At 36.9% G+C, this 110819-nt stretch carries 146 protein-coding genes, 2 tRNA genes, 1 pseudogene and 1 riboswitch (2 of these 150 running past the window's edge); of the genes and pseudogenes, 81 read left to right on the forward strand and 68 right to left on the reverse strand.

Features of this window, described 5'->3' with window-relative positions; all coding sequences use genetic code 11:
• The 4 genes from pstS to BQ3481_RS00445 form a co-directional block, all read left to right on the forward strand.
• Window positions 1–498 carry the 3' portion of a phosphate ABC transporter substrate-binding protein PstS gene (gene pstS / locus BQ3481_RS00430; protein WP_157926452.1) on the forward strand. The gene continues 630 nt to the left of window position 1, outside the view, so 498 of the gene's 1128 nt are visible here — the last part of the coding sequence; the start codon falls outside the window, past its left edge; its stop codon occupies window positions 496–498.
• A gap of 200 nt (window positions 499–698) precedes the next feature.
• Window positions 699–2774 carry a sensor histidine kinase gene (locus BQ3481_RS00435; protein WP_157926453.1) on the forward strand — a complete coding sequence of 692 codons (2076 nt, stop codon included), beginning with the start codon at window positions 699–701 and terminating at the stop codon, window positions 2772–2774.
• A gap of 206 nt (window positions 2775–2980) precedes the next feature.
• On the forward strand, window positions 2981–3307 hold the full coding sequence (locus tag BQ3481_RS00440) for a hypothetical protein (RefSeq protein ID WP_157926454.1): 327 nt from the start codon (window positions 2981–2983) through the stop codon (window positions 3305–3307).
• A 283-nt stretch (window positions 3308–3590) separates the two neighbouring features.
• Entirely contained in the window at window positions 3591–3734 is a 144-nt protein-coding gene (locus BQ3481_RS00445) for a hypothetical protein (RefSeq protein ID WP_157926455.1), read from the forward strand.
• A gap of 79 nt (window positions 3735–3813) precedes the next feature.
• Here BQ3481_RS00445 and BQ3481_RS00450 read toward each other — a convergent pair whose 3' ends face one another.
• The 6 genes from BQ3481_RS00450 to BQ3481_RS00475 all read right to left on the reverse strand — a co-directional run bounded on the left by BQ3481_RS00450 (window position 3814) and on the right by BQ3481_RS00475 (window position 7181).
• Complete coding sequence (locus tag BQ3481_RS00450) at window positions 3814–4776, reverse strand: transcription initiation factor IIB (protein WP_157926456.1); 963 nt, start codon at window positions 4774–4776, stop codon at window positions 3814–3816.
• The gene (locus BQ3481_RS00455; RefSeq protein WP_157926457.1) at window positions 4773–5042 is read right to left on the reverse strand and encodes an H/ACA ribonucleoprotein complex subunit GAR1; all 270 of its coding nucleotides are present in this window, start codon (window positions 5040–5042) and stop codon (window positions 4773–4775) included. Before BQ3481_RS00455 ends, BQ3481_RS00450 begins: the two co-directional genes overlap by 4 nt.
• Window positions 5043–5116: 74 nt before the next feature.
• Window positions 5117–5416, reverse strand: a complete 300-nt coding sequence (locus tag BQ3481_RS00460; RefSeq protein WP_157926458.1) for a signal recognition particle subunit SRP19/SEC65 family protein — start codon at window positions 5414–5416, stop codon at window positions 5117–5119.
• 4 nt (window positions 5417–5420) lie between these two features.
• Window positions 5421–5801, reverse strand: coding sequence for a 30S ribosomal protein S8e (locus BQ3481_RS00465; protein ID WP_157926459.1), 381 nt, complete (start codon window positions 5799–5801; stop codon window positions 5421–5423).
• 64 nt (window positions 5802–5865) lie between these two features.
• Entirely contained in the window at window positions 5866–6453 is a 588-nt protein-coding gene (gene scpB / locus BQ3481_RS00470) for an SMC-Scp complex subunit ScpB (RefSeq protein ID WP_157926460.1), read from the reverse strand.
• 68 nt (window positions 6454–6521) lie between these two features.
• Window positions 6522–7181 carry a chromosome segregation protein ScpA gene (locus BQ3481_RS00475; protein ID WP_157926461.1) on the reverse strand — a complete coding sequence of 220 codons (660 nt, stop codon included), beginning with the start codon at window positions 7179–7181 and terminating at the stop codon, window positions 6522–6524.
• A gap of 121 nt (window positions 7182–7302) precedes the next feature.
• Here BQ3481_RS00475 and BQ3481_RS00480 point away from each other — a divergent pair, with 121 nt between their 5' ends.
• Window positions 7303–8046, forward strand: coding sequence for a response regulator (locus BQ3481_RS00480; RefSeq protein ID WP_157926462.1), 744 nt, complete (start codon window positions 7303–7305; stop codon window positions 8044–8046).
• Here BQ3481_RS00480 and BQ3481_RS00485 read toward each other — a convergent pair.
• Both BQ3481_RS00485 and BQ3481_RS00490 read right to left on the reverse strand, forming a co-directional pair.
• On the reverse strand, window positions 8039–8545 hold the full coding sequence (locus BQ3481_RS00485; protein WP_157926463.1) for an Lrp/AsnC family transcriptional regulator: 507 nt from the start codon (window positions 8543–8545) through the stop codon (window positions 8039–8041). The two genes, BQ3481_RS00480 and BQ3481_RS00485, sit on opposite strands and share 8 nt — an antisense overlap.
• Before the next feature lie 40 nt (window positions 8546–8585).
• A tRNA-Tyr gene (locus BQ3481_RS00490) sits at window positions 8586–8709 on the reverse strand.
• A gap of 167 nt (window positions 8710–8876) precedes the next feature.
• Here BQ3481_RS00490 and BQ3481_RS00495 point away from each other — a divergent pair.
• The 7 genes from BQ3481_RS00495 to BQ3481_RS00525 all read left to right on the forward strand — a co-directional run bounded on the left by BQ3481_RS00495 (window position 8877) and on the right by BQ3481_RS00525 (window position 14977).
• Window positions 8877–9449: a hypothetical protein gene (locus BQ3481_RS00495; protein ID WP_157926464.1), complete on the forward strand. Its 573-nt coding sequence runs from the start codon at window positions 8877–8879 to the stop codon at window positions 9447–9449.
• A gap of 85 nt (window positions 9450–9534) precedes the next feature.
• The gene (locus tag BQ3481_RS00500) at window positions 9535–9942 is read left to right on the forward strand and encodes a translation initiation factor IF-5A (protein ID WP_157926465.1); all 408 of its coding nucleotides are present in this window, start codon (window positions 9535–9537) and stop codon (window positions 9940–9942) included.
• Window positions 9943–10205: 263 nt separating this feature from the next.
• A complete protein-coding gene (locus BQ3481_RS00505) occupies window positions 10206–10889 on the forward strand; it encodes a diphthine--ammonia ligase (protein ID WP_157926466.1) in 684 nt (227 codons plus the stop codon).
• Entirely contained in the window at window positions 10889–12214 is a 1326-nt protein-coding gene (locus BQ3481_RS00510) for a signal recognition particle receptor subunit alpha (RefSeq protein WP_157926467.1), read from the forward strand. The genes BQ3481_RS00505 and BQ3481_RS00510 overlap by 1 nt, the downstream gene beginning before the upstream one ends.
• A 54-nt stretch (window positions 12215–12268) precedes the next feature.
• Window positions 12269–12943: a J domain-containing protein gene (locus BQ3481_RS00515; protein ID WP_162287720.1), complete on the forward strand. Its 675-nt coding sequence runs from the start codon at window positions 12269–12271 to the stop codon at window positions 12941–12943.
• 49 nt (window positions 12944–12992) lie between these two features.
• Entirely contained in the window at window positions 12993–14156 is a 1164-nt protein-coding gene (locus tag BQ3481_RS00520; RefSeq protein ID WP_231911813.1) for a tRNA pseudouridine(54/55) synthase Pus10, read from the forward strand.
• 113 nt (window positions 14157–14269) lie between these two features.
• Complete coding sequence (locus BQ3481_RS00525) at window positions 14270–14977, forward strand: hypothetical protein (RefSeq protein WP_157926469.1); 708 nt, start codon at window positions 14270–14272, stop codon at window positions 14975–14977.
• Here BQ3481_RS00525 and BQ3481_RS00530 read toward each other — a convergent pair whose 3' ends face one another.
• Both BQ3481_RS00530 and BQ3481_RS00535 read right to left on the reverse strand, forming a co-directional pair.
• Window positions 14978–15151, reverse strand: coding sequence for a 30S ribosomal protein S27ae (locus BQ3481_RS00530; RefSeq protein ID WP_157926470.1), 174 nt, complete (start codon window positions 15149–15151; stop codon window positions 14978–14980).
• A complete protein-coding gene (locus BQ3481_RS00535; RefSeq protein ID WP_157926471.1) occupies window positions 15151–15501 on the reverse strand; it encodes an eS24 family ribosomal protein in 351 nt (116 codons plus the stop codon). Before BQ3481_RS00535 ends, BQ3481_RS00530 begins: the two co-directional genes overlap by 1 nt.
• A gap of 94 nt (window positions 15502–15595) precedes the next feature.
• Between BQ3481_RS00535 and BQ3481_RS00540 the strand changes: the two genes are divergently transcribed.
• Window positions 15596–16144, forward strand: a complete 549-nt coding sequence (locus tag BQ3481_RS00540) for a DUF309 domain-containing protein (protein ID WP_231911814.1) — start codon at window positions 15596–15598, stop codon at window positions 16142–16144.
• On the opposite strand, the gene BQ3481_RS00545 is transcribed toward BQ3481_RS00540, so the two are convergent.
• From BQ3481_RS00545 to BQ3481_RS00555, 3 genes are all read right to left on the reverse strand, one after another.
• Window positions 16134–17414 carry an alkaline phosphatase family protein gene (locus tag BQ3481_RS00545; RefSeq protein WP_231911815.1) on the reverse strand — a complete coding sequence of 427 codons (1281 nt, stop codon included), beginning with the start codon at window positions 17412–17414 and terminating at the stop codon, window positions 16134–16136. The genes BQ3481_RS00540 and BQ3481_RS00545 overlap by 11 nt on opposite strands.
• A gap of 137 nt (window positions 17415–17551) precedes the next feature.
• Entirely contained in the window at window positions 17552–17986 is a 435-nt protein-coding gene (locus BQ3481_RS00550) for an FKBP-type peptidyl-prolyl cis-trans isomerase (RefSeq protein ID WP_157926472.1), read from the reverse strand.
• A gap of 111 nt (window positions 17987–18097) precedes the next feature.
• Entirely contained in the window at window positions 18098–18652 is a 555-nt protein-coding gene (locus BQ3481_RS00555; RefSeq protein ID WP_157926473.1) for a hemerythrin domain-containing protein, read from the reverse strand.
• Window positions 18653–18803: 151 nt separating this feature from the next.
• On the opposite strand from BQ3481_RS00555, the gene BQ3481_RS00560 reads away from it, so the two are divergent.
• A complete protein-coding gene (locus BQ3481_RS00560; RefSeq protein ID WP_157926474.1) occupies window positions 18804–19820 on the forward strand; it encodes a galactose-1-phosphate uridylyltransferase in 1017 nt (338 codons plus the stop codon).
• 44 nt (window positions 19821–19864) lie between these two features.
• Window positions 19865–20293 carry a hypothetical protein gene (locus BQ3481_RS00565; RefSeq protein WP_157926475.1) on the forward strand — a complete coding sequence of 143 codons (429 nt, stop codon included), beginning with the start codon at window positions 19865–19867 and terminating at the stop codon, window positions 20291–20293.
• On the opposite strand, the gene BQ3481_RS00570 is transcribed toward BQ3481_RS00565, so the two are convergent.
• The 3 genes from BQ3481_RS00570 to thiD are packed head-to-tail and all read right to left on the reverse strand — an operon-like array spanning window position 20275 to window position 22784.
• Window positions 20275–20721 carry a GNAT family N-acetyltransferase gene (locus BQ3481_RS00570; protein WP_157926476.1) on the reverse strand — a complete coding sequence of 149 codons (447 nt, stop codon included), beginning with the start codon at window positions 20719–20721 and terminating at the stop codon, window positions 20275–20277. The genes BQ3481_RS00565 and BQ3481_RS00570 overlap by 19 nt on opposite strands.
• 10 nt (window positions 20722–20731) lie before the next feature.
• Window positions 20732–21433, reverse strand: a complete 702-nt coding sequence (locus tag BQ3481_RS00575) for a nucleotidyltransferase family protein (protein WP_157926477.1) — start codon at window positions 21431–21433, stop codon at window positions 20732–20734.
• A gap of 25 nt (window positions 21434–21458) precedes the next feature.
• A complete protein-coding gene (thiD, locus tag BQ3481_RS00580; protein WP_157926478.1) occupies window positions 21459–22784 on the reverse strand; it encodes a bifunctional hydroxymethylpyrimidine kinase/phosphomethylpyrimidine kinase in 1326 nt (441 codons plus the stop codon).
• Between the two features lie 55 nt (window positions 22785–22839).
• On the opposite strand from thiD, the gene thiC reads away from it, so the two are divergent.
• Window positions 22840–24168: a phosphomethylpyrimidine synthase ThiC gene (gene thiC, locus BQ3481_RS00585; RefSeq protein ID WP_157926479.1), complete on the forward strand. Its 1329-nt coding sequence runs from the start codon at window positions 22840–22842 to the stop codon at window positions 24166–24168.
• On the opposite strand, the gene BQ3481_RS00590 is transcribed toward thiC, so the two are convergent.
• From BQ3481_RS00590 to BQ3481_RS00625, 8 genes are all read right to left on the reverse strand, one after another.
• The gene (locus tag BQ3481_RS00590; RefSeq protein WP_157926480.1) at window positions 24151–24555 is read right to left on the reverse strand and encodes an NUDIX domain-containing protein; all 405 of its coding nucleotides are present in this window, start codon (window positions 24553–24555) and stop codon (window positions 24151–24153) included. The genes thiC and BQ3481_RS00590 overlap by 18 nt on opposite strands.
• Window positions 24556–25410, reverse strand: coding sequence for a prephenate dehydrogenase/arogenate dehydrogenase family protein (locus BQ3481_RS00595; protein ID WP_157926481.1), 855 nt, complete (start codon window positions 25408–25410; stop codon window positions 24556–24558). It abuts the gene before it with no gap.
• Window positions 25410–26777 carry an aminotransferase class I/II-fold pyridoxal phosphate-dependent enzyme gene (locus BQ3481_RS00600; RefSeq protein ID WP_173848055.1) on the reverse strand — a complete coding sequence of 456 codons (1368 nt, stop codon included), beginning with the start codon at window positions 26775–26777 and terminating at the stop codon, window positions 25410–25412. Before BQ3481_RS00600 ends, BQ3481_RS00595 begins: the two co-directional genes overlap by 1 nt.
• A gap of 3 nt (window positions 26778–26780) precedes the next feature.
• Window positions 26781–27878 carry a chorismate synthase gene (gene aroC, locus BQ3481_RS00605; RefSeq protein WP_173848057.1) on the reverse strand — a complete coding sequence of 366 codons (1098 nt, stop codon included), beginning with the start codon at window positions 27876–27878 and terminating at the stop codon, window positions 26781–26783.
• Between the two features lie 73 nt (window positions 27879–27951).
• Window positions 27952–29214, reverse strand: a complete 1263-nt coding sequence (gene aroA, locus BQ3481_RS00610) for a 3-phosphoshikimate 1-carboxyvinyltransferase (RefSeq protein WP_157926482.1) — start codon at window positions 29212–29214, stop codon at window positions 27952–27954.
• Entirely contained in the window at window positions 29204–30058 is an 855-nt protein-coding gene (locus tag BQ3481_RS00615; RefSeq protein WP_157926483.1) for a shikimate kinase, read from the reverse strand. The genes aroA and BQ3481_RS00615 overlap by 11 nt, the downstream gene beginning before the upstream one ends.
• A 2-nt stretch (window positions 30059–30060) precedes the next feature.
• The gene (gene aroE / locus BQ3481_RS00620) at window positions 30061–30882 is read right to left on the reverse strand and encodes a shikimate dehydrogenase (RefSeq protein WP_157926484.1); all 822 of its coding nucleotides are present in this window, start codon (window positions 30880–30882) and stop codon (window positions 30061–30063) included.
• Between the two features lie 66 nt (window positions 30883–30948).
• On the reverse strand, window positions 30949–31230 hold the full coding sequence (locus BQ3481_RS00625; RefSeq protein WP_157926485.1) for a hypothetical protein: 282 nt from the start codon (window positions 31228–31230) through the stop codon (window positions 30949–30951).
• A 95-nt stretch (window positions 31231–31325) separates the two neighbouring features.
• Here BQ3481_RS00625 and BQ3481_RS00630 point away from each other — a divergent pair, with 95 nt between their 5' ends.
• Window positions 31326–31565 carry a hypothetical protein gene (locus BQ3481_RS00630; RefSeq protein WP_157926486.1) on the forward strand — a complete coding sequence of 80 codons (240 nt, stop codon included), beginning with the start codon at window positions 31326–31328 and terminating at the stop codon, window positions 31563–31565.
• Window positions 31566–31579: 14 nt separating this feature from the next.
• On the opposite strand, the gene aroD is transcribed toward BQ3481_RS00630, so the two are convergent.
• Both aroD and BQ3481_RS00640 read right to left on the reverse strand, forming a co-directional pair.
• Window positions 31580–32272 (reverse strand): type I 3-dehydroquinate dehydratase, encoded by a 693-nt coding sequence (gene aroD / locus BQ3481_RS00635; RefSeq protein WP_157926487.1) that lies wholly within the window; start codon window positions 32270–32272, stop codon window positions 31580–31582.
• Between the two features lie 13 nt (window positions 32273–32285).
• On the reverse strand, window positions 32286–32597 hold the full coding sequence (locus tag BQ3481_RS00640) for a hypothetical protein (protein ID WP_157926488.1): 312 nt from the start codon (window positions 32595–32597) through the stop codon (window positions 32286–32288).
• Window positions 32598–32823: 226 nt separating this feature from the next.
• Here BQ3481_RS00640 and BQ3481_RS00645 point away from each other — a divergent pair, with 226 nt between their 5' ends.
• From BQ3481_RS00645 to BQ3481_RS00655, 3 genes are all read left to right on the forward strand, one after another.
• Window positions 32824–33120, forward strand: coding sequence for an AlbA family DNA/RNA-binding protein (locus BQ3481_RS00645; protein WP_157926489.1), 297 nt, complete (start codon window positions 32824–32826; stop codon window positions 33118–33120).
• A gap of 114 nt (window positions 33121–33234) precedes the next feature.
• Complete coding sequence (locus BQ3481_RS00650) at window positions 33235–34074, forward strand: DNA-methyltransferase (RefSeq protein WP_157926490.1); 840 nt, start codon at window positions 33235–33237, stop codon at window positions 34072–34074.
• Window positions 34075–34133: 59 nt separating this feature from the next.
• A complete protein-coding gene (locus BQ3481_RS00655) occupies window positions 34134–34337 on the forward strand; it encodes a hypothetical protein (RefSeq protein WP_157926491.1) in 204 nt (67 codons plus the stop codon).
• Between the two features lie 75 nt (window positions 34338–34412).
• On the opposite strand, the gene BQ3481_RS00660 is transcribed toward BQ3481_RS00655, so the two are convergent.
• From BQ3481_RS00660 to BQ3481_RS00670, 3 genes are read right to left on the reverse strand one after another with little or no spacing between them, the layout of a single operon-like run.
• Window positions 34413–34574 carry a hypothetical protein gene (locus tag BQ3481_RS00660; protein ID WP_157926492.1) on the reverse strand — a complete coding sequence of 54 codons (162 nt, stop codon included), beginning with the start codon at window positions 34572–34574 and terminating at the stop codon, window positions 34413–34415.
• Window positions 34575–34623: 49 nt separating this feature from the next.
• Entirely contained in the window at window positions 34624–35679 is a 1056-nt protein-coding gene (locus tag BQ3481_RS00665) for a 3-dehydroquinate synthase II (protein ID WP_157926493.1), read from the reverse strand.
• Complete coding sequence (locus BQ3481_RS00670; RefSeq protein WP_157926494.1) at window positions 35666–36454, reverse strand: 2-amino-3,7-dideoxy-D-threo-hept-6-ulosonate synthase; 789 nt, start codon at window positions 36452–36454, stop codon at window positions 35666–35668. Before BQ3481_RS00670 ends, BQ3481_RS00665 begins: the two co-directional genes overlap by 14 nt.
• Before the next feature lie 210 nt (window positions 36455–36664).
• On the opposite strand from BQ3481_RS00670, the gene mqnC reads away from it, so the two are divergent.
• The gene (mqnC, locus tag BQ3481_RS00675; RefSeq protein WP_157926495.1) at window positions 36665–37783 is read left to right on the forward strand and encodes a cyclic dehypoxanthinyl futalosine synthase; all 1119 of its coding nucleotides are present in this window, start codon (window positions 36665–36667) and stop codon (window positions 37781–37783) included.
• Here mqnC and BQ3481_RS00680 read toward each other — a convergent pair.
• On the reverse strand, window positions 37780–39222 hold the full coding sequence (locus BQ3481_RS00680; RefSeq protein ID WP_157926496.1) for a menaquinone biosynthesis decarboxylase: 1443 nt from the start codon (window positions 39220–39222) through the stop codon (window positions 37780–37782). The genes mqnC and BQ3481_RS00680 overlap by 4 nt on opposite strands.
• 90 nt (window positions 39223–39312) lie before the next feature.
• Between BQ3481_RS00680 and BQ3481_RS00685 the strand changes: the two genes are divergently transcribed.
• The gene (locus BQ3481_RS00685; RefSeq protein ID WP_231911816.1) at window positions 39313–39564 is read left to right on the forward strand and encodes a hypothetical protein; all 252 of its coding nucleotides are present in this window, start codon (window positions 39313–39315) and stop codon (window positions 39562–39564) included.
• On the opposite strand, the gene BQ3481_RS00690 is transcribed toward BQ3481_RS00685, so the two are convergent.
• Window positions 39561–39938, reverse strand: a complete 378-nt coding sequence (locus BQ3481_RS00690; protein ID WP_157926497.1) for a hypothetical protein — start codon at window positions 39936–39938, stop codon at window positions 39561–39563. The two genes, BQ3481_RS00685 and BQ3481_RS00690, sit on opposite strands and share 4 nt — an antisense overlap.
• 101 nt (window positions 39939–40039) lie before the next feature.
• Between BQ3481_RS00690 and BQ3481_RS00695 the strand changes: the two genes are divergently transcribed.
• Window positions 40040–41155: a hypothetical protein gene (locus tag BQ3481_RS00695; protein ID WP_157926498.1), complete on the forward strand. Its 1116-nt coding sequence runs from the start codon at window positions 40040–40042 to the stop codon at window positions 41153–41155.
• Here the strand turns inward: BQ3481_RS00695 and bcp are convergent.
• The gene (gene bcp, locus BQ3481_RS00700; protein WP_157926499.1) at window positions 41152–41610 is read right to left on the reverse strand and encodes a thioredoxin-dependent thiol peroxidase; all 459 of its coding nucleotides are present in this window, start codon (window positions 41608–41610) and stop codon (window positions 41152–41154) included. The two genes, BQ3481_RS00695 and bcp, sit on opposite strands and share 4 nt — an antisense overlap.
• A 112-nt stretch (window positions 41611–41722) precedes the next feature.
• Here bcp and BQ3481_RS00705 point away from each other — a divergent pair, with 112 nt between their 5' ends.
• The gene (locus tag BQ3481_RS00705) at window positions 41723–42427 is read left to right on the forward strand and encodes an MIP/aquaporin family protein (protein WP_157926500.1); all 705 of its coding nucleotides are present in this window, start codon (window positions 41723–41725) and stop codon (window positions 42425–42427) included.
• Between the two features lie 56 nt (window positions 42428–42483).
• A tRNA-Arg gene (locus BQ3481_RS00710) sits at window positions 42484–42558 on the forward strand.
• A 12-nt stretch (window positions 42559–42570) separates the two neighbouring features.
• Here BQ3481_RS00710 and BQ3481_RS00715 read toward each other — a convergent pair.
• Window positions 42571–43890 (reverse strand): hypothetical protein, encoded by a 1320-nt coding sequence (locus BQ3481_RS00715; protein ID WP_157926501.1) that lies wholly within the window; start codon window positions 43888–43890, stop codon window positions 42571–42573.
• A gap of 130 nt (window positions 43891–44020) precedes the next feature.
• Between BQ3481_RS00715 and BQ3481_RS00720 the strand changes: the two genes are divergently transcribed.
• The 3 genes from BQ3481_RS00720 to BQ3481_RS00730 all read left to right on the forward strand — a co-directional run bounded on the left by BQ3481_RS00720 (window position 44021) and on the right by BQ3481_RS00730 (window position 44807).
• Complete coding sequence (locus BQ3481_RS00720; protein ID WP_157926502.1) at window positions 44021–44197, forward strand: hypothetical protein; 177 nt, start codon at window positions 44021–44023, stop codon at window positions 44195–44197.
• A complete protein-coding gene (locus BQ3481_RS00725; protein WP_157926503.1) occupies window positions 44190–44393 on the forward strand; it encodes a hypothetical protein in 204 nt (67 codons plus the stop codon). Before BQ3481_RS00720 ends, BQ3481_RS00725 begins: the two co-directional genes overlap by 8 nt.
• Window positions 44394–44540: 147 nt before the next feature.
• A complete protein-coding gene (locus tag BQ3481_RS00730) occupies window positions 44541–44807 on the forward strand; it encodes a hypothetical protein (RefSeq protein WP_157926504.1) in 267 nt (88 codons plus the stop codon).
• Window positions 44808–44810: 3 nt separating this feature from the next.
• Here BQ3481_RS00730 and BQ3481_RS00735 read toward each other — a convergent pair whose 3' ends face one another.
• The gene (locus tag BQ3481_RS00735; RefSeq protein ID WP_157926505.1) at window positions 44811–44948 is read right to left on the reverse strand and encodes an AbrB/MazE/SpoVT family DNA-binding domain-containing protein; all 138 of its coding nucleotides are present in this window, start codon (window positions 44946–44948) and stop codon (window positions 44811–44813) included.
• Between the two features lie 74 nt (window positions 44949–45022).
• Between BQ3481_RS00735 and BQ3481_RS00740 the strand changes: the two genes are divergently transcribed.
• Complete coding sequence (locus BQ3481_RS00740; protein WP_157926506.1) at window positions 45023–45337, forward strand: hypothetical protein; 315 nt, start codon at window positions 45023–45025, stop codon at window positions 45335–45337.
• A gap of 243 nt (window positions 45338–45580) precedes the next feature.
• Here the strand turns inward: BQ3481_RS00740 and BQ3481_RS00745 are convergent, their stop codons facing one another.
• Complete coding sequence (locus tag BQ3481_RS00745; RefSeq protein ID WP_157926507.1) at window positions 45581–45811, reverse strand: hypothetical protein; 231 nt, start codon at window positions 45809–45811, stop codon at window positions 45581–45583.
• Between the two features lie 153 nt (window positions 45812–45964).
• Between BQ3481_RS00745 and BQ3481_RS00750 the strand changes: the two genes are divergently transcribed.
• Window positions 45965–46129, forward strand: coding sequence for a hypothetical protein (locus BQ3481_RS00750; RefSeq protein WP_157926508.1), 165 nt, complete (start codon window positions 45965–45967; stop codon window positions 46127–46129).
• Between the two features lie 3 nt (window positions 46130–46132).
• Here BQ3481_RS00750 and BQ3481_RS00755 read toward each other — a convergent pair whose 3' ends face one another.
• Both BQ3481_RS00755 and BQ3481_RS00760 read right to left on the reverse strand, forming a co-directional pair.
• Window positions 46133–46792 (reverse strand): hypothetical protein, encoded by a 660-nt coding sequence (locus BQ3481_RS00755; RefSeq protein ID WP_157926509.1) that lies wholly within the window; start codon window positions 46790–46792, stop codon window positions 46133–46135.
• A 65-nt stretch (window positions 46793–46857) separates the two neighbouring features.
• On the reverse strand, window positions 46858–47487 hold the full coding sequence (locus BQ3481_RS00760; RefSeq protein WP_157926510.1) for an HNH endonuclease: 630 nt from the start codon (window positions 47485–47487) through the stop codon (window positions 46858–46860).
• 145 nt (window positions 47488–47632) lie between these two features.
• Between BQ3481_RS00760 and BQ3481_RS00765 the strand changes: the two genes are divergently transcribed.
• A complete protein-coding gene (locus BQ3481_RS00765; protein ID WP_157926511.1) occupies window positions 47633–48370 on the forward strand; it encodes a hypothetical protein in 738 nt (245 codons plus the stop codon).
• 256 nt (window positions 48371–48626) lie between these two features.
• Here BQ3481_RS00765 and BQ3481_RS00770 read toward each other — a convergent pair whose 3' ends face one another.
• The gene (locus BQ3481_RS00770; RefSeq protein WP_157926512.1) at window positions 48627–49829 is read right to left on the reverse strand and encodes an AAA family ATPase; all 1203 of its coding nucleotides are present in this window, start codon (window positions 49827–49829) and stop codon (window positions 48627–48629) included.
• 435 nt (window positions 49830–50264) lie between these two features.
• On the opposite strand from BQ3481_RS00770, the gene BQ3481_RS00775 reads away from it, so the two are divergent.
• From BQ3481_RS00775 to BQ3481_RS00815, 9 genes are all read left to right on the forward strand, one after another.
• Window positions 50265–51014 carry a hypothetical protein gene (locus BQ3481_RS00775; protein ID WP_157926513.1) on the forward strand — a complete coding sequence of 250 codons (750 nt, stop codon included), beginning with the start codon at window positions 50265–50267 and terminating at the stop codon, window positions 51012–51014.
• A gap of 172 nt (window positions 51015–51186) precedes the next feature.
• Window positions 51187–51543: a hypothetical protein gene (locus BQ3481_RS00780; RefSeq protein WP_157926514.1), complete on the forward strand. Its 357-nt coding sequence runs from the start codon at window positions 51187–51189 to the stop codon at window positions 51541–51543.
• A gap of 167 nt (window positions 51544–51710) precedes the next feature.
• Window positions 51711–52001, forward strand: a complete 291-nt coding sequence (locus tag BQ3481_RS00785) for a hypothetical protein (protein ID WP_157926515.1) — start codon at window positions 51711–51713, stop codon at window positions 51999–52001.
• 180 nt (window positions 52002–52181) lie between these two features.
• Window positions 52182–52820 carry a hypothetical protein gene (locus BQ3481_RS00790; RefSeq protein ID WP_157926516.1) on the forward strand — a complete coding sequence of 213 codons (639 nt, stop codon included), beginning with the start codon at window positions 52182–52184 and terminating at the stop codon, window positions 52818–52820.
• 140 nt (window positions 52821–52960) lie between these two features.
• Window positions 52961–53932 carry a hypothetical protein gene (locus BQ3481_RS00795; RefSeq protein WP_157926517.1) on the forward strand — a complete coding sequence of 324 codons (972 nt, stop codon included), beginning with the start codon at window positions 52961–52963 and terminating at the stop codon, window positions 53930–53932.
• Window positions 53933–54115: 183 nt separating this feature from the next.
• Window positions 54116–54406: a hypothetical protein gene (locus tag BQ3481_RS00800; protein ID WP_157926518.1), complete on the forward strand. Its 291-nt coding sequence runs from the start codon at window positions 54116–54118 to the stop codon at window positions 54404–54406.
• The gene (locus BQ3481_RS00805; RefSeq protein WP_157926519.1) at window positions 54403–55212 is read left to right on the forward strand and encodes a hypothetical protein; all 810 of its coding nucleotides are present in this window, start codon (window positions 54403–54405) and stop codon (window positions 55210–55212) included. Before BQ3481_RS00800 ends, BQ3481_RS00805 begins: the two co-directional genes overlap by 4 nt.
• Window positions 55213–55675: 463 nt before the next feature.
• Window positions 55676–57142, forward strand: coding sequence for a hypothetical protein (locus BQ3481_RS00810; protein ID WP_157926520.1), 1467 nt, complete (start codon window positions 55676–55678; stop codon window positions 57140–57142).
• 421 nt (window positions 57143–57563) lie between these two features.
• Window positions 57564–57725 (forward strand): hypothetical protein, encoded by a 162-nt coding sequence (locus BQ3481_RS00815; RefSeq protein ID WP_157926521.1) that lies wholly within the window; start codon window positions 57564–57566, stop codon window positions 57723–57725.
• A 242-nt stretch (window positions 57726–57967) separates the two neighbouring features.
• Here the strand turns inward: BQ3481_RS00815 and BQ3481_RS00820 are convergent.
• Window positions 57968–58309: pseudogene (locus BQ3481_RS00820) on the reverse strand (putative toxin-antitoxin system toxin component, PIN family); the annotation flags it as partial.
• A gap of 502 nt (window positions 58310–58811) precedes the next feature.
• Between BQ3481_RS00820 and BQ3481_RS00825 the strand changes: the two are divergent.
• From BQ3481_RS00825 to BQ3481_RS00840, 4 genes are all read left to right on the forward strand, one after another.
• Complete coding sequence (locus BQ3481_RS00825; protein ID WP_157926522.1) at window positions 58812–59900, forward strand: sensor histidine kinase; 1089 nt, start codon at window positions 58812–58814, stop codon at window positions 59898–59900.
• Window positions 59901–60025: 125 nt separating this feature from the next.
• The gene (locus tag BQ3481_RS00830) at window positions 60026–60439 is read left to right on the forward strand and encodes a response regulator transcription factor (RefSeq protein WP_162287721.1); all 414 of its coding nucleotides are present in this window, start codon (window positions 60026–60028) and stop codon (window positions 60437–60439) included.
• A 916-nt stretch (window positions 60440–61355) separates the two neighbouring features.
• A complete protein-coding gene (locus BQ3481_RS00835) occupies window positions 61356–61982 on the forward strand; it encodes a hypothetical protein (protein ID WP_157926524.1) in 627 nt (208 codons plus the stop codon).
• A gap of 268 nt (window positions 61983–62250) precedes the next feature.
• A complete protein-coding gene (locus tag BQ3481_RS00840) occupies window positions 62251–62457 on the forward strand; it encodes a hypothetical protein (RefSeq protein ID WP_157926525.1) in 207 nt (68 codons plus the stop codon).
• Between the two features lie 232 nt (window positions 62458–62689).
• Here the strand turns inward: BQ3481_RS00840 and BQ3481_RS00845 are convergent, their stop codons facing one another.
• Complete coding sequence (locus tag BQ3481_RS00845; RefSeq protein WP_157926526.1) at window positions 62690–63349, reverse strand: hypothetical protein; 660 nt, start codon at window positions 63347–63349, stop codon at window positions 62690–62692.
• Window positions 63350–63562: 213 nt separating this feature from the next.
• On the opposite strand from BQ3481_RS00845, the gene BQ3481_RS11685 reads away from it, so the two are divergent.
• Window positions 63563–63667: a universal stress protein gene (locus BQ3481_RS11685; protein WP_231911889.1), complete on the forward strand. Its 105-nt coding sequence runs from the start codon at window positions 63563–63565 to the stop codon at window positions 63665–63667.
• 93 nt (window positions 63668–63760) lie between these two features.
• On the opposite strand, the gene BQ3481_RS00855 is transcribed toward BQ3481_RS11685, so the two are convergent.
• On the reverse strand, window positions 63761–64369 hold the full coding sequence (locus BQ3481_RS00855; RefSeq protein WP_157926528.1) for a hypothetical protein: 609 nt from the start codon (window positions 64367–64369) through the stop codon (window positions 63761–63763).
• 115 nt (window positions 64370–64484) lie between these two features.
• On the opposite strand from BQ3481_RS00855, the gene BQ3481_RS00860 reads away from it, so the two are divergent.
• Window positions 64485–65060, forward strand: a complete 576-nt coding sequence (locus tag BQ3481_RS00860) for a hypothetical protein (protein ID WP_157926529.1) — start codon at window positions 64485–64487, stop codon at window positions 65058–65060.
• A 404-nt stretch (window positions 65061–65464) separates the two neighbouring features.
• On the opposite strand, the gene BQ3481_RS00865 is transcribed toward BQ3481_RS00860, so the two are convergent.
• Window positions 65465–65617: a hypothetical protein gene (locus BQ3481_RS00865; RefSeq protein WP_157926530.1), complete on the reverse strand. Its 153-nt coding sequence runs from the start codon at window positions 65615–65617 to the stop codon at window positions 65465–65467.
• A gap of 273 nt (window positions 65618–65890) precedes the next feature.
• Here BQ3481_RS00865 and BQ3481_RS00870 point away from each other — a divergent pair, with 273 nt between their 5' ends.
• On the forward strand, window positions 65891–66124 hold the full coding sequence (locus BQ3481_RS00870; RefSeq protein ID WP_157926531.1) for a hypothetical protein: 234 nt from the start codon (window positions 65891–65893) through the stop codon (window positions 66122–66124).
• Window positions 66125–66482: 358 nt separating this feature from the next.
• Here the strand turns inward: BQ3481_RS00870 and BQ3481_RS00875 are convergent, their stop codons facing one another.
• Window positions 66483–66713, reverse strand: a complete 231-nt coding sequence (locus tag BQ3481_RS00875; RefSeq protein ID WP_157926532.1) for a hypothetical protein — start codon at window positions 66711–66713, stop codon at window positions 66483–66485.
• Window positions 66714–66836: 123 nt separating this feature from the next.
• On the opposite strand from BQ3481_RS00875, the gene BQ3481_RS00880 reads away from it, so the two are divergent.
• Complete coding sequence (locus BQ3481_RS00880; protein WP_157926533.1) at window positions 66837–67121, forward strand: hypothetical protein; 285 nt, start codon at window positions 66837–66839, stop codon at window positions 67119–67121.
• Window positions 67122–67551: 430 nt separating this feature from the next.
• Window positions 67552–67722: a hypothetical protein gene (locus tag BQ3481_RS00885; RefSeq protein WP_157926534.1), complete on the forward strand. Its 171-nt coding sequence runs from the start codon at window positions 67552–67554 to the stop codon at window positions 67720–67722.
• A gap of 300 nt (window positions 67723–68022) precedes the next feature.
• Here the strand turns inward: BQ3481_RS00885 and BQ3481_RS00890 are convergent, their stop codons facing one another.
• Window positions 68023–68316 carry a hypothetical protein gene (locus tag BQ3481_RS00890; RefSeq protein ID WP_157926535.1) on the reverse strand — a complete coding sequence of 98 codons (294 nt, stop codon included), beginning with the start codon at window positions 68314–68316 and terminating at the stop codon, window positions 68023–68025.
• A gap of 177 nt (window positions 68317–68493) precedes the next feature.
• On the reverse strand, window positions 68494–68781 hold the full coding sequence (locus BQ3481_RS00895) for a GIY-YIG nuclease family protein (protein ID WP_157926536.1): 288 nt from the start codon (window positions 68779–68781) through the stop codon (window positions 68494–68496).
• A gap of 134 nt (window positions 68782–68915) precedes the next feature.
• Here BQ3481_RS00895 and BQ3481_RS00900 point away from each other — a divergent pair, with 134 nt between their 5' ends.
• The 4 genes from BQ3481_RS00900 (at window position 68916) to BQ3481_RS00915 (ending at window position 71381) form a co-directional block, all read left to right on the forward strand.
• Window positions 68916–69116 carry a hypothetical protein gene (locus tag BQ3481_RS00900; RefSeq protein WP_157926537.1) on the forward strand — a complete coding sequence of 67 codons (201 nt, stop codon included), beginning with the start codon at window positions 68916–68918 and terminating at the stop codon, window positions 69114–69116.
• Window positions 69117–69367: 251 nt separating this feature from the next.
• Window positions 69368–69446, forward strand: a riboswitch (Fluoride riboswitch).
• A gap of 20 nt (window positions 69447–69466) precedes the next feature.
• Window positions 69467–70636: a hypothetical protein gene (locus BQ3481_RS00905; RefSeq protein ID WP_157926538.1), complete on the forward strand. Its 1170-nt coding sequence runs from the start codon at window positions 69467–69469 to the stop codon at window positions 70634–70636.
• 47 nt (window positions 70637–70683) lie between these two features.
• Window positions 70684–71070: a fluoride efflux transporter CrcB gene (gene crcB, locus BQ3481_RS00910; protein ID WP_157926539.1), complete on the forward strand. Its 387-nt coding sequence runs from the start codon at window positions 70684–70686 to the stop codon at window positions 71068–71070.
• Window positions 71067–71381, forward strand: coding sequence for a DUF190 domain-containing protein (locus BQ3481_RS00915; RefSeq protein ID WP_157926540.1), 315 nt, complete (start codon window positions 71067–71069; stop codon window positions 71379–71381). Before crcB ends, BQ3481_RS00915 begins: the two co-directional genes overlap by 4 nt.
• Before the next feature lie 310 nt (window positions 71382–71691).
• Here the strand turns inward: BQ3481_RS00915 and BQ3481_RS00920 are convergent, their stop codons facing one another.
• Window positions 71692–72495, reverse strand: a complete 804-nt coding sequence (locus BQ3481_RS00920; RefSeq protein ID WP_157926541.1) for a class I SAM-dependent methyltransferase — start codon at window positions 72493–72495, stop codon at window positions 71692–71694.
• A 246-nt stretch (window positions 72496–72741) separates the two neighbouring features.
• Here BQ3481_RS00920 and BQ3481_RS00925 point away from each other — a divergent pair, with 246 nt between their 5' ends.
• The 3 genes from BQ3481_RS00925 (at window position 72742) to BQ3481_RS00930 (ending at window position 74870) form a co-directional block, all read left to right on the forward strand.
• A complete protein-coding gene (locus BQ3481_RS00925; RefSeq protein ID WP_157926542.1) occupies window positions 72742–73041 on the forward strand; it encodes a hypothetical protein in 300 nt (99 codons plus the stop codon).
• A 38-nt stretch (window positions 73042–73079) separates the two neighbouring features.
• Window positions 73080–73220, forward strand: coding sequence for a hypothetical protein (locus BQ3481_RS11575; RefSeq protein WP_173848059.1), 141 nt, complete (start codon window positions 73080–73082; stop codon window positions 73218–73220).
• Window positions 73221–73421: 201 nt separating this feature from the next.
• Window positions 73422–74870: an MFS transporter gene (locus BQ3481_RS00930; RefSeq protein ID WP_157926543.1), complete on the forward strand. Its 1449-nt coding sequence runs from the start codon at window positions 73422–73424 to the stop codon at window positions 74868–74870.
• Between the two features lie 12 nt (window positions 74871–74882).
• On the opposite strand, the gene BQ3481_RS00935 is transcribed toward BQ3481_RS00930, so the two are convergent.
• Window positions 74883–75131, reverse strand: a complete 249-nt coding sequence (locus tag BQ3481_RS00935) for a hypothetical protein (protein WP_157926544.1) — start codon at window positions 75129–75131, stop codon at window positions 74883–74885.
• Window positions 75132–75286: 155 nt separating this feature from the next.
• Here BQ3481_RS00935 and BQ3481_RS00940 point away from each other — a divergent pair, with 155 nt between their 5' ends.
• Window positions 75287–76072, forward strand: a complete 786-nt coding sequence (locus BQ3481_RS00940; protein ID WP_157926545.1) for a DUF72 domain-containing protein — start codon at window positions 75287–75289, stop codon at window positions 76070–76072.
• Between the two features lie 18 nt (window positions 76073–76090).
• On the opposite strand, the gene BQ3481_RS00945 is transcribed toward BQ3481_RS00940, so the two are convergent.
• Together BQ3481_RS00945 and BQ3481_RS00950 are read right to left on the reverse strand one after the other, a co-directional pair.
• Complete coding sequence (locus tag BQ3481_RS00945; protein WP_157926546.1) at window positions 76091–76438, reverse strand: hypothetical protein; 348 nt, start codon at window positions 76436–76438, stop codon at window positions 76091–76093.
• A gap of 585 nt (window positions 76439–77023) precedes the next feature.
• Complete coding sequence (locus BQ3481_RS00950) at window positions 77024–77590, reverse strand: hypothetical protein (protein ID WP_157926547.1); 567 nt, start codon at window positions 77588–77590, stop codon at window positions 77024–77026.
• Window positions 77591–77833: 243 nt separating this feature from the next.
• Here BQ3481_RS00950 and BQ3481_RS00955 point away from each other — a divergent pair, with 243 nt between their 5' ends.
• Both BQ3481_RS00955 and BQ3481_RS00960 read left to right on the forward strand, forming a co-directional pair.
• Complete coding sequence (locus BQ3481_RS00955) at window positions 77834–78856, forward strand: hypothetical protein (RefSeq protein WP_157926548.1); 1023 nt, start codon at window positions 77834–77836, stop codon at window positions 78854–78856.
• A 206-nt stretch (window positions 78857–79062) separates the two neighbouring features.
• Window positions 79063–79395 (forward strand): winged helix-turn-helix domain-containing protein, encoded by a 333-nt coding sequence (locus BQ3481_RS00960; RefSeq protein WP_157926549.1) that lies wholly within the window; start codon window positions 79063–79065, stop codon window positions 79393–79395.
• 185 nt (window positions 79396–79580) lie between these two features.
• Here BQ3481_RS00960 and BQ3481_RS00965 read toward each other — a convergent pair whose 3' ends face one another.
• Genes BQ3481_RS00965 through BQ3481_RS00975 form a run of 3 tightly spaced genes read right to left on the reverse strand, consistent with a single transcriptional unit; the run spans window position 79581 to window position 82247 of the window.
• Window positions 79581–80585, reverse strand: a complete 1005-nt coding sequence (locus tag BQ3481_RS00965) for a zinc ribbon domain-containing protein (RefSeq protein ID WP_157926550.1) — start codon at window positions 80583–80585, stop codon at window positions 79581–79583.
• 10 nt (window positions 80586–80595) lie between these two features.
• Complete coding sequence (locus BQ3481_RS00970) at window positions 80596–81672, reverse strand: SPFH domain-containing protein (RefSeq protein ID WP_157926551.1); 1077 nt, start codon at window positions 81670–81672, stop codon at window positions 80596–80598.
• Between the two features lie 32 nt (window positions 81673–81704).
• Window positions 81705–82247 (reverse strand): hypothetical protein, encoded by a 543-nt coding sequence (locus tag BQ3481_RS00975; protein WP_157926552.1) that lies wholly within the window; start codon window positions 82245–82247, stop codon window positions 81705–81707.
• A gap of 145 nt (window positions 82248–82392) precedes the next feature.
• Here BQ3481_RS00975 and BQ3481_RS00980 point away from each other — a divergent pair, with 145 nt between their 5' ends.
• The gene (locus BQ3481_RS00980; protein WP_157926553.1) at window positions 82393–84336 is read left to right on the forward strand and encodes a DUF192 domain-containing protein; all 1944 of its coding nucleotides are present in this window, start codon (window positions 82393–82395) and stop codon (window positions 84334–84336) included.
• 41 nt (window positions 84337–84377) lie between these two features.
• Window positions 84378–84680: a hypothetical protein gene (locus BQ3481_RS00985; protein WP_157926554.1), complete on the forward strand. Its 303-nt coding sequence runs from the start codon at window positions 84378–84380 to the stop codon at window positions 84678–84680.
• Here BQ3481_RS00985 and BQ3481_RS00990 read toward each other — a convergent pair.
• Window positions 84677–85648 carry a matrixin family metalloprotease gene (locus BQ3481_RS00990; protein WP_157926555.1) on the reverse strand — a complete coding sequence of 324 codons (972 nt, stop codon included), beginning with the start codon at window positions 85646–85648 and terminating at the stop codon, window positions 84677–84679. The two genes, BQ3481_RS00985 and BQ3481_RS00990, sit on opposite strands and share 4 nt — an antisense overlap.
• On the reverse strand, window positions 85649–86068 hold the full coding sequence (locus BQ3481_RS00995; RefSeq protein WP_231911817.1) for a response regulator: 420 nt from the start codon (window positions 86066–86068) through the stop codon (window positions 85649–85651).
• A gap of 210 nt (window positions 86069–86278) precedes the next feature.
• Between BQ3481_RS00995 and BQ3481_RS11935 the strand changes: the two genes are divergently transcribed.
• From BQ3481_RS11935 to BQ3481_RS01010, 3 genes are all read left to right on the forward strand, one after another.
• Window positions 86279–86626 (forward strand): J domain-containing protein, encoded by a 348-nt coding sequence (locus tag BQ3481_RS11935; protein ID WP_157928416.1) that lies wholly within the window; start codon window positions 86279–86281, stop codon window positions 86624–86626.
• Window positions 86627–86844: 218 nt separating this feature from the next.
• A complete protein-coding gene (locus BQ3481_RS01005) occupies window positions 86845–87366 on the forward strand; it encodes a hypothetical protein (RefSeq protein WP_157926556.1) in 522 nt (173 codons plus the stop codon).
• Between the two features lie 121 nt (window positions 87367–87487).
• The gene (locus BQ3481_RS01010) at window positions 87488–89545 is read left to right on the forward strand and encodes a PAS domain-containing protein (protein ID WP_162287722.1); all 2058 of its coding nucleotides are present in this window, start codon (window positions 87488–87490) and stop codon (window positions 89543–89545) included.
• A 258-nt stretch (window positions 89546–89803) separates the two neighbouring features.
• On the opposite strand, the gene BQ3481_RS01015 is transcribed toward BQ3481_RS01010, so the two are convergent.
• On the reverse strand, window positions 89804–90367 hold the full coding sequence (locus BQ3481_RS01015; RefSeq protein ID WP_157926558.1) for a hypothetical protein: 564 nt from the start codon (window positions 90365–90367) through the stop codon (window positions 89804–89806).
• Between the two features lie 255 nt (window positions 90368–90622).
• Entirely contained in the window at window positions 90623–90844 is a 222-nt protein-coding gene (locus BQ3481_RS01020) for a hypothetical protein (protein ID WP_157926559.1), read from the reverse strand.
• A 307-nt stretch (window positions 90845–91151) separates the two neighbouring features.
• Between BQ3481_RS01020 and BQ3481_RS01025 the strand changes: the two genes are divergently transcribed.
• The 4 genes from BQ3481_RS01025 (at window position 91152) to BQ3481_RS01040 (ending at window position 93185) form a co-directional block, all read left to right on the forward strand.
• Entirely contained in the window at window positions 91152–91523 is a 372-nt protein-coding gene (locus BQ3481_RS01025) for a hypothetical protein (RefSeq protein WP_157926560.1), read from the forward strand.
• Between the two features lie 55 nt (window positions 91524–91578).
• Window positions 91579–92133, forward strand: coding sequence for a hypothetical protein (locus BQ3481_RS01030; protein WP_157926561.1), 555 nt, complete (start codon window positions 91579–91581; stop codon window positions 92131–92133).
• A gap of 17 nt (window positions 92134–92150) precedes the next feature.
• Window positions 92151–92390, forward strand: coding sequence for a hypothetical protein (locus BQ3481_RS01035; RefSeq protein ID WP_157926562.1), 240 nt, complete (start codon window positions 92151–92153; stop codon window positions 92388–92390).
• 408 nt (window positions 92391–92798) lie between these two features.
• Window positions 92799–93185 carry a DUF6659 family protein gene (locus BQ3481_RS01040; RefSeq protein ID WP_157926563.1) on the forward strand — a complete coding sequence of 129 codons (387 nt, stop codon included), beginning with the start codon at window positions 92799–92801 and terminating at the stop codon, window positions 93183–93185.
• A 22-nt stretch (window positions 93186–93207) separates the two neighbouring features.
• Here BQ3481_RS01040 and BQ3481_RS01045 read toward each other — a convergent pair whose 3' ends face one another.
• Complete coding sequence (locus tag BQ3481_RS01045; protein WP_157926564.1) at window positions 93208–94140, reverse strand: nickel-binding protein; 933 nt, start codon at window positions 94138–94140, stop codon at window positions 93208–93210.
• Between the two features lie 385 nt (window positions 94141–94525).
• Here BQ3481_RS01045 and BQ3481_RS01050 point away from each other — a divergent pair, with 385 nt between their 5' ends.
• Together BQ3481_RS01050 and BQ3481_RS01055 are read left to right on the forward strand one after the other, a co-directional pair.
• The gene (locus tag BQ3481_RS01050; RefSeq protein WP_157926565.1) at window positions 94526–94927 is read left to right on the forward strand and encodes a tetratricopeptide repeat protein; all 402 of its coding nucleotides are present in this window, start codon (window positions 94526–94528) and stop codon (window positions 94925–94927) included.
• On the forward strand, window positions 94917–95273 hold the full coding sequence (locus BQ3481_RS01055) for a hypothetical protein (protein WP_157926566.1): 357 nt from the start codon (window positions 94917–94919) through the stop codon (window positions 95271–95273). The genes BQ3481_RS01050 and BQ3481_RS01055 overlap by 11 nt, the downstream gene beginning before the upstream one ends.
• Before the next feature lie 54 nt (window positions 95274–95327).
• On the opposite strand, the gene BQ3481_RS01060 is transcribed toward BQ3481_RS01055, so the two are convergent.
• Window positions 95328–95726 (reverse strand): hypothetical protein, encoded by a 399-nt coding sequence (locus BQ3481_RS01060; protein ID WP_157926567.1) that lies wholly within the window; start codon window positions 95724–95726, stop codon window positions 95328–95330.
• A 152-nt stretch (window positions 95727–95878) separates the two neighbouring features.
• Between BQ3481_RS01060 and BQ3481_RS01065 the strand changes: the two genes are divergently transcribed.
• Complete coding sequence (locus BQ3481_RS01065; RefSeq protein WP_157926568.1) at window positions 95879–96142, forward strand: hypothetical protein; 264 nt, start codon at window positions 95879–95881, stop codon at window positions 96140–96142.
• A gap of 7 nt (window positions 96143–96149) precedes the next feature.
• Here the strand turns inward: BQ3481_RS01065 and BQ3481_RS01070 are convergent, their stop codons facing one another.
• Window positions 96150–97697 carry a phospholipid carrier-dependent glycosyltransferase gene (locus tag BQ3481_RS01070; protein ID WP_157926569.1) on the reverse strand — a complete coding sequence of 516 codons (1548 nt, stop codon included), beginning with the start codon at window positions 97695–97697 and terminating at the stop codon, window positions 96150–96152.
• A 116-nt stretch (window positions 97698–97813) separates the two neighbouring features.
• Between BQ3481_RS01070 and BQ3481_RS01075 the strand changes: the two genes are divergently transcribed.
• From BQ3481_RS01075 to BQ3481_RS01085, 3 genes are all read left to right on the forward strand, one after another.
• A complete protein-coding gene (locus BQ3481_RS01075; protein ID WP_157926570.1) occupies window positions 97814–98827 on the forward strand; it encodes an aldo/keto reductase in 1014 nt (337 codons plus the stop codon).
• Between the two features lie 45 nt (window positions 98828–98872).
• A complete protein-coding gene (locus BQ3481_RS01080; RefSeq protein ID WP_173848061.1) occupies window positions 98873–99943 on the forward strand; it encodes an alcohol dehydrogenase catalytic domain-containing protein in 1071 nt (356 codons plus the stop codon).
• 81 nt (window positions 99944–100024) lie between these two features.
• Window positions 100025–100591, forward strand: coding sequence for a hypothetical protein (locus tag BQ3481_RS01085; protein ID WP_157926571.1), 567 nt, complete (start codon window positions 100025–100027; stop codon window positions 100589–100591).
• Window positions 100592–100649: 58 nt separating this feature from the next.
• Here BQ3481_RS01085 and BQ3481_RS01090 read toward each other — a convergent pair whose 3' ends face one another.
• On the reverse strand, window positions 100650–100814 hold the full coding sequence (locus BQ3481_RS01090; protein ID WP_157926572.1) for a hypothetical protein: 165 nt from the start codon (window positions 100812–100814) through the stop codon (window positions 100650–100652).
• A 432-nt stretch (window positions 100815–101246) separates the two neighbouring features.
• Between BQ3481_RS01090 and BQ3481_RS01095 the strand changes: the two genes are divergently transcribed.
• Window positions 101247–101984 carry an AN1-type zinc finger protein gene (locus tag BQ3481_RS01095; protein ID WP_157926573.1) on the forward strand — a complete coding sequence of 246 codons (738 nt, stop codon included), beginning with the start codon at window positions 101247–101249 and terminating at the stop codon, window positions 101982–101984.
• A gap of 7 nt (window positions 101985–101991) precedes the next feature.
• Here BQ3481_RS01095 and BQ3481_RS01100 read toward each other — a convergent pair whose 3' ends face one another.
• On the reverse strand, window positions 101992–102291 hold the full coding sequence (locus tag BQ3481_RS01100) for a hypothetical protein (RefSeq protein ID WP_157926574.1): 300 nt from the start codon (window positions 102289–102291) through the stop codon (window positions 101992–101994).
• Between the two features lie 305 nt (window positions 102292–102596).
• On the opposite strand from BQ3481_RS01100, the gene BQ3481_RS01105 reads away from it, so the two are divergent.
• Window positions 102597–103979 (forward strand): NAD(P)/FAD-dependent oxidoreductase, encoded by a 1383-nt coding sequence (locus tag BQ3481_RS01105; RefSeq protein ID WP_157926575.1) that lies wholly within the window; start codon window positions 102597–102599, stop codon window positions 103977–103979.
• 50 nt (window positions 103980–104029) lie between these two features.
• Complete coding sequence (locus BQ3481_RS01110; protein WP_157926576.1) at window positions 104030–104650, forward strand: FMN-dependent NADH-azoreductase; 621 nt, start codon at window positions 104030–104032, stop codon at window positions 104648–104650.
• A 63-nt stretch (window positions 104651–104713) separates the two neighbouring features.
• Here BQ3481_RS01110 and BQ3481_RS01115 read toward each other — a convergent pair whose 3' ends face one another.
• Window positions 104714–104911, reverse strand: coding sequence for a hypothetical protein (locus BQ3481_RS01115; protein ID WP_157926577.1), 198 nt, complete (start codon window positions 104909–104911; stop codon window positions 104714–104716).
• Window positions 104912–105043: 132 nt separating this feature from the next.
• On the opposite strand from BQ3481_RS01115, the gene BQ3481_RS01120 reads away from it, so the two are divergent.
• Entirely contained in the window at window positions 105044–105625 is a 582-nt protein-coding gene (locus tag BQ3481_RS01120; RefSeq protein ID WP_157926578.1) for an NADPH-dependent FMN reductase, read from the forward strand.
• Between the two features lie 260 nt (window positions 105626–105885).
• On the opposite strand, the gene BQ3481_RS01125 is transcribed toward BQ3481_RS01120, so the two are convergent.
• A complete protein-coding gene (locus BQ3481_RS01125) occupies window positions 105886–106080 on the reverse strand; it encodes a hypothetical protein (protein ID WP_157926579.1) in 195 nt (64 codons plus the stop codon).
• A 231-nt stretch (window positions 106081–106311) separates the two neighbouring features.
• Between BQ3481_RS01125 and BQ3481_RS01130 the strand changes: the two genes are divergently transcribed.
• Window positions 106312–106524: a hypothetical protein gene (locus BQ3481_RS01130; RefSeq protein WP_231911818.1), complete on the forward strand. Its 213-nt coding sequence runs from the start codon at window positions 106312–106314 to the stop codon at window positions 106522–106524.
• Between the two features lie 158 nt (window positions 106525–106682).
• On the opposite strand, the gene BQ3481_RS01135 is transcribed toward BQ3481_RS01130, so the two are convergent.
• Window positions 106683–107855: an NAD(P)-dependent malic enzyme gene (locus BQ3481_RS01135; RefSeq protein ID WP_231911819.1), complete on the reverse strand. Its 1173-nt coding sequence runs from the start codon at window positions 107853–107855 to the stop codon at window positions 106683–106685.
• A gap of 317 nt (window positions 107856–108172) precedes the next feature.
• On the opposite strand from BQ3481_RS01135, the gene BQ3481_RS11690 reads away from it, so the two are divergent.
• Window positions 108173–108472 carry a TRAM domain-containing protein gene (locus tag BQ3481_RS11690; protein WP_157926581.1) on the forward strand — a complete coding sequence of 100 codons (300 nt, stop codon included), beginning with the start codon at window positions 108173–108175 and terminating at the stop codon, window positions 108470–108472.
• Window positions 108473–108649: 177 nt separating this feature from the next.
• Window positions 108650–109402 carry a sensor histidine kinase gene (locus BQ3481_RS01145; protein WP_157926582.1) on the forward strand — a complete coding sequence of 251 codons (753 nt, stop codon included), beginning with the start codon at window positions 108650–108652 and terminating at the stop codon, window positions 109400–109402.
• A 2-nt stretch (window positions 109403–109404) separates the two neighbouring features.
• Here BQ3481_RS01145 and BQ3481_RS01150 read toward each other — a convergent pair whose 3' ends face one another.
• From BQ3481_RS01150 to BQ3481_RS11815, 4 genes are all read right to left on the reverse strand, one after another.
• A complete protein-coding gene (locus BQ3481_RS01150; protein ID WP_157926583.1) occupies window positions 109405–109704 on the reverse strand; it encodes a hypothetical protein in 300 nt (99 codons plus the stop codon).
• 45 nt (window positions 109705–109749) lie between these two features.
• The gene (locus tag BQ3481_RS01155; protein ID WP_157926584.1) at window positions 109750–110058 is read right to left on the reverse strand and encodes a hypothetical protein; all 309 of its coding nucleotides are present in this window, start codon (window positions 110056–110058) and stop codon (window positions 109750–109752) included.
• 66 nt (window positions 110059–110124) lie between these two features.
• A complete protein-coding gene (locus tag BQ3481_RS01160) occupies window positions 110125–110676 on the reverse strand; it encodes an HD domain-containing protein (RefSeq protein WP_157926585.1) in 552 nt (183 codons plus the stop codon).
• 88 nt (window positions 110677–110764) lie between these two features.
• Window positions 110765–110819 carry the 3' end of a CxxC-x17-CxxC domain-containing protein gene (locus tag BQ3481_RS11815; protein ID WP_101478192.1) on the reverse strand. Its footprint extends 89 nt past the window's final position, so the window shows 55 of its 144 coding nt (coding positions 90–144); its start codon lies off the right edge, out of view — the gene reads right to left on this strand; it ends in the stop codon at window positions 110765–110767.

Here is a 110819-nt window from a genome sequence, read left to right on the forward strand (position 1 = left end):
GGTAATGCTGGGGTAGCAGCAATAGTAAAGAAAGTTCCTGAATCCATGGGATATATTGAATTGGCATATGCCAAGACTAACAAACTGGCATCTAACATTCCAATGACATATGCTTATGTTCAGAACCATGACAAGACTGCATTTCTTGATGCTACTGTGGATACCACGGCAGCTGCTGCATCTGGGGCAGCACCCTTGCTACCATCAGCTGATGGAGTATGGAGTACTGTATCAATCAATAATGCACCAGGACCAAATGCATATCCAATTGCAACATTCACCTATCTATTGGTGAATCCAAACCTTGAACAACTCAAGGGTATGGATAAGGAAAAGGCACAGGATCTTGTCCACATGCTTTACTGGTTTGTAACAGACGGACAGAAATACTCTACAAAACTATTGTATGTACCACTACCAAGTACCGTACAAGAGATAGACAAGAAGGGTATTTCTGAAATAAAATTCAACGGTCAACAGCTCTGGTCATATCCATAAAGGATACCCACCTTTTTTATTTTCTTCAATTATTTGAGGATTGGACATAAATATTTTTAAAAAATATCCATCATAGATCTATGAAACGTCGTACTACATATAGATAAAACTGAAATAATTACAATATCATAGAATTATGATATCTTGTTGATATTTGCTTTAGTTTGCCAATTCTCTAGATACTTTAAGGTGTAATCGAATTGAAACATGTTATAATTATAATTTCAGTGTCTACTTTGGCTCTAGTTTTATTCATAGTATTTTATGCACACGAACAAGTACGACAAGAAACACGCATTATTGACACTGAGAGAATTGTATTGCTCAAACAAATTGCATCTATGACAGAGTTGAGATTTTCTGATGCGACTAAACTTTTACAAACGTTAAGCAAAGTTGCTTCAGTAATTAATCATACAGATGTCGCGCTTATTGATAAAACACTGCATGGAGTACCAGAAAACAATGCGCTCAATGAGAGAAACTTGTTTGCAAAAACTCTTCAAACATATGACGATTTTGAGAGCATAACCCACGTTTTACCAAATGGGAATACATACTTGGAAGAGCCTTACTCATATCAAAAAAATAACACAATTTCCAATTACGGGAACACAACCTGGTTCATAATAATGTCATCCACTCTTGATACCTACGTAAATCCAATTACTACCTCTGACACAACTGGAAAAAAAATCACGCTCATAGGAGTTCCAATTTTTTCTCAAAATGGTACTTTTTCAGGCTTTTTGGCTGGTACACTTGATCTTGGTGCAATACAAAAGAAACTTTACAATACGCAAGCATATTCTAATGAAAAATTTTTGATAATAGACAGTGAGAGAAATATAGTAGCATCATCTGATAACGACACTACATCTCGTCTTAATTTAAGATCAATTTCTGCTTCGCTGTCTGGTGGTTCTGGTACATCCATTGATGATGTGGATGGGACCAAAATGTATGTATCATATTATCCGCTGTATATCGCGGGCTCAAGTCCATGGGCAATTGTCTTGATTCAACCTTATGATGATGCATTTCACGAGGTCAATTCTAGTATATTGGAATCTGAAATACTGATTGCTGCAATATTGTCAGTCTCATCAATCTCGTCCTTTTTTATCATTAGATCGTTTAGAACACAACACGATCTGGCAATCAAACTAAAAGAATCAAATGCAATACTTGAAAAGTCGCAGGAAGATCTACATGCAAACCACCTAACAATACAAAATCATCTTGAAGAAATATCCAAGATCAAAAACGCATTAGATCAGTCTGCAATAGTTGCAATAACTGATAGGGATGGTACAATCACACAAGTAAATGAAAATTTTTGTAGAATTTCAAAATATTCACACAAAGAACTTGTAGGTGAAAATCCCAGAATTTTAAAATCTGGATATCATATAGCGAAATTCTATCTAGAACAGTGGGATACAATATCTAATGGAAAAATATGGCAAGGTGAATTCAAAAACCGGGCAAAAGATGATTCATTTTATTGGGTAAAAACTATAATCATTCCGCATATCAAAGATGGGGAAATCACAGAATATGTCTCAATTGGAATAGATATCACAAAAGAGAAAGAACTGATGGAAAAATTGGGAAATTCCCAAAAATTGGCAACAATTGGTGAATTGTCTGCACGAGTTGCACATGACATTCGTAACCCTCTTTCTATAATTAAAAATAATTTTGAGCTTATACAATACAAGGATCCTAAATTTGCGAAAAAGAACCATGATGCACTTGAAAGGATAAAAAGAGCTATATTGCGAATCACCCATCAGGTAGATAATGTACTAGATTATGTTAGACCGCTTACATTGACGCTAAAACAAGAAAACCTCCGTACTATAATGAAATCAGCACTTGATAAAGTAGAAATTCCTGACAAGATCAAAGTTCGATATTTCAGAAATGATGTCTTTCTTACATGTGATTATCTAAAGATTGAAGTCGTATTGATAAATATCATAACTAACGCCATTCAGGCAATGGGACTGAAAGGTACACTGGACATAACGTGTGATATGAATGATGACAATCTTGTATTGACGATTAGGGATACTGGACCGGGAATTCCAGAAAACATTCTGCCTAGGATCTTTGATCCGTTGTTTACTACAAAACAAATTGGTACTGGTCTTGGACTTTCAAGCTGCAAGTCTATAATTGAACATCATGGTGGAATAATCAACGTTAAATCAGAAATGGGTTCTGGTACTAATTTTATCATAATTCTTCCACTTGATCAGAAAAAATAGCGTATTCTCTGAGTATGTTATAACTGCACTATTCCACTTTCTTGACATTGTTTATCTTTTCTAATATGTGCTGTTCTTGAGTTCAATTGGATCCAAACTAGGTCTTAGAACTACCAAAATTACATAGTTGAATGTTGGGAATAATTCCAAGCCTATTTTGATCGCACAATAAAATCAGTTTGATAGAAAAAGCTAATGATCACTTCTTGGAAATATCATTACTATGTGCATTTCACAAGAAGACGCCTCTTGCAGGGATGGTATCGCATGTGGCGGCTGATTTCATCTATTCTGGAGAAGAGCAGTATGATTATTCCGAGGGCATAGGGATTGTACTTGTCTGCCCAATCAAGAAATACAGGCACACAAAGGGAGAGCGTCTGAAAAGATATCCTTTCTTCCGGTCAATGAAGGGACAGCAAATAATTCGTAAAAGATCTGCCATTGTGAGAATGTTTGTTAGGACAAAGGATAACTTTGGGATATCAAGGGTTTCGGTACGAGGATTTGGGAATGTATCATCTATGTATTGACATGTGTTTTTGTGTACCAGGTTGCCATATACTATAACTGCATGATGGGAAGAAAAGACCGCAGTGTGTCAAGCACATGCTTGGAATATAGATATTTTTTGAAAATATTTATGTCCAATCCTTAATTATTTATCATATGATATGATTTGTCATGTGTAATGTATAATGTATGATATGTTTATCAGTGAAATCACAATGAACGCTATGGTATGCTACTGGATCTATTTGGGCTCTGCTAAAAACAAAGATCTACTCATTACAAAGTGTGATTGTATAATGCCTGATGAGAGTTGCAGAATCTGTGGAGGAGAACTTGCAAAATGCATGTGGTGTAACCAGTGTAGGAAAACAATACAAAAAATGTGCAAGATATGTGGCAGGAAAACATCTCAGCAACAACATGCCACATGTCTCTCTAATCTGGTAGACTTGAGATCTTTGACAAAAACTACTGTGACTAGTTGAAAGCCTGATCCTTGTTTGAATATAAAAATAAGAAAAAGGATTTAGTTCTTAACTACTGATTGTCGTAATGTCACTTTCATCTTGTATGCCGTGAGAATCTCCTTGCATCTGTTTCGTATTGTGACCTCAGTTATTCCTGCAACACTTGAGACATCTCTTTGAAGGATGCTCTGTCCAAGAAGAGTTGATGCTATGTATAGATATGCAGCAGCCAACCCGTTTGGTGCCTTTCCGTCTGCAAGACTGTGATCTGATGTCTTTTCTGCAATTTCTGCAGCGAGTCTTTCTACACGAACTTCAAGTTTTGCCAGATTTGCTATTTTTGATATGTATTTCTCAAGAGTTACAGTGGGTGCTGTTTTAGAACCAAGTTCCATCACAAGTGTTCTGTAGTATTTTGCTGTCAGTTTGACATTAAGCTTATCTTCCTTTGAACTTCCTGTTGCAGCACAGATTTCATCAAGGGATCTTACAACATCGCATTGCTTACATGCCATGTAAATTGTTGCAGCGGACATGCAAGCAACTGATTTGCCTTTTGCATCTGCCTGTCCTTGAAAGTTTCTGTATATCATGGATGCTGACTCTATTACATTTCTTGGAAGTGATAGGACATGACACGTTTCTCCTATTTTTGCCAAGATGTTTGCAAGTCTTCGCTCTTCTGGTGATGCAACCCTTATCCTGGTCTGCCATTTTCTTAGGTTGTACATCTGATTTGCCATATCGCTTGATATTGTCCTTCCACTGAAGTCTTTTGATCCCATTGCAATCTCTGTTCTGATTCCCAAGTCATGTTGTGCATAACTTGTTTGTCCTGATGCTCTTGTCATCTTCATTTTTTCTTCAGGATTTGTTGCTCTTGATTCAATTCCGTAATCTGGCATCTGTTCCATTGCGACCAATCCGCAGCCTGAACAAATCTTCTCGCCACTATGGGTGTCGTCAATCAAATTGGAACGACACTCCGGGCAATGTGTTTGTAATTCTGTTATTGTGGTCATCTTCTTCTACCTTTGAATCGTTTTGGTCTCATCACAGGAGTTTCTTCGACGATGAAAACTTTTTTTCCGATTTGTTTTTTTATGTTATTGGTAAGCGGAACTGCCGACGCGTATGGTGCATCAACAGGACCTATCATTTCTGATACTTTGGCGACTTTGACTCCCGAATTGTCTACGACTACCTGGTTGTCTCTTAGTTGTTTTGTGAGTCTGATGATGACTCTGCCGCTACTCGCTAGATGCAATACTTCGCCTACCTCCTGCAATTACATTCTCAACAAAATACTGTTATCAATATGGTTCTGTCAACATTACTTTAGCTGCAAGCTATAATGGGTATTTACTTGGACTGTTTGGCTCTTTTTGAAACTAGTTTTTCAGAAATCGCAGAAATCATTTTGGATTTTGGCTTGGTCTTTGCAAGTGTTATGTAGCCAGACCTTACATACGGCCGTCTTGGAAACCTTACCTGATCATTTGTCTCGGTTGGTTCCAATCCTGAAGCCTTGGCAGCTACAATCAACTCACTTAACGATGGGTCAAAAATGCTCTTTTCACGAGAAACTTTTCTACCCATTTTCTTTGTAATGGTCTTATTGAAATAGTCGAGCCAGATTACGACATGTTCGTAATCCTTCATCTTATCACTTTATCAAGATTGCATTTACTACGCCGTCTTGACCAGGTCTTGAAATTACCCTGCATTGACCTGCCTCTGTTTCTAAAATTGCACCTTTTGAAATTACTCCACGTCTCTCATAATCTTTATTTGATGGATTTTTTAACACCTTGAGAATCTTTAGTTTTTTAACTTTGGAGCCTGGGACTGTCAAGTTGACCACATTTGTTGTCTTTAAGGATGTTTTTTGATTCCCTCCTCTGGTCTTACGAGTTATGGTCACTTGTTCTCCTGGCACTGCCTCTACAGAATATCTGTCTATCTCGTATTTTCGTCTTGATCTGAGAGGATATCTTCTACCACCTGTAATCTTACTTGTTGCAAGATTTTCCACAGATTTCTTCATGTTGACTCGATAAAGTATCTCTAATTTATACCATTTACAGCTTGGGTTGCTATTTTTGGACTGGTTATTGACTTGTCTGGGTCAATGGTTCCGTGGATGCTTCGGGTGTTTGCTGTTGTATGGCTTGACTAGAGCTTCTTACTTTTGTAAAGAGTTTCTGCTTGAGAATATCCTTGTCTCCCTGTATGCCGAAATACTTTTGGAACTTTTCTGTAGTGTTGTATATCTTTAACCTGCCAACATTTTGATGTTCGATATAGTCTAATTGCTGTAATAATTTTAGATGCATGTACACTCCTGATCCTCTTACTTCCACTAGTCTCTTTGAAGAAACAGGTTGCATGTATGCAATATATGATAATGTCTTGAGAGTGGCTGTGGGCAAAAGTGGTTTTGAGGCATATTTTCTAATTACTGTGTTAAACTCTGGCTTTAGCTGAAATACATATGACCCGTCTGGCAAACTTGCAACCTCGATTGCCTTGAATACCGTTTTTGTTTTTTTGACAAGATTTGTCATTAGGGCCAAAGTCTTGGTCCTAGATTCTGTTCCTGATGCCTTGATTAATTCTTCTATGGTCAATGGTCTTCCTGCTGAATATAATGCTGCCTCTAATCTTGCCATTACATCATCGTCTTCTATCTTGCCCATTTACAACATGGTAGGTTGGAGCATACTTAAATGAAATTCCTACTTAGTGTTGATCTGATTGTAAATTTCTATTTTATCAGCGATACTATGATGTCATCTTCTGTCTGTTCAAGATCGACTCTCATGTCTCGTGCCAAAAATAAAATGGCAAAGAAACATCTGATTACATCAATGAGCTCAAGTTCTGATACTATGTTATTAAAGGAACCAAAGCCTGTAGTCCTTATCTTGTTAATTATTAGCTCTTCATACTGACCTATTATTTTCTCAAGAGAGATGAAATAATCGTCAAAATTGGGGGCCTGAACTGGTTCAAATTCTAGTTGTCTTCTGCTTGAACGTGGGTTTGCTATTGTGCCAATAAGGTTTTCAAGAACTGATAACAGTTCATCTAATGTTACTGGATATGTGGATTCGTGCCTGTATGGCATGTCTATTACTTCTATGTCAACATTTTCTCTCTGAGTAAGGGGTTTTTTCTCCATAGCTGCCTTTTGCAGTGCAAAGATGCTCTCAACTTTCATTCTATGTATCATTGCAGAAGACAATGCCGCAATTCCGGCAACTCGAAGATCTTTTTTATCTGTCTGGCTGAGAATTTTAATCAAAATCTCTAGAATGCGTACTACGTCGATACTCCACACGTCTTTCTTAGAGACATCTAGTGGGCTAAACAGTATATTTACAGGGGGTTGTGAAATGCCTACACCGGGATTTTCCTTACTCACTCTGTTATTCTTCCATTTTTGTTTATAATATGTGTATTATCTACTCTTTTCCTAGTTCAAGTCAAGAGTTTTCCTCTTTACACAAATCACATATTATACTCAATCTTGTATAGTGATGATAATGGAAGAAGATCTAGAGAGATTTGATCTGGCCTGTACATATCTAAAAAACGATCAAAATATCACAGCTCACAATATGTTCATGGATCTTGCCCACGAGGAAATGAAAAACAACAACTACAGGGCGGGACTGTATCTCATACTCGCATCTGAATGTAAATCAAGACAAGGAAAGGAAAGAAAAGACGAGCTTAACGAAGCAGCCGAGTTCTATTTGAAACTGGCAAAAAATGATAAAAATAATTCAAACTATGCATACCAGTGTGCAGCTAGATGTTTTCTTAGAATAGGTCGTTATGATGATGCCAGAAAGGCATTTGAAGATGCTCAGAAATATGCTAATAAACTAGTTGAAGAGAAAAGGCCAATTATATTAGTTGATGACAGTCCTGCAATTCTGTTAAGACTAACAAGTTTTCTGCGGCAATTGGGATACTCTGACATACAAACAGTCGATGATGGCAAGTCTGCACTTGCTCTCATAACAAAACTTGTCAAATCCAAACAAAATCCGATTGTATTGCTTGACATGGACTTGCCGGACGTAAAAGGAGACGTGATAGCAAAAACTCTTCTTGAATCAAAACCTGACATGTCTATCATACTGATAACTGCTGATGAAAAATCAACACCGCGTGTTAGGAAAACTATTGGTTTTGGCTCCACCGCATTTGTCCAAAAACCATTTTCGATAAATGAATTGAAAAATGCATTGGATACAACCAAGTTGTCTGAAATCACGTAAGCAACAACATGGACATGTTGAGAAGATTTACATCCTTTATCTGAATTCCGCCCATCTTGTAATCTATTATTTGATCAGAGAACTTTTCTACTATTCTTGCAGATGGATTTTTTTCAGTTCCTTCTATTCGTAATACTGTGATCATGTTCCAATCTCCATCTACGGTGGCAATAAAAAGATAATTTGGTAAAGTCTTGATGTAGTTTTTTATCGCCTCGGTTGTATTTTCCATGGATCTTGTTATTTTGAGTTTGAGAAACAACGCCTCGAACTGATCATTTGAGGAGATTCCACTCAATACTGCCTTGTAACCTTTTATGATTCCATTTTTCTCTAACCTTTCAATTCTTTTTCGAATAGTCCTATCTGATACATCCACTCCTGAATTTCTCAGCTCGATTGCAATTTCTTTTGAGGGTGTCCTTGCATTTTTGTTAAGAATGTTAATTATTTTTTGATCAACCTCATCCAGTGTAGACCAATTTTTATTATCTGACATGACTTGTATCTGGTAACTGACTTTTTGAAGTTTATGATGATGGTCCCACGCGCAGGATTTGAACCTGCGACAACCCGGTTTCTGTAAGCCTGATAGGCTGAATGACGGTTAGCCGCTGGCCAACCACTACAGCCGGAAGCTCTACCAGGCTGAGCTAGCGTGGGACTGTTTCTCACGCAGTTTTTTCGTATTAAATAACTATCGATAATTCAATTTTTTTAAAAAATTTTCGAGCCAAATGCTAAATTTTTGATTGATCAAATTACATATAAACAGGAAAGAAAGTCTCGATACTGTGTCGGGGGCTACATCTGAAGGTGGATATGTATGCGTGCCATATTTACAAAACAATGATTTCACCACGCTAAGAAACAGTTTTCAGAAGTCTTCTTTTATCAATGACATGTATTTTGTAACAGCTACATTTTCTGAAGATGGTCGTGCATACTTTCCATCACATTCTAACACATATCTTCTTGCTAGATTCAAGAATCGTTCCCAGGTAATGAGTGAAGTTGAAAAATGTAATCTCGCCACTCCAACATTTGTATTTACACAAAATGACGAATTGTTTGAGCGAATGACTGGAGATAGTCTCAACCTAGTTTCAATATATTATCTTGAACATGGAGATACCATGTCTGATCTATCAGATCTTAGTTTCATTGTGGCAAAACGTAATAGAGTGAGAAGAGCAGAGCTTGGAAATCTTAAATTATCCACCAGTCAGATTCAAAAGTTCACTTTTCCATATGAGGGAAATCTCATAGTTCTTGAAGTTACAAGCGACAATAAACATCAAGCTGATCACAAGTATTGCGAGAAGACAAGAAAAGAAGTGCAAAGAAAAGGAATTGGAATGACTAGTCTTCTTAATCTGTCAGTAATTGAGAGACTGAAATAGATCTCTTGGGAAATTCTTTTCAAGAGATCAAATTGCAAATCTAATAGTAGAAAAGTTATATACTCTGCTAAATTCTGTTTTGGTGATGAGTAAGCCATCCGAGCTTGGTGCATTAAAAATTGGTTCCTACATATTACTTCCAGTAAGTGGTCCAAATGAGGAACCGTGTAAAATAGTTGAATATGATACAAGTAAACCAGGAAAACATGGTGCCGCAAAAGCAAGAATTGTAGGAGTGGGAATATTTGACAAGAAAAAATACTCACATGTCTCACCTGTAAGCGCACAAGTTCAAGTTCCTCTCATTGATAAACGAGTGGGGTCTATAATTTCAAAAACTCCTACCAGTGTTCAAATCATGGATGCTGAGACATTTGAAGTCTTTGACGCACAACAAATTGAAGATGAAATCAAAGAAAAAGTTTTGCAAGGCGTAGATGTTGAATACTGGAAAGTCATGGATAGAACTATTATAGTAAGAATCAAAAGTTAATTCGGATGCTGATGATGACTAGAAAAGCCAACTGACCTTATGATGAAGATTATGAGTATTGAAGCATCCAGGCTTTTCACACAGTAGAATTAGTTATACGATACAGGCATATATGGTTGATATATGAAAGGAATGTGTCATGTTTGTCTGGCGTCTAATGTGGAGACAACGCTGAAGGATAATATCTCTCTGTGTAAAGACTGTCTAAAACATGTAAACGAACTGGAAAAAAATTAATTGATTAGATGTGGCGTGAATTTGAATTGAAACTGGCATCTCTTTTTTCAGGCGGAAAGGACAGTACTTGTGCTATCTACAAGGCCGAGAGGGAGGGCCATGATGTTAAATGCCTTGTTTCCATATTTCCACCATCTGCAGAAAGCTATCTACTACATTATCCTAACATGGGATTTACATCATTGCAGGCTCAAGCAATGAGATTGCCGCAAATTGTGGCGCAAACTGATACAACTGATCCCGAAGTTGAACTCAAGGAATTGCAAAATCTATTGGATAAGGCAAAAAAGGATTTTGGAATAGATGGAATTGTTCATGGTGGACTGTTTAGTGATTATCAACGAATACGTTTTGACAGAATTGGCAATAGTCTAGATCTAAAAATAATATCACCACTGTGGCATCTTGATCAAAAAAATTATCTGCAAGAATTGCTAGAATCTAAATTCAAATTCATTGTGACAAGTGTGACCTCTGCAGGACTCGATCAAACATGGTTGGGAAGAGAAATAATCAAAGATGATGTGGAACAACTTGTAAAATTATCTGCCAAATATGGCTTTAACTTGGCATTTGAGGGTGGTGAGGCTGAAACCTTTGTAATTGACTGCCCATTGTTCTACTCTCCAATCAAAATCGTGAAAGCAAACAAGATCTGGGATGGCTATAGAGGAAGATTTGAAATAACCGAGGCCGTTTTAGACAAGTAATGCTAGATGGCTTAAAGACTGGTCTTAGAGCTGCACTAAAGAAAATAGTAAACTCTTCTGCAGTTGATGAAGGTCTAATTAGGGAACTCTCAAAAGACATCCAAAGGGCACTGTTACAATCAGATGTAAATGTAAAACTTGTCTTTCAAATAACAAAAAATCTTGAGGAGAGATCTATTAAGGAGACTCCTCCGCCAGGGCTTTCCAGAAAAGATCATATTGTAAAGATTCTGTATGAAGAGCTTTCAAAACTGCTTGGTACTGAAGAACAATATGTATTCCAACCTGGTAGGGTAAACAAGGTTCTAATGCTTGGAATTCAGGGTAGTGGAAAGACCACTGTAACTTCAAAGCTTGCAAAACTTTTGACTAGACAAGGGTATAGAGTTGCAGTTGTTGGTGCTGATACGTATAGACCTGGTGCACTTACACAACTTAAAACAATGTGTGAGAAAACAAATGTAGAGGTGTATGGTGAGGAAGGAAACAAGGACTCACCTGAAATAGTAAAGAACGGCCTAAAGCATTTTGAGGGACAAAATTTTGATATTATTCTAATAGATACAGCAGGAAGACACAAGGAAGAAAAAGATCTTCTTGAGGAAATGACCAGAATTGGTGCTGTAGCAAATCCTGATCTTGCATTGCTGATAATTGATGGTACCATTGGACAACAGTGTTATGGTCAAGCAGAGGCATTTCACAAGACCGTTCCGGTAGGAGGCATCATAATAACAAAACTGGATAGCAGCGCAAAAGGTGGAGGCGCCCTTGCAGCTGCGGCTGCTACTGGAGCACAAATAATGTACATCGGAACAGGTGAAAGAATTGACGATCTTGAAAAATTTTCTCCTACTAGATTTGTAGGACGAATGCTTGGCATGGGTGATATTCAAGCATTACTTGACATGGCAAAAAGACTAGAGACCGAAGGCAATGAAGATCGACTAAAGAGAATTTCACACGGCAAAATGAATATGGAAGATTTCTATTTTCAAATTGAGGAAGCAACAAAGGCCGGAGGATTGCGTAACATCTTGGAAAACATGCCTGGTTTTTCTGGAATGGTAAAAGAAGATCAAGTTGAACAGCAAGAACAGCGCATGGAAAAATGGCGCTACATAATCCAGTCTATGACAAAGGATGAAAAATCTGATCCTGATTTGATAAATGCATCGAGAGTGAAAAGAATAGCAAGAGGTTCTGGATGGCCAGAACACGAAGTAAAAGAACTACTAAAGGCGTACAAAAATTCAAAAACCATGATGAAAGCTTCCAAAGGGCGTCAGATGCAAGGCATGCTCAGAAAGATGGGATTGGGCTAGTAATTTCTTGAGATGCGTCTAAATATCTTGGATTGTATATTCTAAAACATCTTGTTGAACACCTATCAGTGTTATCAGGCGCTGGGTCTCCAGGATGGAGTCTCAATCAGGGATGTAAAATCAGCCTATAGAAAGTTAGCATTGCAATATCACCCAGATAAGAATTCTTCAGATCAAGAAAGCATAAAATTCAAGGTAATAACTGAAGCATATCAAACACTTCGTGCAGAATACAAGAACAGTATGGCAAAGTCTTCTGCAAAATACGCTGATAAAGATTTGAAGAAAAAATCTGGTTTCAATTCTGGAAAAAATTCGTGGGGTGCAAAAAAATCCGATAGGCCACCAAATGAAGATTGGACTAGGTATACCGGATATGCTGAAAGTGAATATCAGAATTTCTGGACACGATATGAAAAAACTTTCTGGGATTATTATGAAAAAGTAAGATCTGAGACAAAAACTGGAACTGAGCCAATACAGGTTGAAAATGACATCGCCGTTTCTGTAAATGTTGATCCTGGCAAATGTATAGCATGTTGTAGCTGTGAAACAATTGCACCATCAGTATTTAGGGTGGAGAAAAATGTAAAGGTAAATCCAAAATCTAAGGTAATTAATGAATGCGGAGCAAATTCTGAGAAAATTCTAGATGCTGCACAAACATGTCCAACAAAGGCCATCAGTGTTTCAGAAAAAGAATCTTCCAGAAGGTTATATCCTTGGTAGCTTGGCATAATTAAGATTAAAACACCTTATTTGCTTACTTGATGCACTGTTGAAAAAAACCAAGATGGATGTGGTAATTGAAGAGACTAGGCAAATCTTGCGAGAATATAGTCTCTGCGACTATTGTCTTGGAAGAATGTTTGCAAGTAAATTACGGTTAGTCTCACACAAAAATCTTGGAAAAAAAATCAGAAAAATAACAAAACAAAATAAACCAAAATCATGTTATCTCTGCAAGAATTTAATGCCAGAGCTTGGCACATTCTTAAACAAAATTCTTGACATGTCAAAGGAATACGAGTTTTCTACATTTCTCATAGGCGCAATTCTAAAGCCTTCTATTTTAGACAGGGATGACATTGTACGCTCCAAGTTTAAACTTCGCGGTATTGCCGGAATTAAAAGTGATGTCACAAGAGAGATGGGAAAACAATTTGGCAAAAAAACTAGGAGTAGAGTTGATTATCAAAATCCTGACATTGTAATTACAATTGATTTTAAAAAAGACCAATGTGATATAAAACCAAAAGCATTGTTTCTGCAGGGAAGATATACAAAAGAAGCAAGAGGAATTCCACAAAAACAAGTGTCTTGCAACAGGTGTGATGGAAAGGGGTGTTTTGCTTGTGACTTTCATGGAATATCAGAATTTAATAGTGTTGAAGGCCATATTGCCAAGTTTCTGTTTGAAAAATTTGGTGCACAACAAGCCAAAATAACTTGGATAGGAAGTGAAGATCAATCCAGTCTTGTTCTCGGAAATGGGAGGCCGTTTTTTGTCAAGGTGATAAACCCGCACAAAAGAAGAGTCACAATACCAAAAAAGGTAAATCTCGGAAATATCTCTGTTCTCAATTTACATGTTGTTTCAAAGATTCCTACTGAACAAATAAAATTCAAGACAGAGGTCATGCTAGAGATAACAACTGAAAAAGATCTGACACTGGAGGCATTGAATGTGTTGAAATGTCTAAAAGACATGCCTATTGCAATAAGCGAAAATCTACCATGGCAGAATCAAAAAAGAATCTACGATGTTAAAATAAAAAAAATGGATACAAAATCATTTACAGTCATGATGACATTGGATGGCGGAATTCCTCTAAAGAGGCTTGTAACTGGAAACAATGTGGAACCAAACATAAGCATGCTACTTGAAAATGGGTGCAAGTGCATAACATTTGATTTTCATAAAATAGTGTCTAGTGACTGAATTTTTAGAGTAATTGTGACAATTCTGATCGAATCTCTTGATTACTACAGAACTATTTGAAATCTATCTTTTTATGTCAAACTTTTATTATCGTCAAATTCAATCTTGTTGGATTGGATCCTTTACTTAGGGTGCACGATGCCCATAAAAATGGATTAATTCCTGACCAGGTCCATGCTTTAATAATAAAAAGATTCAGAGTAGCTTTGTCTGGAATCCAAAGAATAGAAAAAGCATCAGGAATCAATTTTCCGCTTGCATATGTGGAACCATCTGCAGTTGTATCTCACCCCTCTGTAGGCTCTTTTGATTATGGAATATTATTTGCAAGAACAATCCCTGTTGTTTCTAACGATAAATTGAACATCATAATACAAATTACAGCACCACTTGTTGCATATGGTCTAAAGGGCACAATCCATGCTATTCTGGCACATGAATTTTTACACTATTTGGAACTAATGAGAAAAATATCCAAGATGGACATTGTTTCAGATGAGCTAAGCGGTAATCTTTTTGAAAGCAGCTATTCGGATTCTACCAGGCTCTCTGAACCAAAAGCAGTCTTTGATGACAAAACCTTGCTGCTACACATCACTAAAAAATTTCCAGAGGGATTTAGGGACTATAAACTAGAAGATAAGGTGATGAAACTCTGGATAGAAAAGAATCTTCCTACCACAAACATAACAATGGACACCAACATTGCCAAGATCCCGGCATCTGTGATTGCAAACACTACGATTGATCCAATCTTTTTACACAAATTAGATCAAATAGAACAAAAAACTTTTCGTCTTCAAAAGAAGAAACTATACTAATTACTGGTTAAATTCAGTCAAGCCACATTTGCCACAACTTCGTCTGTCTTTATGGTTTGACATGAATACGCCCTTGCCACACCTTGAACATTCTTTCTTTGTTCTCTCTGCTTTGTCACCAGAAACTTTGTAATACTTGTACACTGATGGGCTGGAACCTTTCTTACCTGCCATTACTTGCTCTCTTCCTTTACTTCAGCTTGGTCTGAAGGAGCCTCTCCTTCTGCTTTTGCAGCTGCACCTTTTGCTTTTTCAATTCTTGCAAAGACTGCGGCCTTTAGATGCTCCTTGGCAAGTTTTTCATCCTCGTACACATAGAAACTTCCAGATATCACTGGTCTTCCAGTTTCATTTTTCAATAATATTGGTACTACAATCTTTCCTTCTAGGTTGAATTTTTTTGAAATCATGTCTACTGCCTCTAGTTTTTTGAGTCTACCAGAAAGGCCTTTGAAATTACATGTAATCTCTCTTCTTGACAGTAAGGGATTCTTTACATCTCGTGTAACTTCAATCATTGACATGTATTCCAAGTCCTTTTAATAGTTCATATAAATCTTAACCACTTCTAGATAACAATTTAAGAAATCAATATGTAAAAAATTCGTGGACAGGTTTATGGTTCACCTGAAAAACTCGGGTTATGTTCCAGCTGATGCTAAATCACTACTTGCAAAAGCTGATCAGTTAACTTCGGAAATGAATATAATTGTAAGAGATATGAGGGTTTCAACCAAATATCTAGAGTTTGATGTGTCTGTACAAAAAGAAGAGTTGGATTTGGTTGTGGAAAAATTCAAGACAATAGGTTCCCTTTATGATGCTAAACCTGTTGTAGAGGAAAAAATTGAAAAAGAAGATGCCATAAGAATAGCAAGACAGTATTTTAATGATGAGCGATACTGGGAATGTCATGAAGTTCTTGAAGGTGTCTGGAAAAACACACATGAGGGAGAAAAAGATCTTGTTCAAGGAATAATTCTTGTTGCAGCTGCACTAGTTCACTATGAGAAATATGAAAATGACATATGTCTGTCAATCATGAACAGAGCCATGGAAAAATTTTCTAATGTCTCTGGAACATATCATGGTATCAATGTAGACAAGTTTCAGGAAACCGTGGCAATGATGATATCTTCAAAGTCTATGGGACCATTTATGATTTGATCATCTTTACTGCGGTCTTGATGACATCTGCTCCCGTGAGCAGGCCTATTTTACCTTTCTTTGCCTGATCTTCTGTAAACCTTGTAGTTCCATCCTTTTTGATAAAATCACCTGAGACCAAAACTGGAACTGGATCATCACTGTGACTTTTGTTTATACATGGTGTGGAATGATCTCCTGATATCACGACTGCAACTTTTGATGTGTCAATATTGGCAAGTAATGTCCCAAAAAATCGGCGGTCTATCTCTTCTATATTCTGCATCTTGCCGACTGCATCTCCATCGTGACCGAATTCATCTGGTCCCTTGATGTGTACATAGATTGCATTCTGTGTCTCCATTGCCTTGGCTGCAACACGCGCTTTTTCTTCATAATCCGTGAGGCCGCCAGCACTAAATGACTTCATCTTCAATACATTTGCAATTCCAATTTCTACTGGCATGTCAACTATGCAAGAAAACTGCATTTGGTGTAGTTCATTTATTGGAATCACATTTGGAAACTCATTTCCTGCATCGCGTAATAATATGGAATTTAGCATTTTCTTTCCATGATCTCTTCTGTTCTTATTCACAATACTGTCTTTCATGATTTGAAGAGACTTGTCTGTAAACTCATTTACAAATGATGCCGAAAGCTTGGCACCATCAGATTCGTTTAATGGCAATGATTTTTCTATCTTCATATAGTCACCTACTGCTTTAGCAACCCCCATGCCACCTATTCTTGCATAAGCCGGATCCGTGTTACTTATCTCAGGTGTGAGAAACATGCCATCACATCTTATTCTTACAATTACTCTATGTCCAACTGTTGGAGCCACTACAACTGATGCTTTTGGATTTGAAAACTTGATCTTTGTTTCTATTTCGTGAGCAACTGCAACAGCATCTTCTTTCTCAATATTTCTTCCCGCTCTTCTATCTGTAATTATTCTCTCATCATTTACAGTGGCAAAGTTTCCCCGCAGCGCAAGGTCACCACTTTTAAAATCAATGCCTATCCCAATCGCCTCGATAACTCCCCTTCCAACATACTGTGTGTTCTCAAATCTATATCCTAACATATTGAAAACTGCAATGTCTGATTGGGGAGCTATGCCTTTGCCAACTGAAATAACTTCTCCTATAGCTCCATTTCTTGCAAGTTTGTCAAGATTGGGAGTTTTTGCATAACCTAGTGGTGTGAAACCCTTAAGATCTGGATGCGGCAAATCTCCTATGCCGTCAAGAAGAACATATATCATGTGTATATCCGAATTGTCCATTTTCGTCTACACGACTGAGTTTTTTGATATCACACATAAACCTTGATTTTTCAAGCGATCTAAATTTTAAAATTATTTAATTGTGCAAAGACAATTAATTTTTCTAAGATGATGCTATGGTATTGGATGATAAAAAACTAGGAAGACGTTATGATTGACACTTTGATCTTGAAATTAAGTTTTTTTCCTGCAAGAGGATGATTCAAGTCTACTGATATAATTTCTTCTTGCACTTCGGTTATTGTGGCAGGTACTTTTTCTCCTGTGGGAAGTCCTGCCTCAAACAATAGTCCCGGAACAAGTTTGACATCTTGAGGAAATACTTCTCTTGGTATCTTCTGAATCAAGGTTGGGTCATGTTCTCCATATGCATCGGCAGGATCAATACTGAATTGCTTTTCCTCACCTTCTTTCATTCCAAGTGTTGCATCATCGAATCCCTTTATCACTTGGTCACTGCCCACCTCAAACTCTAGAGGATTTTCATGTTCTGTAGAACTATCAAAGACCGTTCCATCCTCCAAGGTGCCAATATACTCTATTCTGACCTTATCGCCCGTCTTTATAGTCAAGACTGGAACATCCTTTCTTGTATGTAAAAACTTGCTATTTGATGCCTTGAAAATTTCATATTTTTCTCAGAAATGTATACTAGAAAAATCCTTTGGTATTTTTTGATAACTCTATTCTTGAGGTGGAAATTGTTTTGCAATCTCTTCTGCAAATCTCTCATAATCTTCTCTTTTCTTGCCTATTTCCATGAGTTTTGCATCTTCCACATCTTGAAGGCTCTTGCTTACTTGTTCTACATCATTTCTAAGGGCCATCTCTGCCATTTCAAATAGTCTGTTATTTTCTTTCCATATGTGTTGTACTACATGATTGATGTATTCTTGCATGTCTACTATCAACTGGGCAGCATCACCGTTTTTCAGGTATGTCTTTGAAGATATTTCCATTCTGGCTGCTATCTTTCGTGTAACCTCGTGCTCCATTAGCATGACTGCAATTGGTCCTGAATTTCGCGGCATTCCCTTCTTTTCAAGTTTTGGAAAGAGGGAATTTTCTTCTTTTCCATGATGACAAACATCAGTGAAATTCAATGAGAAGTCAATTACTTGATTCAGAATTGGCTCTGGTATGGTCTTTCCAGACTTGAGTAATGGTATGGTTGACCACATTGACTTTAGCACTTTTTCAATCAAGGCATGATCTCGTTTTAATGATTCTGTTGACATGAGACAACTTCATCGGCCTGATCTTCCAATTTAAGTTTTAATTTTTATCAAAATGACATCATGGGGCGATACGTGTTAAAATGATACCACATGTGGTATATTTCCGATCTTTGCAAAGGTTTTAAATTGCTAGATCCAAAATCTAGCAGGTATGGGGGATTTAAGGAAGGATTATTCTATTGATCGCTTTGTGATCACATCTCCTGATCCACAACCTATAGTTGATTCAAAAAAATGTCCATATTGCCCAGGAAATGAATCCATGACTAACCCGTCTACACTTTCTCTTGTGGCAAAAGATGGAATGTTGCAGAGGCTGCAGGATACAGAAGATAACTATGTTCAGAATTGGTCAGTTAGAGTATTTGAAAGTAAAAATCCTATTGTCACCACCACATCAGAAAATTCCTATAGCGATAGACCGCTTTACAGCGAACCAGCTTATGGATATCATTATGTTGTAGTTGCTTCGGAAAAACACAAAGATTCTCTGGCAAGTATATCGACTGAACAATGGTCCAACGTGCTTGTGGTAATCCAAGATAGACTTAGGTGGTTATACACACAGCGTGGAGTGACATATGTTTCAATCTATGTAGACCATGGAAAAGAAGCAGGCGGCTCTACAACTCATGCACATCTGAATATTGTAACATTTTCAACTATACCGCCTGTTATAGAACTAGAGGCAGAGGCTGCACACAAAATACTAAATGAAAAAGGAATATGCCCAATGTGCCAAACTGTTGGTACTGAAACTGGTGGACCAAGACAAATACTCCAGACTGAAGGCTTTCTTGCTTTTTGTCCATGGGCCCCATCTCATCCATATGAATTTTGGATTTATCCAAAAAAACACATAACAAGTTTTTCCAAGATAACTCAAAAAGAGATAAACGATCTGTCTCTAATTTTGCGCGCTACCTTGGGTGGGCTTGGAAATACAATGAAAAACCTGTCATACAATATGGTATTTCATCTTTCACCGGAAAAGAAGAACAACAGGCAGATTCATTGGCACATTGAAGTTTATCCACAAGCTGATCCTTGGTCTGGACTTGAGAGGGGATATGGCGTGTTTCTCAATAAGGTGACTCCTGAAAAAGCTGCAGAAGAGCTTGGTTCAGCGTGCAGAAAAGAGCTTGCAAATCTTGTTGGAATAGTTTAGGGCCAATCATTTGGTTTATTTATTGAACTGCTAAATGAGTTGTTGTGGCAGTTGAAAAATGGATAGCAATTGCAAGTCTTGGCTTGTTTGTGATGTTTGTAGCTCAAATGATATCAATTAGTGTCTATCTTGTACATCCAGCTTATGACATTGACCCATCCTCTGAAATGAAGGAATTCATTTCTATCAGTATAGCTCCAGCACTTGTTCTTGCAGGATCATCTTTTATGCTTGCACGAAAATATGGTTCAAGACTGGTTGGCTCTTTGATCATAGCTGGTGGAGTAGTTACTATTGTTGGAATGTCTTATGTTAGTACCCTGATACCAAAAATCATACCGGCATATATTGTACCGGAATTAACTCTCTCCCCTATAATATTTACAATATCTTCTATTCCAGTGATTGTCATAGGTGCATTGTTGTTCAGATTGAAACCTGTGCCTAAGAGAGATTACTTTTTTGATAGATGATCAAACCGCATTGAATTTGAGTGTCTCTTAAATCCAATCTTTTCATAAAATGGAATCAACTCGTCTGTACAATCAAGAATTGTTTTATAACATCCTTGTTTTTGAGCATATTTTAAAAGTGCGACAACTATTTGATTGCCAACCCCTTTTCCCTGAAATTCTTTTCTCACGGCCACGTCTTCAATGTGGCCCACCTTGCCTCCACCATGAATGAACTTTTGCTCGATCAAAATACTTGCAGAACCTATTATCTCCGAATTGTCTACTGCAACATATATGACCTGATGTGAATTTTTTGCAATCTTGTCAAAAATTGCATTGGCTTTATTTGGCTTTATTTGGCTTGATTTTCTAAGAGAATCAAGAGAAAGTAAAAATCCATTGAAGATATCTTTTTTTTGTAATTTGCGTATCTTGATGGATGACATGATTTCTAGTCTAAATCCGACCTAGCCGTGTAATGTATTGCTGATAAGCCCTTCTGTATGAAGCCTTGTCTCCAATGTCCAGAAAACCGCTCTTTATGAGGTACCCGTTTACCTTGTTTTTCTTGGCTATTGCACTACGTATCACATCATCCATGCCATATGGCTTGTTTGGAGGTATGAACTTGAATATGCCAGGTTCCATTACATAGCAACCAATATTGATATTTCCTTTAACCTCTGGTTTCTCACGCCATGCATTCACCCTGTTGGCCTTGTCCATTTCTATGAATCCGTATTGTAATTTGGTCTTGTATTCAGACAACCCCATGGTAACAAATGATTTCTTCCTGCGGTGATTTTCTATCATGCCCTTCAAATTGAAATCAAATATGGAATCACCATACAGGCAAACAAAACTATCATCAATGAACTCCTCCGCAGTCTTTAGTTGACCTGCTGTGGCAAGGGGTCTGTTTGCAACTGCATATTCTATTTTTACGCCAAACCTGCTACCGTCTTCAAAATAATCCTCGATTGTTTTTCTTAGGTAACTAACACACAGAACAAACGAATCCACTCCTCCTTGCTTGACCCATTCTATAAGGTGCTCTAAAAGAGGCTTTTCTCCAAGTGGAAGCATTGCTTTTGGAAGAAATATGGTATATGGTTGAAGCCTTGTACCAAGACCTCCAGCTAAAATGACTGCTTTCATGTAAAGCATTCTGGATTTCTGGTATTTATGTTGAAGGATGAAAAGACTTTGTTATCTTCAAAGTTTTTCTCAGAACATCTTCCGGGTTTTTTCCAAAAATTATGATCATTGCTTCTTTTCCAAAATCGCCAGTGTGAAATACAATATCTGGTGGTGTGTTTCTAGTCTTTATTGCTGCCTTGGTGCCCCATGATATGGTGCTACCTTCCTTAACCTTGGCTCTTGCTGGTTCTGTATCCCTGTCATACGATGAAACTTGGAACCCTTTTGAAACTGCATTCTTTATTGTTTTTTTGTCATACTTTAGGTTCAGTGCAGATCTAATGGCCGGAAACTTTCTTGCCATTTCTAATACTGCAGATGCAACATGTTTAGAGCCTTCATATTTGAGGTGACCGGCAACAGTTACATGTTTCCCGGTTCTAACAATTCTTCCTTCCAGTCCCAGTATATCATTTAGAGACTGAGGACTTGGTACTGAATATACAAAATTTGTCTGGCATTCTGGAATGTGTTCATATATGAAATCAATTGAACAAAATTTTGATATTGCGTTTGATAACTGGTTCTCAATATCATCACCTTTTGCATGTTTGGTTATTGCAAGCCCTCTCCCAATCTGTGTGGCCTTTTTCATTGATTCTATCGTGAAAAGACGTGCTGCATCTATTGCTTCTGGTAATTTTTTTCCTCTTGCGATGTTTACACATAGGGATGCTGAAAAAGTACATCCGCCCCCATGATTTTCAAATTTTAGTCTATCATGAGAAAAAATGTAAAATTTTTCGTCATCTAGAAGAACATCTACAACCTTGGATCCTAAAGAAAAGTGTCCTCCTTTTATTATCACATTTTTTGCCCCTATTTTCTGAATCTTCTTTGCAGCATTTTTCATATCATTTAATGACTTGATCTTCAGACCTGTAATCTTTTCAGCCTCTGGAATATTTGGAGTGATTGCATATGAGAGAGGAATGAGCAATTTTTTGAAATCTGAAAAAGCGTTTTCTGTTTGAAGATCTCCGCCTGTCGTGGATTTGAATATGGGATCAAGAATTATTGGAATTTTAATTTTTTCAAGTTCTGAGTGTATTGCTCTGACTGTCTGTTTGTCATAAACCATTCCTATCTTTATTGCATCTACTCTAAAGTCTTCCAGAATTGATCTTATCTGGCTTTTTACAAGAAATGGTGCAACCGGTTCCACGTTGAAAAATTTTCTTGTGTTTTGACTTGTGACTGCAGTAATCACACTTGTACCATATGCCCCAAAAGCACTAAATGTCTTCATATCTCCCTGGATGCCTGCGCCTGAGGAAGGATCAGAGCCTGCAATGGACAAAATGTTCATGATCTTAGGTTTAGAAACTCACGTTTAAATCCAATTACTAGCTAAAAATAGTAAATTGAGTACTCAGATGAATGCCGCTAGAAGGGGTGTTGCTACAGATGAAATGAAAGCGGTTGCACGCGATGAATCTGTAACACTAGACTGGCTTATACCAAAAATTGCAAATGGTTCTATTATTATACCTCATAACAATTTTCGCTCACAAAAGATCAGAGTGGTTGGAATAGGAAAAGGAATGAAGACCAAGGTAAATGTAAACATTGGAAATTCTACCCTGAATCAGAATCTTGAAGAGGAAGTCAAGAAAGCCGAAATTGCAATAAAATATCACGCTGATACTATAATGGATCTAAGTGACGGAGGAGATGTTGGATTGTTTAGAAGGAGACTGTTGGAAGCTGCACCAATAGCATTTGGAACAGTGCCTGTTTATGAAGCGTACAATTATGGAGTTGAAAAACACAAGAATCCTCTTGATATCACAGAAGATGATTTTCTTAATGCATTTGAGCGTAATGTAAAAGATGGAGTTGACTATACTACAATTCATTCTGGAATAACAAAGGATATAGCAAAACGCATTCTTGCAGTAAAAAGACATGCTGGAATAGTAAGCAAGGGAGGCACTATCACAGCTGCATGGATGCTAAAGTATGATAAGGAAAATCCATACTATGAACACTTTGACTATCTTATTGAGATTGCAAGAAAATATGATGTTACTTTTAGTTTGGGAGATGCACTAAGGCCAGGTTCTATCCTTGACTCTCACGATGAACTCCAAGTTCAGGAAATGATCAACATAGCGCGACTCACTAAAATTGCACATGAGAAAGATGTTCAAGTGATGGTTGAGGGACCTGGACATGTTCCGCTCAACGAAGTTGCAGCAAATGTACGATTAGCCAAGTCTCTAATAGGAGAAGTTCCATATTATGTACTGGGACCTCTTGTGACAGACGTTGCGTCTGGACACGATCACATAGCAAGTGCCATTGGTGCAGCAATCTCTGCAAGTGAAGGCGTAGATCTATTGTGTTATCTTACTCCTGCAGAGCACCTTGCATTGCCTACTGCAGAGGAGGTCAAGGCGGGGCTTGTTGCATATAGGATTGCAGCACATGCCGGAGACTTGGTCAAGCTACGGGACAAAGCAATCAAGTGGGACATGGAAATGACAGAGGCAAGAAGAACTCTGAATTGGGAAAAACAAATTGCATTATCAATTGATCCTGAAGAAGCATCTCGCATTCATGCACGAAGTGGGCAGCTAAAAGGAAATACAGTTCCATGTACTATGTGTGGCGGTGCATGTGTTTACATCATGCTTCCACAACAACGGTTTACAACAACTGAAGTAGAAAAGTTACAGCAAACTAGCTAATACTTTATCAAGACTTGGTACTGTTTGAAATTTTGCCAGATCTGAAGGTGCTACCCATTGATATTCAGAGTTTTCCCAATTCAATTTTATCTTGTGTTCCTTTACAGAAAACAAAAATGGGAAAATCAACCACTCATGATTCTCGTATTGGGGAGAATCTGTTCTCATTTGAGATGCCGCACGAATGAGAGTAATTTGGTTTTCAGTAATGCCTGTCTCTTCATGTATCTCTTTTTTTGCTCTGTACAGAGGATCTTCGTGGCCTTCTATGATGCCGCTTATGCCTGCCCAGAGATCTTTCATTGTTCTTACCTTGTTACTTCGCTTTAAAATCAAATACTGTTCGTTCTGTGTCAAAAAGGATGTCACTATTTTTGTAGATTTCAATTATTTTTCTACAGCGCTTACCATTGTAACAAGTTTTTTGTATGCTTCGTCAAGATCAACATTCTTTGCTAGTCTCTCCTTTGCACTTGAGATGTACTTTATCATTTCTTCAGTCTTGTTCTCTTGAATTAAAATAAGCATTCTGCCAATATCCTTCCAAAACTCTTCTGCATACCTTCGAATTTCAGGATTTGAGATTATTGTTTCAATGAGTTCTTGAGGTTCTGTCATGATTCCTGTTGTGAGAAGTTTTTGGGCTTTGAAAGTAGTTCCGGCCATTTTTTCAACTAGGGTGAAATTCTCTTCCTTTGCAAATATGTTAGCAAGTGCCAAATTCACTAGATGTGGCATTCCAAGTACAATTGCTATTTTTTTATCATGCTCTGTAGCATCTATCTGGACAAAATTTGCTTCTTCAAACAATGACTTTGTAACAGCCATTTCTTTTTTCGCATCACGAATTGGAATTGATATTATGTTTTGACCCTTTAGCTTTTTAGTTCCCGGACCAAACATGGGGTGGATGCATATTGGATTTACCTTGTCTGGTATCTTGGAGAGGGCTGCTGCAGTTTTTGTTTTAAGAGAAGAGATGTCTATTAAATACGAGTCGCGTTTCATCTCTTTTGCAATTAGTCTTATTGTTTCAGGTGTACGTTTTACCGGGATGCATAAAATAACATAATCTGCCGTTAGAATGGCTCCTACAAGAGACTGCGCCTTTGTAACTGACTTGTTCAAAATTTCTTTCTCAGAGTCATATCCTATTATGTCATAATCTTTCTCAAGAAAATACTTTGAGAACCACTTTCCCATCTGGCCCTCTGCACCGATTATGGCAATCTTTTTTTTCATTATCTTGTTTTCAACCCTTCCTCTATTATTTGCATTCCCTGATTAAGTGTATCTTCTGGCTGACAGGCTGATATTCTGACAAATCCTTGATAATTCCCAAATCCTTCTCCTGGAGCTATTGCCACCCCCCTATCTAAAAGCCTGTTTGTAAAATCTATTGAATCAAAGTTCTCTTGTATTACCTTGGCAAACAAGTACATTGCCCCGTCTGGCTCTACAAAGTCTAACTTCATAGTTTTCGCTTTTTTTAGTATAATTTCTAACCTGTTTTTAATAGTTCTAGTATTGTTGGTTATATCTGCCTCTAATGCCTTCATGGCTACATATTGAATGGGTTCTGAAACATTTGTCAATGCAAGGGCCTGAAGTTTTGACATCTTGTCTATTATCTCTGGACTGGATATGGCATAGCCAATTCTAAAGCCCGTCATGGCATGTGATTTTGAAAATGATTGTGTTACTATTGATTTATTGTATCCATAAGTAAGGATACTTTTCCATGGTTTGTTTGCATATGATGAATAAATCTCGTCGCTTAACACATACAAGTTATTTTTCATTACCAATTCCATTATCTGGTCCTGTAAATTTATAGGAAGGATCTTACCGGTAGGATTGTTTGGATAATTGAGAACTAGCATTCTGGTATTTTCATTTATGGTATTTTTGATGTCCTCTATCTTTGGCTCCCACTTGCTTTCAAGTGTTGTATGTATTGTCCTTACCTTGACTCCTGAATTGAGAGCATTGTCTCTATATGCAGGCCATGCTGGCTCTATTATCATGATTTCATTTCCTGGGTTTAGTAGACTAGAGATTGCAAGAAATACCGAGAAACGTGCTCCTGGAGATACAAGAATATTCTGAGCTGATGTTGCGGTACCAAATTTTTTTACGATATGTTTTGCAAGTGCGTCCCTAAAATCTGACATTCCTCTAGAATCTCCATATTTGGTATATCCTTTGGAGTAGACTTCGGATAGTGCGGTGTGTACAATTTCTGGCGGGAGAAAATCAGGTTCCCCCACTTCCATGTGTATTATTTTTTTCCCCTCGCTTTCCAATTTCTTTGCTTTTAAAAATACTGCCATGTGGGTTGGTTTGTCTACGGACTGGATCTTGACAGACTCGTTTAATAGGAAATTTAACATCATCATTGCAGTTTTTTCGTCAAGTCCTATCTCTCTGCATAATGCGAGCACTCTTGTACGTAACTGGTTTTCTCTCTCCTCGTTTGTAACTCCGATGCCGAGATTATTTTTTAAATTCCCAATTTCTTTTGCTACATCATTTCTTTCCTTGAGTAATCTGATAACATCAAACGTAATCCTGTCTATTTTGTCGCGTAATTTGTTGATGTCTGACATTTTCTATCTTATGACTGGCGGAATAAAACCTGCTCTGATTGCGTGGTCTGCAAGCACAACTGATACTAGCGAATCCACTACCGGAGGTGCACGAGGAACTACGCATGGATCATGTCTTCCCTGAACTACCAAGGAAACAGATTTCTTTGTATGAAGATCGATAGTTTGCTGTTTTTTTGCTATTGATGATGCTGGTTTGAATGCCACTCGCAAGACAATTGGCATGCCTGTTGATATGCCTCCTAGTATGCCTCCGGCATTGTTGGTTTTAGTTTGAATTTTTCCATTTTTAATTAAAAATTCATCATTGTTCTCTGAGCCGTGCAGTGTTGAACCGTGAAAACCAGAACCAAATTCCACGCCTTTTACGGCCGGAATTGAAAAAAGAGCCTTACTCAGATCTGATTCTAGTGAGCCAAAAATTGGTTCACCAAGTCCTACTGGCAAGTTTACTGTTAATGATTCGACGATGCCTCCTATAGAATCTCCTCTTCGTCTTGCAGCAAGAATTGTTTCGCGCATCTTGGATGCAATTTTTGGATCAGGACATCTTACTTCATTGCTATATACAGAATTTTTCATCTTCATTGTTGCATGCTCCTTCATTTTTACACTTCCTACCTGGCAAGTATATGAAAAAGTTTCAATTCCCAAAGTCTTTGAAAGCAATTTTCTTGCTATTGCCCCTGCCATTACGAATGTGGCTGTCAGTCTTCCTGAAAATCTACCGCCTCCTCGAATATCATTGAATCCGTTATACTTTACAAATGCTGGATAGTCAGAATGCCCAGGTCTTGGTTTTAAAGTAAGATTGTCATAATCTTTTGAATGTTGATCCTTGTTCCAGATTATCATTGTAATTGGTGCTCCAGTTGTATGTCCTTTGTATGTGCCTGAAAGAATTTCTACCTTGTCATCCTCTTTTCTCTGGGTGGTGATAATGGATTGACCAGGTTTGCGTAAGTCTAACATGGTTTGAATGTCTCTTTCTCCAATTTCTAATCCTGCTGGACAACCATCTACTGTTGCACCTATGCATTTACCATGACTTTCGCCAAAACTTGTAAAAACAAAACGTTGTCCTATACTGCTTGAAGACATGATGAAATTCTCTTTTACGTGCTTATAATCCTTCTAGGAATTACTGTCTTTTGGGATGGAACGATTTGAAAATTCAAATTGTAAGATTTGCACCAATCTTTCTCATGTCCTCTACAAATGTTGGATATGAGACGTCAACAGAATCAGGATCAGTTATAGTGCAATTTCCAACAAACATGCCTGCTATGGAAAAAGCCATGAAGAGCCTATGATCATCTAAAGATTCTAGCTCCGCACTCTTTAGGGCTTTTGGAGAATCTAAAATCAATCCATCCTCTTTCTCTGTGACAATAATTCCAATCTTTGCAAGCTCTTTTGCCAAAATTGCTATCCTGTCTGTTTCTTTGAATCTTGCATGTTTTACATTGTAAATCTCAATCGGTTTTGATGTTTTTAGAGCAAGGATTGCCATTGGTGGGAGCAGGTCTGGATTGTTTGAAAGGTCAAACCTTCCTCCATTGAGAAGTTTTGGAGAAACTAGAGTTATTTTTTCTCCCAAGTTTATCTTGACTCCTAGTCTTTCCAAATATGATAATATCTCACGATCTCCCTGTGGCAGATCTCCCAAAGATGCATTGATTGACATGTCTTCTCCTAATAGTACTGCCGCAGAAAGCAAGAGAGCCATGCTTGAGAAATCTGAAGGAACTACAAAGTCTGCTGGCGTATATTTTTGGCTTGGTATGTTGTATTTTTTATATGGTGATATGGTATTGACTGTAACACCAAATTTTTTCATTGTGGCAATGGTGGAATCAAGATATGGCTTTGATACAAGTTCCCCGTCTATTTCCAACGTGATACCATTTTTCATTCTTGTACCTGAGATCAAGAGCGCAGAAATAAACTGGCTTGAGATTGAACCTGATATGTGAGTGTTTCCTCCTTCTGATCTGCCTTTTATGGTGACAGGAGGTTTACCGTCTGTTGACATGCACTCTACTCCAAGTTGTGTGAGGGCATCTAACAATGGCTGCATGGGTCTTTTTTGCAAGCTGGCGTCACCAGTAAGTGTAATGGTTTTATTCGAAAGAGATGCAATTGCTGTTGAAATTCTGATGGTGGTACCTGAATTTGATGCGTCGATTTGACTAGTTTGTGGAATTATTTCCCCAGTGCTCTCAACCGTTACGGTAGAACCATCGATTTCTATTTTTGCTCCAAATGCTTTACATGCATTGACTGTTGCAAGAGTGTCCCTTGAGAGTAGGACATTTCTTAGGACACTTTTTCCATTGGCAAGTGCAGCAAGAAAAATAGCTCGATGGGAATAACTCTTGTTTGGAGGGCATGATATAGTTCCTGATAAAATGGATTTGTCAGCCTTACATTTCATAAACTTCAGCCTTTTTGTTATTTACTTGTGAGACAATAATGCTTCCTTCTTGGGATGAAAACACTCTCTTTATGCTCTGCACCTTGTCATTTTTTACCACTGCTGCTATTGAGGGTCCATTACCAGACACTGATGCCCCAAGAGCACCGCTGTCTAACAAGTCAGTTAGAATATTTGGTTCAGATCCTAGAATTGCTGATGTTGCAAGGCCATTGAGTATCATGGCATTCCAATAATCTGATTTGTTGGCAAGATCCCATGCCTGTGAAAAAACACCGCTTAGAATATTTAGCTTTTTCACATTGCCTCGTCTTCTAGACTTGGGAATGAAAATTATTGCAGTCAGATCTTCTGGTGCCTTTTCTGATTTTATGATCTTCATGTTAGAGTTGTCTGTTACCATAAACCCTCCAAAGTAGCATGCACATGCATCGTCAAAGGCACCTGTTATGCTTACCTTGGATTTGATAGATGCATGTACTCCGTCCCTTAGGATGTCAAGATCTCCGGCTTTGGGTCTGAATATCTTTGCGCATGCAAGTGATATGACCGATGAAATTGCACTTGAACTCTTCAGTCCATACCCTGAAGGAATTTCTGATTTGACAAAAATTGTTATCTTGTTTTTTTCAAGTTCTGCTTTTGGAACTGATGTTTCAACAACATTTCGTATTAGACGTGAACTAAGGTTGGATTCCTTGTTCTCAAATATTATTCCCTTTCCAGGCTGGGTTTCTACAATTGCTTCTATGCCTAGTGATATGCCAAGTGTTGCGCCTTTGCCTGTGGCAATGGCATTTACAATTGAAACTGCACCATGCATACTTGCTTTTACTTTGCTCATCTCTAGAATCTCCCAAGTAGGGTTAATTTCATGGCTTGGTATGGAGCAGGTTTACCAGTCCAAATTTCAAATGACTTCATTGCCTGAGCAAGAAGCATTTCCCACCCATATATGATGGTCGCACCTTGATTCTTTGACTGATCAATCAAAGGAGTTTCTACTGGTAAATATACAATATCGTACACTATGGACTCTTTGCCAATGTTTCTAGTAGAAATGGGACAGCCGATTCCCTTCAGCCCAACTGACGTGGCATTTACTATAAACCTGTATCTGTTGACTACTTCTCCTGCTGACTGGAGATCAAGATAGTCTGATTCAAGTCCTATGTCTTGAGCAAATTTGACCAATTCTTCTGCCCTTTCACGAGTCCTGTTTGCAATGGTTATTCTACGAGCTTTTTCTTTGCCAAACCCGGCTATGATTGCTCTTGCAGCTCCCCCTGCACCGATTAACAAAACATCAGAACCTTTTGAATCAATGTTTCTTTTTTTTATCGGATCTAGAAACCCATCAACATCTGTATTGTAACCCTTTAAACAGTCATTTTCATTGACCACTGTATTTGTGGCACCTACCACTTTGCATTCATTGTCTACATCATCAAGAAATTTCATCATGTCAACTTTGTGGGGAATTGTAACATTGAATCCTGCTATGTTGATTTTTTTCAGTGCTTCTACGCCATATTCTAGCTCTCCTTTTGGAATTCTATATGCAATGTATGTGCAATCAAGACCTAGAAATAAAAAAGCTGCATTATGGAGCGCAGGTGAAAATGAGTGATCTATGGGGTCTCCTATGACCGCATATGTTTTGGTCATTGTTTTCTACCTGATTAATCGTGATTTAAGCGATTAGAAATATGTAATATTTGTATTTGAAATATCTTAAATTCCGTACTTGTCGCTTTGAGAATATATTTTCTTGAGTCTTGAACCGCATTTTGGACATGCTGAATCTTGATGTAATGTAGCACAATCTAGACAAACAAAATTGCCTTTGGATGTTCTAGTCGATCTGTATTGGTATACTATGATGAACACTATTGCCGCTATCCACACAAGTATCAGAAATAATACCAGTCTGAACATTGCAAGAAGTATTGTCACTATTGTAGCTAAAATGACTACATTTCGAGGCATATTGTTCTGGGACGATTTTGGGTTCACTGGTGTCTTTTCGTGTTTCTTTTATAATAAGGGTATCATTGATGTTTTGTGCCTCATAGATCAATTAATTAATGTAAATTGTATTTGTGAAAATATTGGAAGACAAGGATGATTTTGCCAGTTTGCTTGATGACTGTATAAAAGTACTTGATGACAACATTGATGTATTAAACGACATAGAATATTCTCTAGAGTCTGAAAAAGAAGATGCCGTCATCACAGATTTGACCAAAAATGATCTTGTGAATATGGCTCATGAGGTGGCAGATTCGTCTAGAATAAAAAAAGCCGAGTCATGTTTTATTAAAAGATTTTTTGAACAAAAGTCTGATTAATGTCTTCAAAATATCTAATTGTAAGTTTTGCTTTTATCTTCCAGAGATAAAATACTCTTCATTTCTTTTAGACTAAATTGGCCTGGGGCAACTGGTTTGCCCATGGAGACGTAGGTATATGGACTACCAAGTTTTGTACACAAAATTCTTGACATCCTACCATAGTCTCCCATTGCAAAAGAAATCAGATTGAGATTTCGTGTATGCGACTTGTAAAGAGACAGAATGCATATTGTGTCTGCAATTGTTTTTGCGGTTGTTACAATCTTGACATTGTTTGAAAATTTGGACATTTTTTTGAGCAATGATTTTAGAGTGTGTTCATTTGGAGTTTTTGTAAAATCATGCCATGACACCAAAATTCTAGTTTTTGTACTCTTGATGTATCTTGCCAGTCCCTTGTTTTTCTTTAATGTGTTGTATTCTACATCTAGAAGATATGGATCAAACTCTGAAATCAGTTTTAATATTGACATTCTTTCTTTTTCACTGCCTGAAAATTTTCCACCCTCTGAGACTGGACGCAATGTGCATATGCACCTCTTGAGGTGTTTTTTTACTAGAAATAAACAAAAAGGAACTTGATTTGGTTTTAAAAAATCTAACCGGATCTCTGCATAGTCTGACTTGGCAAGAGCCTGTTTTAACTGGCTAGATACTTTTGTAGGGCTGGATGCTGCAATTGTTACGCAGACCTTGGTTGCCATGAGTTTTGGGCACTTACTTGGTTGAGTTCTTTGGCATGTTCATGGTTGGTTGACCACAATACATCCATCCTTTCAATTCACTACATTTGCTAGGATCGTGTTGTGCATCAAGAAGCATCTGTTGCATCTTAGCCCAACTATCTGATGAGCATAAGGTTACGCCACAAATGTTTTGTCCTCCTGGAATTCTGTCTGTTTTCTGGGAGTATTTTGCATACACTGTACTTGGTGTCAGTGCACTTGCAGCAGGTACAGCTGCCGCAAAAACCATTATGGTTGTTAATGCTAATGCGACCAAACCGATCTTAATTTGTTGGTTGGACATTAATTTCGTTTACATTCTACTAGTATATTTACATTAGCATCCATTTGTCTGAAGTAAAATAACGTGGTTTCAATATTTCATCTGCCCAATTATATCGCTCTCTTTTCACTGGTATGGTATTGAAATTATTCACTCTTGAGACATGATCATATTGGATGCATGTAGTTTGATGGAAACCTGATAATGGAAGAAACTTTTATGAAACGACCACTTCTAGAGGGTATCTATGAGTTCAGATACATCACACGAAACAAAAGACGTTGTCTTCATCGGAAAAAAGCCTATTATGGCATATGTAACATCTGCGCTCATACAGCTGGCTAATAACCCCAAGGTCTCAATAAAGGCAAGAGGGCTTAGCATAGGCAGAGCCGTGGATGTTGCACAAATAATTGCACGAAGGACTGACAACTCTGGGTATTCTATAGGACAAATCAGTATAGGATCCGAACATCTTCAATCATTAGATGGCAGATCAAGAAACGTGTCAACTATAGAAATAGAAGTAAAGAAAAACGCATGATTGTCTAAAACATGTCAAGTACATGTTTTAGGTGATTTTCTTTGATTTAATTTTATGCTAGAATAATTTTTTTATTTTTACAACCGTTAAATATCAAAATGATTGAGGAAAGTGATGTGGAAACCAAACTCGATTGTTGTATGTGATTCAAAAGATCTCTCGCACTTGCCTGATGATACCATTGCATTAACGGTTACATCTCCACCTTATCACAATGCTATCAATTATCAAGAACACCAAGATACTACAAAATGGTACCGTGGAACAGTTGAGATATCTATTGGGGATTGGCTTGAAGAGATGCGTACAATCTTCTCTGAGGTGTATCGCGTAACTACGCCTGGTGGATTCTGTTGCGTTGTTATAGGAAACGAAATAGTTGAAGGCAAAAGCAAGCTTCCTTTACCTGCATTGCTCCTTGTAGAATTGACAAAAAAAGAGATAGGTTGGAGTTTCTTTGAAGAGATAATCTGGAATAAAGTTACGGGAGGAAAAAAAAGATTTAGAGTTACAGTTCAGCATCCGTATCCTACGTATTATTATCCAAACATAATGCATGAACAGATTATAATTTTCAGAAAGATGCCGTTTCACAACGTCAAGGACAAAAAAAGTAAACTAGTGCTTGATGATCTGATGAAAAAGGAGGTTGCAAACTCTGTTTGGCACATTGCCCCAATGCCTCCAAGCTACAGGAAATTTCATCCTGCAGCATTTCCTGAAGAAATACCGTATCGCCTGATTCAGCTCTATAGCAATGTTGGTGATGTTGTTCTTGATCCGTTTGTTGGGAGCGGCCAAACTACAAAAATGGCAAGATTTCTTCACAGGAAATACTATGGAGTTGACAAGTCATCAAAATATGTCAAAATTGCACAGAAGAGAACCTTGGAACCCCCATCACTTCGTAAGATGCAACTTGTTCCTAACTGGAAAAAACCAATATCACTATAGCTCCTGCTCTAGTCCAACTGTATAGGAAAGGTTATCTATTAAGAATAAAGATTCTTCATATGGTTACTTCTAACAGCAAGTCATATTTTCGAGTTGTTGAGCAAAGTCATAGAAAATATGTTACTGCATTGAAACATGCAAGATCCAGACAATCCATGATGAATTTGTACTGGAGGCATAAAAGAGAACATGAATGTCTTTTGAAAAAACATCTCAAAGATGAGATGGCTGAAATAATCCAGCTAAAAAAGAAATTCGAATAAACATATCTTTTTTATTTTTAAAAAAGTTTTGTTAGTGTATGTCTTGATACAAACTCAATCTATAGTGAAATGATGTCAGTCAAGCGATTTGAGCCATATGGTTGCCACACTCTTGTCCAAACCTTTTCCGCTTGTAGAAATTTTTGACTTGTTTTCCAGATGCGCTTGCGTGTTGATGTGAGATTCTACCTCATTTTCATTTATCTCCATGACACATATGTTGCAAAGAAGACTCATTAGATTATTTTGTTGTATTTGTATATAATAATTTTTTAGGATTTGGCCCTTATTTTTCTACAATGTACTCATCATCTACTTCCATACCGAAATGTCTACCAGTTGCTGGCTTGGAATATGCTAGCACAATATCTCCTTTCTTTAGGTGTGTGACTGAGACAAGATGACCATTTGGACGCACAAACCTGATGGTCTCTGCATTTTGTGCAATGATGCCGCCTACCTCATCTCCAATCTGTGCCTTTATCATCAACATTGGTCTGCTTTCTATTTTGGAACGACCAACAGTAGCTCTTCTTGCCTTACCGTGTGAATTAATCACAAGAACTTCTGAACCTGTCTCTAGCTCAGACAAATAGTTTGTTGTTCCATCTGGTGACAAAGTATAGCAATGCACTGCACCAGCATTTACTCTAAAAGGTCTTGGGGAAGTAAATGACGAGCCAACTGATTCATTGTGCACAAGGAAAAGAAAATTGGATCTGCTTCCAATTAGCATTCCCTCACCCCGTCCTAGGATTGATGCAGTATCTACACAAACACGCTCTCCGTTTCCTACTTCTTTAATTTCCAAAATCTTGGCAGGTCTTAGCTCAAAATTCTTTGTTCCAAGATGCACCAATGTTTCTTTTACTTCATTTATGGAATCCGTTGAAAATATCACGCCGTCGACACCTATCTCCAATATTGAAAACATCTTGCGGGCCTCGTCAGGGGTGTTTGCTACTGCATATACAACTGTGTGAATCTTGTGCAACTTTGCTATTATGTTCTCAAGTGGAATTATCTTCCAATCGTTTACCTCTATTATGACAAAATCTAATCCTGTCTTTGCAAGATAGAGTATTTTTTCAATGTCTGCGTTTGAAAGAACCTTGAATCTCATTCCTATTTTTTTACCCTTGATTTTTGTGATCTTGTCAACTATGACATAGTCTGAATTTGTTGATGTGTGTACAGTAGACACTTTTGATTTGATTCCTTTGAGATAAGAAGGGTCTAGGCTTACCATCTTGATCCCTTCTTTTTCTATCTCGGACAAGAATTTGCCAAGCTGGCCCCTTGAAACTTTTGGGGCTATGATTAATTCTCTATTTTTGCTCAATATACTTCGCTGCTTCCTTTGCTGTTTCTTTTCTAAATATTATTGCAGAAAGAGCATGAGTCATCTTGCCTGGATCCTTGTGCTCAAAGATGTTTCGTCCATATGTCACTCCCTTTGCTCCTGCTTCCATTGCCTCTTCTGTCATCTGCAATATGTCATTGTCAGTCTTTGCCTTTGGACCTCCAGCTATGACTACTGGTACTGGTGTACTCTTGACTATTTTCTTGAATGAATCGACATCTCCAGTGTAAAGTGTTTTTACAATATCTGCACCACATTCTGCTCCAATTCTTGCAACATGGCCTACTATCTCTGGGTCGTGTGGATTTTTAACATTCTCACCTCTTGGATACATCATTGCCAAAAGCGGCATGCTCCATTTGTGACAGTCATCGGCAATTCTGCCAAGCTGTTCTATCATTTCCGGTTCTTCTTTTCCCCCAATGTTGATGTGAAGAGAAACTCCGTCTGCACCAAGTCGTAACGCTTCTTCAACTGAGCCTGTCAACATCTTTCTATTTGGAGATACAGATAGGGAAGTGCTGCCTGAAAAGTGTACAATTAATCCAATTTTGGTTGGTCTTGGTAGATTTTTGAGAATTCCTTTGTTGATTATGACTGATGTAAGGCCGAAATGTTGACAATTGTAAATCAAGGCATAAGGATCCTCGATTCCTTTGAGTGGACCGCTTGATATTCCATGGTCCATGGGAATGCAGAGCATCTTACCGTTTCGCAAAATACGATTCATTCGAATCTGGTGGCCTGTTACCATTGGTGTTAATCGCTGGTGTGCCCTACTTAAAAATAGCGGGGGTATGGACAAGAATTTACAAATTAGGCAATTAGGAAAAATTATTAAAAATACAATCATGGTTTTTCAGAAATTAATTTTTAATACATTCAAAACTTTTTCTGACTTGAGATGAAAATGAGGCCTTTTATTCTCAAACGATTAAATACGCTAAAGAGAAAACACAGTCAATTGAGTCAACTGACAGAACAACTCCATCATTCTGAAATTGGTGACATTTTGGAAAATTCCCTTGTGGGTACAAGGCCTGGAATGGAAGAATGCAAGAGGCTGCTAGACTCTGATGATGTTCACCTGATGGGACTTGTTGCTGGACATCTGACAAGGAAAAAGTTTGGACGACGTTCTTCTTTTGTGAATAATATGATTCTAAATTATACGAATGTGTGTATCACCGATTGCAAGTTTTGCGCCTTTTACAGACCTCCTGGCCATGATGAATCTTACACTGTAACACTTGACAAGATAGAATCTAGAGTTAAAGCGGCTTGGGAGATGTTTGGAATAACACAAGTAATGTTCCAAGGAGGACACAATCCATCGCTTAAGATTGAATACTTTGAAGACGCCTTCAAATTGATAAGAAAAAAATTTCCAAAAATTGGAATCCATGGTCTGTCAGCTTCTGAAGTTGACATGATCTCAAAAGTTGAACACACCAGCACAAAAGAAGTCTTGTCAAGGCTCAAGGAAGCTGGCATGCAGTCAATTCCTGGTGCTGGGGCAGAAATCTTAGTTGATGAGGTAAAAAAAATTATCAGTCCAAAAAAGATATCAAGTGATACATGGCTTAGAATAATGGAAGAAGCACATGGCATTGGAATTCCTGCGTCTGCTACTATGATGTACGGTCATGTGGAAACAAGAAATGATGTTGCAGAACACTTTATGAAAATTGCAAAGCTTCAGGAAAAGACAAATGGATTCATGGCCTTTATCCCATGGAGCTTTGAGCCAAACAATACTCTGATGCAAAAACAAGAGACTGTAAAATATCCAGCGGGGGGAACACAACTCTTGAAGATGATCGCAATATCTAGAATAATGTACAATGATCTAATCTCTCATATACAATCATCATGGCTTACAAATGGGGTTGCCATGGCACAAATGGCCTTGCAGTATGGGGCAGACGACTTTGGTGGCACACTTTTAGGAGAAGAAGTTGTCTCATGTACGGGAGCTCGTTCTACTGAGCTTACTGGGGCAAAAATAATCCAGGCAGTAAAACAAATTGGTTATGAAGTAGAAGAACGAGACAATTTCTATAATGTCGTAAGAACCTACTAGATGCCGTAGCTAGACCATTTGGAATCAACTAGATTCTTTGTAGGCTGGTCCGATTTTACAAGTTCCTGAATCTCTCTTTGGAATCCTTCTTCCTTTGTTTTCTGTGTGGCATCAATTCCTAGTTTAGATCCCATGTTTACAAAAGGAGATGCAGGGTCAAGCGTGTCTGTCGGAGTATTATTGATTATTACTGTGTCTCTTGCAGCATCTGATCTTGTGGTAATGGCCCAGATTACGTCATTGAAATCATGAACATTTACATCGTCATCTACTATTACAAAGAACTTGGTCAGTGCAAGCTGGCCCATCCCCCACAACCCCATCATTACTTTTTTGGCCTGTCCTGGATATCTCTTCTTGATTGAAATTATTGCCATACCTTGGAACCATCCTGAAGCCGGCATTGCAAAATCAACAACCTCTGGATGAAACATTTTGATAAGCGGCAAAAATGAGCGCTCTATTACTTTTCCAATATATGCATCTTCTAGGATTGGCTTGCCAACTATTGTTGTAAGGTAAATCGGTTTCTGTTTTCGCATGACTCCAGTTAGAGTAAATACAGGATACGGTTCTTGTGGTGTATAGTATCCAGTGTGGTCTCCAAATGGTCCTTCCATTCGTATGTCTGATGGATCCACATATCCCTCTAGTACAATCTCTGCATTGGCTGGAACCTCGAGGTCTACTGTTCTACATTTTACAGTCTTGATTCCGGTCTTTCTTGTAATTCCTGAAAAGAGATATTTGTCAAGTCCCTCTGGTACTGGAGCTACTGCAGAAAACACTGTTGCAGGATCAGAGCCAATTATTATTGCAGCTTCTATTTTGTTTCCAGAATCTTTTTTGATATCATAATGATGTGCACCGCGCTTGTGTTTTTGCCAGTGCATAAATGCATGGGTGCTATCTATTATCTGCATCCTGTACACACCGAGATTTCTCACTCCTGTCTCGGGGTGTTTTGTGGCAATCAGCCCAAATGTGATAAACCTGCCGGCATCTTTTGGCCATGTTTTAAGGATTGGAATATTGTCAAACGATGGTGTGTCCTCTATTACTTCGGTTACAGGACCGCTTTTTTGTAGCTTGGGTGCAATGTCTGTCATCTTTGAAAACTCTGGAAGTTTTCGCAGCTTGTCAAAAATACCAGTTGGCATTTCCATTCTTGTCATGTCAACAATTCTCTGACCAATTTCAGTAAAGTCCCGCATTTCTAATCCAATTTCAAGTCGCTTGATGGAACCAAATGCATTTGCAAGTATCGGCATGTCATAATTTTTTATGTTTTCAAAAAGTATTGCAGGTCCATTGGAATACATCACTCTGCTAAGAATTTCTGAAACTTCGAGGTTGGAATCCACCTGGGTTTTTACCCTTTTGAGCTCTCCAGATTTTTCCAGTTTTTCAATAAATTCTGTAATGTCTTCAACAGGCACATATTTACTGGATTTGTATCCAGTATAAGCTTAACTGGATTCTGGATAGATCTTTTCAAAAATATCCGACAAGAGAACTTTAATTATACTGTGAAGCAAAATGCCATCAAGTTGGGCGACGAAAAATGCGCAGTTTGTGGGGGCCAAGGAAAAATTGCTCTTCTTGACACACAGTGTTCTTTTTGTAATGGAACAGGGGAATATTCCAAGACTGCTGATAGCTATATGAAATCACATATTTGCCAATGCATATTTCTTGACAGGATTACATGTCCTCTATGTGGAAAGAGATGTCATCATGATACTCCAAACAAACCCAAAGTCTTGATTAGTCCTGTTTAGAAAATTGGCGGAAGCTCATTTTTCTTGTCATGTCCGCCAGAACCAAATCTGCAATAAAAACACTGGTCTGACTGCATGTACTTGAGTTGTTCAATCTTGATTGCACCTATTTTGAGTGCAATCTTTGTTAAAATTCTGTACTTTACAGGCATGGACGGAATTACCTCCTTAAGGTATACGTTATAGTGATCTGGGCAAAATTTTAGCGTTATATTGCTTGGCTCCTTTGCAGTCTGGCTTACAGTCTTTGCAACCCCTATCTGCTCTCTGATATATTCGTGCTTTGGGCATGGGCAATTTCTTCCTCCAGGATGCTTGTACGCAGGCGTATTTTTCCAGTCAAAGCCAGGATATTCCTTTTCAAAATCGTCCAATGCCTAAAAGACGTGCCTGCTTCTTATAAAACTTCTATGAAATTGGCCTATTCTGTGCTTGATCAAAATGTAAATAAACTGCCATATCTCACAACTACTACATGTCTAAAGAATCTACGCCAAAAAAAACACGTTCTATTAAAAAAGTTACAGAGGGATCTAACACAGCCGAACTAGAGGCAAAGATAGCACAGCTTGAAGCCAAGCTTGCTAATTTATCATCACAGGTCAAGTCTGCAGAACAAAAACCTGCGCAGACTTCATCAAAAACACAACAAAGACCGGCAGCAACAGGTCCAACTCACGGTACACTTCCAGCAGGAATGAAACCAGCAGAAGCTCCAAAACCCGAACCAAAACCACAACAAAGACCGGCAGCAACAGGTCCAACTCACGGTACACTTCCAGCAGGAATGAAACCAGCAGAAGCTCCAAAACCACAATCTGCACCAGAAACAACATCTAGCGTGCATGAACCATCTGCAGGAGAAGTAGCACCTGCATATGCAAAGATAAGCTCAACAGGTTATACTGGTAACAAGTATTTTGCAACAAGAAAGAGATTATCATATCACCCATCAGACAAGCAGTTTACCGGCAGTGTCTCAACAACTAGCACTGTAACTACAACTGCTCCACCACCGCCGGCTCCTGAGTCAAAACATGAATCACAGACAAGCACCTCACGTGGTACACTTCCAGCAGGAACCAAGCCCCAAGAGAAAAAGTCTTTGTGGAAAGCAAAGGGTTCTGATGTAGCAGAGACATATGTTGCAGAAGAAGAACCAAAACCACAACAAAGACCGGCAGCAACAGGTCCAACTCACGGTACACTTCCAGCAGGAATGAAACCAGCAGAAGCTCCAAAACCCGAACCAAAACCACAACAAAGACCGGCAGCAACAGGTCCAACTCACGGTACACTTCCAGCAGGAATGAAACCAGCAGAAGCTCCAAAACCACAATCTGCACCAGAAACAACATCTAGCGTGCATGAACCATCTGCAGGAGAAGTAGCACCTGCATATGCAAAGATAAGCTCAACAGGTTATACTGGTAACAAGTATTTTGCAACAAGAAAGAGATTATCATATCACCCATCAGACAAGCAGTTTACCGGCAGTGTCTCAACAACTAGCACTGCACCACCAGCTGCAGAACCTGCAAAACCAAAATCTACATTCCGCACAACACTTCCAGCAGGATTTAAAGCCTAATTCTTAAAGGCATCTAGCACTTCTTGTGCATGTCCTGCAGGTTTTACTTTTTCAAAAACTTTTAGGATCTTGCCTTTTTCATCTACAAGAAAAGTTGTTCTGTTTACTCCCATGTATTCACGACCCATGAATTGCTTCTTGCCCCATACGCCAAACTTTTTTGCTACATCTTTTTCTGTATCTGCAAGTAAAATAAAAGGAACATTCATTTTCTCACCAAACTTTTTGTGAGACTCTTCATCATCTGGACTGATTCCGATTATCTCAATCCCAGATGTCTTGAATTTTTTGTAATCTTGAGAAAATTCAGCAGCCTCTGTTGTGCATCCTGGCGTGAAATCTTTTGGATAAAAATAGACAACGTATTTTTTGCCCTTGAGATCTGACTTTTTCACTGTCTTGCCTTCTGCATCCTTTAGTGCAAAATCTGGAACTTGATCTCCTTCTGATAACATTTGAGATATGCTGTATACAATCCCTACTTATTTTTTGTCTACGGGGTTCGACTTCTGAACAGAAGTGGGTTTCGAATGTTTTATATTGTATATTCAGAGGTCAGAGTGATTGATGGTGAATCTACGTGCCTGGCTTGCAGAGGCAATAGGGACATATGCCCTTGTCTTCTTTGGACCGTTATCCATCATACTTTCAGTTGCGTATTTTGGCTCGGTACTTACAATTCCATCACTTGTTGTAATAGCACTTGCACATGGTGCTGCCATTGGATTGATGGTTTACACATTTGGCCATGTTTCAGGTGGTCACATCAATCCTGCAGTTACAATATCAATGCTGGTGACTAGACGAATAAATATCAAGGATGGGATTGGTTATATTGTATCTCAATTAATTGGTGCAGTTGTTGCAGCTGCAACGCTCAAGGTAATACTGCCTGACCTTGGTGAAAAGGTGCATTTTGGAACTCAGGGTGGACCTAGCGCGATTTTACACAATAGTGTGGCATCTGGATTTGCAATTGAAGCCATTCTTACATTCTTCTTGGTTACTGTGATCTTCATGACTGCTGTACACAAAAAGGCACCAGCCGGAATGTATGGTCTTGCAATAGGCGGAATGATATTTCTGATACACTTGGTAGGTGTACCATTGACTGGAGCAAGTGTTAATCCTGCAAGAACCTTTGGACCTGCACTCATTTCTGGTTACTGGGATTATCACTGGATGTACTGGGCAGCCCCAATAACAGGTGCGATAATTGCAGGACTGATAATGAACTATATCTTTGTAAAAAAGGCTGAAGAAATAGCATAGATTTTTTCTCTGTTTTTGAAATGTATTATAACGGGTCTGTGTTGAATTTTATTTGTGGACCCGTAGCACAGCTTGGATAGTGCGGACGCTTGCGGAGCGTCAGGTCGTGGGTTCGAGTCCCCCCGGGCCCGTATTACATGTGACTACGAGCCCCGGCTATTTTTGACCAAAATTTTGTCATTTGGCAGAGTTGCGACATACTGCCAGCCTTCCGTTATCATTTTTTCAAACTCTTCGACAGTTACGATTTTTTCTGTGCTGATGTTTTCTTCTTTTTTTGTAGTGACTTCAAGGTCTAGAAATTCCTGACTCTTTCGAAATGCCTCTCGCATCTCATCAGTGAGCAGTTTTGAAAGTATGCTCTTGTTTGTTGTGTATTTTGCTTCAATTGATCCCTTGTGTCCCATGAAAAACACGCGAAAGTCATGAGCAATCTTTCCTCTTGATTCTGCAATCAAGAGTTGTGTGTCAAAGAATGCCCGCAACACATACGGTCTCCACATGAATCTTGGTCTCATTGCTTTTCTTACTTGTTGGCAGATGACAGATGTTGTCATGAATTTTTTTCCTTGATGTTTTCCACGATACGTTATCAGTTTTGACGACGGTGCAATCACTGGACTTTCAGCAGTTAATGTTTCGCCAGATGCCAGTCTTTCATTAAGATATGCAAGTACCTTTTCTGTACCTGATTCTGATATGAAGGTAAAGTAGGTGTGTCCTGCCTTTGAGAGTGTCTTTCGGACTATGACCTTGGGTGGCACCACCTGAAACCTTGCAATTCCAAGAACGATATCGAGTTCTGGCAGGTCTTTTATCATCAGCCCGTCTGACGCATCATGCTTTCCTAATACTTCGGGTCTGAGTCCTGCCTTTCCTATCAGTGCCATTATTGCACCAGTCCTTAGACTTGCCCTGTTGAACAACTCCTTGAGTTCAATGTCGTCTGGCACACGCTCGTTTGCAAGCGAAGGCGTCGAGTCTGCATTTGCGATTTTTATCTTTCGCTTGACCTCAATGTCAAAGTGATGTAGCCATGATTTTACTGAGGTTACAATTGCCTTGATGTATTGAGGTGCCTTGTGTTGTTTTTCCATTGTTGTAATGCTATCCTCTATCAGGTCTGCGACTGCACGCGAGTCCCTTTGTCCTAACTTGACTATCTCAAATGGAGTTGTCTTGTTGTTCTCGCAGAATAGGCTCAGTTTTCGTAGTCTTACATCCGCAGTCACAATACTGCTTCTTGCTAGGTTGTCATACCAGCGTCGTATGTCTTTGTTTGAAAGAAGGTTGTCTTTTTTTGTGATTTTGTTCTGTTTTGCAGTTATTGTTTGGTTTTGTTCATGTGTCAATTTTTTTCCCACATCAGACCGCACTGCTTTGCGGTCCTCATCAAGTCTATCTGCTGCATTAGATAGTATTTGACTTTTTACAGTCGTCTTGGTTTTAAGAGATCTTGCCAATGGATCTGAAAAGATTTTGGAAAAGATAATCCTGTTACACTTCTCCGAAGAGAAGAAAATGCCTGAAATGGAAATATTGTTCATTCATGAGAAAATAATTGTTAAAAATAACCTGTTTTCAATATAGTCAATGGCTAGTACATTCAGAATGGAGCCTTACGAGACAAGAAGTATAGCAAAGAAAATACTTGAAGGCATAAGCCAAGGCAAGACAATCAGTCAGATATCACACGAGCATCCAAAAATTGCAAGTACGACCATACGAAATAGTGTAAGAAGATTAGAGGAGGCTGGGTTTATTGAATAAGAGGATAACCAATGTAGGCAAAAAGGCGCTTGATGCTCGCAAATATCTAGATGAAAAAGAACGAGTAAGCAAAGAAGAAATGATACAAAATTTTGGAGAAGATGTCTATACGAGAGGCAAAGATCTTTTGTGGACTTCGGTTAACAAAAATGGTAAAGAAACTCTAAAACGAGATCCTATCACTGAACACAAATAGAATTTAGTTTTTGTAACCTTTTTCAAAATTTATAATTTGTAAGTTAACCTAGGTTACTCATGGTTAACAGAAGTTAACTGTGGTCAACAGCATTTCTCCTCATACAAGTGTAATTTACTTTTATTCGGTATTTACAAAGTTACTCTAATGCGAACACTAGGAACCAAGGTTAACGATGACATGTATCAAAGATTTCTTGAGTTATCAGATGTTACGCAAGTAACAGTAAGTGAGAACTTGAGAAATTTAATTGAAAAATCGTTAACCAAGAAATCTGATCATATGAAAGATCAAGGTGGAGAATCTAGTATAAACCATATTCTGAGTTGTCCAGATTGTCAAATTGTCCTTGCGGATAAAGGATTCATCACAATGCCTATAGAAATGTACAATAAAATAAGACATTACATCTAAAGATCAAACATCGGTGCTCTTTGCCACATACATTTTTCCGCCCTCCTCTATGAAAGTAACTGTATCTCCTTCCTTTAGTTTGTGTTTGTCTCTGACCTTCTTTGGGATGGTAATCTGAAACTTGTATGTGATTGTGCTCATACCCAGTATTTCTCGTTTTGATTACTTTGACATCCTTGTTATTCTTAATTGTATGAATGATAATGTTGATTAGCATGTCCAAGGAAAGTAAGGAAGGTAAGGATAGAGAGGATAAATTTATGGCAAAAACTGTTGTAATAGTTGGCGGAGCTGCTATACTTTCGTTTGGTGTCTTTCTTTTATTGATTCCAGTTTCATCCATAGGCACTGCTACGGATACTCATGAGGCATGTAATTCTGTTATTGGTACTTTAGGTAAGGTGTTTAGTTCAGAAATAAGCCAGAGATGCCAACAGGTGGAAGACATGGCATTTGGTAGCTATGCACTTATTGGTATAGGTACTTTGTTGGTAATAGTCGGAGCCATTTATAAAAAAATAAAATCATGATGGAATTGATATTTCGTATCTTATTGATCGAGATGACGATTCAGAATTCATAGATGTAACAAAATAACGCTATTTTTGAAGGACAGATACTTGCAAGAAATGTACACTAGAATTTTATTCCAGAGAAGGCTTTTAACTTCATGTCTTGAGGAAACATCTAATCCAGTTCCTAAAGGGTTAATTATTTTTCCTGATCAACCGACGGATACTCGACAGAACAGATATTCCACAACACTTTAGAACCTAATCGGAGCGTCTACCGTGCCAGATTCCTAAAGCAAGAATACCTAGTCCGATTCCTATGATTACAGCTTCAATTCCCCAATGTTCCAAAGTTTTCTTGCCCTCAGGAGAGGTGTATACATTCAGACCCAATTTCTTAACTGCATCTTCATATCCAAATGTGGTATGTACAAAGGCAAGAAATCCTACTACTACGACTAAAATGCCAATTACTTTGGCGACATTTGACATTATTGGATTAATCTCCTACCACTTCTTAAGTCAAATCCATGAGTGAAGCCTTTCAGGTCAAATTATTCAACAAATATGCCATTAATTGCACAGAACTTAAATGAATGATTTTCATGGAAATTCTTATAAAATTACAAGTATCAGTTTAATGTGATGGTAATTCGTAAGAAGAGAGACGATACAAAAATCAGAAATGTATCGGATTTACCTGAAAATGTAAGACGAAAATACCGAAGCGACACTAATCTTGGCACGGTTTTAAGAGATTATGGTGTTACCACAAAGAGTCAACTAAAAAAGAAATTACGAGATAGATAATTACTATTTTATCTTGCCTAATTCTTTTGCCTTATCAGTAGTAATAGATAATGCATATGATAAAAATAACAGACTATTTGCATAATATGTCACAGATTTATTATAGTCAAAATTAACATCTGACATTTCATGTATCAAACCATGACGTATTTTAAACAATTCATGAAAATCATCCCAATTAAAAAAATAATCTACGCCATCTTTTTTCATACTGAACATTTTTGTATTTGCTCTTTCCTTAACCTGTGAAAAAAAAGAATCACAAATTAATTTTGAAAACACAAAATCTATTTCTTGAGGATTTTGAAAATTTATTTCCTTGGATATGATACGTCCGACTGTTATTTTTTCATTTTTTTTGATTTCATCTAAATCAAGAATTGATATCTTGATTTCATCTTTTTCAAATATGCCTTTGGGTTCAAGATGATACCCATCAATGATTTTTCGTGTGAGGTCTTTACAAAAAGATTCTATAAGACTAACTAAACGAATGATCAAGTAATTTTTTAAGCCAGTGGTAGTTTTACTATTCAATTTTTTGGTTTTAAGAGTTTCAAGAATTTGCTCAAGCTCATAGAAAGATTCAGTGAATAAATCTTGTATTGATTTATCGGTAACTTGTATTATTTCATCAATTTGTAATCTTCCTTTATTTGCCATGAGATGTATCACTAGAAGTAATAATTAAGATTGCTTTAAGCAAATTATTTGAATAAATTAAATATTTAGTCTAATCCCATTTGGTTTTTTCTACTCTTGTAGGTATGACAATTAGGACATAACATTTGACAATTATAGGGACTATCATCAGATCTATTACCATTTTTATGATCTGCATCCCATGTTTTTGAAAATTCTCGACAAATTGCACATTTTCCACCTTGTCGCATCAAAGTTTGATGTTGTACTTCTTTAGAAAAATTTCTTCTTGGCACAGGTTCTCTAGATGTAGTGTATTCTCCAGTAGTTTGATGTGTGGTACCACCTCTTCTAAATATTTTCACTAACACAAAAACCACAAACATCAATACAATTCCTACCCAGATGAATGGGATATTAGGTGGTGAATTACTAGACGACGGTGAATTGTTTTGTACATTAGGAGAGGGAGAATAACTTGGTTGCGAAGTTGCTGGCGGTATTACATTTGTCTTGGGAGCTGGTACTGCATTAATTTCTGGCGGAGAATTATTTGGAGAATAAGGTTGTGAGGTTGCTGGTGGAGATCCAGTCTGTTCGAAATTATGATAATTATTTAGTATTTTTTGGCTTTCTTGAGTTAGTGACCATGCTTCAGAATCAAATGTGACAGGTAGTAGTACAAATACTATTAATAAAATTATGAAGATTCGCAACAATTCTAATGTTTGCTAAGTAATAGATTAACTTTGTAACGAGTCTTACAGGGTTCAAATCTTATAATACTCAAAAAATCTTAAGTTCAAATATGTCTCATAGGATCTGAAATTGTTTTTATAGATTGAATCTTAAGACTAGAGGTTGGAAAAAAGAATAGTTTTTGCTTCAATACTTGTAGCAGTAATAGCCGCAATATCTCTGAATTCAGCAATTGCAGATACTGCAATTCCTCAATGGATAAAAAACACTGCAAAATATTGGGTTAATGGCGATGTAGGTGATGCAGATTTTCTAAACGCAATACAATATCTTGTGCAAAAAGGAATAATCCAAGTAAATATTCCGGTAAAAGAAGTCTCTGCAACAAATGGAGCACCGAGTGATAATGATCGTGTCACATCATTTGTAGTTCGTTTTGTTAACATTGCCAATGCTCCACGAGATCTTCCTACTATGATCACAATAAACACATTTCAAAGAATATATGAATTTGGTCAAACATCTTCAGGATATAGCAATGTCGGTACCCAAACAACTGTAAAAACAAATCCACAATTTCAACTATATGACCTACCAAGTAAAGACAAATCTCAATTTTATGAATTATTGAACAGCGCATTATCTACAGGACAAAATGTTCAGAATAACGCACAAACAACATTTGATGTCCTAATTGATTTGTATACTGGCGATGGAACCTTATTGCATACATTAGAATATGACAAATGTACAGTTGTGACATTTTTTGTGAATACTAATGCTGACAAAAATGATTACAGGATGAGTCCAACCAGCCAAGATGCAGAAGATAGAGAAGCTACTAATTTTAACTGTCAAGGATATCATTTAGATTTACCAAACAAAACAACAAATCCATAGACCCAATTTCACAAAGTCATCTACTGTGTAAATAAAAAATTAAGGTAAGGAGTTTTGTAGCTACTCCAATTAGCTTACTGCACATTTTCTGTCAAATTTTACTTACAAAATATCCCGGACTCGTACTCACTGTCAGCAAGAGAACCCCGGGCCCGAACTTATGACTGGAAAATTATCCTCGTATTTTAGCTGGTTTGTAATTAAACGGTAAACATATATCATTTCGTATATATACGAATTGGTATATCTAATTATTTCACGTTTGTAATCTTAGGTATTCTAAAATTATCTTGTCTCTTATCTTGATTGCCCCCCCTGCCTGTGTTATCAGGTCAGCAGTCAGCAACGAGGGTATGTATCTGGAAATTATATTCATGGGAATGCCAGTCTTTTTAGCTAATTCCGAGAACGAATGGCCATTATCACTATCAGATAAAGCACTCAAAATGGTTTTGAGTATTGGGCCGCCTGTAGCAATTTTTAGGTCTTCTGATAATACATATTCGGTATATAGTCGCAACGTGCCAAGAGGATCTGTCAGTAAACGATTCAAAGTCTCTGCAACTTTTTCTCCCTTGTTCCACCCTTCAGCAATTGCCATTAAATAAAACGGCTGGCCTCCGACAAGTTGATATGCTGTCTTTGCAATGTTGTCGTTTTCTCCTAATTTTCTTGCCTTCAAATATTTGTTGAACAGTTTTATAGAATTAATTTCATTCATCTCGCTTATTACTTGCCTCTCAAAGTGTACAAAAAGTGGAGATTCCCCACTTCCAAGTATTGATTCCAGCATGTGTACTCTAGACCCACTTATTATGAAAGATACATTTTTGCCGCGTTCTTGGATGATGCTTCTAAATAAACTGAATATATTTTTAAGACCTGGATATCTGTTAAGCTCTTCGAATTCTTGAAACTCATCTAGTATTACCACAAATTTCAGATTGCTGTGTTTTGCAAATGCTGTAGGCGTTTGAAAAACTGATAAAAAGAAAGTGCTATAATCTGCAACCTTGTCGCCAAATTCTATTTTTGGTGTAATTGTACCGTCAGATCTTATATCGCTACCTATTGATTTGATTTTCATCGATGTTATGGCAGATGTAATTTTTGTAACTACTGAGGAAAGTTTACCTGCTTTGACTGTTATTTTTTCTAAAGCACCAAGTTTATCAGCATAGGAATCAAAAATTTCCTTTTCTAGTTTGTTGAGAAAAATCTTTGGATCTCCAATGTTCTTCTTGACATCAAAATACACAACTACGAATCTCTTGTTCTTGGAAAGAATAGTTTTAACTTTTAGGAGAATGGATGTCTTTCCTATTCTTCTGTGTCCTATGGTTGCAATGTTGTAATTAATTGATGTTGATCTCATTTTAGAAACTAGATACTTTACCTCGTCTTCCCTGTCCACTAGGTCTTCTGAAGGAGCAGGTTTGCCTACGTGAAATTTTGTCATATGTGTTGTACTATATACGAACTCGTATATATACAATTTGGTATATGAAAACTTGCATTAATCTAGACAATAATGGTAGATCAGCAGGTAAATCAAGCCGCATACTTTCTGAAAATAATGTACTGATTTCATCTAAGGAACTAAACTGATTGAACAATTCTCCCAGTGGTCTTACTAGAACCGAATCAATACTGAGAAACTAGAAGAATTCTACAACCAGTTTTTTAAGAAATGTACCCACAGTAGCATCCGATTCGATCCTCTCTTTACACATTAGCAATAATTTTTGGTGGTGAGACCTATGTCAATGGTCATACAAAATGCTCTTATGACATAAAAAGATGATTCACTTGTAGCTGCAAAACGATTAGCAAATCATTTTCAAGTGTACCGGATCATCTTTTTATAGAAGATTCTTCTATGTAAGTCAAAGATTTGCCCACTTTTGCAACAAATTTTGGATACAGGAAAGCCTCTGAAAATACACTTTCAGTCATGGAAACCAAAATGTCATATCGAGACGTACAACAAATTCCTGTCCTGTATGGGGATAAGATCATGGTAGTCTTCAAAGATTGTTACATAAGAAAAAAACAAGGCTCAATTTTTCACGGTAATGATAACCATGTCAACGTAACGATTTCATTTCAAATGAAGACCGGAACCCAGTCATCTAATTTCTCATTTCCAGCTACGAGATTCTCTACAGGTGAAGTACCTATAAAAAATATAGTCATATTGCCACCAACCCCAATTCAGGACTACTTTTCATTGACTGTTAGTATGATATCAACATCAGAATTGAAGGCTATGGCGCAAAAAATCTCTCCAATAATGTCTAATGTAAGTGATATTGTGAAAAATATTCCAGGTGGGGCAGGTCCTCCTGTTACAGCTGTTGGCATAGCGGGCGATATTATAAATATAATAGTAGCATTGAGTCCTGAAGAATCTCTCATAAATAATCAGCGCTCCTACATAGTTGACAAAGTCAATTATCCAGAAAATAACAACATGGACTATTTCATGCTAGGAACGATGGATGTATACGAGGATGATAATAACAATGCCCGTTGGAAGGATGGAAAGTATGTCATCACAAATGAAGATGGCAAAGAAGAAGAAGCCACTAGAATAACACTTGAATTCATCCAATGTCCCAAATCGCCCAAAATCTCACCGTAGTTAGTTTTATACAAATTCGAAGATACTTGAATCAAAAAGTGGTTAAATCTATAAAATACACAAACAAATTCTTTATACTTGTGACAACTGCTAGTTCAAAAATCATGACCCAACTTTTGAATCACTAAAAGTTCCTAGATAGATCAACTTTAATTAAAAGTGCACTGTATTGATGCACAAGGCAAATCTGATGACTGAAGATGTTACATGGATTGATTTTCAAATTGTAGGTAAAAGTACATACCAACGCAATGAACCCATTGTTTTTTCAGGTGAACTGATCTCAACCATGGACGCACCAGTACATATTTACATTTACTACAAAGACTCGAATGGAGATTGGGAAGAACCGCCTTACACTCATAACATTCCAACTATTTTTGCATCTAAAGATGATCATACAAATAATCGTACATTCAATTCATCAATTCAATTGAATAACTTTTATCCTATTGGAAATTACAAATTAGAAGCTATGTATTCTGAAACATCATGTTCCATAGAACCAGAATTTGAGATTATTGCTTGAAATAATCTAAAATCAATCTGTTTTAGAGTGGAGAACTAGACTAACTGCCTAGTTTCCCAGCGCGTCTTACTGAACAAACCTTCAATGGATCAGATCTGTATTCATTTACTATAACATGGTGTCATTTCTGCGTACGCCTTAAATATAATGTACGGTACATTATGCAAATGGTTAACAATATGCATTTCAGCCAAAAAACACTAAAAACTAATCATATATTAAAGAGAGTAGATCTGAAACTCTTTCTTAGATTCCTGACTGCAATTTCTGAGACTACAATTGGGATAACAAGCTTGCAGATGAAAACCGGTACAAACCACACTGTTTGTACTAAATATATTACACTCATGGAAAAATTTGAGCTTGCAAAATTAGATGTACACGAAAGCAGCAAACAGATACAAATTACAGAAAGAGGAAGACACGCTTTACTAATAATATCATCCTATTTTCAATAGTTTTGCCAAATTAACTTGTACCGGATATATAAAACGTGTACAAAATTAATTTTCTGACTGATAGAATATTGTTACGGTACATATGATACGTATCATATGATTCGTTCAAATGCTGAGCGGCTCTTATATTTGATTTTCACTATTTACAGGTCATGAAAAACATAGGAGGTGAAAAATGAAATGGGAAACCAAGCAAAAATGTACAAACAAAAACCTGATTCAACAGGCTTGTACGGTTTCAAAGCAACATGGGTAGGGCCACAGGGCATAAAACAAATCGCAGACAATATGCCTTCAGGTGCTGATAAATGGGCTAGCGCTGGCACCTTACTTGCCTTTTTGACAGGCGGTGGGTATATTGAAACAAGTATTACCTATGCATCAAGTATTAGCGGTCAGAGTGTTGGTTGGAAATTCTGGTGCGGCTTGAATGGCAGTGGGCCATATCAGTCACTAACAAATGATCCTACAAATAAATCAGTTGGACTCACGTTAAAAAAAGTAGGAACTACATGGCATGCAATATATAACAACTTTACAGACAATGAAAATTACGATGTTGTTATACCAAATGCACCAAACCAGACTCTCAACACTAGTGATGTAACTTGGCTAATGCATGAAACATCTACAAACACAGGTAGCTGTGTGACACCCTATAGCAGCTTCATAGATATTGATTTCAACAATGTCAAATATCTAGATTCTTCTGGCAATCCTACATCGCAGGTACCGACAGCGATGGGACAATTAATAGATACTAATATGTCCGGCTGTATAGCCATAGACGAAACACACGAGAAAATATATCACCTATAAGGGAAAAATCAAACCCTCAATTTTCTTTTTTTATTATATTTTTCATGTTAGAATTTGTTTTAGTCTAAAACTGTTGTTTAAAGTTAATTAGTGTAAATTACTAGCAATCTCTAAAAACGATGTCATGTTACTGTAACGTGATGAAAGACATTTTTACGATTTCTCTATTGACTATACTACTCACAGTAACTATGTCATATGTTTATGGAGAGTCTTCTGCTGCACCTGTGGTAATTACTAAGGTTGAACTTTGGAGTCCACCTACTTTTGCAGAGGGAGTAAATATGTGCGATGGCAGTAAAGCGCTTGAACCTTGGACATATCAATGGATTGAAATCAACAACACAAGAAACGAGCCTCTCACTCTGAATAATTTCAGTCTAAATATGACGGGAAGTAATCTATATCTTCACAATTATGTAATATCTCTTCCATCTCATGGATCTTGTCTATTTCAAACTGCTAATGAAGCATCAATTCGCGTAGGATTGGGAGGTTCACAAGGAAATGGGCAGCCTAATGGTTATGATGGCTCATCTGTAATTATACAATACACTGTTCAATCAGACAAAGGAATATCAAAGTACAAAGATTCTACACCTAGATTAAGTGACACATATGGCGATACAAGAATCTGGCAACTGATTGATGGAAAATGGCTATTCAAAGAATTTTCCATACCTGATGTTGACAGGACAACATTGACAAAAACCACTGACGGTGGTTCAATAATGGTAAATCTTACTCTTGCTCAAGAAATACAACCACCTACAATGTCTAAATTCAAAATTAATTTTATGGACGGTGAAAAAAACCCACTACGCGATGTAAAATACGAAATAACATATGATGGAGCAAATCAAGTGGAGCAAGGTGATAATGGTTTTGCAACAAATGGAACTGCAATTAAATTTATGGAATTTACTGAACCCGGACCTTTGAAGATTACCATAAACATACTTGGCATAGATAATAAAACTCTTGACAAACCACAAAGTGTAGATTTTTCAACTGTAACGGTTCCAGAATTTCCTTTTGCAATACCTATACTTATGGTAAGTATAACATCATTGATTTTACTTTACAGGATCAAGTTCAAAACTAACATTTAGAAAATTAGTCTAAATGTTGTCAGGATAATTATGTTACACTTGCAACAGTGTTTTAGGTACGATGCACTCCACTAAATTTTTATATTTAACAGTCTTGTGATGGTTGAATTTTAAACCACAAAAAGTATACTCAAAATGTCTGTTAACTAGAATATTACAAGAAATAAAACAAGTGCAACTAGCATGGATGATGGTACAAGCTTTGGTGATGCTGTAAAGCTGACTGATGGAAAACAAGACTATTTCCAGAAACAAATGATATCATATGGCAATAACGTGTATGTTGCAATAGATACTGCATTTCCAGGCGATGATTTGTTTTTGGCTGCAAGCCATGATGGTGGCAATACATTTGAAAATCTAGTTAGCCTGAATCACAAAACTTCAATTCCAGAGTTTTCCTTTGTAGTTCCAATTTTATTAATTAGTATCATTTCAGTAATTGTATTTCACAGAATACATTTTAGAAAATGAAAACTTTACATCTTGGAATGATTGTTGTAGTGCTCCAATGCATATTTTGTTTTGTAATACCTTCTGCAAGCGCACTGTATAGTAACGGTACCCTAGATCTAGAAAAGATAAGCGATAGCACAGTAACACAACTAGAGTTTAACAACTCGGTAATCACATTTGAACAATATCTCAATAAAACAACATACAAGGTAGGAGAAACAATTTACGTTTATGGCCAGTTACACAATAATGGGACTCGTAACGTGTATGTCAGTTATCCAGGACCTGCAACATCATCAGTGCTAAAGGATCAGAGTGGCAAACTTGTAGACTCGTTTGGGGGTGCTTATGTATTGGATGGAGGGCCTTATGGAAATGCTACATTATACCCAAACACTACAACAACTCTAAAAACATGGGATTTTCCAAGAAATGTTGTAGGGGGCTGGCCTTGGAGTCTGCAGATACGACCAGACGAGCTTGTTGCTGATAAACCTGGAATTTATTATGTAAAATCCATGGTTCATTTTAATTATGATATACACACAATTTCAGAGCACCGCAAGACAATCACTTTGTGGTCAAAACCTCTCCAGATTACTGTATTGCCAGAAAGATACATGCAAAATCAAACCGGCCCAAGTCAGGGAACAAACAAGACTGCATCTCTGCAGGAAACTTTGGCTGACAAGCAGGAATTTGTTCCTATTCCAAAATATCAAAATCCTGATGTAAGCAATGCGATTGTTCTGGCAGAGGTGGAGATTCCAATAGCTGCGGGGATCACTGTAGGCATATTCTTGTTTACCAAGAGACCAAAATGAAAATTCTACGTAAAAGAATATTATCATTTCTACATTTCTAGTCTTTCTGTATCTGTTTTTACAGTCTCTTTCCATACACTTGTTTCGATAGAAAAATTCTAGGAATTTCAGAAGGTACTGCGGAATACAAGATAGGACAGCCTGTGAAATAAGAAAAATGAAAACTCCCATACGAAATCTTTCGTATTTGCACATCTGTTATCACCACATTGAACAGCTGCTGCCTCATGCTACTCTTGATTTGCGCTTTATCATAATATAATTTTCATTAACTAATATGGCCTGAAACAGCGGAATACTCCCATTCACCTTCATACGAGGTAGTTGGATATCCGCTCAAATCTTGGACCATTCTCTACAACACCCTTGATGTCACATATCATGACACCTTGGCAAGTTTTCATCGGCCCGCAGGCAAATCATCGGTAAGAATTATCTACGATAAGTGATAAGATTTCATATATTGTCTCTACATCTTTTCATAATTGCAATTCTTGGCTTTGTTTTCATTGGTAATGCAATCTCATTTGCAGATAATACTACATCCTATTACAATCAAATGCCAAACCCTCCTATTACTTTTGTATCCAATCAACAAAATCTCATATCTGTTTCACTAAAACAAGGCGAATCAATTCAACTACCAATACTTGTCAAGATGAATCAGGACTATACCATGGAATCAATTACTCAGATAATGCTTGTTGATGATCCTAGCGGTGTACAGGGATGGGTAGACCCCAACATGCTTTCAGATACTATAGACGTGACACATCTTGCAAACGGCACATTATATCTTTACGTAGATTCTACAACAACGCCTGGAAATTATACCGTCAAAATTGTTGGGCGTGGTGCAATCAAGGAAGTATCAACAGGAAAAGACATTCAAATAATGAATCCATCAGAAGTGGACAAGCCAGAACCTGATCTTAAACAGGGAATTGATCAGCTTGGAGAATTTTGGAAAAGACAGGCAGCAGAAAGCGGCCTGCTTGGTACAATACATCTACAGATAGTTCCAAATCCAAGCTCAATATCTTTACAGACTGGAGAACTAGATCAGAATTATGGGCAATTCTGCTCAAATGACACTGATCATGGAACAATGTGTTTAGGTTTTATAACAAATCAACAACTGCCTCTAAACCTTGTTTCAGACAGTAAAATCCAAGTCCAACTTGAGATGTCTTCACTTCCAAATGGGGGATGGGTTGAGGTTTATCCAAAAACACTTCAAGTGGGTCCAAGCGGCTCATCATCAAAACTTTTGATGGCAGGAGCAGAATGGCCTCCGGGAATAAACCCGTCTTACACCAAAGCTTTGACAATCCGGGCATTGTCACAAAATGGTGACGTGTCAACTGTATATGTCCCTATAACGGTTGTACAAAATGTGACAGTCTTACATTCATCAGGACCTATACAATTTGAAAAAGAGGTTCCAATGAATAGTAATCAAAAGCAAAATGCGGTATACGGCGTGGTCTATGATCCAATTGATGACTCGAATCAGATTCAATCAAGTCTTAAGATTCTTGGAGTGGTAAACGAAACAAAAATTGTTCCTCTTCCAAGCTGGCTTGAAGTTGAGATACCAAACTCTACTTTTACACTAAAAGCACGTGAGCCCTATTATCTCATGATAAATCCAATGACATCTTCTGCGCCTGAAGGAACATTTGTAGTAGCAATAGAAGAACATGTTGGAGAGCGCAGTTATGTGCAAAACATGACACTTCATGTATTCAATATGCATTACTCTGGGGCATCTGGCCAAAGTCTGTCTCTTGGACCCGCATTACCTTTGCCAGCGCTACAATCTGGTCCAGTGGAAGACTCTTGGATTCCGCTTGTAGGTTTTGGAGGAATTGTTGGTGGTGTAGCTACTGTTTTGTCGGTTTACATTGTGAGAAAAAATAAGAAATGAAATCTCTAAATCTTTGAAAAAGAAAAAAATAAATCTTTGTCTTGCGTATATGATCTAGGAATTATAATCACGGACATTATTGTTTTAGATCCCACCGGGCCCGCTACATCTATTTTCACGGGCCCTGTTTTTGCGGGACCCGCTACAACTGATCTCACGGTAACCCCCGGGCCAGCTTTATCTGTTAAGCCTAGCCCTACTCATTTTTGATGACAATCTTGCCAAATGGAAAGATTGTTATCAAAAACAAGCAGGGCTTGAACTAACAGATAGTCAAAGTCTTACAGGACTTGAACCTAAGACTCAAAATTATAACCACATTTTCGCTGGTCTGTAATCACATATTGCTATCATTACTGAAAACCTAGATCTTGTTTAATAGTAAGAAATGATAAAATAAAAAAGTAATATGGCTAGCGACATGAGAGGAATTTGTATCGTATGCGAATTTCAAGTTAGAGGAAATACATTAGAAGAATTAGATGAGAGTTTCAGATTACACTTTGAAAATAATGGCCATGATAGCTACTTCTTTATTGATAAAGAAGGCAAAAAAATAGAAAGAGATATTTCTAAATTATAATATCATCTTTTAACTGGATCGTAATTGTTTATAATAAAAAATTAAGGAAAGGAGTTTTGCAGCTACTCCAATTAGCTTACTGCACGTTTTCTGTCAAATTTTACTCACAAAATGTCCCGGACTCGTACTGACTGTCAGCAAGAGAACCCTAGGGCCCGCACAAAGTTGTCGCACTTGTAGTACTAGTTCATCCAATTTAGATGAAAATGTGGAAGGTAATCTGTTGCGTGTGTGAATTGCCATTAAGCCTTGCTTTGCAAAATCTTCAGCATCACGTCCACTGACACTATCTCGATTCCGTTGAACTTTTTCAAATTTAACAGATCAGGGTCACCTGAAACTATGTAGTATGCCTTCCCGTCGTGCGCCGTGTTGATCATCGCATCGTCATCCGGGTCTCTTACTGCCTTGATGTTTGATGTGACGTGAACGTTCTCTACAGTTTCAATCAATGCAGAAACAACACTGATAATGTCATCTCCTGTCATTTTGAATTTTGGTCTCTGGAGAACTTCAGACAGCTCGTCCAGAATCCAGCGCGATGATAAAATTTTGTACTGTCCATCAATCCCGGCCTGTAAAAGTTTCCTAGGTTTTTCCGTTACTAATTGTCGTGCTTATCAGGACATTTGTGTCAAGGACGATCCTCAACATGAAGATGAAAAAACAATAACTGCTTGAAGTACTAGATCTAATGCCTGAACCAATCAAACTGTCAAAACCGAACACGATACTTTATCTGTTAGTCCAAACTCTGCCTGTTTCTGATGACAATCTTCCATTTGACAAAGTTCCAAGATATTGCCTGCCTACGTATCAATTTTTCAAACTAGTCTTATGTCATAACTTGCTGCTGTGTGATTTTCTTGTCTAGTTGTATGCCTGTAGTCAAAAAACTCTTGGCTTTTTCTAAATACCTCTCGTATTTCATACATCAGAATTTTTGATAGTTTGTATCTGCAAGTTATCACAAACACGATTATTATTACTATTTTCGATTAAAATCTCGTCTTTTGGTAACTTTGAGCCCGTTTGTTAATTCTGATCATACTAGACAATTAATGTCTCTGTAATGTAAAAATTACAATGACGTTACAATCCAAGGAATCAGGCACAAAATCGTCAGATGAATGGATGGTGTCTGATGAACTCAAGGAGCTTGATGCTGCCGAAAGTGAACTTATGGAAAAAGAAAAACACCTGACTTTACTTACAAACGAATCTTTTTCAAAAATGAAAGAAGTATCTAAAATTAACCGTGATCTGCAGAATAGAATCAAATCTTTACAAGAATTAAGTACGTCATTGAACAGGAAAAATGATGAACTAAAAATAGCAAATCAGGAACTTGAAAGAAAAACCATCCATAACAACCAGGTAAGTTTGGAATTAAAAGAAAAATTAGAACATGTCACACAAAAAGAAAAAGAGTTGTCACTCCAGCGTGATTTTCTGGCAAAACGACTAGATGAGACAACACAGGATCTAGTCAAAGCAGAAAAATTTGCTATAATAGGAGAGCTTTCAGCTAGACTAGCACACGATCTAAGAAATCCACTCTCGGTCATAAAAAATACCATGGATGTAATGTCAGCTAAACAGAATATGAAAATAGAGGAACGATTACAACATATTGCAAGATTCAAGAGGGCGGTTCAGCGTATGTCGCATCAGATAGATGATGTACTAGACTTTGTGAAAAAAACTGAGATGGTATTACACGATACATCATTGCGTTCAATAATGGACAATGCAATTAATGTTATACTAATTCCGCCTAACATCAAAATATTTCTACCGCCAAATGATGTTTCTGTAACATGTGATTCTAGAAAATTAGAGGCTGTTTTCTCAAATATAATACTAAATGCAATTCAAGCTACAAACGATAATGGTGAGGTAAAAATACGAATAATCGATATTGGCTCTAATGTCAAAATTGAATTTGAAGATACTGGTAATGGAATACCTGCTACTGCAATACAAAAAATATTCGATCCGCTATTTACAACCAAACAGACTGGGACAGGATTGGGTCTTTCAATATGTAAAAATATTGTAGAACAACATGGGGGTACAATTGCAGTAAAGTCTCCCCCTACAATCTTTACAATAACACTCCCAAAGAATATGCTACAAAATAACCCGAAAAATTCTCAAACATTTGAGACATGAGACAAGATGTATCTAAAATAATGTTGTATTGACTCATCATATTGTTGACGAATCAAAAACTGTTGTATTGGCAGAGCATGAATTGTTTGTAGGTCCTGTACAAGCTACTGTTATTTTATAATTTGATGGTAAATGACCTAATGGCACATGACAGTCAGATACCAGTGGGTGATAATCATGTGGGAATAAGAGCTATTGTAGTAGATGATGATGCAGATGTAAGAGAAATATTTATTGAATTATTACAAATGAACGATATCAAAATAGTTGCAAATGGCATCAATGGTAAAGAAGCAGTTGAATTGTACAAAATACATCATCCTGACTTTGTTTTCTTGGACTATCTGATGCCTGAATATGATGGTCTTTACGCTATAGAAAAAATAAGGGAGTTTGATCCTCATAGTAAAATAATTTTGGTATCTGGTTCGCATTTTGAAAGAAATGTATTGGGTGATACCGTGAAAGCAATTATTAAAAAACCAATTGAGATAAGCGAAATATTTAAAGCAATAAACAAAATAATTTTAGCTACATAAGATCTAAGGGCTGAGATCTGATCAGATCCACCTTTTTTCTGGTATGCTCTACCTTGAATTACGATATTATGTCTTGAGATTGCATTGCATCTCTAGTCCAAAAATTGGGTGAGTAAAACAAAAAAAAAAAGAGAATAAAACTTGTTTTATTCACTATGTCAAAGATTTAAAAAGAAAATAGAACAGAAAAAAAACTGCATTAAGTTTTGGCAAGATTACCTAATGCACCGTGGGCTAACTAGCCCACGGTCTTATATCATACATTCTCATCAATATAGCTGATTTATCATAACACTAGCTTACTGATGAACCGTTCCTGTGCCTGTATATTCTATCTGCACCTTGGCAGTATTTTATTCTTAGAAAGATAGGGGATGGCTGAAACCTGATATGTACTCCATTGGCATGCCTATGAAAGTTTGCACTTGTTTGCAACCGAAACACTTTGTTTTATTAGTGGATTCTCAAACTTTTCATGGGCTCTGTAGGGGGAATGTCTCCTACCAAGATATGCTCTCTACAGTTCCAATATTCTGAATTTTTTAAAATGGTTATAGTTGATAAGATCCTGGCAACAACAAAAGGCAAATGATTGAATTAATGTATTCTATGTTACACAGATTAAATCATCATAGATGACTGCAGAATATGTTTTCTGCACAATCATGACTGCATAAAAATATTTAAAATTTGAGCAACAATATCAAGAAACATTGTTTCTAAATAGGAGTCGTTTTCAAGTTGTCTTATCACTTTAGTTGGATAAACTACACTCAATTACAGTTACTATAGTTCAGATGGTATCAGTATGCAATAATACGCGCATTCGTAAGACGCAGGAAATACACGAGTTTCAGATTCTCTTGTGATTTCATCGAACTTTATTATCTAGCAAGTGTTTATTCTAAACCGCATATTGAAAAAAGAAATAGACTCTAGTTCTTTTTACAAAGAAATACGTACTTTCATAGATTCAACTGATAAATCCCATGGAATACACAGCGCAAAGGGATCAAACATGGAACGTATTGGTGCATGTGGAAGATATGGAATTTATTTATATGTGTTAAAAAAGATTGATGATGCTGGAACCTTTTGGTTACCATATTGGGAGTATGATCTTTTTTCTGGAATAGAAAATGTTTTTCCAACTGGAACTCTGGATAAACCTGCATGCCAAGTATTTATTGTTGGAGTTCCACAATACAAACAAAAAGATGATGATATTGTATATTACACAACGCCATTATGGATTGAAAAACACATGGATAACTTTGATATTTTTGAGGAGAAAATCATCATTTCAAAAATGAATGAAATGGTAAATGCAAAACGGTGGGGTAATTTTTTAGAAACAATGAATAGTTTGCAAAACAAGTTGTTCAGTGAAAAAGAGACTGCGTATGAATATTTTCCATTTGACATGGGTAATCCAAAATATTTTCTAACTGGTGAAATAATTTGCAAACAATGTGAAGCGATCCTTCAAAATAGCAGACATGCAAAAGAACACCACCACAAAACAGGTCACAAGATCCACTAATGTCAATCTAGGATCAGAATAATTTTAGGATGTGGTTGTATACTGCATGAGACTAGAATAGTGCCACAAAGCAGCGTGTGCATTTTATGTTCTCTATGACTCTGTAGACCGGAATTTAATAGTAAATCCAAGTTTAGCAGTCTATGAAAATGCATAAAATCGATTAACAAGATACTGATTCCAAGTTAGTGATTTTGAGACGTGTAATTATCATTGTTGATAATCACCTTCTACCTTAAATGTATAAAAATAAATTCAAAAATTAATTTTGGAGCAAGAAAAAAGAAAACCCAAAAATGATTATGGTCATGATTGCCAAGAATGGGGTCTCCAAGATGATTCTGAAAAATTAGAATGGGAAGAGTACTATGAGAGTAGAACAAGAAAATGGGGAGAAGACAATGGAAGGAATGAGGAATTATTTTTGTCAAGATCAGAGAAAAATATTGATGATGAGGTGGATGATGCAAATTGATCAAGAAATGCGAAGAGTGTAGAAAAAATCAGTCCGATCAAGGCACACACTTCTGAAAAATGTTTGCTTGAAAGCATAGAAAATAGCAAATCCTGTGTTCAAGATCTCTAAATACTTGTACGTGTCAACTAAAACTGTTCTGGTGCAGACCTTGGAATTTTATTAAACCTGTTTGAATATTGCATACCCTTGCAATGTAAGAAAATATTTACCGGATTGACAACCTGAATTATCAAACTTGTCTGTAGTCTCGATCATGCTCTCCAGATCCGATTTTGTATGTAATGTAACCATCATTAATTTCATAACTGTGATGAGATACGGGATATGCTCTGGCAAGACCTTTTTGATTTTTTATTAATTGGTTGTATGGGAAATATATCAAAGATAGTACATCAGAAGGATCATCATTTATTCCGTATGATAAATGTGATATCTCTGCCTCAAATCTAACTGGATATGGTGTGCTTCCCACTCTGTTGTGCCACTCAAGCCCTGTGAAGTGCTGTACTATTGAAAAATCAAAAGAATTATCATCTATTTGCAAAACGAAGGAATCAGTTTCACCTGTAGTGTTATCATTGAGGTGATATAGTACTCTATGTTTTGCTGGCTCCATAATGATTTGACGCAGATATGAATGATTTACTAATGGTTTGACTTTAAACTCGTATCGGTTAACCCCTCCAAATATGGCATGAAACTTACCATCATCGTTAAATGAACAAATAAGATTTAGTTCTATTGGAATTTGTTGGCTGTTAAATGCCTCTAAAAGATAGAGCATCCATGATTTGTCTGGTATATGATTTCCTAAATCTGATACAATAGAAATTACATCAGAAATGGATGTGACTCGATTTGGAAAAAATGTTTCATCATTGTTCTGCACATAGCAATATGATCCTGACCAAAAATGCAAGATTATCCAAGTTAAATGCGCAAATACTCATTATTGAATGCTGATGATGAAATAAAAAGAAAAATCTTTTGGAACTATTGTGTTCCAGAAGATTGTGGTGTGGTATTATTACCTAGAGCGTATCTGTTCCAGCCTTGTCCACCATATCCGAAACCGCCTTTCATGTGGTTGTGTCCCATCATGATGGGCAGCCAAGGATTAAGAGGCATTGAAAAAATCAAGGTTCTCGGTAGTGTTAGCAGGCATGTTCTAGAGAATTCATTTTGTCCAGTAATGGTAGTACACTAGAATCACGATTCTGTTATGATGTGTAACATCACAGCATGAATGTAAACACATTTTTTACTCATAAAAAAATGCATACGTTCTAGCCATGCATAGTTATCGCTGTTGAGACTTTTTCATCATGGTGAATTTGACCCATACCAAGACTGTCGCAAATGCTGCTGCTGCTGCAATTATGATATATTGAAAAATAGGACCAAATTCTGTTGATACTGGAATATTGAAAATATATGTTACAACATTGTTGTTTTTGTCAATATTGTACAAATCTACTCTTAATACATAATTTCCTGATTTTGTAAAGGTATAGCTGGTATTCCATGAACTTCCATCGTGATACTGCGGCAGAAACTCATGCATGAGCACATCATTGTGATATACTCTTACTCCCATTGTAAAGTGGTTAACACCCATCTCTGCATAATTCAATTTATCACGATAATAACCTTGGTTGTAATTGTATACTTTGAATTGGATGTGGACCGTTTGACCTATTGTGGGAGAAAATGTGTCTGTTGCGACAACCACTTCATAATTTCCTATTGCCTCAGAATCTGAATTTAGTGCATCGGGTTGCCAATTCATGGCTCCAAAAATACCTTCGCCCGACATACCTAGAATTGGTAACTTGGCACTTGCATCATGAGATGCAAAAATGATCAAAATACAAAAACATACTGATAAAATTAATCGTATTTTTTTCATTTGTTACATCAAACATGGATTCCTTAAAAATCATATACATGTTTTCCTTGATCCTACACGCACGCAAAAAATCATTATAATGCATTATAAGTCTAGATTATTCTAAAACTATTGAATGAAAATAAATTCAAAATCTAGTTTTTTCAGAGTCATAAAAATGATATTGCTTTGCAGTATTGTATTTGTTCCCAGTTTTCCATCATATGGGCATCTTTATGGACTTAACTATCAAGATTGGACAAACCAAAATGATAATATTCGCATGCAATTTGACATTGTTCCGCCTACTCCTACTACAGGTAGTGTTTCTACCATGATCTTTAGTGTTCAAGATCTAAAAACTGGTGAGCATATCAAGATCTTTAATGAAACTATAACAATATTGAGTCCAGAAACCAGTCAAACTTCAAACGGTATAGTGCATAAATTTGAGACTAGGACAATACACGGAGGAGATTTTTCAGAGAACTATACCTTTCCAAGCGGTGGAACTTATTACATATGGTTACGAGTTGATGCTCCAACTGTTATAAACGCAGCAAAATTTACAGTTTTTGTTTCATCACCACAATTTCAATTTCTCAATATGGGGCTAATTCTATTGCCTGCAATGATTGTAGTTGTAATATTTGCATCCGTATTAATAGTCACGGCACATTATGTTTATAAAAAAAATAAAAGAAATAGATAGGGACAATCACTTTCATATCATTGCTACTTCATAATTGTTTTTTTTGGTTTGATTGAACTATCTTTCCACATTTCATGATATCTTCACTTGCATTGCCTGCTTTTTTAGCCAAAAAATGAGAATCTCAAAGACTTGTGATCATGTAAAAAATATCAGATTCAAGTGCGGTTGTTCTGAGGGATTGATCCCTAGAACTTCCGCTTGTAGAGAATCTGCAATATTAATTGTATATGTGAATAGAAAAGACTATGTTTGTTTATTGTAAAATAACTACTCTGAGAATGATGGAAAGTATGTTTGAATTAAACATACTGTTGGATATATCCATCTGATGTGAAAACATTGTAAGTAGAAACCGTGGAATGACAAAACCATGTAGAGAGGTGAATCTGCATCCACGGTCTCTATATGTCATCCACAGTAGAGTTCTCAAGCCAAGACTTGAATGATGAATCATAATGTGCGACTGTTATGAAATTTTGTATATGAATTCCTGTGGGAGTTGGTTTTCTAGTGATCAACCTCCTAGATTTTTTTTTAAGCGTCTCTCTATTCATTACTGATTTCCTTAGTAAAGAGAAAATCTTAGGTTCTCTACCAAGTCATGAGAAATTAGAATATTCCAACTTGAAAAGATTCGAATACTTGTCAAATTATGTTGGTTATATAATTTCCACGAGTAGGTGTACCTTACAGAGCCCAATCATTGTTTTGGGAACAGATCCTCCAATCTTACATCGTGTCTAGTAAAATCCTGTATGGCCAGATTGCAGGTCTATTCTGTCTCTTTTTGAACATGAATCAAATACTGGTAAACCACACTTTTAACCATGGGTATCAGAACTGTTTCTGACTATGTGAAATTCTACGTGGGCTTGAATATGCAAGATAGTATCAGCCTCTCAAGTTTTGCATATAATGAAAAACTGGTACTAAAAAATAAAATGGAAACTGGAAAATTAAAGAATACACTTATCTTACAAAGTCTTAGTCTTCTGGAAGAATTACTGGGTGAAATACGCAATATTGGAGAACAGGCTGTTATAGAGAAATATACTAAATGATTTCACAAGTTTTGATACTGTTTTGACAATTGTAGGAAAAATTTTTGAGTCTTGTTGGCTGTAACTCGATGAAAACTGCATATACTAAAATTTTTTGATCTAATCTTATATCTTTGAATCACCATTATATCATATGGAACAAGAATTTTGTCATCTATGCAAAGAAGGTGGGAAACAATGTGTCAAGGTTGACACAAAACAGAAAGTATACATGGAAATGTATCATGTAACATGCTCAAAATGTGGAAGACAACTTGTGTCATAAATTATTTTTTTAATTTTTTAAAAAATGCATGTACAAGGCAACAAAATTGCACAAGCGATGCTGGTATATTGCATTCTGTTCTTGGTTGTTGTTTTAGACTGATCTGAAGATTAGTGCTATGAATCCTATTAGCACGCCTGCCCATATCATACCTGCACTTTCCCAAAATGCTAGTTGATTGGAGCCTCCAGCGTATCCACCGCTTTGTGGATTGATCACAAATATCGTCACAAGGCAGCTTGCCAATAGCAGCGCTACTCCTATGGGAAGATACTCATCATGTCGTTTTCCTGCTCTCTTATACGAATCTGTCTGTGTAGACATGGGGTATAATACGTGATTCTGGGATATACGGATATTGTTTCTAGGATGAATCGCTAGGCACTCAAATGTAACATTTATGAATAAAAACGTGTAACTAGAAGAGTTCAGAAGCTGAAATCAAATTTGTGGCCACCAAATACAAAATCAATAAAAATTCGAATCTTGGTTCTTGTAGCATTGTCTGTATCATTTATGCCAGTCTCATATTTTTGGTATGGCACATTAGCCAGTCTTGATTGCAAGGAATCTACTCAAAACCACATCGTGGTTGATATAAACTACAAAAAGAATGAATGTGTGTCTAAAACTGGTTTACACTGGACTGTGTTCTATGGTCTTAATGCTGTGATATATGGTGTGCCACTGGTAACATTACTCATAAAACCAAAAAGAAACAGATCTCTCTGAAATTCTTGAGAGGAGGCTTTCTGTGTAATGCTGAGAAGAAACAGGAGAAAACTATCACAAATATCCTTTCTCCAATTTCTTGATATCAAAAAACGAATCCATGTCTGAACATTGATCACTTTTAACTCTGGGCAATTGAATTAAAAAAAAGCAACTCTATGCTTATTTGTAAACAATAAACATAGAGGGAGCGATAATGTTGTTTAGCCGATTAAGTTGGGCTAGGGCCTGTAATCGCTCGGGAGTAATCTCTGACACTTGATTTTCGTGTATGACGTAATCAGTTTTAAAGATTAAATCCAAATTATTCTAGTGATTGATCAATTATAATTTAACAACTTTTGATGATGAATCTGGCGATATCTATGATACCTATAGTGTCTATGGTAAATAGATATTGCTAAATTACTGATTTAATCTTAGATTGACTGTGAACAAGAAAGAAGCAATGGATAAATCAATCCAACTCTGCCAGGAACGAATCAATCAGGTAGATGCAAAGCTTAAAGATCAAAGTCTTAGTAATCTACAAAGAACCATGTATGAATCTGAAAAGACTATTGCTACTGAAGAACTGGCAAAAATACAGGCTGCAAAATAGTCTAAAACACAATTTCTTACATTCTGGATAGTATTGATTGTCATGCCTGAAGGTCATGGCAATGTTGGATTCCATCAAATGTCGTTATCATCACGTGGTTTACGGCACACACAATCTCAATGAAAATAACCGATTAACCTAGTATGAGACAAAAACTAAAACGATCACCTTTTTATTTTATCAAGTGTATAACTGGGTGGGTAGCAACCAACGGAATGAATCACTGACGCGCCTATGCCGGATCAGTGAAAAGGTAGTCTGAGGATTACCGGATAATTCCTATTGTATTGCTATCCAGTCTTACTCCATTCTTTTGTAAATTGACTTGAAATCTTCTGCAATCAGATATGCGGTATTCTCAATATGTGTCATTTCAGTCATATTTGACTTGCCTCTTGCAATTTGTCTTATGAGCGTCATACATTTGTGAATCTGGTTGTGATCAAGAGAATTTTCACCAGACATTACATTAAAACAATCAACAAAATCCAGACAAAAATTCAAGACTATTAATTCCCAGTTATTTGTGTTGATTGGATATCCTATACCTTGGGCAAATATGCGAAATTCATTACTTCTATCAATGAGGAGCATTTTTAGGGCTTGATGCGATTTCTTTAAATCATATTTATCCAGAGCGCTTGAACCTTGCACTATATACATACGTGGAAATTGTATTTTAAGTGGATCTAAGATTGTCTAGTTGGTAAAACAAGTCTCAATTTGGATTCGAACTGTTATATTGATGTTCATATGGTATAGACGTTTATTTTATTTTGATTTATTACATTTTGGCAGTCTTCCGTGCTCGTACTGGAATGCTGTTAACTGTTTCTCTTCTTCAGCCTCTGGGAACAAGGTTTCATGGTAGCAAAATGAGACTGTACCCTTGATACATACATCTGTTGAATTCATGTGTTCTTCCAGTCTTTCGTGTATGTTGTTGCTTGCACCAATGTATGTCGTTTCATGTTCTGAGCCAAGAAAATAGACTCCTGCTTTGATTGGTACCTTGCCTATGTTTTCTTTGTTAAATGGCATCCAGTCAGAATATGACATGACATGTTATTTCATATCTGACATTTAACGGATGAGGTCAACGGTTTGTAACAACAAGTTGATATCTGAATTATTTTACATTTGACGGGAAATATCTATCACCCTTAATAGTGTGGGCGACCATATATTATGTCATGAATATCTACGATAAAAAATCCGTCCATTGTTCCAAATGTGACAGGTTCATAGGCGAGATTGACTATGATGCTGTGGTAGTTCTGCCAAAATGCGGCAAGTGTGCAAATCCGATGCCGGAAGGAGACGACAAGATACAGTACATTGTAAGCAAGTTTAACAAAAACCCCAAAAATCTGATAGATTCAACTACTGCCTAAATTCTTTAGAGGGATCCATTACTTTCTAATATTATCTCCATTGTGAAATTTCTCTAAATCGCTTTCTCCAGTCTTGATGTAACTAGATGTATCCATTATGATACACTGCCCGCATCACATGATAGGAAATGTCAAATTTAAAATCCTTGAAGAATGAAAGGATGCATTTTGTTATCCGAGTCTTACTTGTTTCTCAAATTGAATAATGAACGCAGTAATTATGATAAAACTTAAAAACACCATGTGCTACATCTAAAAGAGGCTATGACATTAGCCTTGGAATAAACTCCTAAACTGCCCAAGAATGGCGCTGATAATGTCTACCTAATGGCAATTAAATAGGTAGACAAATGAACACAAAAAAACAAAAATTGGGTCGGTACAAAAATCTGACATATTTACTAATACTTGCAATTGTCATAGTTACAGGATTCATATCTCCTGCCAATGCAGTAGATTTTGTTGCACAACTTAGTACTACATCACATACCGCAAAACCGACATTTCAATTTGAAAGAACATACGTGATTGATTATTCACAAGGTGGAGAAATCAAGAACATGCTAAATGGTAAAAATATTACCATGACATTTCATGTTAACCCATCTGATCCAATGAAAACATCTCTTATCAGGAATCTTGATTCTGAAATTATTGGAAACCTTAAGAGTGCTTCAAATATTACGGATGTAGACATTACATATGAAGCGACACTGTATCCAAGTGACAGTCAAGCACGTATAGATTACAAGATAATATTTGTTCCAACAATATCAAACTATGTGTTAAGGCCCGCAACTAGTGATAGTGCTGCCATACTTGATACTCAGTGGAGAGGATTGACAGTACAAGATCCTGTGTTGATTAATATTCCAAATTATGGACCGTTTGACATAAACTCGCCTATCGATTTTATCAAAAAACAGCTTCCAGATCTTTATGACAAACTGAAAGGGTCAAATGCGGAAAACCTATTTGAGATTCCATTGATGTCGTCAAATGATCTAATGAGTGATCCTATATCAAAATGGCAACACTTGTTTGATCCTGCATATACAATTGTTGATTCAAGTAATCTTGGATATCGTGGACAAAAAGTAGTTGTCTCTACATACGCAACTGGTGAGAGCAACATAAGTGAGGGAACCATGTATCCAATTGTCAAAAATTCAGATTTAAAATCAGATGTTGATTATCCAGTAAGCTATACTGAGAGAGCAAGCTCTGCTAGTATACAAATTGATGGCTATGTGGCAGTGACAAACATAGGCGGTATTGAATACTTTGGTGCTAGCCCTCAACCACCGCAAGGTAGTGGAATATCGTCTACAGGAAACTATTCTGCACAAGTGATCTATTCTATGACGGCATTTGCCGTTGTAATAGCTGTAGGCATATTTTGGTGGAGCAGCCGAGTGTCAAAGAGTGCAATGAAAAGAGGAAAAGATACAAGCCCGCCTCCAACATTCCAATATGAAACTCGAAAACATTGGGCAGACAGATTTGAGAATGACAAATGATTTACAATACCACATGCTTATAACAATCAAGAAAAATGATCATACCAATGAAAGGAATTGAAATAATATTTCTGGCAGCAGGTGGACTGGCTGGAGTTTTTCTACGGTATGGTGTGACGAAATCGCCGTTATTGATTGGCGCATTGCCTGTCAATGTCTTGATTGTAAACGTTGTTGGTAGTTTCATACTTGGTTCATTTGCAATGCTTTCACAACAATGGAACCTGGATGAAAAATATACTTTGCTGATTGCAGTGGGGTTCTGTGGGGGGCTTACCACAATGTCTTCTTTTGCCTTAGAATCTGTTAATCTAATGGATGCCAAACAGTATTCACTGGTGATAATCGCTGTAATTGCAAATGTTGGCTTGTCACTTGGTGCAATCTTTGGAGGGAGAGCCTTGACAAGCGTAATACTTGGAGGGTTGAGATGAGAACAATGAAGATGTGGTCGCTTGTAATTAGAATAAAAAAGAACGACACCGTAAAGGGAAAACGTGTCCAGTCTCTGGTACTTGAGATACTGAAAAAAGGATCAATATCTGGTGCGACCATATGGACTGGCATGGGAGGATATGGTAAAAGAGGTGATTCTAATACCCATATCGAAGGCATATCGATAAACATGCCCCTTGTTATCGAGGTCATTGACGATTTACAAAAACTCGAAAAAGTATTACCTGAAATCAAAGGCTTGGTAGATGATAATGGCTTGATTACTCTGCATGAAGTTGGGGTTGTTTAGAGTTTGATGTTGTATACCTGAAATAATCTTTATTTTCTCGTCCTGTATATAGTTGCCAGTCATGTGACTAGAACTCATATGAAATGCTAAAATTGTTCCTTAAAGCCACCCTAATTTGGGAATACTCGTGCCAATTTATTATTGTCTTGACTGTAAAAAAGTCATTTTTAGTAAGAGCCTCGACTATGGTCCTATTTGTCCCACGTGTAAACAAAAAAGAAAAACATAATCCAAGTGAACCAAGGTACCTAAGAGGACATGAATTGACCAGGAATAGTTTTGACAAGATTTAAAATAATCTGTCAGAATTTTACTGTCTGTTTTTTATCACAAGAAGCGTATTATGATCTTTCCATGCTATCTTGTCTAGGTCATCATAATGGTTCAAAATGTTTTGGACAAACTTGTGCAATGCTTCCTTGAACTCTTGCTTTTTGTAAAACTTGAATGTTGAATAGTGATGATTTTTTACCTGTTCGACTAGTTTTTCCAGTGGATATACTCGATGGTGTTCAAAGAATTTGATAGAATCGATGTTCAGGTTCTTATCCTCTTCCAATGCCGACTTTAGCTCATCTAATTCGTATAACCTGTCTTCTTTTTTATTAAATGAGGGAAAATGCATTCCCCAAATAGTCTTGGCGTTTTGGTCTCGCAATCTGGTATACACAAACAACCTGCCATTGTTTTTGAGTACCCGTGAAGACTCTCTTAAAAAATCTGGAAGTGAAAAATGATGCACTGCATTAAATGACATGACGCAGTCAAGCGAGTCTGTCTTTAGTGGTATATTGTGCGAGTCGCTTCGAATTGGAGTAAAATTTGTGCTGCCATTTTTTATAAAATATTCTCGTAGGTACCTTAACATCTCTCTGTTGTTGTCAAGGCAGAAAAGATGGCATTTTTCACCAAGATGCTGCACAAACTTGAGGCTATATCTGCCTGTCCCACATCCAATGTCTGCGGCATGTATCTTTGGAAGGCCTTGCAACTTGTTTGTGATAAACAATATGGGACCCAAATCTGTTGTTCGTAGATCACGATACTGGGGAGCAATGTGAAGAAAGTGGTCATACATTTTATTTAGAACCATTTTTTTACCGAATGAGCTCATTAGTTATTTACAATTTCATGATTTTAAAGTGTTGTCCAAAAGAAATAAAAACTATAAAATTCGAAAAAAAAATAAACATAATCTTATTGTAGAATGAAATATACGTTATTTTCATGGAATGTCACAAGTGCGGCTCGCCAATGGACAAGTCTATAAAAGAATCCAAAACTGTTTACACATGTTTTTGCTGCAACAACAAAATAGAGGGTGAAACTAGTTAAATCAAAGATTGTCTGTATCAATACCGTGAAGTTTGACGAGTTTTGGGGTATGATGGTGGTAGATCTTGCAGAGCCCAAACAGTTTACAACCCAGACCAAGTCATTTTCTGCCAAGTATTCTGGTGGCAGGATAATGGTAACAACAAACGATTCCTTGTGGCCAATTGATAGGTCTACCATGAAACAGATATGGACAAAAGCATTGTCTATACATGAAAAAATGAGGTTTATTCATACAAACTATTCACATGAGAACATTCGTACGTCATCGTACATCATTTCGTTAATGAAGCATTATGTGGCTGATGAATCTACGATGGAATGATCTCTTGATAGATATAGTGGAAAACAATTGATGGTATCATGGAAGAAAAAAAGAAGATGAAATCAAACACTGAAGAGGAGTACAACAGGGTATTGGCCACAGAAGATCCCACTATAATATCCGAAGAAGAAAAAGAGAGATTGGCAAAAGAGGCAATAAAGAAATTCAAGTCATTGTAAATCTAGGGTAGATTGTAGCATGCTCTTACAAGCAGATGTGTTTTGCACTTGGACCGTAGAAGGTTGAGAAAAATCGCTCTTAAAAAACATAAAACCGCAATCTGGCATAACACTTGGCAACGATCTTTTTACTTGACATGCACTCAATTGATAACAATACTGTTATTTTCTGACTTGTGAAAGCAAAAGGGATGATGATTAATGGATGACAATGACAAACCAGACAGCCATGTTACTACAATATCTACTTCTGCATGGATGTCACTTGCGATAATCAGCAGCCTTGCTCTAGTTACAATGTATGGCGAAACAATGGTATTGCCAGCAATTCCTAATTTTATAAAAGATTTTGGTATTTCATACAGCACATCATCTTGGATCCTGTCCTCATATCTTATTGCCGGTGCGGTGATGACGCCAATTGCAGGCAAACTCTCAGACATGTACGGCAAAAAAAAGATTTTGCTTGTTGTGATGATGATATATGCTGTAGGAATCCTGGGAGGCGGGTTTGCAAATTCATTCTATTTTATGATATTTGCAAGAGTCGCACAAGGTATTGGAATTTCCATGTTCCCGATAGCATTTGGCATTGTGCGTGATATTTTCCCAAAAGAAAAGCTTGCAATTGCACAAGGGATATTCACCTCGACATTTTTTGGGGGCTCTGTGGTTGGACTAATTGTCGGTGCTAGAATCATCTCAAATTATGGATGGCACGCAACATTTTTTTCTGTATTTCCAATTGCCATAATGCTCGCAGTGATAATGTCAAAATTTATTTGTATTCCAAAAATAGATCCTGGGAAATATCATGGTCTTGACATCAAAGGTGCAATCGCACTTTCTGTTACGGTGATTTTATTTCTGATGGGCGTATCATATCTTGAAGAAATAGCAATTGGAAACATGAATTCTCTTGTCTTTTTTGCAGGATCTACAGCATCTGTGATCGTATTTATTGCTCTGGAAAAAAGGACGCCTCACCCATTAATTGATCTCAATATTCTTGCAAACAAAATACTCCTGCCAACTAATGTGATATTGATGATTGTAGGCATATCTACATTCATGGTATATCAGACCATTCCTATATTGATACAGAGTCCAAAACCATTAGGCTTTGGAGGAGATGCAATATCAACAGCAAATGTCCAGCTTCCCTTCATGATAATATCGCTAACAGTTTCTGCAGCATCAGGCTTTATAGTATCAAAGGTTGGAAATTTCAGGCTTACTGCACTTGGAACCATTGTGTGCACAATAGGATTTTTTGGGTTAGTGGCATTTCACTCTACTGAATTTATGATATCTTTAGCACTTGGTATAATATCTGTAGGATTATCGTTTGCATTTGTAGGCGGATTTAATATAATCTTGGTATCATCTCCGCCAAAAGTTGAAGGGATATCGCTTGGCATGTCTGTATTACTTATTCTTGTAGGACAATCACTTGGACCATCAGTTGCAGGTATGTTTCAGCAGATGTATAGTCAAACAATTCCTAATGTATCAGGCGTGTTTCCATCGGCACTGTCTTACATGCAAATATTTTCTAGTGCTGGAATAATATCTATAATTTCAGTTGCACTTGTTGTTGTTCTACGAAACAAAGTAAAAACACTGACAAGCTGCAATTCAAAAATTTAGGAAAAATGGATTTTATGAGTGATAATTGCTACCCAAATATGCTCCACTGTCCATAGCATTCTGTGGTATGATGTTGTACGTACTATTGCATCCTGTCTGAAATGAATAGCAATTTGTTGTACTAGCGGGTGCTCTTGATGCATCACTTGTTCCAGTATATGTGCCTGGAGTACTCCATCCTGATGCTGATAGCATGCCAACAGATATGACAATTGCACCACATACACTTGCAGCAAGTATGATTAGGAATATTTTTACCATGATATACATTGGTTTTTTTTCATTTAACTCTTACCTAACAATGTTCATGAATGATGTCATGTGTAAACTCTGTAATCCCTGACTGGTTCAACAAACATTTGTTGGTCAAAAGAAACCGACATATCTTCATATCTTCCAGTTTTTTTGATGGTGTGATGGACATTCAAATTGGATGTACAGGCTGGAGCTATCAAGGTTGGATTGGGTCATTTTATCCAAAGGCTGTGGCAAGCTCCGATTATCTAAAATATTATTCAAAGACATTTGGTATCACCGAAATAAATTCAACATTCTACAATATTCCGTCCCAGTCCACAACAAAAAAATGGTTCTCTGAAACGCCTGATGATTTTATCTTTACTGCCAAGATGCCAAAACAAATAACACACGATGCACGACTCAAGCCTGGGCCAATTTTGGACCAATTTCTAAACACTATCCGAAATCTTGATCATAAAATGAAAATTCTTGTAATACAACTTCCACCATCGTTGTCATTTGCAGAAGCAAGGATAAACCTTGAAAAAATGTTAAAGCATCTTCCAAATGGTTATCGTTACGCAGTGGAAGGCAGACACCATTCGTGGTTTACAGACGAGTCATACAAATTTCTCTCAGGAAATAATGTTTGTCTTGTATGGAATGAAGTACAGGGCGTGATAAATCCATGTAATGTGACAACAGACTTTGTATATGTCCGGCTGATTGGAGACAGGACAATTCCTGAACGCTTGTTTGGGACCATTCAAAAAGATAGAGTCACATCTATAAAAAAATGGGCAGAAAAACTAGATGATGTAAAAAACAAGATATCGTTTGCGGTGATAATGGCAAACAATCATTTTGAAGGATTCTCACCTGTTACTGCAAACAAGCTACGGCTTGCAATGGGACTGGATGAAATTACATGGTATGGTAAGAACCAGGAAAAATTATTTTAATTCTAGCTCAAAATACTGTCATAGCCTGTCATATATGACATTGAAATCCTTGGCTATTCTGTATGCCATGTTCTGAATTTTGGCCATCTGTGTAATATTTGATCTTCCATGCCCGATTTGGTTCATTATTGTCATACACTTGTGTACCATGTGATGGTCTTCGTGATTGCTCCTGTTTGACCACATTTTAAAACAATCGTTGAACTCTAGACAGAATTTCAGGATAAACCCTTCCCAGTTGTTGTGTCTTGTCGAGTATTCTATGGCACTTGCAAGTTCATGAAATTCATTACTTCTGTCAATCAAAAGCATGTCAAGGGATCTTTTTGTCCTAGCATTGTCTTGGAAATCTTGAATGGATGTCATAATGTATAATGTGACTTGAAAATATTAAGCACTAGGAATATACTGCAATCAAGTGCAACCATGATTCTGATGGAATACTCTTGAATCTTGTCTTTTTCAGAACTAAAAATCAGAAATGTTACGATCAAAATGATGTAACCCTGAAAACACCATTCAGAATTGCATGAATCATACTTATCTTTAGGTGTCAACATCATTGAAAATAACAGGTTTGGATCCACAAGAATGAAAAGGCCAAAAGCCTATTGTACCAACAACTATGGAAAAGAACACACGCCATTTTCTTTCATTTTTTTTATCTGACACTATTTCAATAAACATCAGACCATAAAATGTGTATCCTGTTGGATTGTTACAAGGCGTCATGTGCTTGTAACAGACTGGTTTCCAAGTCAGTTTATTATTGTTGTAAGGAGAATTCCAGTCCATAAAATTCATTTATTCTAAAAAAGTAAATCAAGACAAGGGAATCACGTCCCTTTCATTAGTGGCATATTCCATGCAGGTCTAAATCTTGTTTCTTGACTAGTGGGTAAAACATGTTGCCCGTTATTTATGATTACATCTTGTCTGTATGGCGAAAATTTACCATCCGCGTTGGATTAGAATCTGCATGACTTGGGGATCTACACAGGCTGGTGATCCGTCATCTGCTTTCATGATCAAGGTAAAACCCTGCTTGCATGTAACATCTTTTGGACTAACTCCTGATTTGACTTGCTCAAGTGGAGGCAATCTACTGAATGTACTATTGGTTGACATGTAAGTACTTGATGATGGGCTCATGTTTCCAAGACCTGTCATGTTGTCTTGACCTACGATATTTACATTATCTGTCATGTTGTCTGGACTTGCCATGTTTCCAAGACTTGTCATGTTGTCAATTGATGGGATTGTGTTACTGTAGTTCTGATTCATGCTGCTTGCATCTGGGATACCATCCATGGGGTTTGTAATTGCAGTTGGATCTGTAGAATTGTCCTCAGGAATTGGACCAGTACTTGTGATGGTGAAGTTGCCTTCGGGAATTGGACCTGCATTAGGGTCACCAGGAATTTGAGCAAATGCATTAAATTTTAATTGTGAATCAAATACAAGATAAGATGAAATCAAAATTACTGAAATCCCAAAAAGCAATATAGCGGATGTCATTTTTTCATTCACTCTAGTATGCAATACCTCTGTGTCACCATTAGTCGGATAATTAAGAATTGCTTATGATTAATACTATGAAAACTATGTGAGACATATTGTGCTGCATGTGATGATAACAAGTAGCAGACCGTACAATATGTGTTTGATAAAGATTTCTTCTCAGTTCCACTGTACTTTGTTAGTTTACAAAGTTCCGTAATGCCTTATATCCACATGCTATAACACTTGGCAAGAAACAACATGAATACCACAAAAACAACCAAGGTAATCAAATCGAATCTGACAAAAAAAGCGACAGCATTTACAGTAGCAGCTGTACTGTTTGTCTCAATTTTTGGAGGTAATTTGATGACTTTGCAGGCGATGGCAGACACCGGCAATGGTAAAAATACTAATGCTGGCGTAAATGCCAATGTAGGAACTAGTGAAAAGCAAACTGCAAGACAAACACTAAGGCAAACATTGCAAACTGATGCAACAACATACCGTCAGGCAGTGCAAACAGCATCTCTTGCATACAGACAAACCGTCCATGCTGCACAACTTGCTCACTCTCAAGCAGTACGGGATGCAAATATTGCATATGATCAGGCTGCACAACAAGCACGAGCTGCATACAATACTGCAGTCAGAGGTGCACATGGAAGTGTAACAGTGATTGGTCCTGCTATGGCAACAAGAGACCAAGCAATTGCAACAGCTCAGAATGCAAGAATAACTGCAACTGTGTCAGCAGACGTTACTCGTGACAAGGCAGTAGATAATGCATTGTCAGCATACCAGAACTCTGTCTATGGTGCACTTGCAACACGTGATGGTGCAGACGGGACGGCACAGAGTACATTCTATACCGCAATTGGTAACTCTACTCTTGCAACGCGTTCACAGACAATAGGTCAAGCACATGTCACTGCAGATAATTCTATTCTACAAGCTAGACAGACAAGAATAACAGCAGTGGAAACTGCTGATGTAACAAGAGACCAAGCAATTGGATCTGCGCAGACTGCATACATTACTGCAGAAAGCACAGCACATGTTACACTTGACAATGCTTACACAAAAGATAGTAAGGCTTGGAATACTGGCTTGCAGTCATACTGGAATTCTGTAGCTCCAATGGCTCAAACACGAGATAGCGCAATTGCCACAGCAAATTCAAGCCATGTAACTGCAGTTGGCAATGCTGATGCTACAAGAGATCAAGCAATCGATCAAGCATATGCCACAATGTACGGTTCAATCGCGGCAGCTTATTCCTAATCTGCCATCCATCTTTTTTTATTTTTAATCATGAGTCATTAAAAGAAAATGTTTTTTCTAAATTATTTCTCATGCATCTCTGACATTGTCTATGTGTGAAACACTGATTTTTCCCTGTAATGTCATATCACTAGATGTGATCCTGTGTTTGATTGTATTACAGTGTATACGTACCGACTTTAATAATCTAAAAAAAGTTAGATAATATGCAAATTTTATCTTCCATTGGAACCAAATCAGAAACAAACGAGGATGTGATTTTACGAACTCTGTTGGATGGGCATTGCAGGGCCATTTTGGGCGTGACAACTGGGAACCCCTCTACTGCTTCTGCTATTTCGTTGGCTTGTAACATGCCCCTGAGTACCGTCTACAGGAGATTGAAAACACTCCGGGCTCTCAAATTCCTGCATGTATCTTGTACTTTGAGGCCTGATGGTAAAAAATTACTGTTGTTTCAAAATAGGCTTGTAGGCATTGACATATCTTGGAATGATGCCAAACTGCAAATTAGTACCAATTTTTCAAGTGTAATGTAATCTCTTTTTGTTGGCTGTATTTGCAGTGTCTACAAACACCGTTATTGCAGGGATGGGAAAACCAGAGAAGATTTACAGGTATCGTTATACTGGATTGTCATTGTATGCCAAGACTAATTTTGCAGACAAACTTTATTTTAAACTCTGCATGACTCGGACCATTTTTTAGATATTTCTTTGAAATGTTATAACCCTATGCTGTTGATGGCATTTCCAGAATTTGCGTCAATTATCAGGATTATCTTTTTGCCTTTATGGTCATATTGGGCAAACCATATTGGTACGTGTAATAATTCTCCTTCTGATACATCTTCTTGCGTTTCCATCTGGCGAATCATGTGATATTTGGAATGAACTTTCTGTGATTGTATTTGGTCTACAATAATTTTTGCTTGGTTTTTTGCAGTATCCTCATTGATGTCGCCATTTAAGATCTTGACTGACTTGGGAATATTTTTCGAATCGAAATCTACTCTGCTGTCTAGTGTAAACTCATATCCATGTGGTTGGTATGCTGTCAATGATTTTACTGAAATTACGGGACAGTTGTAATTCTCATCTACTGTATATGATTTTGTGGCATTGCCGCCCCCGCCCATCATTCCACCGCCGCCCATCATGGTGCCAAACAACATCCCATCCATCATTCCACCGCCGAAACTTCCTCCTCCACCTTGTCTTGAATTTCCACTCATTGCTCCTCCCATGAGTCCGGCCATTGCAACAGTTGCTGCAATGCTCCCAACTTGGACTGCAATGTCTGTAGCAATAAGATTTGTCTTTGCTGATACTGGAATAATCCAATATGGTACCATGGAAAGTTCAAGATCGTCTAGTTTTGAACTCTCTTGGAGATGTCGATGCAATAGACCCTTGTCCATCATCTGGTGTAGTCTTGCAGTGATCTGGTCCTGGTCAGATATTGTAATCGGCAGCATTGTGTGCTTTGCAATGTTTTTCCATCCCTTGTTTTCAAGACTTATGCTGCTTCCACAATACTCACATGTCACCACCATCTCTCCAAACTTGGGTGTGATTGAGGCATTACAATTTGGGCATTTTATCTCCTTTACTTCTGTACTTGTATCTGATGAACTAACAGGTGTCTCAGGTGCTGTCTGTTTTGTACCACACTTGATACAAAAGACCGCGTTGTCCGGAAGTTGTATACCACATTTTTCACAAAACATTTTCTTTTACCTATCCTGATTTCATCTCATTTCCACAATGAGAGCAGAATTTGGAATCTGTTGCAACTATGGTATTGCATTTTGGACATGTGATTCCTTGAGGTTTTTGCGTTGTTTGCTGTTGAGATGCTCCGCAGTTTGGACAAAAATTATTTGATACTGGCATCATCATAGCACACTTTTGACACTGTTTCATTGGGGGCTGGTACATTCCTTGTCCCATCTGGCCTGCCATTGCGTAACCAATACCCGATCCTGCTCCAAATCCAACTCCAAGGCCTGCCATAGATCCTGCTCCACCTGAAGGATTTTTTGCCGCTTCTGTCATGGCCTGACCTGCTTGGTACTGCATGTAATTTACACCAAGTACTGACATCTCTGACCTTGTATTGATTGCTTTTTGTACCTCTTCTGGAAGGCTGATTGTTAATCCCGATATCTTGTTTATTTCTAATCCATATTGTCCAAAGCTTGAAGGTGCGTTGGCCAGTACAACCTGTTCAATGTTTTGCAAGTTTGATGCCAGGTCGGTAACCTTCATTCCACTTTCTTTCATCTTTCCAATTGCATTGAACAACAAGAGGACAATCTGCTCTTTTAGTCGTGATTCTATTGCATCAGATGTCTGCATTGCAAATGTTCCAACAAACTGGTTCACAAAGTTCTCTGGAGAAGAGATCTTCCATCTGTATTCTCCAAATATTCTTAAATTTACTATGCCAAGAACAGGGTCAACAAACTGATACGGTCCCTGCGAGCCAAACTTGCCATCAATGTATCTATTTTGCAAATAGTATACTTCGGCAGCTTGCTCAACTCCTGTGAAAAACTTCAAGAGTCCGCCTACTATTGGTGCATTAAAGTCTGTCAATGCATATCTATTTGGCTTGTCAAAATATGTTAAAACCTTACCATCTCTGAAAAATACTGCGACCTCGTCCTCTCGGACTACTATGTTATCATTGAGTCTTATTAATCGTGGAACCTTCCACATGATATTGCCCTCCTTGTATTGTGATTCCCATTCTATGGTAGTTGAACCAACTACGCTTCCACCCAAATCTTGATCTTTTTTACGTCCAAACATTTACAGATAATCTCCAATCTTTGTCATTTTTATCACTTTGTAACCAATATGTTTTCAACTGATTCTAATCTCTGTCTCCAAGAATTGTCCAGAGCATCGAGCATGGAATTGATATTGGATGTAATATCTTGTATTGATTTGCCTGAATTATATTCTGATATGGAATTTGAGCATGCTGAAAAAATCTGTTCCGCAGTGTTTACAAAATTAAAATCATACTCATATAACTTGTTAAGAACTCCGCCATCGATTTTTATGTTTGGGGATATCCCTGCAGATCCTTGCTGGGAATGTTGTACAATACCTGATATTTGCTGTATCTGAGATATGGTGTCTCCAACTAGGGTAAGGTTACCAAAATCCCCCTTTGCTGTTATTGCTTTTCGCAGATCCTCCATCTTTGACTTGGACTCGTTTATGTTATCTGATACCTGTTTGCGTAATAACTGATCTGCCGCTCTCAAGTCTTCAAGATTTCGATATTCTCTTAATCCTGGTATCTTTAATTGCAATTTTTTCCATGTACCCCTATTTTCAACTATTTTCTCTCTGAGGTCTGGATTATTTTCTGCCATGTGTCTATTGATCCATGTTACAAACTTAAAGATTCCGAGAACAATGTTACTTTATCAAGCCTGTTACAGCATGGACAATGTAACAACAACATATCTTATGACAATTAAAGTCATATAATACAAAGATACATCCCAATCTCACCACATGAAAAAAACAGTCCTGCCTGTAGTCATATCATTTCTTTTGATCATATCTACAATACCATCATTTGCACAAACAAACTCTACAGTTCAGGATTTTAAAACATTACAGCAGCAAAGAAACCAAGATAGCTCAAATCTATCATATGCAGTATTTTACATAACGGAAAATGACAAATGTTCTGATTCTGAATACAAGAGCTTGAAATTTTATCAGGTAGTTACAGACGAATATCTTTCATTGTACGGTATATCTCATGATCTACAGGGTTCACTCTGCATACCACTCAAGAACTACCAATCGTATTTTTCTGGACTGTCTACATTTACTCTTCCTGTGGTAATATCTGATAATACGGTCGGTCAACAGCTAGTTCAACAGGGATTTTATGGAATGTATAAAATAACCGGCACTGGCATGCAGGCAATCTATGTCTGTTCTTGTGATACCAAGATTGAGAGCTGGGCAGGAGCATGGATCTTGTCTCATGAATTATCACACTTTTCACTACGATATATTGGGGAGCCTGACACAATTGCAGTTTCATGGGTTCATTATATCCAGGCACTAGAAAATGACTGTCAGCGGGGTAATTTTGCCAAAGTTTGTCCGCAATACTCTGCATCAGTAACATCCCCCTCTGGAAACCAAATTCCGGTAATGGTAGTATATGGACAGGGGCCATCAACCAATCTTCCACAAAATGCTCCGCAGAGTGAGGTGGTAACTCTGCCTGAAAACTCTATTGTTCAAACTCAAAACCCGGCATGTCAAACAAACCAGATATGTGCATTGCCTGGAGATTATCTAAAATACCAGATCACGACACCTGATCTAAATCAAACTATACGATTTGATTTTGAAAATCCGACTGACAACAAGAACATTACAATCAAGACAAGTGCAGTACAAAATGGTTTACCTGTCTCTGAATATGATACACTTGATCTGTCAAAAGCATTGTTTACAAGACCAAGCGGTAATGCATCTAATTTCATGTATATGCTACCAACTCCTCTGAGACTAAACAGTGCGTATCATCAACAAGCCGTACAATTTAACAACTATACAAGAGATGTCATGTCCGCACAAAACAACAATCAGACAAACTCTATTCTGGTGCAGATTGATAAAGATACTGGAATATTGATACAGCTTGCAATTTCACATGTTGTAAATGTAAACGGGGCGGTCTCTGTTAGTCAACAATCATACAAACTGATTGATACAAACAAAATTGCTTACTCTAATTATGCAACCGGACAAGTTTTCATTCCATCATGGATAAAAATTGATGCCAAGTTTTGGTCTGATGGTTCGATAACTGATGCACAATTTATTCAAGAAATGCAATATCTAATTGATAATAGAATGATAACTATTCCACAAACTATTCACGCTGATAATCCATCCTCTCAGATTCCTTCATGGATAAAAGACGATGCAAAGTATTGGTCATCAGGTTCTGTATCTGATAATGAATTTGCGGGGGCAATCCAGTATCTTGTCTCAAATGATGTCATATCTATATCCAGTTCTCAAAATGACACTAGTCCAAATTTGACTGGTCTACCAAAGGGCCAAGTCAAGATAGGTAATGTGTTACTTGACGTTGAAATTGCAGATACTCTACAGCGACAGAATAAAGGACTACAATATCACACTCCACTATCATATAGTCAGGGCATGCTTTTTCCATTTGCGCAGCCACAGGTTATATCGATATGGATGAAGGACATGCAATTCCCTATTGATATTATATGGCTTGACAGTTCAGGAAATGTCTTGTATATAGAAAAAAATGCCCCACCATGCATTTCGGATCCTTGCACTATATACGGCCAAAGCTTGATGCATGCACAGTATGTCTTGGAGGTGGCTTCTGGTTTTGTAGACAAGTTTGGGATAACTCAAAACTCACACATGCAGCTACTGACACCTGTTTAATGTCATAAGACTATTAAATTCCGCCAAAGCAACTGTTTGTAATGCCAAATAAAATAATGATAAATCTTGACAAGGCAATGTATAGCGAAGGAGAATATGTCAAGATAAAATTGGACTATGAAACGCTTTCTCCAAAACAAACGATGCATTTGGTTATCTTTGATCCCTCTGAAAAAGAGGTGTTCAGTGAAGATCAATATATGAATTCACAAAAGGGATTGTATTCTAATGTTCTACGATTTGATACAAAACAATGGCGAACTGCAGGGCGATACAAGGTTGCTGCCTGGGATCAAGAGGGAACAAGAAAAGAAGTATTTTTTCAATTCAAAACAAAAGCCTAGACAGACTTTTGTGGTCCACATGCTATATCGCTTAGATCCTTGCCGTCGTATAGATCCTTTATTGCATTCACGTCACAATCTGAGATGAATGGAAAATTTGTCTGGATTATATAATGCATCAAATCGTTCTCATCAGAGGAATGCCCCAGCCCCAATGCATGACCAAATTCATGCCTGACTACTGCACCGAGTCGTTCAGGCGAAAGGTTGTCTACATTATAAATTGTTATTGATGATTTTAGTGTCTCCTGACCATCTGTAATATTCTTAGTGTATCCTGAAAATCCGTCTGGATCTTCCAGGCTGGTAAGAACTATTGTAATGTCACCTTCTCCGGTTGGAGATTCAATTATGTTGAACTTGGTTGGTATGTGAAATACTGTATTTTCATCTTGCGTGCCTTGGAGCGCACCTTGCCATCCTTTGTAATATACTGAAACAGTACCAACTGGTCCCCTATCAAGCAAAGAATTGTCTATCTTTACAGATTCTTCTGAGAGTATTGCATCCTTGATGGCAGATATTTTTTCTTTTGAAACCTTGTCAGCATTTACTATGTTGATGTTAAGAACTTGATTGTTTATGATATGCCAAGGTTTCCATGTGTTAACTGTGTTACTTTTTAGGTTTTGCACCAAGTATTGTGTTTTGAGCGGCGTGTTGTTAGAACTGTAAAATGACTGTAAATCGCTTGGCACATAAGAAATAAAGATGAAGACTGCAAGTCCGAGCGCAATTACTATTGTTACATTTCGTAAAATCTTATTTTTACGTGGTTCACTCAGTAAGCCAGCTAATACTTTCTTGTCTTCGCGAAGCTCTTCAATTATCTTTTTTTTCTCTGAAATATCATGCTCAAGATTTGCCGTATCTGCTTCCAAGTTGTCGACACGTTTCTTGAGTTCTAAATTCATCTCTTTGAGAAGTATCTTTTGGGATGCAAGATCCTCGAATAACTCTTGTTTCATTTATGAAGCCACTCTGATAGTGTATAGTTTATCCAAGGCACGCATTATCTCGTTAATATCATAAGGCTTGTAAATTATTGCAGATGCCCTAAGATCAAGTAATTTCTCATGGGTATCATTTGTCAAGTCGGCTGTTACCATTATAACAAGGGCATCAGGATGAATTTCTCTAATTTTCTCTAATGCGTATAACCCATCACATGTTTCCATCATTACATCTATAAATACAGCATCTGGCTTGAGCCTCTTGTAAATTTCAACTGCCTCTAATCCATCATACCCCTTTCCAATCACTTTGATACCTTTTATCTGCAAAAAATCTGATAGTACTGATACCGTATCCTTGTCATCATCAATTACTATGGCCGTAATGGGATTATCCATGCTGCCGGAATGAGACTGGTAAAAAACTTTCACCATTTATGTATAATATTGAATATATATTAGATGAATTTTGTTTAGTTTGATCAAACTAATTTTCTGTACTCGATGGAAAAACATGCGAAACATTTTGCCATTGTCTTGATTGAAAACTGATATCTTTTACAATTATGATAAGAAAGTGCGATCAATCTTTATTAAAATGGCTAACACAATGATTTGTTGTTGAATATTGAGTAATGCTATGAACTGCTTGGGTTACAACAAGGCGCATCTATACCTGAGATAAAAAATGCATATCGTAAAATGGTTCTAGCGCATCATCCTGACAAAAATATGTCAACCAAAGACGATGTGAAATTCAAGTTGATAACAGCGGCATATCGAACAATACGTACCAAAAATAGAGGTACTGACAACAGTTTTACCTATCAAAAGTCAAAAAATCAATACAATTCCTATCTGAAACCTCTAACATGGACTTTTTACATGCATTTGCTTCATGATGTAGTTATTTATGGCCAAAAAATACTACATATGAGAACAGTTTATCGATATTTTCGTGCCGGCCAATCATTCTTACACGTGGTAAACTGACACAGAAGTATGTTAATATAATTACACCTGGATTTATTGTCTCATCATATGTCAAAATCAAGTCCATTATTCTATGCGTCATACGTGAAGGAGTTGTAGTGGACTTGCTAAAATATTTGGGTCTGCATTAATAGAATGCCCCAGCTGATTCTATCTGGCTGATGTCTACTGCTTGGGCAGAGGTATTTTTAAATAGAAAAGATACCCATAAGTTCTCAATGCGATCTGGTATCAGGAGCATAATACTTGCAATATCTGTCATAACTATGGTTACATTTGTCCTGGGACAGGGTGCTCCTGCATTGGCTCAAACAATTCCAGCAACAGCTAACTTGGTCAAGCGAGACTTTTCTTCTACTAATAATCAACACCTTACTGCAAGTTCTGGTAATCATGCAGTATGTGGAGATCATCTATGTGCGCCTGGTGAATGGACCCAGTTGCAAGACAATCTAAATCAAGCCCAAATTTCATATTTTGCAATAAATTCAACAAAAACAACATCAGTTCCATCAAACTCTACCACAATGCAAATGCCTACCAATTCCACAATGCCTGTTTTGACAAACGCTACGCAAATTCCATCTCCTTATCCAGTACAACCGGCTCCAGTACCAATCCCGGCACCTCCATCAACACCGTCTTATGTCTGCACTGCAGTAAAGATAGCTCTTGGAAATTCAACCATATCGTCTAGTGTGACTGCAAAAGTAATGTCAGACCTTGGTTGCATTAGTTAGATGTTGAATAGTTGAAATGTATCTAATATTTGTAATGTGCTCTTAGTGTGACTAGCTTGTTTTTCTAGAACACACAACAAGTATTCTGGCATGTTTTCATATGTGATGTATGTCCGGTACCATGAGTAAATCTGGGACGAGATCAAAAAAAGATTCTGTACTTGGGTCTGATGAAGAGAAAAAAAGGTTACCGAATTCCGCATCCTGCTATAATGTAAAAAACTCTTCAATATCGCCTCATCTATATGGCCTCTTGGGACAAAATTACCTGGATCTGTATGAGAAAACTCCATGTATGCTACGTTCTACAACAGTTGATGGAATTATTTTTGCATGTAATGAATTTTATGCAAAAAACCTTGGATATCAAAAAAATGAAGTTATAGGAAGCTCCATCTTTGATCATACTGCAGAAAAAAGTATTCAAAAACTATTGGATGAGACTGAATATTGGAAAACCTCTACAACCATATCTGACGTAGAAATTTGGCTAAAAAGAAAAGATAGCTCTACATTTCCAATTCTAATACATGGAACCAATTTATTTGATAAAAATAAAAAGTTGATTGGAAATACATCTGTTTTGGTTGACATGACTGAAATCTATAAAGCACGAGAAATGATGGATTCTCAAGGACAAATAAAAACACAACTTGATGAACTTGAAAAATCAAATGCCCTTATGAAGACAGAGAGAAAATACAGAGACATGTATGAAAATTCTCCGGATCTTTTGTACACTATGAATCTAGAAGGGATAATTTTTGACTGCAACAGCTCTTGTTGTAAATATTTGGGATATACAAAAAAAGAAATGATAGGAAAAACTATCTTTGATTTTGTGGCAATTCAAAGTATTGACGAATATGAAAATTCCTTTCAAGCATGGAAGAATACTGGCAGTGTATCAAATACCAAGACTTGGTTCAAAAGAAAAAATAACTCTGAATTTCTTGGATTGACCAATACTGTCAATCTATATGACATTAACGGGGAATTGACTGGAAGTGACACTACACTGAGGGACATCACTGATTTGTATGAAATAAAAAAAACCGTTGAAGATAATGAGAGGAAACTCAAACAGCAAAACGAAGCACTCAAAATTGCATATGATCATTTGTTGGAGACTGAACAAAAATATCGAATTCTGTATGAAAAATCCCCTGATCTCTTACGCACTATTGATCTGGCCGGGAATATCATTGATTGTAACGATGCCTATTGTATCAGTCTTGGTTATTCACGAGAGGAAATTGTGGGGAAATCAATGTTTGTGCATGTTGCAGAAAGAAGTGTAAGTGACCTCAAGGATGCTATGCTGGAATGGGATAAAACTGGTTCAATAAAGAATAGGGAGATTTGGCTTCAGAGAAAAATAGGAAATATCTTTCCTACGTTACTTATGTCCACGAATCTTTATGATATCAATGGTAATTTGATTGGGCGAATTGGCGCATTAAGAGATATGACTGTAATGTATGATGCTCAAAAAGAAATTGAAGAACACAAAACAAAACGATTGTCTGCAATAGGGGAACTCTCTGCTCGTATAGCACATGATCTTAGAAATCCTCTGTCTGTGGTACATAACACTCTCGAAATAATTAGAATACAAAACCCAGATTTTGAGAAAAACAACCAGCCAAAATTTGACAGAATTGAGCGTGCCATAAAAAGAATGACTCATCAGATAGATGAAGTGATGGAATACGTTGTACCAAATCCATTGAAACTCCAACAACACATTTCTTTGCTTGGCGTGATAAATTCCTCGGTCACAAACGTTGTAACAAAAAATACGGAAATTCATCTACCTCAAAATGATATCAGTATTGAATGTGATCCTGAAAAACTAGAAATTGTGTTTACAAACCTGTTGCTAAATGCGACTCAAGCAATGAATAACCAAGGCAGTATATATCTTCGAATAAAAGACTGTCAAATCAACAATAGCATAAATAATGGTTTTGCAACAATTGAAATCGAAGACACTGGTCCTGGCATTCCAAAGAGTCTACTGAATAAAATATTTGATCCATTGTTTACAACAAGACAGATAGGCACGGGGTTGGGTCTAGTGAGCTGTAAAAGTATTATTGAAAAGCATGGAGGTCGTATTGATATAAAAACCGCGGTTGGTAAGGGTACCATGTTTATCATAAATATTCCAAAATAATTTACTCGTCAATTAATATGTGAAATACATATATCGATTAAACTATGGCTTGTTGATAAAATCTAAAAGCAGGATGCATTATATTCCATGAATATATAATATCTGATTTTTGGGTGTTTGTATCGCGGTATTGATATGACATCTCATGCATTAGGTGACACAAATTCCAGCATGTCTGTTGATGGATGTTTTATGTGATTACATCTATTATGCAATAATTTTTACAATATTGTTTTGACGGTGTTATTTAGTCAAGACCTAATCCCCTTCCGGGAATTGGTAGAATGTGGGCATATTCTGTGGTACCTCTCCGTATACGAGTACAATTTCATCATGCGCATTCATTTTTGTATTGTTCAAGTTTGTACTTGCCAAGTTTCCATTTACAAAAATTTCTGGGCTGTTAGTTGTTGTGGGATAACCACTACGAGTTGACTTCCAAACGTCAACAAATTGCCCTATTGTAAAGTCTCTTTTTTTGGGTGATTCTATGTGTACTATTCCATCAGGCGTGTGGGTGTGTAACCAATACAGACACGTATTTTCTAATCCTATTTGTGCAGGAATTTGTATGTGCTGACCATTGACAAAAATATCCATATGTGCATGAATGTGAAATGTTGTGTATTCCTGGGTTTCGCAGGGTATGCCATCAATTGATGCAAAGTTGGTATCAACTGTGTTATCTGATCTATATGTTACATAAGCTACTACTGCTATTATGCCAACAAGGATTCCTAGCGCAATGAACTTGTTTCTACCCGAAGACGGTTTTGCCTTTATTTCCTTTGAACGGTCGTTGTCTTTTTTTATCTTGGTCATGCTCTATTAGTACACGTTTTCAAATCAAGTATTAATATATTTCAGCATGACAACTAATTGATAAAATTTCGACAAATATCATACTTGGATCATTCTGTCACTTTTACTGTAAAAATGTTATATGGAAAATCCTATTATTGCAGACAATGTTGTCATTGTAAACCCTATGGTGGGAAATGAAACCATTAATGGCATAAATGATGTTCGTCTACCTATTCGTTCTTGTAGCAAAGCTCAGAAACAACGATCTGAACATCATTTGATCATTCCCTTTAGCTGTTCCGGGGTGGCATTTAGTATCTCGTCTTTGGTGTATAGTTTGTTTAATTTCTTGTTTATCAAGACGATACTCATGCCCCTTGGAATCTCTCTTCTTGAACTCAAAAACCTGAGATACTGCTCCTTTTCGTCATTTGTACAAAATACCGTCTCGTAATTACTTGAAACCCAGACTTCCCCAAATGCCTCTTCGTTCATGCGCATCATGCAATAACTACGCTTGAGAATCTATAAGGAATTGCGACACATTGTTCAGTAACAAAGTTACTTTCATTATATGCATTGGCAACATATCCATCAAATATGACAAAACGACATTCTAGTGAATTTATCTTTTAGTGAGGAATCATACGTTTCTTTTTTAATCATAATGGGGTATATTATGTCCAGGCAAACGGGAAGATCTCTTGTGAGGAAAGCCCAAATCCATCCCCATATCATGTGAACCTGTTTGCCCTATGAACATAATCACATCTTATATCTGGTTATGTGATTCTCTTGTATAATGTCTGATATTGACGATTTGACAAAAGCAGAGATAGTTGCATTGATCCTAGATAAAAAGACAGAGCAAGCATTAGACTGGCTAAGCAAGTTGTACAAGGTCGATGTTCCACAAATCGTGGTAGGTACAATAAAGAAGAAAAGAAGAACAGTCTATGCAGTGTATGTAGTACAAGAAAAAAAGATTTATGCCTCAAGCTCTGAGATATTCTATAATCCGTTTGTTGTTTTACACGAATATTATCACCACATTCGCTCCAAGCTTGGAACTCACAGAGGCTCAGAAAAACATGCAAACATGTATGCACAACAATTCATTGACGCGTACATACATGTCATGAAAAAATTAAATCAAGCATGTCTAAAAAATTAAAATAGAATTTTTTCCAAAGTCTTATCTGATAGTTTCTCTTAAAACTACAAAGTCCATGATACTTTCACAAATGACAATACTGGTAATGGTTACTGTACTGTTATGCAGTGTCATCTTAACTGCAAATGTATATGCGTCTGGAGGGGAAAAATATTATCCAATTGTTATATCACGCGGTGATCTTTCTAGCTCACAGATCAACATTCTAATTCATGCACCTGACTTTAATTCAAATTCATATGCCCTTGATACTATTGGAGTAGATGGAAGTAAGGTTACAATATCCACAAGAGAATCTAGTATTTCGTACAAGCTAGTGGAAACTGGCCCTGATACTGGGGACTTTGCAGGTTATGTTATCCTGTCCTCTACAACATCTGTATGCTCTCCAGTGTGTGGACCTACCGATGGATTTTTGGCAGCGGGGGGCAATGATGATGTGACCGTCTCGTTCACATATGCTACTGGACATACCGTTTCCGCCACATCTAATGATAAAATGCCCAGTCAAGCAGGTCATAGCACGATATCTGAGTTCCCTTATGCGGAATTTGTACTAGTCAGTATGATGTCCTTTATCATGATCTTCAAAATGAACTTTATATTGTAAAAAACACTCGTAAAAATATGCAGTCAGCAAAAAATACAAAAAATGCTCAATGCAAAAGATGTATGAATAAATTCAAGGAAAAAGAGATCTTTACCATTCAACAATTTCAATATAGGAGATTGCCTACCTATGACTGGACAAGGGAATTTTTTAACTTGCTTGAAATAAGCGAATGGGACTCTTTCTGTGAGAATTGTATGTTATATTATGGAAAAATATCACACGCAGTATGGCTACGATATTGTACCGTGAATTGATTACGCCTAAACATCTATCTGAAAGGGAAAATGTCTTGTTCTGTACATCTCCTGTTTCTTTTGACACTACACGTGATGAATTTGCAAATGCATGACCAGTTCTGGATCCAGTCATCCGGTGCTATCTTTGTGGTAATTAGTCAGTAGATAGAATCACAGATGGTGAATTAGGCTCTTGCATTGATTGTAAACGTTGTATATGTTCTGATGTCCCATGTAAAAGGTCGGCATGAATTGTAATTTAATTTTGAGATATGTAATTTTTCCAGTTTGTTTTTGACTATCTTGCAACATGTTTCATAACTAGACACTGGATTTTCTATAGCCTGAATGTATCTTCATATACGCTATGAATGTCATTTTGAACAATTGATTATTCTTATATGCAATCAAGTGCATATACTAGTCATGTCTCAATCTGCCCAATATCTTGACAGAGTTCTTGAAAACATCATGCATACTGATAAGCAGATTAGATACGCAACAATCTTTGACAATGATGGAAATGAACTAAGTACTAAAATACGTGATGGAGTGGAGCCATTTCTAAATGATGCAGACACAAAAGAGACTCTACACTATGCCGCCAATGCTTGGAAAATACGAAGGACTTTTGCACCAAAAATTGGAAAAGGCAAGTACGTCTTGGCAGTCTATGAAAATCTACGACGGTTAACGATGCCTCTTGGGGATAAATATCTCATAATGGTGACATGGGGAATAGATGGTGGCTCGTCTCAAATAATAGAACACTTGGAAAACATGTTTTCAGGCGATCCGACTAAAGATTGGTAACAGCATAAAAGAAATCATTGTTTTAATTTTTATCTACGGACAGCAATCTTTCAATATGTTTTGACAATGTGATGGTAAATGTAGTGGGATTGTTTGAGGCATATATTGTTCCATGGTGTTGTTCAATTATATTTTTTGAGCTTGGCAAGCCAAGGCCGGTTCCATGTTGTTTTGTTGTAAAGAGAGGCTCAAATATTTTAGTCAAAAGTTCATCTGGAATTGGAGGGCCTGAATTTTGAATCTTGATCTGAACTTTATCATTTGTTTTTTCAATAAACTTGATTATAATTTCACCATCATGCATCTCGCCAATGGATTGAATTGCATTCATTATCAAGTTGTAAAAGACGGATTCTAGTTTTGGACCATCGACCTTTAACACGATGTCCTTTTGAGGGAATGTTATTTTGATATTCTGAGGAATTTTAATTGGCGCAATAGAATGAGTGATGGTATTCATCAGGGAATGGTCTTCTAAATGTAAATATTGAGTTCTTGCAAAATTTAGCACGTCATTTATCATCATGCTCATGCTAAAAATAGCACGATCTATCTTTGAGATCTGATCTAAAACTCCTGGACTGAATTGATCTTTATACTTGATACTCAACAAGTCTACTGAATTTTTTATAACTGCCATTGGGTTTCTTAGATCATGACTAATGTTCGAGCTCATTTGGCCCAAGATCGCAAGTTTTTCGGTCTTTGTAGTTTTTTCTGTCTTGACCTGATCTACCTCTGTAATAAAATCACATTTGAAACCTGCTGCCTCATGGTGTTTCCAGATGGATTCTTCGTCTGGGGCATCTAGTACGCAGTAAATTCTGTCTTCTTTTTTATTGAAAAATAACTCTAGGTGGGTGACTCCAAATTTGTCTGGAGGTAAATCAACTAGTTTTTCTAATTCTTCATGAGTCAATCCTTTTGAACTGTGACCGTCAATAAATATGGGCATACAATCTCTGAAATCTAAAATGTTTCATAAAAACTTTTCACAAAATATACAAAATAATGGAATTATTCAAACAACTCTATATATTATCAATAAAATTTTACATGATTATCCTACTTGTTACTTTATGTTGAAATTATTACAGCATGTTTCGATTCTTCCCTGACCTTCTCCCAAGAAACTTGAGACTAATATCTTGGTAAAATGGTTTTTCATATTGTAAAAGAAATAATATTTTGATTATCGTATTCTGCAATCTCGTCTATCTTTCATATTAAATGTAATTTTGAATATGTGATTGTTAATGACGTATGTTTTCTGTAGCATGCATGTGGTTATACTTGATTACATCTTGTTCTTAAAATAGCACCAAGTAATGTAATTCTGCATGGAAGATATCAAGCATAATTCTTGGTATGATGTAGGCAATGAAAATGCAAAGAACAATAATAATGAAGATGCACTAGTCGCTTATGACAAGGCCCTTGAGATAGATCCAAACCATGTGAGCGCTTGGAATAACAAGGGAATTGTCTTATCTAGGCTGAAGAGATTTGAAGAATCGTTAATCTGTTATGACAAGGCAATCGAGATAAATCCAGAGTATGTAAATGCGTGGTATAACAAAGCAAACGCATTACGAAATTTTGCCCAATCACTAATTGACAAGGCAAACGATGATCGTACAAATGCTCCAAAACTGGTCAATAGATCAATTGGATTGTTTGATTTTGCTGACAAGTGTTATGACAAGGGAGACATTCTCTCGGGAAAAAAACATGAATCTTGAAAAGATATGCAATGAAATAATACAATCTGATGAAGATATTACACTGGTTGCAGCGTCTTATAGGGCAGAATCATATTTTAAAGAACGTCCGGGAGTCAAAAGTCTTCAAACAAAAGAGGATATAGAAAAATCATTAGCTGATGCATCATTGCGATGGGTTACAAGAAGATCTCAAAGGACACTTGGCGAACCTCTTTATGCTATGGCAAAGTATGAGAAAGCAAAACGCATTACTGTACCGCTTGGCATGTATGGTATAATCCTATGTGTTCTATTGCCAAATTCTGATGCTGAAAAGATTGCTACAAAATTGATCAAACTTGCAAAGAAATATTCTGACTCTTAAAACATGTATGTAAACAATTCAAAGTTGTCTCAATGATTAAATTGTTGTAAAAAACTATCCGCCAAAACCAGAATTTCCAACAAAGCTAATGCTTGCAGGAGTTCTGTATTCCTTGGTCACGTTGATCCCTTGATCTGTTGTTACTCGCACTTCATTAAGCGAACTTCCATCTGGAGGAGAAAGTGACACTTTTTCTCCGGGATTCAATATGGGAATGACATCTGGTTTTGTAGCTCCTCCGTATTCTACAACAATATTGGTCAGAGCATTTGTGCCAGTGTTTCTGATGGCAACATGTGTTTCAGTACCCATTTCATCTTGTATTATTATTGGATCAACTGACATGCTATATTTTTCAGAGACAGGAATTATTGGTAAGAGAATAATTAGAAAAAACACCATGATTACGACAAAAGATCCTCCTATTACCACTGCAAGGATGGATTTTTTCAATCAATAATATAATGACCTCCTAAATATTTCAATTCTACTGTTGACAGATTTGTTAAAATGGTGCATTTTAAGCGATTTTAATTCTGTGGTGGCAATTGCAGGGAATTTTTTTCGAATAATCTATAATGCCTGTATATTGAATCCTTTTTTGCATGTCTGTAGCTATATCTCTACCAAATTTCGTAGAATGTAAAGTCATTTTACCTAATGCCTGTTGGGTTGAGGCACAAAATGATCAAAAGGATGCAATTCTCTTGGTTTCAGTACCATGCGAGGATGTTTCATCTATCACACTAATAGAGATGAGCGGAAAACGCAGCGAAATGTGTTTCTTGACCGGCTCTGTTGTAAAAATTGAGAATAACAAACTATACTATGATAAAAATAGGCTAGAAGATTGTGATACCGAAGAATGATCTGATTCTACTTGGCCGTTATCCCTGTCTTATTTTTAAATTGAATTGCCATCATGTATGCGAAAAATGCCACGAATACTATGTTGATAAACAACGTGACTGGGTTCACAAGAGACTCTTGAAGTGTTCCATATGGCAGTGGATTTGTCCAGAATGTTCCGGGGGAAAAATAGATCTTTTGCCAGTATGACATTGAAGTAGCAGCATGAGCAAGTAAAGCACAAGCTACAAATGAAATTTGTATTTTTTTACTTGGAATATGTCTTACAAATTTACAAAACCCATATGACGAAATTACTATGATTGAGATTAAAAATGGCAACATGTATCTTTCAAGTGACAGGTCTCTGGCGATCATGAGCGTAGCAATGAATGTGCTGACAAACCAAATTAAGACAAGTATTTCTGGAATACAGTCTTTTGATCTTCGCACCTTTTGAATCATATATGTTATGCCGACGAAGAAAAAAATGGTTAGCGGTACGCTAGAATAAGTGGGAGGACTATTCCATCCTAAATTGAAGGTAGAATTTGGAAATGCGCCTGGTATGGTATTTTCGGTGGGGCTTGGAAATAGGGCATAGTAAAAGAGCAAGAGCATTCTGATTGGCTGTAATCCTTGTACGGTAGGATATGCAATAAACCAAACATCGTGGTTATAGTTGTCCATGTCTGATTTTATAGTTTTGATTTGAAGTACTGGATTTTTGTAAAATCCTGGCTCTGTTAGCAGGAAAGCAAATGCCGCAATACTGAAAAATATCACAAGTGTCACACTAATTTTCAAGATCTGTTTCTTGTCTATTGATGATCCTAGTTGTCTTTGAAACATGCCATTCAGTAAGATAATTCCTGTAAATAGTACAGAAAATTCGATAGCCAGTAGCTTTGAGGTGAGTGCACATCCAAATACTATTCCGCTTAAAACTAGATATTTTACTTTGAGGCAACCTGTTTTAAAGGAATAAAGCAAAATCAATAGGGCAAGCATACTGAAGAAAATATAATGAACCTCAGTCATTATAGTTCTACTGTACCATATCCAAAGGTTGTAAAACATGAAAACTAGTGAAAAAATCACTCCAGCATTTCTATTGAAGAGAATTTTTCCAATAAGAAATGCAACAACTACCGTGAGTGCTCCAAAGATTGGTGATAGCGCGCGTCCTGCAGTCATTTGTTCAACGGTTGGCGAATTATGAAAATTGTAGCAAGTAAACCAATAACAAGACCAATCATAATAATCTCCAGTGTCTTGATGCTCAAGACTTAGAGGTACTCCAATCAAAATCATGCGCAATGGACTGTATGTTATACCATGTGCAGGTATGTGGTATAGTGAATTACAGTTGTCAATTGATATAAGACATGTGTTGGCAAGATCCCCGTTGGTTATCAGGTGTATGTAATTTCCTGCCCATCCAAGATAGTTTATCTCGTCTCCATGATGCGGTTGTCCCTCCAAACTATACGCGTAAATCAAAATAGAGGCAATGAATAATGCAAGAGGTATTGTATAACTTGATCTTGCACTGATTGAATGTATTAAACTCACTTGTACTGCACCATGGCTTTTTCTTGTTTTTTTGTAATTGATTGATATCTCTATCTGTTGAATATAGTCTTTGGCTAGAAAGATTATAAAATCAACATGTGTTTCCAAAATATTTCATGGAATCAAACCAAAAAACTTGGCAATTGGCACCCGATCTAAAAATATGTAGAATATTAAACGGAATGTGGCAAGTGGCAGGAGGTCACGGTGATGTTGACCCTGAATCTGCAGTATCTGCAATGTTGTTATACCATGATTCGGGTTTTACTGCTTGGGACATGGCAGACATTTATGGCCCTGCAGAGCAATATTTTGGAGATTTTAGAAAAAAACTGGAAAAACAGAGAGGCAAAGATGCAGCAGAAAAAATTCAAGCGCTTACAAAATTTGTGCCAAATCCCGGACCTATGACCAGCTCAATAGTTAGACACTGTATAGAAAAGTCAATCCGCAGAATGAATGTTGAATCCCTAGATGTACTCCAGTTTCATTGGTGGGATTATGCTGATACTAGATACATTGACGCATTATATCATCTCTCAAAGCTTTGTGATGAAGGGAAGATACGGCATGTTGGATTGACAAATTTTGATACTGATACAATGGCGTCAATATTGGGACAAGGATTCAAACTTGTATCTAATCAAGTACAATATTCTATCATTGACCAACGACCACAAATAAAAATGGCGCAGTTTTGTCAGAAAAACAGAATAAGTCTTCTCACATATGGAACTCTTTGTGGAGGGTTTCTATCCGACAAATATCTTGGAAAATCTGAACCTGTAAGATCAGGTCTGAATACCTATAGTTTACAAAAATACAAAAACATGATTGATCAATGGGGAGGTTGGGATCTGTTTCAGGAACTTCTGCACACACTAAATGAAATTGCAATAAAACATGATTCCAGTATTGCAAATGTTGCTACTAGATACATATTGGACAAGCCTGCTGTGGCCGGCGTGATAATTGGTACCAGACTTGGAATCTCTGACAATAGATCTGACAACTTGAAGGTGTTTTCATTACAATTAGACAAAGAAGATGACCACAAAATAAAATCAATCATATCAAGATCAAAAGATCTTTTTATGGTGATAGGTGACTGTGGTAATGAATATCGGTAGTAAAATTCCATTTTCTTAATATTGGCAAGGTATTTCACATAACTTGTGAAGGCCCTAGTCTATGAAAAATACGCTCCCGATGATGATTATGAAAAAATACTCAAGGTAATGGACGTACCTGAGCCTACGCCAAAACCCAACGAGGTAGTCTTTAAGGTTGTAACAGCAGGATTGAACTATGATGATATCTGGGGAATGCGTGGAAAACCAATACAAATACCAATGCCTCACATTTCAGGAACTGATGCAGCAGGTCAGGTTGTTGCAGTGGGTGAGGATGTTTCCACAATCGCAGTAGGAGACAGAATTGTATCGCATGGTAATCTTTCCTGTAGGGTATGTGTCGCATGCACAGAAGGCCGTGAATATGATTGTAGGTACAGGAAAATCTGGGGTTTTCAAACAGGTCCTTTATGGGGTGGATACTGTGAATATGCGCACCTACCTGAGATGAATGTTGTAAAAATTCCTGAAAATGTATCATATGAAGATGCAGCAGCTGCGTCTATGACAATGACAACATCTTGGCACATGCTTGTGGGAAGAGCAAAAATCCAGCCTGGTCAAACAGTACTCATAATGGGTGGAGGTTCGGGTATGGGCACATTTGGAATTCAAATTGCCAAACTCTATGGTTGTGATGTGATTGCAACTGCAAGTTCAAACAAATTAGAAGAATGTCTAAAACTCGGTGCAGATTTTGCAGTGGATCATAGAAAAGAAGACTGGGACAAACAGGTCTTTACAATATCTAAAGACTTGGCAAAACAAAAGCAATCAAGTCCTGGAATTGATGTAATTTTTGAGCATATTGGAGGTTCACATTGGAACAAGGAACTTGCTTTGCTAAAATATGGTGCCACTATTGTTACAACTGGCGCTACAACTGGATATGATGTAATCTCTGATCTGAGACATATATTTTTCAAAGGGACTAATATCTTGGGCTCTACTCAAGGAACACGTTCTGAGCTTGAATCTGGAATTTTTTGGATGTCTAAAGGAAAGATAAAATCTATAGTTGACTCGATCTATACGTTTGAAAATGCAGTTGAAGCTCACACAAAAATGTTACAGGGAAACTTGTTTGGAAAAATATTGATGAAACCTGGATGAGTTGTACAATTCAACACTATATGTTTTTAGACTATGACGTTATACCTTAAGATGTTGACATCGAAACTGCTTTGTATATTTATGGTACTATTGATCCTTAATGTCACTTTGTTGTCGTCAATGCATGTAGGGTATGCGCAAACTACAAACTTTTCTACCAAGGGCGCAGTAGCCGGAAACAGTAACTTTCGAGGTGCGATAATGTGGACAATAATTGATGGAAACAAGGGCACAATAATAATCCAATCTCCTGTTGGTAGAGGACTGGTTCATACTTCGATATCTCCAAGTACTACATGTGGTTCATCTGTGCCTACATGTCTCTCCTCTAATGTTATTGATGCTACTGATACCGACATATTCAAAGCAGGAGATACTACCAGATTTTCAATTGACCTAAATGCAAAACAAGAAACTGTTTCAATACTTACTGGTGTTTTGGCTGGGGTTGATGTTACTGTAAATCTTTCTAAAGTGTGGAATGCAACTTCTGTCTCTGCAGGAGTAAACTCTACAACATCTTCTAACGCGACCGCAATGATAAACTCTACAACATCTTCTAACGCGACTGCAATGGTGCACTCTCCAGCACCTAGACATTTTACTCTGTCATTGAATGAATCTGTAGGTATCAGCGGAAAAGGCTAAGCCTGGGATACCTGAAAAATTTCTTGGCAACTAAAACACAAATGAACCAATAGTATCTTTAGGAGCGATGTCTTTTGACCTTTTGACTTTTGCCCATAAGTAACATTAGGAATGTGCTGTTGTCAAGTTCTGGGTCTTCCTGTTTTGCTTTTTTTACTGCTTTGGCAAACTGATGAAAGGTTTCAACTTTCACCGTGATTGTCTTGTATTCTTTTCTTGGCATAGTTAGACTCGTCCGGTACTATTGATAAACAATGCGTAGAATTTTTTTATGAAATTGTCCAAATACTGTCCAAAACACGAAAAAATATTTGTAATATTACCTTAAACAGAAACCACATATGTACACCAAGTTGTACCGTTGTCACATTTGTGTCAAAAACAATCTCAACGATCGAAAGGGAGATTAACGTAGTTGATTATTCAAGATGGGACAACGCTGGAGCCATATCTCCTATCTCTGATTAATTATAACGTAAACACATTTTGAATTAATTGGAAAATTCTTTCAAATATTGTATTGGGTATGGTACTGATAAAGGTCCTTAATTCTATGTAACTGAGATTGTAATATTTTTATCACACAAGGCTTCTGCACTTACAATCCTAAACCTTTTAGTCAAATCTGTAAACAATTACCCTTATTTTTAATGGAATGGATTCTAAAATCACGGACAAATATTGTACATATGATGGTCGTAAGGTGGATGAAACTCTAAGCAACCTATGTAAACTGTGTGGATATGTCTATTGTAGAGAACATTTGTTGCCACAGAGACATCGATGCGCAATGTTGCAAAATGTGGAATATGTTAAAACTGATTCATTTTCAAGTATGGATCAATCTACTTCATCTGATAAATTCGAAAAAACTTTGGACAGATCAGTTACTCAAATAGAGACTAGTGTGGAAAAAATAAGTGTACCAATAACTCGTACTGTAGAAGATGCTACTTATTGGTTATCTGATTGCTTAAAAGATGCACAGAATATGATAATAGAACATCATCATGAAAAACCCGATGACATGAATTTTGGAGACTGTGCAACATTCTTTGCGAGTAAGACTTTTGGTGTGAAAATACAAAACAATGATAATGCTTCTGGTGATATCAATATGATCAGAGATCTACCAAGTCAACCATCTTACACAATATGTATCAATGATGTGCTCGGTTATGATACTAGAGACAACAGACGAATGGTAACAATTATTCTCATCCATCAACTACTGCATGCTATTCATCCTTCTAGAATGCATGACTCCACAAATAAACAAAATGGTATCAATAGGCTAGAGCATGAAATTGCAAATAAGGCAAGTTATCACGATGGATTGTTAAACTTGGAAAGTCTGTATCAGTGTGACAAGATTACTCATTGTCATGTTTAGACAGTTTTTAATATTTTTTTCTAAGTTCTTTTAACTGTTCATATTCTTCCTGTGTCTTGTTGGATTTGATTCCGGGCTTGTTTCTTGGTCTTGATCTTACCATGCAATTACAGCAATTGCAATACAAATCCATGGTATTTTCCGTTGCAGGTTTGTCTTCTCTGTCATGACATGCCTCTCTTGACATAAAGACTCCGCAAATCTGACATCTGACTTGGCCTGACAAATAACGACTAGAACCATCTCTTGGTTTTCTAACCTTGTGTTCTTTACACAGCCCTTTACAAATGCCTTTGTCTTTGTTCATGATTTACTCTATTATGAGAGAATAAACACTGCTTTAATTTGATTCTGTTTATTTTATCATGGTTTCTTGTTTTGGGATTCTTGTAGTTAGTTCTAGCATATGCGCGAAAACTATGTTATATTAGGCTAATATCATGTACAATGAGTAACTAGGCACGATTTCTCTTAACACTGCACGCACAAATATTTTCTACAGGTTTGTTCATCTCAAAGAAGCTACTGGTTTATTGGTGCATTAACAATAAATTTTGTATGCATAATACGCATTCTTTTTATCTTTTTACTGGATATGTGGAGTAGTATGACATGATACGAAAATTCAACACAAACAATCCTGCAAAAACCAAGATATTGATACTGGGAGGAGGATTTGCTGGAAGCAACGTATTGCGCGAAATGCAAAAACAATCCGAAAGAAATGACGTGGAAATTACTTTGGTAAGTCAAGATAATTTTTTCCTTTTTACACCTATGTTACCAGAAGTCTCATCTGGGATGCTTCATGCAAGCGATATAACTACACCAATTCGTTCTTTTTGTAAAACTGCAAACTTTTGCCATGCAAAGATTCTCTCAATTGACATAGAAAACAAACATGTTTCCATAATTAGAATATTTGATCAAAAAGAAACTGTATTAGAATATGACTATCTAGTACTTGCACTTGGTAGCAAAGATAATTTCTTTGGAAACATTAACATTGAAGAATTTGCATTTACTATAAAAACACTAGAAGACGCAATAGCAATTAGAAATCATATAATTAGTGTACTGGAATGTGCAGATCAAGAAAGAGATCAAATTCTTCAAGAACAGCTTTTGAGATTTGTTGTAGTTGGCGGGGGATTTGCAGGTGTTGAGATTGCTACCGAAATACATCATTTTTTACAAGATGCAACAAAAAACTATTACAAAAATATTGATTCTGCAAAAATTCGTACTATTATTGTATCTGCAAGAGAAGGAATTTTGCCTGAGGTTGGAGAAGAACTCGGTAAATTTGCACTTGATCATGTTAGAAAATCGGGGATCGAAGTAATCACAAATACTAAAGCAGTTGATGCTGGAGAAGATCACGTGCTTTTGAGTGACAATACCATAATTCCATGTGCTACATTGATTTGGGCAGGGGGAGTTACGGTAGATCCGTTGATATCTACACTCAGGTGCGAACATGGTCAATCTGGCCGCTTGGTCGTTGATCAGTATATGAGATTAAAAGACTATCCTAGCATTTTTGCGTTAGGAGACTGTGCTAATCTGGTTGATAGTAAAACTAACATTGTATATCCCACCACTGCACAAATTGCTATAAGGCAAGCCAAACTAGTCTCAGAAAATTTGATTGCAGAGATTACAGGTACAATGAATTCTATGAAGCCATTTCTGTATCATAACAAAGGGGTGATGGCCACAATAGGCAAGAGAACTGGAGTTGCACTTCTAAATGGCAGAAAAATATATGGATTTACTGCATGGCTCTTGTGGAGATCATTTTATTGGACCCACTTGCCAACACGTGAAAAGAAGATCAAAGTTGGATTTGACTGGTTTCTTAGCTTGATCTTCCGTGCTGATATAATGACTGTGGGATTCATCAAGAAAAAGACTTTGAGTAGATTAGAAACCCCTATCTATTCTGCAATAGAACGTGGTATTGATCAGTCTCAAAATACATCATACCTGTGAATATATTTTTGAAGTGATTATATTATACAGATTTTATTTTACAACAAACCATGAAGACGCTGCTTGTAAAATATACACCACGGGAAGAAAGATCTAGTAGCAAAAAATTATTGGATGCTTTTAAAAATGAAATAAAAAACTCGGAAATTGAGATTCTTGATCTCTGCATTGATATTCCAGACTTGTTCAATCCTGAAAGAATAGATGCATACATTCACAGGAACTATCTAAAAGAAGAACTTTCTCAAGAACAAAAGAAATCTTTGGAAAAAATGGATCGGATGACTCACCAAGTACAATCTGCAGATGTCGTTGTAATTGCTTTTCCAATGCATAATTTTTCAATGCCTGCCTCAGTAAAAGCATGGTTTGATTCCGTTATGTTAAAGGGCCAAACATGGGATACTGATAGTGGAAAATATTTTGGTTTGATGGCTAACAAAAAAGCACTGATAATTATCTCATCTGGTGGAGTTTATACTAATAATCAAATGATAAACTGGGAACATGCCATGTCTCTTGCCAAAATCGAATTCCAATTCATGGGGTTCTCAGATGTCAGGGGAATCTTAAACGAGGGTATGAATGCAGTAGGCGAAACCATGTCTAGTAGTATTCAAAAATCCCTTGATGATGTCCAAAAAATAGCAACAGAGTGGTATGGAATCTAAACACGTGTCATATTTACCAGGTTGCTATGAAAAATATTTTGTATAACATAAAGCATACGTGTTTTATCCATACCAAGGAAAGTTTTCTTTATCTGCTTTTTTTGGAAGCTCCTCTATTATTGCTTGTACTACTTCTGTGTGATTGTATGTTATGTGCCGTAAAAATTTCTTAGAATTCTCATCTGTGGGAATGTTTTCATTTATTTCTCTGATGATGTCTTTGCATTCTCTGCATGGATTGAACTCTATGTAAAATTTCAAATTATGTAGTGCCCTCCAAATGATGCTTGGAGATGTCTCATATTATTTGACTTGGAATTGTAAAACTTGGTCACACCTTGTCTGACTCTGTCTAAAACAAGATTATTTATCTCAGAAAAATGAGGGGTATGTATGACACTTAGAGTGCTAGGCATCGGATCTAGTTTGCGTGCTAATGCTTCCAGTACCACTGGGTTATCTGTTACACTAGATCTTGCAAAAAAATATGGAGCAGAAACGCGATTGTTAGACCTCAAGCAAAATAAGTTACCATTGTATGATCCAGGTGAAAGCCAGTCAAGTCCTGAAATAAAGAAAACAAAAGGTGATGTAATATGGGCTGATGCCTTGATTCTTTCCACCCCTGACTATCATGGTTCAATGTCAGGAGCAATGAAGAACTTTCTTGATTATTTTTGGGCAGAATTTGCAGGGAAAACCTTTGGATACATCTGCGCATCGCATGAAAAAGGTCTGACTGCAATGGATCAAATGAGAACGGCGGTACGACAATGTTATGGCTGGAGTATGCCATATGGGATATCTATAAGCGATAGCGAAGATTTTACAGGCGGTAAAATAAATCCCAAGCTAGAATCACGATTAGATATGTTGGCACGAGATCTGGTTGTTTATGGCAGTCTTTTACGTCAGCAATTTATACGAGACTTGGATGATACTGCCAACACCTTTGCATCTAGATATGGAAAATGATTTTAAATAATTTCTTGTTTATACATTTGTCATTTTACAATTAGGACCGGGCAGTAGGAATGTTGAGATACTTCACTTGTGACCTTTCAAGAAGCGATTTTTTAAAACCTCCAAACCCGCGTGAACTCATTATTATCAAATCAACATTATGAGATTTTGCGTATGAAAGCAATGAATCTGTATTGATCTTACTTTTAATATCTCGGTTTTGTACAGCATCTTTAATTTTTTTAATTGGGATTCTAGGACAAGTTGATTTCTCAGCGTCTTCTTTTAGCAGCCTTGCTAGCTAAATGTCTGCCGCACCAAAATATAGATCTGTTGGAGCCTGTGTTGAAATACATGTTATGATACCTAATACTAGAACTGTATTTTTCAGCAAGATCTATAGCATATTCAAATGCATGGGAGACAGACTCTGATTTATTATATGGAATCACGATGTGATTTACCATTTGTCTGCTTGACTATGGTTTGATTTAAATAATTTTTTTTAGATTTTTGTCTCTTTTGTTCCGTCTGATTGCAAGTATGTTTGATTGTTCTACTTGTTCTCTTAAGATTTATTAGCAATATCGAAATAGGGTATCTCTATGTTGTTTGGAGTCTTTGCAATACACAGTCCTGATTTATGCCCCATGAATAATAAAAATAGCAAAAAAATATTCCTGGGAATACAAGGGAAAATGAAGGCAACGCAAAAAAAGTTCAATATAAAAAAAATATTGGGTTTTTACATGTCTGTTCTTGAGCATGAATGGATAATAATTTTGGATGCAGAAAATGCACATGATATAGAGCAGATGTGCATACAAGTAGGGATTTCAACTACGAGTACAGTGAAGATTGTTCCAATAAATGATATGCAAAAGGTAATGGATGCTCTAAAATCTGATTAATTTTTGTAAAAATAATGTTTTTTGAATTCCTTCAAAACATTCTATCTCATAAAGAGATAGTTTTTTTGCACTTGTAACAATCATGATTTTATGATGTTAAAACTAAGCGGGAATTGTTGTATGTGATAAAAAATACTGATAGCAAGTACTGACTAGTGTTATTTTTTATAAAACTTTTTTAATGCTCTGGATATGTTTTGTTGAAGTCTTAGGTCTCCTACATTTGATATGATGTTGTCATAACGTAATTGTTTTTTTGGTATTGTATTTGAAATTGCTACGGCTACGGCATAAAGTATTTCTGTCTCTATTTTGGATATGCCATGGTCCAAGATTGCTCTCATGATGTATGGAAAAACTAGAGCATTGTTTACTCTGTTGTGAAATTGATAGCTACCAGTAGCAACAATTCTCGCACCTGCTTTTTTTGCAATAACTGGATCAATTTCCGGTTCTGGATTGGTAAGTGCAAAAACTATTGCATCCTTTTTCATTTTTTTTACTGTATCCTTTGTAATCAAATTACTTATTCCTGAGACTCCTATGAAGACATCTGCATTTTTTATAACATCTTCAAGAGATCCTTTCTCTCTTTTTGGATTGGTATGTGCAGCAATCTCGTTTTTGTACTGGTTCATGTTTTTTCTTCTACCTTTGTATATTGCCCCTGTTGAATCTGACACAATCACATTTTTACATCCTGCAAATACGAGTATCTCTGTTATGCCTACACCGGCAGAGCCTGCTCCAGCTACAATTATCTTGACAGACTCTAATTGTTTTTTAACAAGCTTGAGTGCATTCAAAAGAGCTGCAAGTGCTACAACAGATGTACCATGTCTGTCATCATGAAATACAGGAACTGGTATTTTTTTTTGTAATTCTTGTGAAATATCAAGAACCTTTGGCGATTCAATATCTTCCAAATTTATTGCACCAAATGATGGTTCTATTGCAATTATTGTTTCAATTATCTTTTTTTTATCTGTTGTACTCAAACATATTGGAAATGCAGTGATTCTTGCATATTGTTTGTACAACATAGCTTTTCCTTCCATTACAGGCATTGCAGCATAAGGACCTATGTTTCCAAGACCTAGAATTCTTGTTCCATCCGTCACGATTGCTACATTGTTTCTTTTTGATGTGAGAACAAATTTTTTTTCTGGATGATCAAATACTTCTTTTGATACTGCTGCAACACCTGGTGTGTATATCATCTGAATTTCCTTAATGCTAAGACGGCGTGATTTTTGTCCTAGCAGTATAGTGCCTTTTAGTCTCTTATGATACATGATGGATTTTTTGGCAATATCGCGTGACGAAGACACTATACCTAATGATATTGTCTCCCTATTTAAAATTCAAAATTGGTTTATCTGTTAAAAGTAAAATGTGGAATAAATTAAAAGTCTAGAAAAAGGATAAGACCTTTTTTACAGGTCAACTTGCTTTATTTCTTCTTTGCTTTTGATTTTGCTTTTGGTTTTGCTTTGGCTTTTGCCATGGCTATTTGCTTTCGGTATCGGTATTAAGTATAATGAAATGGCACAATGATCGAAAAAGAGTCAAAATTTTGACATCAAAAGCAGATTTCGAGCATTTTTATTGAGTGATATCTAAACCACGTTTAGAAGGAGGTGCGACGATGAGTTACAACGATAGAGGCGGTTCATACGGTGGACGATCAGGTGGCGGATACGGCGGCGGTCGAAGATTCGGCGGCGGTGGCGGTAGAAGTTTTGATAACAGTCCAAAACCAGTAGAAACCGGAAAGGAATACGACGTTTCCATTACTGAAATCAGTAGAAAAGGCGACGGTATTGCAAGAGTAGAAGGCTTTGTAATATTTGTTAAAGACGGCAAAGCTGGCCAGAATGCTAAGGTAAAAATTACCCAAGTAGGCCAGAGATTTGCTTCTGCTGAAATAGTAGAAGGTTCTCAATAAAATAAAGGCAATTCAGACAAACATCTGATTCCTATATTTTTCTCAATTTTTATCTAATGTTATAATTTACGGCATCTATTGTCGGTATAACTCATGTCTTGTTTGTTCATAATGCCCTGACTGTTTCTTATATGATAATTTTTACATTATTTTTTATCTGAATTGGAAAACAAACCCTTGACTACAAACATAGTCTCAAATAAACAAGAGCGGGTACCTGAAATATGTTCCTTAGACATGTCTGTAGCAAATCACGATATGAAGACTCATCTTTCTCCAATAAAGATGTGCGTAGAAATGTTAGAATCTCATGTATCTGGCCCGCTAAATGAAAAACAGGAGAGGATGATTGGAACTATACATCGGTGTGTGGATAAACTAGAGTCATTGATTAAAGATATTTCAGATGTGTATAAACTAGAATTACAGTCTCTAGAGTTGTCAAAAATGGAATTGAATGTGCAAAGTCTCATGAATGAATGTGCGGATCTATTACAACCTTTGATAGTAGGAAAATCTATTGAGCTAAAGATAGTAGGAATGGATGGACTAATTTATGCAGATAAAAACAGAATTGAGCAGGTCATCGTAAACTTGGTAAAAAACTCCATAGATTTTGTTCCTAAAATTGATGGCAAAATCACAATAGTGGTTGAAAAAGATGGATTTTCTAATTTGTTGTTTTCTGTTAGAGATAATGGTGAGGGAATAAAATCTGAAGATCTAGAAAAAATATTTGCCAAGTTTTACAGGGGTGTATCCAAACCGTCTCGAATGTACGGAGGTTCAGGACTTGGGTTGGCAATTTGTAAGGGTATTGTAGAAGCACATGGGGGGAAAATATGGGCTGAATCTGGATTGCGAAACGGTTCTCTGTTCAAGTTCACTATCCCAATCTGGGTGCCACAATCACAAAATGTTTGCCCGTGACGTCATCTAGCTTTAGAAATGGCGTCTCTTATTTCGCCTGATTTCGCAAAAATTGTCTTTCCTATGTCATCAACTTCTGTTCCCGTTGGCTTTTTTCCCGAATGGACAACAAAATAATATGTTTCAAACTTACCTATGATGGAACCATGTGTATATCCGTAAACATACTCTGATTCGTTTGCTATCTGAAAGACTCCTTGAAATTGCGGAAGACGAATATTTTTAACAAGCCCTGGAATCTTGGATATTTCTTCTTCTATCATTGTATCAAGGATTTTTTTATCTTTTTTCTCTAATACCATGTTTGAAAGACGATTGGGTTCAATAAAAGTCTGATACCATTTTTTTCAACTTGTCTCATCTTTTTTTTCATGTACTGTCATTACTTGTCTGATCTCTTCCGCCCTTTCCTCTACCATCTTCCTAATCTCTTTACTCTCTTCTGAATCTGGTATCTTACCATGTCTTCCAACTATGAGGCCTGCAATATATCCCTCCATCTGGCCAACCAGATAACCGTATATGAAATCTGAGCCGCTTTTGAATTTCCAAATCTTCTGTAAACGAGATTCACCTTTTTTCAATAGGGTCACATTGGGGCACCAGTTCTTGATGGCACTCTCTACCTCTTTTCTAATGTATACGCCTAGTACCATTAGATCTCTTTTCCTGACTCAACTCTAAAAAGTTTATCGAGTTGATTTCCAGTTGTATTGCTGCAGTCACTGAAAGACAATGGGCCGTAATCCATATGATGTAACTATGTCATTAATCCCATCCACTAGTCTCACAATACCTGGAGTCTGGGCCTTATTTTTGATTAGATCTGTTTTAATTATGTTTAGGTAGTATAGTTTCTTTTTCATCTCCTTTGTTTTTCTTGTCTTTGAAAATGATGAATTTTTTAAATCTCTGAGATTTGCAGATATGCTGCATAATTTTATTATCTTTGCCTCAAGAGGCGATTCTTTTAGTTGTTTTACATATTGTTCCTCTTGCATTGATCTTGGAAGACTTTGGTCCTTTGATATTGATAAGACTAGGACTGCCACTCTTGAACCAAATCTCTTATCTAATTCATCAAAACTTGTCTTACAATTGTCGATTATATCGTGGAGCCAAGCAGCTGATAATACATCATCATTTGTTATTCCAAGACTCTTGAGTCTCGCAACTACTGCTGACAAGTATTCTTGATGTATGACACCATCATTTTTTATCCTGCCCATGTATCGTTCTTTTACAAAATTTTCTGCTGATTGCTTCTGGGACATGGTTGAATTCTTTCTGAAAATCAACTTAACCTTTCTGATCTAACAATATGGGACTAGATCAAAAAAATTTTTTTAAGCGTTTTTCAGCCTAAAATCTGCGTGCTGGACGATGTTTTGGTAAACATTCTTTGCAATATACTGGT

The sequence above is a fragment of the Candidatus Nitrosotalea okcheonensis genome (assembly GCF_900177045.1).
Taxonomy (GTDB): Archaea; Thermoproteota; Nitrososphaeria; order Nitrososphaerales; family Nitrosopumilaceae; genus Nitrosotalea; species Nitrosotalea okcheonensis.

Excerpts from the sequence above, each read along its gene's own strand:
- BQ3481_RS00445 (WP_157926455.1), top strand. The coding sequence starts at position 3,591 with ATGAGAGTTGCAGAATCTGTGGAGGAGAACTTGCAAAATGCATGTGGT.
- BQ3481_RS00450 (WP_157926456.1), bottom strand. The coding sequence starts at position 4,776 with ATGACCACAATAACAGAATTACAAACACATTGCCCGGAGTGTCGTTCC.
- BQ3481_RS00460 (WP_157926458.1), bottom strand. The coding sequence starts at position 5,416 with ATGAAGGATTACGAACATGTCGTAATCTGGCTCGACTATTTCAATAAG.
- BQ3481_RS00465 (WP_157926459.1), bottom strand. The coding sequence starts at position 5,801 with ATGAAGAAATCTGTGGAAAATCTTGCAACAAGTAAGATTACAGGTGGT.
- scpB (WP_157926460.1), bottom strand. The coding sequence starts at position 6,453 with ATGGGCAAGATAGAAGACGATGATGTAATGGCAAGATTAGAGGCAGCA.
- BQ3481_RS00480 (WP_157926462.1), top strand. The coding sequence starts at position 7,303 with ATGGAAGAAGATCTAGAGAGATTTGATCTGGCCTGTACATATCTAAAA.
- BQ3481_RS00485 (WP_157926463.1), bottom strand. The coding sequence starts at position 8,545 with ATGTCAGATAATAAAAATTGGTCTACACTGGATGAGGTTGATCAAAAA.
- BQ3481_RS00500 (WP_157926465.1), top strand. The coding sequence starts at position 9,535 with ATGAGTAAGCCATCCGAGCTTGGTGCATTAAAAATTGGTTCCTACATA.
- BQ3481_RS00510 (WP_157926467.1), top strand. The coding sequence starts at position 10,889 with ATGCTAGATGGCTTAAAGACTGGTCTTAGAGCTGCACTAAAGAAAATA.
- BQ3481_RS00530 (WP_157926470.1), bottom strand. The coding sequence starts at position 15,151 with ATGGCAGGTAAGAAAGGTTCCAGCCCATCAGTGTACAAGTATTACAAA.
- BQ3481_RS00535 (WP_157926471.1), bottom strand. The coding sequence starts at position 15,501 with ATGTCAATGATTGAAGTTACACGAGATGTAAAGAATCCCTTACTGTCA.
- BQ3481_RS00540 (WP_231911814.1), top strand. The coding sequence starts at position 15,596 with ATGGTTCACCTGAAAAACTCGGGTTATGTTCCAGCTGATGCTAAATCA.
- BQ3481_RS00545 (WP_231911815.1), bottom strand. The coding sequence starts at position 17,414 with ATGGACAATTCGGATATACACATGATATATGTTCTTCTTGACGGCATA.
- BQ3481_RS00555 (WP_157926473.1), bottom strand. The coding sequence starts at position 18,652 with ATGTCAACAGAATCATTAAAACGAGATCATGCCTTGATTGAAAAAGTG.
- BQ3481_RS00560 (WP_157926474.1), top strand. The coding sequence starts at position 18,804 with ATGGGGGATTTAAGGAAGGATTATTCTATTGATCGCTTTGTGATCACA.
- BQ3481_RS00570 (WP_157926476.1), bottom strand. The coding sequence starts at position 20,721 with ATGTCATCCATCAAGATACGCAAATTACAAAAAAAAGATATCTTCAAT.
- BQ3481_RS00575 (WP_157926477.1), bottom strand. The coding sequence starts at position 21,433 with ATGAAAGCAGTCATTTTAGCTGGAGGTCTTGGTACAAGGCTTCAACCA.
- thiD (WP_157926478.1), bottom strand. The coding sequence starts at position 22,784 with ATGAACATTTTGTCCATTGCAGGCTCTGATCCTTCCTCAGGCGCAGGC.
- BQ3481_RS00595 (WP_157926481.1), bottom strand. The coding sequence starts at position 25,410 with ATGAAAAAAAAGATTGCCATAATCGGTGCAGAGGGCCAGATGGGAAAG.
- BQ3481_RS00600 (WP_173848055.1), bottom strand. The coding sequence starts at position 26,777 with ATGTCAGACATCAACAAATTACGCGACAAAATAGACAGGATTACGTTT.
- aroC (WP_173848057.1), bottom strand. The coding sequence starts at position 27,878 with ATGTCTTCAAGCAGTATAGGACAACGTTTTGTTTTTACAAGTTTTGGC.
- aroA (WP_157926482.1), bottom strand. The coding sequence starts at position 29,214 with ATGAAATGTAAGGCTGACAAATCCATTTTATCAGGAACTATATCATGC.
- BQ3481_RS00615 (WP_157926483.1), bottom strand. The coding sequence starts at position 30,058 with ATGAGCAAAGTAAAAGCAAGTATGCATGGTGCAGTTTCAATTGTAAAT.
- aroE (WP_157926484.1), bottom strand. The coding sequence starts at position 30,882 with ATGACCAAAACATATGCGGTCATAGGAGACCCCATAGATCACTCATTT.
- aroD (WP_157926487.1), bottom strand. The coding sequence starts at position 32,272 with ATGGCAACCAAGGTCTGCGTAACAATTGCAGCATCCAGCCCTACAAAA.
- BQ3481_RS00640 (WP_157926488.1), bottom strand. The coding sequence starts at position 32,597 with ATGTCCAACCAACAAATTAAGATCGGTTTGGTCGCATTAGCATTAACA.
- BQ3481_RS00645 (WP_157926489.1), top strand. The coding sequence starts at position 32,824 with ATGAGTTCAGATACATCACACGAAACAAAAGACGTTGTCTTCATCGGA.
- BQ3481_RS00650 (WP_157926490.1), top strand. The coding sequence starts at position 33,235 with ATGTGGAAACCAAACTCGATTGTTGTATGTGATTCAAAAGATCTCTCG.
- BQ3481_RS00655 (WP_157926491.1), top strand. The coding sequence starts at position 34,134 with ATGGTTACTTCTAACAGCAAGTCATATTTTCGAGTTGTTGAGCAAAGT.
- BQ3481_RS00660 (WP_157926492.1), bottom strand. The coding sequence starts at position 34,574 with ATGAGTCTTCTTTGCAACATATGTGTCATGGAGATAAATGAAAATGAG.
- BQ3481_RS00670 (WP_157926494.1), bottom strand. The coding sequence starts at position 36,454 with ATGGTAACAGGCCACCAGATTCGAATGAATCGTATTTTGCGAAACGGT.
- BQ3481_RS00695 (WP_157926498.1), top strand. The coding sequence starts at position 40,040 with ATGTCTAAAGAATCTACGCCAAAAAAAACACGTTCTATTAAAAAAGTT.
- bcp (WP_157926499.1), bottom strand. The coding sequence starts at position 41,610 with ATGTTATCAGAAGGAGATCAAGTTCCAGATTTTGCACTAAAGGATGCA.
- BQ3481_RS00705 (WP_157926500.1), top strand. The coding sequence starts at position 41,723 with ATGGTGAATCTACGTGCCTGGCTTGCAGAGGCAATAGGGACATATGCC.
- BQ3481_RS00720 (WP_157926502.1), top strand. The coding sequence starts at position 44,021 with ATGGCTAGTACATTCAGAATGGAGCCTTACGAGACAAGAAGTATAGCA.
- BQ3481_RS00730 (WP_157926504.1), top strand. The coding sequence starts at position 44,541 with ATGCGAACACTAGGAACCAAGGTTAACGATGACATGTATCAAAGATTT.
- BQ3481_RS00735 (WP_157926505.1), bottom strand. The coding sequence starts at position 44,948 with ATGAGCACAATCACATACAAGTTTCAGATTACCATCCCAAAGAAGGTC.
- BQ3481_RS00740 (WP_157926506.1), top strand. The coding sequence starts at position 45,023 with ATGTCCAAGGAAAGTAAGGAAGGTAAGGATAGAGAGGATAAATTTATG.
- BQ3481_RS00745 (WP_157926507.1), bottom strand. The coding sequence starts at position 45,811 with ATGTCAAATGTCGCCAAAGTAATTGGCATTTTAGTCGTAGTAGTAGGA.
- BQ3481_RS00750 (WP_157926508.1), top strand. The coding sequence starts at position 45,965 with ATGGTAATTCGTAAGAAGAGAGACGATACAAAAATCAGAAATGTATCG.
- BQ3481_RS00755 (WP_157926509.1), bottom strand. The coding sequence starts at position 46,792 with ATGGCAAATAAAGGAAGATTACAAATTGATGAAATAATACAAGTTACC.
- BQ3481_RS00770 (WP_157926512.1), bottom strand. The coding sequence starts at position 49,829 with ATGACAAAATTTCACGTAGGCAAACCTGCTCCTTCAGAAGACCTAGTG.
- BQ3481_RS00780 (WP_157926514.1), top strand. The coding sequence starts at position 51,187 with ATGCACAAGGCAAATCTGATGACTGAAGATGTTACATGGATTGATTTT.
- BQ3481_RS00785 (WP_157926515.1), top strand. The coding sequence starts at position 51,711 with ATGGTTAACAATATGCATTTCAGCCAAAAAACACTAAAAACTAATCAT.
- BQ3481_RS00790 (WP_157926516.1), top strand. The coding sequence starts at position 52,182 with ATGGGAAACCAAGCAAAAATGTACAAACAAAAACCTGATTCAACAGGC.
- BQ3481_RS00795 (WP_157926517.1), top strand. The coding sequence starts at position 52,961 with ATGAAAGACATTTTTACGATTTCTCTATTGACTATACTACTCACAGTA.
- BQ3481_RS00800 (WP_157926518.1), top strand. The coding sequence starts at position 54,116 with ATGGATGATGGTACAAGCTTTGGTGATGCTGTAAAGCTGACTGATGGA.
- BQ3481_RS00805 (WP_157926519.1), top strand. The coding sequence starts at position 54,403 with ATGAAAACTTTACATCTTGGAATGATTGTTGTAGTGCTCCAATGCATA.
- BQ3481_RS00815 (WP_157926521.1), top strand. The coding sequence starts at position 57,564 with ATGAGAGGAATTTGTATCGTATGCGAATTTCAAGTTAGAGGAAATACA.
- BQ3481_RS00825 (WP_157926522.1), top strand. The coding sequence starts at position 58,812 with ATGACGTTACAATCCAAGGAATCAGGCACAAAATCGTCAGATGAATGG.
- BQ3481_RS00830 (WP_162287721.1), top strand. The coding sequence starts at position 60,026 with ATGGTAAATGACCTAATGGCACATGACAGTCAGATACCAGTGGGTGAT.
- BQ3481_RS11685 (WP_231911889.1), top strand. The coding sequence starts at position 63,563 with ATGGGCAGCCAAGGATTAAGAGGCATTGAAAAAATCAAGGTTCTCGGT.
- BQ3481_RS00855 (WP_157926528.1), bottom strand. The coding sequence starts at position 64,369 with ATGAAAAAAATACGATTAATTTTATCAGTATGTTTTTGTATTTTGATC.
- BQ3481_RS00860 (WP_157926529.1), top strand. The coding sequence starts at position 64,485 with ATGAAAATAAATTCAAAATCTAGTTTTTTCAGAGTCATAAAAATGATA.
- BQ3481_RS00865 (WP_157926530.1), bottom strand. The coding sequence starts at position 65,617 with ATGAATAGAGAGACGCTTAAAAAAAAATCTAGGAGGTTGATCACTAGA.
- BQ3481_RS00870 (WP_157926531.1), top strand. The coding sequence starts at position 65,891 with ATGGGTATCAGAACTGTTTCTGACTATGTGAAATTCTACGTGGGCTTG.
- BQ3481_RS00875 (WP_157926532.1), bottom strand. The coding sequence starts at position 66,713 with ATGTCTACACAGACAGATTCGTATAAGAGAGCAGGAAAACGACATGAT.
- BQ3481_RS00890 (WP_157926535.1), bottom strand. The coding sequence starts at position 68,316 with ATGCTCCTCATTGATAGAAGTAATGAATTTCGCATATTTGCCCAAGGT.
- BQ3481_RS00895 (WP_157926536.1), bottom strand. The coding sequence starts at position 68,781 with ATGTCATATTCTGACTGGATGCCATTTAACAAAGAAAACATAGGCAAG.
- BQ3481_RS00900 (WP_157926537.1), top strand. The coding sequence starts at position 68,916 with ATGAATATCTACGATAAAAAATCCGTCCATTGTTCCAAATGTGACAGG.
- BQ3481_RS00905 (WP_157926538.1), top strand. The coding sequence starts at position 69,467 with ATGAACACAAAAAAACAAAAATTGGGTCGGTACAAAAATCTGACATAT.
- crcB (WP_157926539.1), top strand. The coding sequence starts at position 70,684 with ATGAAAGGAATTGAAATAATATTTCTGGCAGCAGGTGGACTGGCTGGA.
- BQ3481_RS00915 (WP_157926540.1), top strand. The coding sequence starts at position 71,067 with ATGAGAACAATGAAGATGTGGTCGCTTGTAATTAGAATAAAAAAGAAC.
- BQ3481_RS00920 (WP_157926541.1), bottom strand. The coding sequence starts at position 72,495 with ATGAGCTCATTCGGTAAAAAAATGGTTCTAAATAAAATGTATGACCAC.
- BQ3481_RS11575 (WP_173848059.1), top strand. The coding sequence starts at position 73,080 with ATGGAAGAAAAAAAGAAGATGAAATCAAACACTGAAGAGGAGTACAAC.
- BQ3481_RS00930 (WP_157926543.1), top strand. The coding sequence starts at position 73,422 with ATGGATGACAATGACAAACCAGACAGCCATGTTACTACAATATCTACT.
- BQ3481_RS00935 (WP_157926544.1), bottom strand. The coding sequence starts at position 75,131 with ATGGTAAAAATATTCCTAATCATACTTGCTGCAAGTGTATGTGGTGCA.
- BQ3481_RS00940 (WP_157926545.1), top strand. The coding sequence starts at position 75,287 with ATGGACATTCAAATTGGATGTACAGGCTGGAGCTATCAAGGTTGGATT.
- BQ3481_RS00945 (WP_157926546.1), bottom strand. The coding sequence starts at position 76,438 with ATGACATCCATTCAAGATTTCCAAGACAATGCTAGGACAAAAAGATCC.
- BQ3481_RS00950 (WP_157926547.1), bottom strand. The coding sequence starts at position 77,590 with ATGACATCCGCTATATTGCTTTTTGGGATTTCAGTAATTTTGATTTCA.
- BQ3481_RS00955 (WP_157926548.1), top strand. The coding sequence starts at position 77,834 with ATGAATACCACAAAAACAACCAAGGTAATCAAATCGAATCTGACAAAA.
- BQ3481_RS00960 (WP_157926549.1), top strand. The coding sequence starts at position 79,063 with ATGCAAATTTTATCTTCCATTGGAACCAAATCAGAAACAAACGAGGAT.
- BQ3481_RS00965 (WP_157926550.1), bottom strand. The coding sequence starts at position 80,585 with ATGTTTTGTGAAAAATGTGGTATACAACTTCCGGACAACGCGGTCTTT.
- BQ3481_RS00970 (WP_157926551.1), bottom strand. The coding sequence starts at position 81,672 with ATGTTTGGACGTAAAAAAGATCAAGATTTGGGTGGAAGCGTAGTTGGT.
- BQ3481_RS00975 (WP_157926552.1), bottom strand. The coding sequence starts at position 82,247 with ATGGCAGAAAATAATCCAGACCTCAGAGAGAAAATAGTTGAAAATAGG.
- BQ3481_RS00980 (WP_157926553.1), top strand. The coding sequence starts at position 82,393 with ATGAAAAAAACAGTCCTGCCTGTAGTCATATCATTTCTTTTGATCATA.
- BQ3481_RS00985 (WP_157926554.1), top strand. The coding sequence starts at position 84,378 with ATGCCAAATAAAATAATGATAAATCTTGACAAGGCAATGTATAGCGAA.
- BQ3481_RS00990 (WP_157926555.1), bottom strand. The coding sequence starts at position 85,648 with ATGAAACAAGAGTTATTCGAGGATCTTGCATCCCAAAAGATACTTCTC.
- BQ3481_RS00995 (WP_231911817.1), bottom strand. The coding sequence starts at position 86,068 with ATGGTGAAAGTTTTTTACCAGTCTCATTCCGGCAGCATGGATAATCCC.
- BQ3481_RS01005 (WP_157926556.1), top strand. The coding sequence starts at position 86,845 with ATGCGATCTGGTATCAGGAGCATAATACTTGCAATATCTGTCATAACT.
- BQ3481_RS01010 (WP_162287722.1), top strand. The coding sequence starts at position 87,488 with ATGAGTAAATCTGGGACGAGATCAAAAAAAGATTCTGTACTTGGGTCT.
- BQ3481_RS01015 (WP_157926558.1), bottom strand. The coding sequence starts at position 90,367 with ATGACCAAGATAAAAAAAGACAACGACCGTTCAAAGGAAATAAAGGCA.
- BQ3481_RS01020 (WP_157926559.1), bottom strand. The coding sequence starts at position 90,844 with ATGAACGAAGAGGCATTTGGGGAAGTCTGGGTTTCAAGTAATTACGAG.
- BQ3481_RS01025 (WP_157926560.1), top strand. The coding sequence starts at position 91,152 with ATGTCTGATATTGACGATTTGACAAAAGCAGAGATAGTTGCATTGATC.
- BQ3481_RS01030 (WP_157926561.1), top strand. The coding sequence starts at position 91,579 with ATGATACTTTCACAAATGACAATACTGGTAATGGTTACTGTACTGTTA.
- BQ3481_RS01035 (WP_157926562.1), top strand. The coding sequence starts at position 92,151 with ATGCAGTCAGCAAAAAATACAAAAAATGCTCAATGCAAAAGATGTATG.
- BQ3481_RS01040 (WP_157926563.1), top strand. The coding sequence starts at position 92,799 with ATGTCTCAATCTGCCCAATATCTTGACAGAGTTCTTGAAAACATCATG.
- BQ3481_RS01045 (WP_157926564.1), bottom strand. The coding sequence starts at position 94,140 with ATGCCCATATTTATTGACGGTCACAGTTCAAAAGGATTGACTCATGAA.
- BQ3481_RS01050 (WP_157926565.1), top strand. The coding sequence starts at position 94,526 with ATGGAAGATATCAAGCATAATTCTTGGTATGATGTAGGCAATGAAAAT.
- BQ3481_RS01055 (WP_157926566.1), top strand. The coding sequence starts at position 94,917 with ATGAATCTTGAAAAGATATGCAATGAAATAATACAATCTGATGAAGAT.
- BQ3481_RS01065 (WP_157926568.1), top strand. The coding sequence starts at position 95,879 with ATGTCTGTAGCTATATCTCTACCAAATTTCGTAGAATGTAAAGTCATT.
- BQ3481_RS01075 (WP_157926570.1), top strand. The coding sequence starts at position 97,814 with ATGGAATCAAACCAAAAAACTTGGCAATTGGCACCCGATCTAAAAATA.
- BQ3481_RS01085 (WP_157926571.1), top strand. The coding sequence starts at position 100,025 with ATGGTACTATTGATCCTTAATGTCACTTTGTTGTCGTCAATGCATGTA.
- BQ3481_RS01090 (WP_157926572.1), bottom strand. The coding sequence starts at position 100,814 with ATGCCAAGAAAAGAATACAAGACAATCACGGTGAAAGTTGAAACCTTT.
- BQ3481_RS01095 (WP_157926573.1), top strand. The coding sequence starts at position 101,247 with ATGGATTCTAAAATCACGGACAAATATTGTACATATGATGGTCGTAAG.
- BQ3481_RS01100 (WP_157926574.1), bottom strand. The coding sequence starts at position 102,291 with ATGAACAAAGACAAAGGCATTTGTAAAGGGCTGTGTAAAGAACACAAG.
- BQ3481_RS01105 (WP_157926575.1), top strand. The coding sequence starts at position 102,597 with ATGATACGAAAATTCAACACAAACAATCCTGCAAAAACCAAGATATTG.
- BQ3481_RS01110 (WP_157926576.1), top strand. The coding sequence starts at position 104,030 with ATGAAGACGCTGCTTGTAAAATATACACCACGGGAAGAAAGATCTAGT.
- BQ3481_RS01120 (WP_157926578.1), top strand. The coding sequence starts at position 105,044 with ATGACACTTAGAGTGCTAGGCATCGGATCTAGTTTGCGTGCTAATGCT.
- BQ3481_RS01125 (WP_157926579.1), bottom strand. The coding sequence starts at position 106,080 with ATGGTAAATCACATCGTGATTCCATATAATAAATCAGAGTCTGTCTCC.
- BQ3481_RS01130 (WP_231911818.1), top strand. The coding sequence starts at position 106,312 with ATGAAGGCAACGCAAAAAAAGTTCAATATAAAAAAAATATTGGGTTTT.
- BQ3481_RS11690 (WP_157926581.1), top strand. The coding sequence starts at position 108,173 with ATGAGTTACAACGATAGAGGCGGTTCATACGGTGGACGATCAGGTGGC.
- BQ3481_RS01150 (WP_157926583.1), bottom strand. The coding sequence starts at position 109,704 with ATGGTATTAGAGAAAAAAGATAAAAAAATCCTTGATACAATGATAGAA.
- BQ3481_RS01155 (WP_157926584.1), bottom strand. The coding sequence starts at position 110,058 with ATGGTACTAGGCGTATACATTAGAAAAGAGGTAGAGAGTGCCATCAAG.
- BQ3481_RS01160 (WP_157926585.1), bottom strand. The coding sequence starts at position 110,676 with ATGTCCCAGAAGCAATCAGCAGAAAATTTTGTAAAAGAACGATACATG.